At 68.5% G+C, this 115,343-nt stretch carries 107 protein-coding genes (2 of these 107 only partly in view); 49 read left to right on the top strand and 58 right to left on the bottom strand.

What is annotated here, in order from left to right:
• Both BCM27_RS18085 and BCM27_RS18090 read right to left on the bottom strand, forming a co-directional pair.
• On the bottom strand, window positions 1-2,908 hold the 5' portion of the coding sequence (locus tag BCM27_RS18085; RefSeq protein WP_004023428.1) for an ATP-dependent helicase. It extends 482 nt beyond the left edge of the window; the window shows 2,908 of its 3,390 coding nt (coding positions 1-2,908); it begins with the start codon at window positions 2,906-2,908; its stop codon lies beyond the left edge, outside the window.
• Window positions 2,901-6,329, bottom strand: a complete 3,429-nt coding sequence (locus BCM27_RS18090) for an ATP-dependent helicase (protein ID WP_004023429.1) — start codon at window positions 6,327-6,329, stop codon at window positions 2,901-2,903. Before BCM27_RS18090 ends, BCM27_RS18085 begins: the two co-directional genes overlap by 8 nt.
• Before the next feature lie 114 nt (window positions 6,330-6,443).
• Between BCM27_RS18090 and BCM27_RS18095 the strand changes: the two genes are divergently transcribed.
• The gene (locus BCM27_RS18095) at window positions 6,444-7,220 is read left to right on the top strand and encodes an alpha/beta fold hydrolase (protein ID WP_033206056.1); all 777 of its coding nucleotides are present in this window, start codon (window positions 6,444-6,446) and stop codon (window positions 7,218-7,220) included.
• 62 nt (window positions 7,221-7,282) lie between these two features.
• Entirely contained in the window at window positions 7,283-7,585 is a 303-nt protein-coding gene (locus BCM27_RS18100) for an MGMT family protein (protein WP_004023432.1), read from the top strand.
• 8 nt (window positions 7,586-7,593) lie between these two features.
• On the opposite strand, the gene BCM27_RS18105 is transcribed toward BCM27_RS18100, so the two are convergent.
• From BCM27_RS18105 to BCM27_RS18140, 8 genes are all read right to left on the bottom strand, one after another.
• Window positions 7,594-8,337 carry a sirohydrochlorin chelatase gene (locus BCM27_RS18105; protein WP_004023433.1) on the bottom strand — a complete coding sequence of 248 codons (744 nt, stop codon included), beginning with the start codon at window positions 8,335-8,337 and terminating at the stop codon, window positions 7,594-7,596.
• A 17-nt stretch (window positions 8,338-8,354) separates the two neighbouring features.
• Window positions 8,355-9,539, bottom strand: coding sequence for a uroporphyrinogen-III synthase (locus BCM27_RS18110; RefSeq protein ID WP_033206084.1), 1,185 nt, complete (start codon window positions 9,537-9,539; stop codon window positions 8,355-8,357).
• 5 nt (window positions 9,540-9,544) lie between these two features.
• A complete protein-coding gene (gene nirD / locus BCM27_RS18115; protein WP_004023435.1) occupies window positions 9,545-9,985 on the bottom strand; it encodes a nitrite reductase small subunit NirD in 441 nt (146 codons plus the stop codon).
• Window positions 9,982-12,567 (bottom strand): nitrite reductase large subunit NirB, encoded by a 2,586-nt coding sequence (gene nirB, locus BCM27_RS18120; RefSeq protein ID WP_004023436.1) that lies wholly within the window; start codon window positions 12,565-12,567, stop codon window positions 9,982-9,984. Before nirB ends, nirD begins: the two co-directional genes overlap by 4 nt.
• 37 nt (window positions 12,568-12,604) lie before the next feature.
• Window positions 12,605-14,110: a nitrate/nitrite transporter gene (locus BCM27_RS18125; protein WP_004023437.1), complete on the bottom strand. Its 1,506-nt coding sequence runs from the start codon at window positions 14,108-14,110 to the stop codon at window positions 12,605-12,607.
• A gap of 239 nt (window positions 14,111-14,349) precedes the next feature.
• Entirely contained in the window at window positions 14,350-15,204 is an 855-nt protein-coding gene (locus BCM27_RS18130) for a TIGR02569 family protein (protein ID WP_004023438.1), read from the bottom strand.
• 74 nt (window positions 15,205-15,278) lie between these two features.
• On the bottom strand, window positions 15,279-16,487 hold the full coding sequence (gene moeZ / locus BCM27_RS18135) for an adenylyltransferase/sulfurtransferase MoeZ (protein ID WP_004023439.1): 1,209 nt from the start codon (window positions 16,485-16,487) through the stop codon (window positions 15,279-15,281).
• A 56-nt stretch (window positions 16,488-16,543) separates the two neighbouring features.
• On the bottom strand, window positions 16,544-17,587 hold the full coding sequence (locus BCM27_RS18140; protein WP_004023440.1) for a DUF3152 domain-containing protein: 1,044 nt from the start codon (window positions 17,585-17,587) through the stop codon (window positions 16,544-16,546).
• 66 nt (window positions 17,588-17,653) lie between these two features.
• Here BCM27_RS18140 and BCM27_RS18145 point away from each other — a divergent pair, with 66 nt between their 5' ends.
• Window positions 17,654-18,409, top strand: coding sequence for an HTH-type transcriptional activator FasR (locus BCM27_RS18145; RefSeq protein ID WP_051987175.1), 756 nt, complete (start codon window positions 17,654-17,656; stop codon window positions 18,407-18,409).
• Between the two features lie 84 nt (window positions 18,410-18,493).
• On the opposite strand, the gene BCM27_RS18150 is transcribed toward BCM27_RS18145, so the two are convergent.
• A complete protein-coding gene (locus tag BCM27_RS18150) occupies window positions 18,494-18,724 on the bottom strand; it encodes a DUF3107 domain-containing protein (protein ID WP_004023442.1) in 231 nt (76 codons plus the stop codon).
• A gap of 124 nt (window positions 18,725-18,848) precedes the next feature.
• The gene (locus tag BCM27_RS18155; RefSeq protein ID WP_033206061.1) at window positions 18,849-19,562 is read right to left on the bottom strand and encodes a ferritin-like fold-containing protein; all 714 of its coding nucleotides are present in this window, start codon (window positions 19,560-19,562) and stop codon (window positions 18,849-18,851) included.
• A 299-nt stretch (window positions 19,563-19,861) separates the two neighbouring features.
• On the opposite strand from BCM27_RS18155, the gene BCM27_RS18160 reads away from it, so the two are divergent.
• Together BCM27_RS18160 and BCM27_RS18165 are read left to right on the top strand one after the other, a co-directional pair.
• Window positions 19,862-21,481, top strand: a complete 1,620-nt coding sequence (locus tag BCM27_RS18160; RefSeq protein WP_004023444.1) for a DEAD/DEAH box helicase — start codon at window positions 19,862-19,864, stop codon at window positions 21,479-21,481.
• 10 nt (window positions 21,482-21,491) lie between these two features.
• Window positions 21,492-22,766 carry an Rv3212 family protein gene (locus BCM27_RS18165; RefSeq protein ID WP_033206065.1) on the top strand — a complete coding sequence of 425 codons (1,275 nt, stop codon included), beginning with the start codon at window positions 21,492-21,494 and terminating at the stop codon, window positions 22,764-22,766.
• 30 nt (window positions 22,767-22,796) lie between these two features.
• On the opposite strand, the gene BCM27_RS18170 is transcribed toward BCM27_RS18165, so the two are convergent.
• Together BCM27_RS18170 and BCM27_RS18175 are read right to left on the bottom strand one after the other, a co-directional pair.
• Window positions 22,797-23,585: a ParA family protein gene (locus tag BCM27_RS18170; protein ID WP_004023446.1), complete on the bottom strand. Its 789-nt coding sequence runs from the start codon at window positions 23,583-23,585 to the stop codon at window positions 22,797-22,799.
• A gap of 62 nt (window positions 23,586-23,647) precedes the next feature.
• A complete protein-coding gene (locus BCM27_RS18175) occupies window positions 23,648-24,079 on the bottom strand; it encodes a hypothetical protein (protein ID WP_004023447.1) in 432 nt (143 codons plus the stop codon).
• A 130-nt stretch (window positions 24,080-24,209) separates the two neighbouring features.
• On the opposite strand from BCM27_RS18175, the gene BCM27_RS18180 reads away from it, so the two are divergent.
• A complete protein-coding gene (locus tag BCM27_RS18180) occupies window positions 24,210-25,160 on the top strand; it encodes a diacylglycerol/lipid kinase family protein (RefSeq protein ID WP_004023448.1) in 951 nt (316 codons plus the stop codon).
• Here the strand turns inward: BCM27_RS18180 and BCM27_RS18185 are convergent.
• Window positions 25,064-26,308, bottom strand: a complete 1,245-nt coding sequence (locus BCM27_RS18185) for an MFS transporter (protein ID WP_004023449.1) — start codon at window positions 26,306-26,308, stop codon at window positions 25,064-25,066. The two genes, BCM27_RS18180 and BCM27_RS18185, sit on opposite strands and share 97 nt — an antisense overlap.
• 416 nt (window positions 26,309-26,724) lie before the next feature.
• On the opposite strand from BCM27_RS18185, the gene BCM27_RS18190 reads away from it, so the two are divergent.
• Complete coding sequence (locus BCM27_RS18190) at window positions 26,725-26,979, top strand: WhiB family transcriptional regulator (RefSeq protein ID WP_004023450.1); 255 nt, start codon at window positions 26,725-26,727, stop codon at window positions 26,977-26,979.
• A gap of 122 nt (window positions 26,980-27,101) precedes the next feature.
• Here BCM27_RS18190 and BCM27_RS18195 read toward each other — a convergent pair whose 3' ends face one another.
• Together BCM27_RS18195 and BCM27_RS18200 are read right to left on the bottom strand one after the other, a co-directional pair.
• On the bottom strand, window positions 27,102-28,607 hold the full coding sequence (locus BCM27_RS18195; protein WP_004023451.1) for a sensor histidine kinase: 1,506 nt from the start codon (window positions 28,605-28,607) through the stop codon (window positions 27,102-27,104).
• 40 nt (window positions 28,608-28,647) lie between these two features.
• Window positions 28,648-28,863 (bottom strand): biotin/lipoyl-binding carrier protein, encoded by a 216-nt coding sequence (locus tag BCM27_RS18200; RefSeq protein WP_033206071.1) that lies wholly within the window; start codon window positions 28,861-28,863, stop codon window positions 28,648-28,650.
• Window positions 28,864-29,101: 238 nt separating this feature from the next.
• Between BCM27_RS18200 and BCM27_RS26350 the strand changes: the two genes are divergently transcribed.
• A complete protein-coding gene (locus BCM27_RS26350; RefSeq protein WP_369758845.1) occupies window positions 29,102-29,176 on the top strand; it encodes a 50S ribosomal protein bL37 in 75 nt (24 codons plus the stop codon).
• Window positions 29,177-29,267: 91 nt separating this feature from the next.
• On the opposite strand, the gene rsrA is transcribed toward BCM27_RS26350, so the two are convergent.
• On the bottom strand, window positions 29,268-29,555 hold the full coding sequence (gene rsrA / locus BCM27_RS18205; RefSeq protein WP_004023453.1) for a mycothiol system anti-sigma-R factor: 288 nt from the start codon (window positions 29,553-29,555) through the stop codon (window positions 29,268-29,270).
• The gene (locus BCM27_RS18210) at window positions 29,552-30,358 is read right to left on the bottom strand and encodes a sigma-70 family RNA polymerase sigma factor (protein WP_033206094.1); all 807 of its coding nucleotides are present in this window, start codon (window positions 30,356-30,358) and stop codon (window positions 29,552-29,554) included. The genes rsrA and BCM27_RS18210 overlap by 4 nt, the downstream gene beginning before the upstream one ends.
• Between BCM27_RS18210 and BCM27_RS25900 the strand changes: the two genes are divergently transcribed.
• The 3 genes from BCM27_RS25900 to BCM27_RS18220 are packed head-to-tail and all read left to right on the top strand — an operon-like array spanning window position 30,249 to window position 31,843.
• A complete protein-coding gene (locus BCM27_RS25900; RefSeq protein WP_162180541.1) occupies window positions 30,249-30,530 on the top strand; it encodes a hypothetical protein in 282 nt (93 codons plus the stop codon). The two genes, BCM27_RS18210 and BCM27_RS25900, sit on opposite strands and share 110 nt — an antisense overlap.
• Before the next feature lie 7 nt (window positions 30,531-30,537).
• Complete coding sequence (gene ybaK, locus BCM27_RS18215; RefSeq protein WP_004023455.1) at window positions 30,538-31,035, top strand: Cys-tRNA(Pro) deacylase; 498 nt, start codon at window positions 30,538-30,540, stop codon at window positions 31,033-31,035.
• Between the two features lie 37 nt (window positions 31,036-31,072).
• Window positions 31,073-31,843 (top strand): SOS response-associated peptidase, encoded by a 771-nt coding sequence (locus BCM27_RS18220; RefSeq protein WP_033206098.1) that lies wholly within the window; start codon window positions 31,073-31,075, stop codon window positions 31,841-31,843.
• An 88-nt stretch (window positions 31,844-31,931) separates the two neighbouring features.
• Here the strand turns inward: BCM27_RS18220 and BCM27_RS18225 are convergent, their stop codons facing one another.
• Entirely contained in the window at window positions 31,932-33,413 is a 1,482-nt protein-coding gene (locus BCM27_RS18225) for a flavin-containing monooxygenase (RefSeq protein WP_004023457.1), read from the bottom strand.
• 120 nt (window positions 33,414-33,533) lie between these two features.
• Between BCM27_RS18225 and BCM27_RS18230 the strand changes: the two genes are divergently transcribed.
• Complete coding sequence (locus BCM27_RS18230) at window positions 33,534-34,751, top strand: MFS transporter (protein ID WP_004023458.1); 1,218 nt, start codon at window positions 33,534-33,536, stop codon at window positions 34,749-34,751.
• Here BCM27_RS18230 and malQ read toward each other — a convergent pair.
• From malQ to BCM27_RS18260, 6 genes are all read right to left on the bottom strand, one after another.
• Window positions 34,723-36,855 carry a 4-alpha-glucanotransferase gene (gene malQ / locus BCM27_RS18235; RefSeq protein ID WP_004023459.1) on the bottom strand — a complete coding sequence of 711 codons (2,133 nt, stop codon included), beginning with the start codon at window positions 36,853-36,855 and terminating at the stop codon, window positions 34,723-34,725. The genes BCM27_RS18230 and malQ overlap by 29 nt on opposite strands.
• Before the next feature lie 78 nt (window positions 36,856-36,933).
• The gene (locus tag BCM27_RS18240; RefSeq protein WP_004023460.1) at window positions 36,934-38,370 is read right to left on the bottom strand and encodes an FAD-binding oxidoreductase; all 1,437 of its coding nucleotides are present in this window, start codon (window positions 38,368-38,370) and stop codon (window positions 36,934-36,936) included.
• Window positions 38,351-39,004, bottom strand: coding sequence for an SDR family oxidoreductase (locus tag BCM27_RS18245; RefSeq protein ID WP_167550899.1), 654 nt, complete (start codon window positions 39,002-39,004; stop codon window positions 38,351-38,353). Before BCM27_RS18245 ends, BCM27_RS18240 begins: the two co-directional genes overlap by 20 nt.
• A 166-nt stretch (window positions 39,005-39,170) precedes the next feature.
• Window positions 39,171-39,446, bottom strand: a complete 276-nt coding sequence (locus BCM27_RS18250) for a GlsB/YeaQ/YmgE family stress response membrane protein (RefSeq protein WP_004023462.1) — start codon at window positions 39,444-39,446, stop codon at window positions 39,171-39,173.
• A 210-nt stretch (window positions 39,447-39,656) separates the two neighbouring features.
• Window positions 39,657-40,100 carry a lipoprotein LpqH gene (locus BCM27_RS18255; protein ID WP_004023463.1) on the bottom strand — a complete coding sequence of 148 codons (444 nt, stop codon included), beginning with the start codon at window positions 40,098-40,100 and terminating at the stop codon, window positions 39,657-39,659.
• Window positions 40,101-40,183: 83 nt separating this feature from the next.
• Window positions 40,184-41,077 carry a ParA family protein gene (locus BCM27_RS18260; protein ID WP_004023464.1) on the bottom strand — a complete coding sequence of 298 codons (894 nt, stop codon included), beginning with the start codon at window positions 41,075-41,077 and terminating at the stop codon, window positions 40,184-40,186.
• A 355-nt stretch (window positions 41,078-41,432) separates the two neighbouring features.
• On the opposite strand from BCM27_RS18260, the gene BCM27_RS18265 reads away from it, so the two are divergent.
• From BCM27_RS18265 to BCM27_RS18280, 4 genes are all read left to right on the top strand, one after another.
• Window positions 41,433-42,074 (top strand): hypothetical protein, encoded by a 642-nt coding sequence (locus tag BCM27_RS18265; RefSeq protein WP_004023465.1) that lies wholly within the window; start codon window positions 41,433-41,435, stop codon window positions 42,072-42,074.
• A gap of 279 nt (window positions 42,075-42,353) precedes the next feature.
• Window positions 42,354-44,189 carry a hypothetical protein gene (locus BCM27_RS18270; protein ID WP_051987173.1) on the top strand — a complete coding sequence of 612 codons (1,836 nt, stop codon included), beginning with the start codon at window positions 42,354-42,356 and terminating at the stop codon, window positions 44,187-44,189.
• Window positions 44,186-44,446: a hypothetical protein gene (locus BCM27_RS18275; protein ID WP_004023467.1), complete on the top strand. Its 261-nt coding sequence runs from the start codon at window positions 44,186-44,188 to the stop codon at window positions 44,444-44,446. The genes BCM27_RS18270 and BCM27_RS18275 overlap by 4 nt, the downstream gene beginning before the upstream one ends.
• A complete protein-coding gene (locus tag BCM27_RS18280; protein ID WP_004023468.1) occupies window positions 44,421-45,770 on the top strand; it encodes a hypothetical protein in 1,350 nt (449 codons plus the stop codon). Before BCM27_RS18275 ends, BCM27_RS18280 begins: the two co-directional genes overlap by 26 nt.
• Window positions 45,771-45,806: 36 nt before the next feature.
• Here BCM27_RS18280 and BCM27_RS18285 read toward each other — a convergent pair whose 3' ends face one another.
• Both BCM27_RS18285 and BCM27_RS18290 read right to left on the bottom strand, forming a co-directional pair.
• Window positions 45,807-46,004, bottom strand: coding sequence for a hypothetical protein (locus BCM27_RS18285; RefSeq protein ID WP_033206077.1), 198 nt, complete (start codon window positions 46,002-46,004; stop codon window positions 45,807-45,809).
• A gap of 116 nt (window positions 46,005-46,120) precedes the next feature.
• A complete protein-coding gene (locus BCM27_RS18290; RefSeq protein WP_004023470.1) occupies window positions 46,121-46,594 on the bottom strand; it encodes an NUDIX hydrolase in 474 nt (157 codons plus the stop codon).
• 95 nt (window positions 46,595-46,689) lie between these two features.
• On the opposite strand from BCM27_RS18290, the gene BCM27_RS18295 reads away from it, so the two are divergent.
• A complete protein-coding gene (locus tag BCM27_RS18295) occupies window positions 46,690-47,886 on the top strand; it encodes a pyridoxal phosphate-dependent aminotransferase (RefSeq protein ID WP_004023471.1) in 1,197 nt (398 codons plus the stop codon).
• Window positions 47,887-47,900: 14 nt separating this feature from the next.
• Window positions 47,901-49,106, top strand: coding sequence for a methyl acetate hydrolase AcmB (gene acmB / locus BCM27_RS18300; RefSeq protein ID WP_004023472.1), 1,206 nt, complete (start codon window positions 47,901-47,903; stop codon window positions 49,104-49,106).
• 155 nt (window positions 49,107-49,261) lie between these two features.
• Here acmB and BCM27_RS18305 read toward each other — a convergent pair whose 3' ends face one another.
• Complete coding sequence (locus tag BCM27_RS18305; protein WP_004023473.1) at window positions 49,262-50,524, bottom strand: HNH endonuclease; 1,263 nt, start codon at window positions 50,522-50,524, stop codon at window positions 49,262-49,264.
• A 622-nt stretch (window positions 50,525-51,146) separates the two neighbouring features.
• Here BCM27_RS18305 and BCM27_RS18310 point away from each other — a divergent pair.
• The 15 genes from BCM27_RS18310 to BCM27_RS18380 all read left to right on the top strand — a co-directional run bounded on the left by BCM27_RS18310 (window position 51,147) and on the right by BCM27_RS18380 (window position 70,029).
• Window positions 51,147-52,529, top strand: a complete 1,383-nt coding sequence (locus tag BCM27_RS18310) for an FAD-binding oxidoreductase (RefSeq protein ID WP_004023474.1) — start codon at window positions 51,147-51,149, stop codon at window positions 52,527-52,529.
• A gap of 32 nt (window positions 52,530-52,561) precedes the next feature.
• Window positions 52,562-53,728 (top strand): helix-turn-helix transcriptional regulator, encoded by a 1,167-nt coding sequence (locus BCM27_RS18315; RefSeq protein WP_004023475.1) that lies wholly within the window; start codon window positions 52,562-52,564, stop codon window positions 53,726-53,728.
• A gap of 176 nt (window positions 53,729-53,904) precedes the next feature.
• Window positions 53,905-55,542: an aromatic/alkene/methane monooxygenase hydroxylase/oxygenase subunit alpha gene (locus BCM27_RS18320; protein WP_004023476.1), complete on the top strand. Its 1,638-nt coding sequence runs from the start codon at window positions 53,905-53,907 to the stop codon at window positions 55,540-55,542.
• A 101-nt stretch (window positions 55,543-55,643) separates the two neighbouring features.
• Window positions 55,644-56,684, top strand: a complete 1,041-nt coding sequence (locus tag BCM27_RS18325; RefSeq protein WP_004023477.1) for a 2Fe-2S iron-sulfur cluster-binding protein — start codon at window positions 55,644-55,646, stop codon at window positions 56,682-56,684.
• A 47-nt stretch (window positions 56,685-56,731) separates the two neighbouring features.
• Entirely contained in the window at window positions 56,732-57,850 is a 1,119-nt protein-coding gene (locus BCM27_RS18330; RefSeq protein ID WP_004023478.1) for an aromatic/alkene monooxygenase hydroxylase subunit beta, read from the top strand.
• Between the two features lie 2 nt (window positions 57,851-57,852).
• A complete protein-coding gene (gene mimD / locus BCM27_RS18335; RefSeq protein ID WP_172622110.1) occupies window positions 57,853-58,191 on the top strand; it encodes a propane 2-monooxygenase effector subunit MimD in 339 nt (112 codons plus the stop codon).
• A gap of 180 nt (window positions 58,192-58,371) precedes the next feature.
• Window positions 58,372-59,418: an amidohydrolase family protein gene (locus tag BCM27_RS18340; RefSeq protein ID WP_004023480.1), complete on the top strand. Its 1,047-nt coding sequence runs from the start codon at window positions 58,372-58,374 to the stop codon at window positions 59,416-59,418.
• Window positions 59,415-60,215 (top strand): iron-sulfur cluster assembly protein, encoded by an 801-nt coding sequence (locus BCM27_RS18345; RefSeq protein ID WP_004023481.1) that lies wholly within the window; start codon window positions 59,415-59,417, stop codon window positions 60,213-60,215. The genes BCM27_RS18340 and BCM27_RS18345 overlap by 4 nt, the downstream gene beginning before the upstream one ends.
• Before the next feature lie 3 nt (window positions 60,216-60,218).
• Window positions 60,219-61,244 (top strand): NAD(P)-dependent alcohol dehydrogenase, encoded by a 1,026-nt coding sequence (locus BCM27_RS18350; RefSeq protein ID WP_004023482.1) that lies wholly within the window; start codon window positions 60,219-60,221, stop codon window positions 61,242-61,244.
• A gap of 261 nt (window positions 61,245-61,505) precedes the next feature.
• On the top strand, window positions 61,506-63,158 hold the full coding sequence (groL, locus tag BCM27_RS18355) for a chaperonin GroEL (RefSeq protein ID WP_004023483.1): 1,653 nt from the start codon (window positions 61,506-61,508) through the stop codon (window positions 63,156-63,158).
• Window positions 63,159-63,462: 304 nt separating this feature from the next.
• Window positions 63,463-65,256, top strand: a complete 1,794-nt coding sequence (locus BCM27_RS18360) for a sigma-54-dependent Fis family transcriptional regulator (RefSeq protein ID WP_172622066.1) — start codon at window positions 63,463-63,465, stop codon at window positions 65,254-65,256.
• Between the two features lie 115 nt (window positions 65,257-65,371).
• On the top strand, window positions 65,372-67,150 hold the full coding sequence (locus BCM27_RS18365) for an acyl-CoA dehydrogenase (RefSeq protein ID WP_004023485.1): 1,779 nt from the start codon (window positions 65,372-65,374) through the stop codon (window positions 67,148-67,150).
• Between the two features lie 63 nt (window positions 67,151-67,213).
• On the top strand, window positions 67,214-67,975 hold the full coding sequence (locus tag BCM27_RS18370; RefSeq protein ID WP_004023486.1) for an SDR family NAD(P)-dependent oxidoreductase: 762 nt from the start codon (window positions 67,214-67,216) through the stop codon (window positions 67,973-67,975).
• 31 nt (window positions 67,976-68,006) lie between these two features.
• On the top strand, window positions 68,007-68,537 hold the full coding sequence (locus BCM27_RS18375; RefSeq protein WP_004023487.1) for a PH domain-containing protein: 531 nt from the start codon (window positions 68,007-68,009) through the stop codon (window positions 68,535-68,537).
• On the top strand, window positions 68,524-70,029 hold the full coding sequence (locus tag BCM27_RS18380) for a PH domain-containing protein (RefSeq protein ID WP_004023488.1): 1,506 nt from the start codon (window positions 68,524-68,526) through the stop codon (window positions 70,027-70,029). Before BCM27_RS18375 ends, BCM27_RS18380 begins: the two co-directional genes overlap by 14 nt.
• A 27-nt stretch (window positions 70,030-70,056) precedes the next feature.
• Here the strand turns inward: BCM27_RS18380 and chrA are convergent, their stop codons facing one another.
• Window positions 70,057-71,511: a chromate efflux transporter gene (chrA, locus tag BCM27_RS18385; protein ID WP_004023489.1), complete on the bottom strand. Its 1,455-nt coding sequence runs from the start codon at window positions 71,509-71,511 to the stop codon at window positions 70,057-70,059.
• A 170-nt stretch (window positions 71,512-71,681) separates the two neighbouring features.
• Between chrA and BCM27_RS18390 the strand changes: the two genes are divergently transcribed.
• From BCM27_RS18390 to BCM27_RS18405, 4 genes are all read left to right on the top strand, one after another.
• On the top strand, window positions 71,682-72,158 hold the full coding sequence (locus BCM27_RS18390; RefSeq protein WP_004023490.1) for a Chromate resistance protein ChrB: 477 nt from the start codon (window positions 71,682-71,684) through the stop codon (window positions 72,156-72,158).
• A complete protein-coding gene (locus tag BCM27_RS18395) occupies window positions 72,155-72,586 on the top strand; it encodes a chromate resistance protein ChrB domain-containing protein (protein ID WP_004023491.1) in 432 nt (143 codons plus the stop codon). Before BCM27_RS18390 ends, BCM27_RS18395 begins: the two co-directional genes overlap by 4 nt.
• 210 nt (window positions 72,587-72,796) lie before the next feature.
• A complete protein-coding gene (locus BCM27_RS18400; protein ID WP_004023492.1) occupies window positions 72,797-74,569 on the top strand; it encodes a hydroxysqualene dehydroxylase in 1,773 nt (590 codons plus the stop codon).
• 40 nt (window positions 74,570-74,609) lie between these two features.
• The gene (locus BCM27_RS18405) at window positions 74,610-75,260 is read left to right on the top strand and encodes a TetR/AcrR family transcriptional regulator (protein WP_033205172.1); all 651 of its coding nucleotides are present in this window, start codon (window positions 74,610-74,612) and stop codon (window positions 75,258-75,260) included.
• Here the strand turns inward: BCM27_RS18405 and BCM27_RS18410 are convergent.
• A complete protein-coding gene (locus BCM27_RS18410) occupies window positions 75,209-75,709 on the bottom strand; it encodes an NUDIX hydrolase (RefSeq protein ID WP_004023494.1) in 501 nt (166 codons plus the stop codon). The genes BCM27_RS18405 and BCM27_RS18410 overlap by 52 nt on opposite strands.
• A gap of 77 nt (window positions 75,710-75,786) precedes the next feature.
• On the opposite strand from BCM27_RS18410, the gene BCM27_RS18415 reads away from it, so the two are divergent.
• Window positions 75,787-77,496, top strand: a complete 1,710-nt coding sequence (locus BCM27_RS18415; RefSeq protein WP_033205169.1) for a nucleobase:cation symporter-2 family protein — start codon at window positions 75,787-75,789, stop codon at window positions 77,494-77,496.
• A 27-nt stretch (window positions 77,497-77,523) separates the two neighbouring features.
• Here BCM27_RS18415 and BCM27_RS18420 read toward each other — a convergent pair whose 3' ends face one another.
• Entirely contained in the window at window positions 77,524-77,898 is a 375-nt protein-coding gene (locus BCM27_RS18420; RefSeq protein ID WP_004023496.1) for a cupin domain-containing protein, read from the bottom strand.
• A 154-nt stretch (window positions 77,899-78,052) separates the two neighbouring features.
• On the opposite strand from BCM27_RS18420, the gene BCM27_RS18425 reads away from it, so the two are divergent.
• The 4 genes from BCM27_RS18425 to rsgA all read left to right on the top strand — a co-directional run bounded on the left by BCM27_RS18425 (window position 78,053) and on the right by rsgA (window position 81,114).
• A complete protein-coding gene (locus BCM27_RS18425) occupies window positions 78,053-78,286 on the top strand; it encodes a hypothetical protein (RefSeq protein ID WP_004023497.1) in 234 nt (77 codons plus the stop codon).
• Entirely contained in the window at window positions 78,287-78,670 is a 384-nt protein-coding gene (locus tag BCM27_RS18430; protein ID WP_004023498.1) for a VOC family protein, read from the top strand.
• A gap of 61 nt (window positions 78,671-78,731) precedes the next feature.
• The gene (gene aroA / locus BCM27_RS18435; protein ID WP_004023499.1) at window positions 78,732-80,054 is read left to right on the top strand and encodes a 3-phosphoshikimate 1-carboxyvinyltransferase; all 1,323 of its coding nucleotides are present in this window, start codon (window positions 78,732-78,734) and stop codon (window positions 80,052-80,054) included.
• A gap of 22 nt (window positions 80,055-80,076) precedes the next feature.
• On the top strand, window positions 80,077-81,114 hold the full coding sequence (rsgA, locus tag BCM27_RS18440) for a ribosome small subunit-dependent GTPase A (protein ID WP_004023500.1): 1,038 nt from the start codon (window positions 80,077-80,079) through the stop codon (window positions 81,112-81,114).
• 12 nt (window positions 81,115-81,126) lie between these two features.
• On the opposite strand, the gene BCM27_RS18445 is transcribed toward rsgA, so the two are convergent.
• The 9 genes from BCM27_RS18445 to hpf all read right to left on the bottom strand — a co-directional run bounded on the left by BCM27_RS18445 (window position 81,127) and on the right by hpf (window position 93,125).
• Entirely contained in the window at window positions 81,127-82,326 is a 1,200-nt protein-coding gene (locus BCM27_RS18445; RefSeq protein ID WP_004023501.1) for a fatty acid desaturase family protein, read from the bottom strand.
• 72 nt (window positions 82,327-82,398) lie between these two features.
• Entirely contained in the window at window positions 82,399-83,751 is a 1,353-nt protein-coding gene (locus BCM27_RS18450; protein ID WP_004023502.1) for a fatty acid desaturase family protein, read from the bottom strand.
• 233 nt (window positions 83,752-83,984) lie between these two features.
• Window positions 83,985-85,127 (bottom strand): GNAT family N-acetyltransferase, encoded by a 1,143-nt coding sequence (locus tag BCM27_RS18455; protein ID WP_004023503.1) that lies wholly within the window; start codon window positions 85,125-85,127, stop codon window positions 83,985-83,987.
• An 82-nt stretch (window positions 85,128-85,209) separates the two neighbouring features.
• Complete coding sequence (locus BCM27_RS18460) at window positions 85,210-86,325, bottom strand: ferredoxin reductase (RefSeq protein WP_004023504.1); 1,116 nt, start codon at window positions 86,323-86,325, stop codon at window positions 85,210-85,212.
• Between the two features lie 74 nt (window positions 86,326-86,399).
• Window positions 86,400-86,966: a DUF6912 family protein gene (locus BCM27_RS18465; RefSeq protein WP_004023505.1), complete on the bottom strand. Its 567-nt coding sequence runs from the start codon at window positions 86,964-86,966 to the stop codon at window positions 86,400-86,402.
• Window positions 86,963-88,468: a wax ester/triacylglycerol synthase domain-containing protein gene (locus tag BCM27_RS18470; protein WP_004023506.1), complete on the bottom strand. Its 1,506-nt coding sequence runs from the start codon at window positions 88,466-88,468 to the stop codon at window positions 86,963-86,965. Before BCM27_RS18470 ends, BCM27_RS18465 begins: the two co-directional genes overlap by 4 nt.
• A gap of 86 nt (window positions 88,469-88,554) precedes the next feature.
• On the bottom strand, window positions 88,555-89,127 hold the full coding sequence (locus BCM27_RS18475; RefSeq protein ID WP_004023507.1) for an Rv3235 family protein: 573 nt from the start codon (window positions 89,125-89,127) through the stop codon (window positions 88,555-88,557).
• Window positions 89,128-89,303: 176 nt separating this feature from the next.
• On the bottom strand, window positions 89,304-92,129 hold the full coding sequence (secA, locus tag BCM27_RS18480; protein ID WP_004023508.1) for a preprotein translocase subunit SecA: 2,826 nt from the start codon (window positions 92,127-92,129) through the stop codon (window positions 89,304-89,306).
• 174 nt (window positions 92,130-92,303) lie between these two features.
• On the bottom strand, window positions 92,304-93,125 hold the full coding sequence (gene hpf / locus BCM27_RS18485) for a ribosome hibernation-promoting factor, HPF/YfiA family (protein WP_004023509.1): 822 nt from the start codon (window positions 93,123-93,125) through the stop codon (window positions 92,304-92,306).
• A gap of 354 nt (window positions 93,126-93,479) precedes the next feature.
• Here hpf and BCM27_RS18490 point away from each other — a divergent pair, with 354 nt between their 5' ends.
• The gene (locus BCM27_RS18490) at window positions 93,480-94,151 is read left to right on the top strand and encodes a ComF family protein (protein ID WP_033205143.1); all 672 of its coding nucleotides are present in this window, start codon (window positions 93,480-93,482) and stop codon (window positions 94,149-94,151) included.
• Between the two features lie 96 nt (window positions 94,152-94,247).
• Here the strand turns inward: BCM27_RS18490 and lpqB are convergent, their stop codons facing one another.
• The 3 genes from lpqB to mtrA are packed head-to-tail and all read right to left on the bottom strand — an operon-like array spanning window position 94,248 to window position 98,352.
• The gene (lpqB, locus tag BCM27_RS18495; protein ID WP_004023511.1) at window positions 94,248-95,996 is read right to left on the bottom strand and encodes an MtrAB system accessory lipoprotein LpqB; all 1,749 of its coding nucleotides are present in this window, start codon (window positions 95,994-95,996) and stop codon (window positions 94,248-94,250) included.
• Entirely contained in the window at window positions 95,993-97,669 is a 1,677-nt protein-coding gene (gene mtrB / locus BCM27_RS18500; protein ID WP_004023512.1) for an MtrAB system histidine kinase MtrB, read from the bottom strand. The genes lpqB and mtrB overlap by 4 nt, the downstream gene beginning before the upstream one ends.
• Window positions 97,666-98,352 (bottom strand): MtrAB system response regulator MtrA, encoded by a 687-nt coding sequence (mtrA, locus tag BCM27_RS18505; RefSeq protein ID WP_081487056.1) that lies wholly within the window; start codon window positions 98,350-98,352, stop codon window positions 97,666-97,668. The genes mtrB and mtrA overlap by 4 nt, the downstream gene beginning before the upstream one ends.
• An 88-nt stretch (window positions 98,353-98,440) precedes the next feature.
• Between mtrA and BCM27_RS18510 the strand changes: the two genes are divergently transcribed.
• Complete coding sequence (locus BCM27_RS18510) at window positions 98,441-99,094, top strand: dTMP kinase (RefSeq protein WP_004023514.1); 654 nt, start codon at window positions 98,441-98,443, stop codon at window positions 99,092-99,094.
• A 63-nt stretch (window positions 99,095-99,157) separates the two neighbouring features.
• On the top strand, window positions 99,158-99,952 hold the full coding sequence (locus BCM27_RS25815; RefSeq protein ID WP_004023515.1) for a hypothetical protein: 795 nt from the start codon (window positions 99,158-99,160) through the stop codon (window positions 99,950-99,952).
• A 97-nt stretch (window positions 99,953-100,049) separates the two neighbouring features.
• On the opposite strand, the gene ahcY is transcribed toward BCM27_RS25815, so the two are convergent.
• From ahcY to BCM27_RS18570, 11 genes are all read right to left on the bottom strand, one after another.
• A complete protein-coding gene (ahcY, locus tag BCM27_RS18520; protein WP_004023516.1) occupies window positions 100,050-101,519 on the bottom strand; it encodes an adenosylhomocysteinase in 1,470 nt (489 codons plus the stop codon).
• A gap of 107 nt (window positions 101,520-101,626) precedes the next feature.
• Window positions 101,627-103,183 (bottom strand): amino acid permease, encoded by a 1,557-nt coding sequence (locus BCM27_RS18525; protein ID WP_004023517.1) that lies wholly within the window; start codon window positions 103,181-103,183, stop codon window positions 101,627-101,629.
• Window positions 103,184-103,493: 310 nt separating this feature from the next.
• Entirely contained in the window at window positions 103,494-103,796 is a 303-nt protein-coding gene (locus BCM27_RS18530; protein ID WP_004023518.1) for a WXG100 family type VII secretion target, read from the bottom strand.
• A gap of 58 nt (window positions 103,797-103,854) precedes the next feature.
• Window positions 103,855-104,178 (bottom strand): WXG100 family type VII secretion target, encoded by a 324-nt coding sequence (locus tag BCM27_RS18535; protein ID WP_004023519.1) that lies wholly within the window; start codon window positions 104,176-104,178, stop codon window positions 103,855-103,857.
• A 118-nt stretch (window positions 104,179-104,296) separates the two neighbouring features.
• The gene (locus BCM27_RS18540) at window positions 104,297-105,130 is read right to left on the bottom strand and encodes an ESX secretion-associated protein EspG (protein ID WP_004023520.1); all 834 of its coding nucleotides are present in this window, start codon (window positions 105,128-105,130) and stop codon (window positions 104,297-104,299) included.
• The gene (locus tag BCM27_RS18545; RefSeq protein WP_004023521.1) at window positions 105,127-106,179 is read right to left on the bottom strand and encodes a PPE domain-containing protein; all 1,053 of its coding nucleotides are present in this window, start codon (window positions 106,177-106,179) and stop codon (window positions 105,127-105,129) included. Before BCM27_RS18545 ends, BCM27_RS18540 begins: the two co-directional genes overlap by 4 nt.
• A 78-nt stretch (window positions 106,180-106,257) precedes the next feature.
• A complete protein-coding gene (locus BCM27_RS18550) occupies window positions 106,258-106,569 on the bottom strand; it encodes a PE family protein (RefSeq protein WP_004023522.1) in 312 nt (103 codons plus the stop codon).
• Complete coding sequence (locus tag BCM27_RS18555; RefSeq protein WP_004023523.1) at window positions 106,566-107,903, bottom strand: hypothetical protein; 1,338 nt, start codon at window positions 107,901-107,903, stop codon at window positions 106,566-106,568. Before BCM27_RS18555 ends, BCM27_RS18550 begins: the two co-directional genes overlap by 4 nt.
• 14 nt (window positions 107,904-107,917) lie before the next feature.
• Window positions 107,918-108,226 (bottom strand): type VII secretion target, encoded by a 309-nt coding sequence (locus BCM27_RS18560; protein WP_004023524.1) that lies wholly within the window; start codon window positions 108,224-108,226, stop codon window positions 107,918-107,920.
• Between the two features lie 58 nt (window positions 108,227-108,284).
• Complete coding sequence (locus tag BCM27_RS18565; RefSeq protein WP_033205141.1) at window positions 108,285-108,596, bottom strand: YbaB/EbfC family nucleoid-associated protein; 312 nt, start codon at window positions 108,594-108,596, stop codon at window positions 108,285-108,287.
• An 8-nt stretch (window positions 108,597-108,604) separates the two neighbouring features.
• Complete coding sequence (locus BCM27_RS18570) at window positions 108,605-108,985, bottom strand: hypothetical protein (RefSeq protein WP_004023526.1); 381 nt, start codon at window positions 108,983-108,985, stop codon at window positions 108,605-108,607.
• Between the two features lie 372 nt (window positions 108,986-109,357).
• Here BCM27_RS18570 and BCM27_RS18575 point away from each other — a divergent pair, with 372 nt between their 5' ends.
• Window positions 109,358-111,007, top strand: coding sequence for a MinD/ParA family ATP-binding protein (locus tag BCM27_RS18575; RefSeq protein WP_033205139.1), 1,650 nt, complete (start codon window positions 109,358-109,360; stop codon window positions 111,005-111,007).
• 27 nt (window positions 111,008-111,034) lie between these two features.
• On the opposite strand, the gene BCM27_RS18580 is transcribed toward BCM27_RS18575, so the two are convergent.
• On the bottom strand, window positions 111,035-111,670 hold the full coding sequence (locus BCM27_RS18580; RefSeq protein WP_004023528.1) for a DedA family protein: 636 nt from the start codon (window positions 111,668-111,670) through the stop codon (window positions 111,035-111,037).
• Between the two features lie 237 nt (window positions 111,671-111,907).
• Between BCM27_RS18580 and BCM27_RS18585 the strand changes: the two genes are divergently transcribed.
• From BCM27_RS18585 to BCM27_RS18595, 3 genes are all read left to right on the top strand, one after another.
• Complete coding sequence (locus BCM27_RS18585; protein WP_004023529.1) at window positions 111,908-112,981, top strand: alpha/beta fold hydrolase; 1,074 nt, start codon at window positions 111,908-111,910, stop codon at window positions 112,979-112,981.
• A gap of 34 nt (window positions 112,982-113,015) precedes the next feature.
• Window positions 113,016-113,558, top strand: coding sequence for a hypothetical protein (locus tag BCM27_RS18590; protein ID WP_004023530.1), 543 nt, complete (start codon window positions 113,016-113,018; stop codon window positions 113,556-113,558).
• 68 nt (window positions 113,559-113,626) lie between these two features.
• Entirely contained in the window at window positions 113,627-114,292 is a 666-nt protein-coding gene (locus BCM27_RS18595; RefSeq protein WP_004023531.1) for a TM2 domain-containing protein, read from the top strand.
• A 106-nt stretch (window positions 114,293-114,398) separates the two neighbouring features.
• On the opposite strand, the gene truA is transcribed toward BCM27_RS18595, so the two are convergent.
• Together truA and rplQ are read right to left on the bottom strand one after the other, a co-directional pair.
• Window positions 114,399-115,337 (bottom strand): tRNA pseudouridine(38-40) synthase TruA, encoded by a 939-nt coding sequence (gene truA / locus BCM27_RS18600; protein WP_004023532.1) that lies wholly within the window; start codon window positions 115,335-115,337, stop codon window positions 114,399-114,401.
• A protein-coding gene (gene rplQ, locus BCM27_RS18605) for a 50S ribosomal protein L17 (RefSeq protein ID WP_004023533.1) crosses the window boundary here: on the bottom strand, window positions 115,294-115,343 show its final stretch. 577 nt of this gene lie beyond the right edge of the window; 50 of the gene's 627 nt are visible here — the last part of the coding sequence; its start codon lies off the right edge, out of view — the gene reads right to left on this strand; its stop codon occupies window positions 115,294-115,296. The genes truA and rplQ overlap by 44 nt, the downstream gene beginning before the upstream one ends.

The raw sequence follows: 115,343 nt of genomic DNA on the forward strand, positions 1-115,343 counted from the left end.
TCGGGTTGGGCCGGAACGGCGTCGGGCGGCGCAACCGACGGGCGAACTCGGCTTCGTCGGCGTCGAGTTCGACCAGCTGGCTGACGGACAGGTGGGTCGGCAGCGACACCTCGACGAGCGCCTGATTCGCCTGGTGATGCTCGGCGAGCAGGGCCGACACCTCGGCCTCCCAGGCACCGATCTCGTCCGCCGGATCGGCCGGAGGCGTGGTCGCGGTCTCCGAGTCGACGGCCGGTGCGTCGAACAGCGCGGGCGCTGCGCGGGTGGCGATGGCGTCGGTGACCAGGTCGGCCGCTCGCTGGACCGAGTCGCGGCGGCCGCCGAGCGGATCGCGCGGCCACGGTGCTGCGATCGCACGCTCGGCCAACGGATTCGGGCTGTCCGGCTCCGGCGGCGGCGTACGTACCGCGATCGACAGCCCGGTCGAGTCGACGCTCGGGTCGGTGATCGCCTCGTCGATGCCGACCATCAGCTCGTCGAAGAAATCCGAGCCGCCGCGCGGTTTGTCGCCGGTCTCCGACCAGTGGTGCGCCGAGATGAGCAGATCGTGCCGAGCGCGGGTGAGCGCCACGTACAGCAGCCGCCGATCCTCTTCGAGGCGACGCTCGCCGATCGCGGCCTTGTGGTCGGTCAGGGCGTCCTCGAGTTGTTTGCGGTCGGCGACCGTGTCGATCGTCAGGATCGGAAACCCTTCCGGCGCACCGTCGGCCGCCTCGGCCGGGATGGCCAGATCACCGCGCAGGTCGGCCGGGAGCTCGCGTGCACTGCCCAGCCACGTGGTGTCGGCCTTGGCGCTGGGGAAGATCCCCTTCGCCAGGTGCGGTATCGCGACGACGTCCCATTCGAGTCCTTTGGCCGCATGCACGGTGAGGATCTGCACGCGCTGTTCGGCCACCTCGATGCGCCCCGGCTCCAGACCCTTCTCGATCGTCTCGGCGGCGTCGAGGAACGCCAACAGGCCGGGCAGGTTGGCGCCCGGGCGATCGGCGTAGTGGCTGACGTAGTCGGCGAAGGCGTCGAGATGTTCCCGGCCGGTGATCGCGCCCCGCATGCGGCGCGCCCGGATCTGGGCCTCGACGCCGACCCCGATCGTGTTCTCCACGTCGGCGACGAGTTCGGGGAGCGGCTGTCCGATCCGACGCCGCAAGGACTCCAACTGCGCACCGAACGCCCGGATGCGCGCGTACCCCTCGGGGCTGTAGTCGGTGGGTTCGCCCGGATCGACGACGCCGTCGGCGATTCCCGCCCGGTCCACGATCTCGGTGGGCAGCACGGCGTCGAGTGCCGCGTCGAGCGCCTCTCGGCTGGTGACGACGCCGCCCGCCTCGGCGAAACTCTCCGCCGCCAGAGTGGTGGCCCGGCGCCACAGCGCGGCGAGGTCCTTGGCGCCCAGCCGCCAGCGGGCCCCGGTGAGCAGACGCATCACCGCGGTCCCGGCCATCGGGTCGGCCATCACGCGCAGGGTCGCGACGATGTCCTCGATCTCCGGGACGTGCAGCAGACCGCCGATGCCCACCACCTCGGTGGGGATGCCCCGGCTCTCGAGTTCGGCGGCCAGCGGTGCCGAATCCTCGTTGCGGCGCACCAGGATCGCGGTGGTCGGCGGTGCCTCGTCCGCGGCCTGGGCCGCACGGTAGCGTTCCTCGATCGCATCGGCGATGACGTTCCGTTCGTCGACGACGGTCTCGGTCAGCGCGATCGTCGCCGTGCCGTGGGGGGCGTCGGGACGGGGCCGGAGCACGCTGACCGGGATGCCGCGGCGTCGGAGCTCCTCGGAGATCTGATTGGCCAGCCGCAACCCCTGGGCCGCGTTCCGCCAGCTGGTGAGGAGCTCCAGGCGACGGGCGGGAGTCCCGTCGGGACGCGGGAAGTCGCGGGCGAACCGCGGCAGATTGGCCGCCGAGGCACCCCGCCACCCGTAGATGGACTGGATCGGGTCGCCGACCGAGGTGACCGCGACCGGGGCGCGCCCGTGCCCGCCGAACAGCGTCGACAGCAGCACCCGTTGCGAGTGACCGGTGTCCTGGTACTCGTCGAGCAGGACCGCGCGAAACGCGGTGCGTTCGGCGGCGACGACCTCGGGGTTGGACACCACCAGCCGTGCCGCGAGTGACATCTGGCTGCCGAAGTCGAGCGCGGACTGCGCCCGCATCGTCTCGCCCAGCGCGATCACCATCGGGATCAGCTCACGCCGTTCGTCGATGACCTCCTGCACCTTCAGCAGCGCCTGCGTCGGCTTGTCGCGCTGTTTGGGACCCTTCGGAAGGGTGTCGACGAGCTCGTACAGCGTCGAACCCGCCTGCGCGAGGTCGGTGATGTCGACCAGGTGCTCCGACATCTCGCCGTACAGTTTGAGCACCGCCTCGGTGACACTCGCCGGCACCTTCTTGGTGTTCAGTTCGCCCGGCCATGCGGAGACGAGTGAGAACGCCAGCTGCCAGAGCTCGGTCTCGGTGAGCAGTGTCGACGACGGTTCGACCGGCAGGAGCAGCCCGTAGTCGGCGATCAGCCGCCCGGCATAGGCGTGGTAGGTGCTCACCTCCGGATCGGCACCGCGTAGCCGGGCGGCCAACGCGCCGTCGGGATCCCAGTTCCGCAGCGCCGGCGACCCGGCGAGCATCGAGAGGCGCCGCCGGATGCGGGCGCCGAGTTCGCTCGCGGCCTTGCGCGTGAACGTGAGTCCGAGGATCTCGTCGGGGGCCACGAGCTGGTTGGCCACCAGCCACACCACGCGCGAGGCCATCGTCTCGGTCTTGCCTGCACCCGCGCCGGCGACGACGAGCATGGGTTCCATCGGCGCCTCGATCACCGCGACCTGCTCGGGCGTGGGGTCGGGCAGTCCCAGCGCGGCCGCCAGCGACTTCGCCCCGACGATCGGCCGGTCGATCCGGTCCTGCAGATCAGTCATCGGTCACCGCCTTCCCCGGGATCTGTGCGGGACAACTCGTGGTGAGAGTGCAGTGCACACAACCGGGATTGGGTGTCGCGCTGTACGTCGGTCCGACGCTGGCCCGGGCCGCGCGGCGTACCACCCCGATCCACTCGTCGAGCAACTCCGGTGTCAGCGGCGACTGGACGCGTTCGGCCGCACCGGAATTGCGGTTCGCGGTCGACACGTAGACCAGTCGCGCACCGCCGGGCGGGGTGTCGCCGAACTGCGGCACCCCGCCGTGCGCCAGCGCCACCTGATAGGCCGCCATCTGGGCGTGCTCGTCGGCGTCGGCCTTGGTGATCGGCGTCTTGGAGGTCTTGACGTCGACCACGACCGGCCTGCCCTCGGCATCGGTCTCGAGTCGGTCGACGCGTCCGCGGAGGCGGACCTCGAGCTCGTCGGGGCCCGCGGTGGGGTCGGCGGGAATGGTTGCGTCGACGGGCAACTCGACGCCCACCTCCTCGAGTTCGGAGCGCGAGATGCGCAGCCACTCCCGGAAGTGCCCGAGCATGCCCTCGGCGCGCTCGAGTTCGCGGGCCGAGTACCAGCCGGCACCGGTGTCGACACGTTCCCAGATGTCGCGGAGCGCTGCGGTCACCTCGGCCGGATCGAGTTGGCCGGCGACCGCCTGGACGAGCGTGTGCACGAGGCTGCCGGTCAGTGCCGGGGTGCCGTCGCCGTCGCGCCCGCCGTTGCGTTCGAGAACCCACCGCAACGAACAGCGGGTCAGCGCATCGACATTCGACGGCGAGAGGGTCAGCGGACCCGACTCCGGCGTCCACAACGGAGCGTCGGTGCTCGGTGCGGCGAGCCCGAACCAGTCGCGCGGATGCGCACCCGGGATGTCGGAGTCGGCGAGTTCGGCCAGCAGACGCGCCGCGGCCGTCGTCCGGGGCGCATCGGGTTCGTCGGCGCCGGCGATCACCGCCGATCGCAGCGTCGCGACCAGTGAGGGCAACGAGAGCACCCGGTCGACGCCGGGGTCGAGCCGGACCTCGGCGCGGGCCGACTCCGCCGGATCGTCGGGATCGCCGACCAGATCCGCGAGTTCGGTGATGAAGCGAGACGGTGACGCGTCCCCGCTGCCGTCCTCGACCGCGGTCACGAGCAACCGGCTACGGGCCCGCGTGCAGGCGACGAGGAACAGCCTGCGCTCGTCGGCCAGTGCGGTCGCCCCGCGGGCGACGGTGTCCACGGCGTCGGCGGCCATGCCGTCGAGGATGTCGACGAGTTGTCCGGTGGCCAGAACGCCTCCGCGACTTCGCAACGACGGCCACAGTCCGTCCTGGACGCCCGCGACGGCGACGACCTCCCATTCGCGTCCCACCGCGGCGTGTGCGGAGAGCACCGTCACCGATTCGGTTGCCGCCGTGGCCGTCCGGCTGTCGCGCGGGATCTGCAGCTGGGACAGGTAGTGCACGAACCCGGCCGGCCCGGCCGCGGGCAGCGTGTCGGTGAAGTCCGCGGCGGACTCGAACATCGCCATGACCGCGTCGAGGTCGCGGTCGGCCTGCTCGCCCGCCGGGCCGCCGCGAACGGCCGATGCCGCCCACCGCCGCTCGAGCCCGGTGGCCTGCCACGCCGCCCACAGGGTCTCCTCGATCCCGCGCCGCGCGTCGTGCACCCGTTGGGCCGCGCCGACGACGTCGAGCACGCGCGCCAGCGGCATCGCCTCGGTCTCGGTGAGTCGGCGACGGTAGCGCGCGCCGACCTCGGGGTCGAGGATCGCGCGGGTCAGGGACGTGAGCGAATCCGGTTGTCCCGCCGGGTCGTCGGCGTCGTCGAGGCGGCGCACACCGCGTCGTAACCGGCGCATCGATCCCGGATCGGCCGCACCGATCGGACCGGACAGCAGCGTGAGCGTGTCCTCGGTGGTGAAGTGGTCGGGCGTGTCGGTGGAGTGCGCGTCCGGCGAAGCCGGGCTCGCCGCACGCGCGGCGACCGCGCGCAGCACCAGCATCAAACCGATGACGGCACGTTGCCGATGCAGCGGCAGGTCACTGGCGGGCGTCGTCAGGGGTACGCCCGCGGACCGGAAGGCCCGTCGCAGCGGCGGCAGCGCCAGCGACACCGACCGGACGACGACCGCCATCTGCGACCACGGCACCTCGTCGAAGAGATGGGCACGCCGCAGCAGGTCGGCGATGGCGGTGGCCTCCTTGGCCGCGGACCCGTACACCCGCACGGCGGCCGCGCCGCCCCCGTTCGCGGGGCCCGACCCCTCCGACTCCGGCTCGGCGGCATCCACATCGGTGGCCGGCCGGGGATAGGGATGCGGGCGGGCGCCGGGCAACCGGGCGGCGATCGCGCGTCCGAGCCGGGACAGCTCGGGCCGGGACCGGAAGTCGTCCTCGAGGAGGATGTCGAGCGGGCTGCCCGGTTCGGCCAGCCCGTCGGCGAAGCGCGGACTCGCACCCCGGAACCCGAACACGGACTGGTCGGTGTCGGCCGCGATGATCGTCGAGAGGGTTCCGGTCCCGACCAGCGTGATGAGCTGCGCCGCTTGCGGATCGAGATGTTGCGCATCGTCGACCAGCAGGTGCCGGATGCGGCGGCGCTCGCCGCTCAGCAGGTCGGGATCGGTGGCGAACGCCGACAGCGCCGAACCGATCAGCTCGGCCGCGTCGACCGCGGGCGCCGAGGCACCCGGCGTCTCGAGGCCGACCGCCCCGCGCAGCAGCATGTTCTGCTCGTACTGGGCGTACGCGCGAGCGGCCGCGGCCCACTCCGGCCGCTTGTGTGTACGTCCCAGTGCGGCAAGCTCTTCGGGGCCCACGCCGCGTTCGGCGGCACGCATCATCAGGTCGCGCAACGCCTGGGCGAAACCGTCGGTGCCCAGCGCGGGCCGCAGGTGAGCCGGCCAGTAACCCGCGCCGTCCTCGATGTCGCCGGCGAGGAGCTCGCGCAGGACGACGTCCTGTTCGGAGCCCGTGATGAGCCGCGGCGGCGGATTGTTGTGGGCCTGGGCCTGCAGGCGCAGGATCGCGAAGGCGTAGGAGTGCACGGTCCGCACGAGCGGCTCGCGCAGCGCACCGCCGAGGACCCGGCGGCCGCTCGACCCGGCGGACAGGACGCGCCGGGTGATCTCCTCGCGCAGGGCGACGGCCGCGCGCCGGCTGGACGCCAGGACGAGAACGGACTCCGGATCGGTGTCCGGGTCGAGCAGTCGGGCCACCGCGGCGTCGACGATCAGCGCAGTCTTCCCGCTCCCCGGACCGCCGTGCACCCGTACCGGGCGCCAGGCCTGTTCCTCGTCGGCCGGGCGGCTCGTGGGCGGCTCGATGACCTCGGCCACCGCAGGCGGCCAGTGCCGGGGACGATCCGTGGAGTCGGGGGCCGCGACAAGTCGCGCGCGCAGCGCGCTGCGCGGGGTCTGGGCACCCGGTCTCCGACTCATGCACCCATCGAATCACGGCCCACCGACGCTCTCGGCGAGGCGCCGCCACCTGCGTCGGTTCCCGTCCGCCACCTGCATCGGTTTCCGCCGGGGGCCGTACGGCAGGATGGACGGGTGGCAGCTCTCAACACCCATGTCTTCGGCAGCGGTCCTGCGGTTCTCGCCATCCACGGGCTCACCGGCCACGGCCGTCGCTGGGCAGCGCTGGCCGACCACCTCCCCGGTGTCCGGCTCGTCGCACCGGACCTGATCGGTCATGGCCGGTCACCGTGGCGCCCGCCGTGGAGCATCGAACACCAGGTGCGGGCGCTGTCGGCGGTGATCGACGACCACATCCCCGCCGACGAGCAGCCGGTCGTCGTCGTGGGGCACTCGTTCGGCGGCGCGCTGGCGCTGCACCTGGCCAACCGCCGCCCGGACGCGGTCAAGGGCCTGGTGCTGCTCGATCCCGCGCAGGGCCTCGACCCCGAGTTCGCGCTCGAGGTGGCCACCGACAGTCTCGACAACTGGGACTACGCCGACGCCGACGCCGCGCGCTCGGCGAAACGTGCCGAGGGCTGGGCGGCCGTTCCCGACGCGCTCATGGAGAGCGAGCTCGCCGAGCACCTCGTCCCCCGGCCGCGAGGGCGGGTCGGCTGGCGGGTCAGCGCCCCGGCCGCCGCGGCGTCGTGGAGCGAGATGGCAAGACCCGCAGTGCTTCCGCCACCCGGCACACCAACCCATGTGGTGGTCGCCGATCAGGTCCAGCCGCCGTTCGTGCGGCCGGCCTTCCTGGATGCCTGCGCAAGCGAACGCGGCACCGAGGTCACCGTCCACCACGCCGACTGCGGGCACATGGTGCCGTTCCTCGAACCCGGGCTCAGCGCCACCCTCATCCGATCGCTGCTGTAGCGCGGATCATCCACGCGGCTCGCCGAGTCGGGCCCGACGAGAACGACGGGAGGTCTGCGTCGATGGCGGCCATCACCGAAGAGCAGGTGGAACAGGTCCGCGCACTGGTGTCGGCGATCCCGGTGGGGCAGGTGAGCACCTACGGCGACCTGGCCGTGGCAGCCGGATTGTCCAGCCCCCGGATCGTCGGCTGGATCATGCGGACCGACACCGCCGACCTGCCCTGGCACCGCGTGGTACCCGCCGGCGGCCGGCCGGCGCCTCACCTCGCGACCCGGCAGCTGGAACGCCTACGGGCGGAGGGCGTTCCGATCACCGACGGGCGGATCCGACTGCGGGAGTGCCGCTGGGACCCCTCCGCCTGAGGGGTTGCCTACCTCAGACGCGCCGCAGCGGTCCGCCGATACGGACTGATCGCCGCGCGCATCCGCGTCACGATCAGGTCGACGATCCGCGGGTCCGGCCCCAACGGTGCGGCCACCGCGTCCGCACCGTAGGTGTTCAACCGCTGGTGGAACAGGCCCGGTGCGAGGAGGTGGCTCGCGATCACGACCCGGCGACCCGTTCGCCGCGCTCGTTCGACGGCGTCGGGCACACTGGGCGTCGCTGTCGTGATGAACCCGACCTCGACCCGCCCGCCGATGAGCGATTCCAGCTGCCGGGCCGCGAGATGCACCTGGCCACAGGCACTCTCGTCCGACGAGCCGGCAGCGGCGAGCACGACCGCGTCGCCCGGCTCCCAGCCCGCTTCGGCCAGGCGGAGTCGCGCGACCGCGGCGATGGCCGGGTCGGGTCCGAGCGCCCGGGTGACCACGGTGTCCTCCCGGCCGGCGGCCGCGACGTGTTCGGGTAGGTCCTTGCGGACGTGATAGCCCGAGGCGAGGAACGCCGGGACCAGGACGGCGGGGCGTTCCAGGTCGGCGATGACCTCGCTCGGCGTGGGCCCGAGGACGTCGACGAACGCGGTACGGGTGAGACCGATCCGGTCGCTGACGGCCTCGGCGATCTGGGCGATGACCGAGACCCCGTGGGGATTGCGGGTCCCGTGCGCGACCAGGACCGGGCTGTACCCCTGTAGACGGTCGCCGTGCGGAAGCCGCACATGGTTGTCGTGCATGTGTTCTCGCTCCTTCCTCACTCGTCTTCGGCGTCGTACTCGAGGTCGACGGCGAGTCGGTAGCCCCGTTTGACCACGGTCTGCACCATCTTCGAATCCCCCAGCGCGGCACGGAGTCGCGCGACGGCGACCTCGACCGCATGGGTGTCGGAGCTGTCCCCGGGCAACCCCGCGAGCAGCTCCTGGCGGGAGACCACGCGGCCGGGATTACGGGCCAGCAGCTTGAGCAGGAGAAGACTCGTCGCCGACATCTCGCGGAGCTCGCCGTCGACCACCACGGCCTGTCCGCGGATGGCGGTGTCGTGACCGGCGACCCGCAGCAGATGGCTGCGGCGCGGCAGTTCGTCGGTGATCAGCCGCGCCAGCGCACCGAGGCGGAACCGGCGCGGGTAGATCGTGGGGATCTGCAGTGCCTCCAGCGGACTGGCGGTCACCGAGCCCACACACATGACCGGCACCGCGGTCCGCAACGCATGGACGAACTGCTGCAGCTTGCCCAGCTCCTTGGCGCGGGTCAGGATCGATGCCGCCGCCGGCGCACTGGTGAAGGTGATCGCATCGAGATCGCCGCGGAGCACCGCCGCGATCATCTTGTCGATGCGCGCCACGTCGGGATGCATGTTCCAGCGGTACACCGGGATGGGCACCACCTCCGCACCGGCGGCGCGGAGCACCGTGCAGAAGTCCGGCAGCGGCTCCCATTCGCTGGTGGCGCCGTGCAACTGCACGGCGATCCGCACGCCCTCGACGCCCTCCTCCAGCAACCGGTCGAGCACCTCCGAGGAGGACTCGCTCTCCGGCGACCACTCCTCGCGCAGACCCGCCGCCCGGATCGCACCCTTGGCCTTCGGGCCGCGGGCGATCAACCGGCTCGCGGACAGCGCCCGCAACACGGCTTCGGCGTTGCCCCAGCCGTCGGCGGCCTCGACCCATCCGCGGAACCCGATGCCGGTCGTCGCGACCATCACCTCCGGCGGGTTCCCGATCAGTTCCTCGGTCACCCGCTCGAGCTCGGTGTCGTCGACCAGCGGCAGGATGCGGATGGTCGGGGCGTGCATCACCTCGGCACCGCGTCGTTCCAGCAACACCGCGAACTCTTCGGCGCGCCGGGCCGCGGTGATGCCAATGGTGAATCCGGCGAGCGGCAGCGGATCCGCTCCCGGGGGGCCTGAGCCGGCGGGGTCTGCACCGGTGGGGGTCATGGTGTTCACGCCGGGAAGTACACCTCGACGATGCGGTTGCTCACGCGTACTCCGTAGCTCGGGACCGACACCGTCTCGTCGTCAAGGCAGAGTCCGGTCCGGAGCGCGAAGACCTGCTTGCCCAGCGGCGAGGCGACGGTGGGTTCTCCCCCGCGATCGCCGGTGAGGCCCCGCGACAGAACCGCGGCACGGCCGAACGGATCGATGTTGCCGATGGCGTACAGCCGGGAGCGGCCCGGTGCCGCCTCGCGGTCCGACTCGGCCGCGGGCAGCCGGAACAGGGCGGCCTGGACGCCGTCGGGACCGAGCACGGCGACCCCGCGTCCGACGATCAGATCGTCGATGGAACAGGCGCGCACCCAACTCCCCTCGCGCACCCCGACGGCGGTACCGGTGGGTGTGGTCTCTGCGGACATGGTGTCGGCCTCCCCTGGCGCGATGGTCATGTGGGCACTCCTTCTCTCACCGGTGCGGTGCTCGACGCTCCCGGGCTCGACACGTCCGCTCCCGGGCGGACCGACGGCATGTCGAGCAACACCGGCGCCTTCCGTTCGTAGTCGGCGAACCGGATGGTCGGGTCGACGACATCCGGCGCGTTCACGAACGAGACGAACCGCTTGAGCTTGTCCTCGTCGGCGAGTACCGCCGCCCACTCGTCCTGATAGCCGCCGACGTGGCGGGCCATCGCGTCCTCGAGTTCGGCGGCGAGGCCGAGGCTGTCCTCGCAGACGACGTCCTTCAGATGGTCGAGGCCACCTTCGAGCGACTCCAGCCACGGCGCTGTGCGCTGCAGTCGATCGGCGGTTCGGATGTAGAACATGAGGTACCGATCAATGTAGGCGACGAGGGTCTCGTCATCCACTCCGCTGGCGAGCAGGACCGCGTGCTTCGGGCTCTGGCCGCCGTTGCCGCCCACGTACAGGTTCCAGCCGTGCTCGGTGGCGATCACGCCGACGTCCTTGCCCCGGGCCTCGGCGCATTCACGGGCACACCCCGACACCCCGAACTTGATCTTGTGAGGCGAGCGCAGACCCCGATATCGCTTCTCCAGCAGCACTGCCATGCCGACCGAGTCCTGCACGCCGTACCGGCACCACGTCGAACCGACGCAGCTCTTCACCGTCCGCAGACTCTTGCCGTACGCCTGGCCCGATTCCATCCCGGCGTCGACGAGGCGCCGCCAGATCTCGGGCAGCTGGTCGACGCGCGCCCCGAACAGGTCGATGCGCTGGCCACCGGTGACCTTGGTGTACAGCCCGAAGTCGCGGGCGATCTCGCCGATGACGATCAGCTGTTCGGGGGTGACCTCGCCGCCGGGCATCCGCGGCACCACCGAGTACGACCCGTTCTTCTGCATGTTCGCCAAGAAGTGGTCGTTGGTGTCCTGCAGCGCGGCCTGCTCGCCGTCGAGGATGTGCTCGCTGGAGGTCGACGCCAGGATCGACGCGACCGTCGGCTTGCAGATCTCGCATCCCTGGCCGGTGCCGTATCGCTCGATCAGTTCGGAGAACGTCCGGATGCCCGTGACCGCGACGATCTCGAACAGTTCGGCGCGCGACTGGGCGAAGTGATCGCACAGCGACTTGCTCAGTTCGACCCCCGACGCGGCGAGCAGCTGCTTGATGCTGGGCAGGCAGCCGCCGCACGTGGTGCCGGCCGAGGTGCAGCCCTTGACCGCGGCGATGTCGCACGCCCCGTCGGCGATCGCCGAGCAGATCGAACCCTTGGAAACCCCGTTGCACGAGCAGATCTCCGCGTCGTCGGGCAGTGCGTCCATACCGACCGCCGCACCGCCGTCGGGTGCGATGAGCGCCGCCGGGTCGCCCGGGATCTCCCGGCCGACCATCGGCTTGAGCATGGCGTAGGCCGATGCGTCGCCGACGAGGATGCCGCCGAGAAGCGTCTTCGCGTCGTCGCTCACGACGATCTTGGCGTACCTGCCGGCGACGGCGTCGTGATAGGTGATCTCGAGCGCGTTCGCGGTGGCGCCGAATGCATCCCCGAAGCTGGCGACATCGACGCCGAGGAGCTTGAGCTTGGTGGACAGGTCGGCACCGGGGAACTCCGACGTGCCGCCGAGCAGACGGTCGGCGACCACCTCGGCGGTCGAGTACCCGGGGGCGACGAGGCCGTAGCAGCGGCCCTCCACGGCCGCGACCTCGCCGATGGCATAGATGTTCTCGTCATCGGTGACACAACCGGTGTCGACGAGCACGCCGCCCCGCTCACCCACCGCCAGTCCCGATTCCCGCGCCAGCTGATCGCGCGGCCGGACACCCGCCGAGAAGACGACCAGCGAGGCGTCGATCGTGGATTCGTCGGACAGCGTCACCCGCAGGCCACCGCCTTCGGCGTCGGCGATCTCCGATGTCCCGACCCCGGTGTGGACCTCGAGTCCGAGATCGGTCACCAGGTTCTTCAGGATCGCGCCACCGCCCTCGTCGACCTGCATCGGCATCAGGCGCGGGGCGAACTCCACCACGTGCGGGGTCATCCCCATGAGCTTGAGGGCGTTGGCCGCCTCGAGCCCGAGCAGTCCACCGCCGACGACGACGCCGGTCGCCCCGGGACCGGCCGCCTCGGCCGCGGCCCGGATGTCGTCGAGGTCGTCGAGGGTGCGGTAGACGAAGCACCGGTCGTTGTCGTGCCCGGGAACCGGCGGGACGAAGGCGTAGGAACCGGTCGCGAGAACCACGGCGTCGTAGTCGATCTCCCGGCCGCCCGAGGTGACGACCCGCCGCGCCTCGCGGTCGATGCCGGTGACGGTCTCCCCGAGATGCGTCACCACGTGGTCGTCGCCGGCGTACGTGTTGCCCTCGAGTGCGAGTGAATCCCTCAGCCAGGCACCGACATACGAGGACAACCCCACCCGGTCGTACGCCGGGTCGATCTCCTCGCTGACGATCTCGATCCGCCACCGGTCGGTCGCGTCACGCGCGCGGAGCGCCTGCACGAAGCGGTGACCGACCATGCCGTGGCCCACCACCACCACTGTCTTGGTTGTGCGCGTTGCGGTTTCGCTGTTCACTGCTCTTGACTCCCTTGCCTCGCCGGACCCGTGCGGATCAGGCCAGCGCTTCGTTGGTTGCCTGCTTGTCGGTGCCCTCGGACGCGACACCGGTCGGTGCGCCCTCGTCGCCGGTGGAAGCCCCACCCTCCGGGGTGCCGGCCACCGACAGATCGGTGGTCTCCGCGAGGACGATCGGGCGTCGGGCGTAGAACCACCAGGTCACGACCGCCGCCAGGACGTAGAAGAGCATGAACACCCAGAAGGCCATCGTCGCCGACTTGTTGGTCTGATAGCTGGCCCGCAGCACCAGGTTGATACCCACGCCGCCGAGACCTCCTGCTGCCCCGGCGATCCCGATGAGAGCGCCGGACATGCTCCGCGACCACTTCGTCTTGCCGAGTGAGTTCAGTCCACTCTGCGTCCGCGCCTTGTGCTCCCAGATGGTCGGGATGATCTTGTACACCGACCCGTTGGCCAGGCCCGACAGCAGGAACAGCAGGATGAAGCCGATGATGAAGGCCGTCAACGTGGCGCCGGTGATCGTCTTGCCGTTGTTGTCGGCGATCGTGCCGGCGACGACGAGGATCGCCGCGGAGAAGACCATCGCGATGAAGGTGTACAGCGTCACCTTGCCACCACCCACGCGATCGGCCAGCTTCCCGCCGTAGGGGCGGATGACCGACCCCAGCAGCGGGCCGATCCACACGATCTGCGCTGCCGCCAGCGCCGGCTTCGCCACTCCGGCCTCGGTGAAACTGATGTTGAGGACCTGGCCGAAGGCGAACCCGAAGCCGATGAAGGAACCGAACGTGCCGATGTAGAGCAGGCAGATGAGCCACGTGTCGCGGTACTTGAGGCAGTCGATCATCGCCCGACCGCTGGCCGTCTGGTGGTCCAGGTTGTCCATGTAGATGGCGGCACCGATGCCGGCGACAGCCAGGGCGACGAGGTAGATGGCGCACACGATCTCCGGCTGGTCGGCGAAGAGCCAGATGACCAGCAGACCGATGACCTGGACGACCGGCACGCCGATGTTGCCGCCGCCCGCATTGAGGCCCAGGGCCCAACCCTTGAGCCGCTGCGGGTAGAAGGCGTTGATGTTGGTCATCGACGACGCGAAGTTGCCGCCACCGAAACCGGTGATGGCCGCGACGGCGAGAAACCAGCCGAACCCGAACTCGCCCGGGTTCATCATCAGCATCATCGTCAGCCCGGTGGGGATGAGCAGCACGACGGCGGAGAAGATCGCCCAGTTGCGCCCGCCGAACCGGGCGGTGGCCTGGGTGTAGGGGATCCGCAGGCAGGAACCGACCAGGGTCGCGGTGGCGGCGATGACGAACTTCTGGTCCATGCTGATGCCGTACTCGGGGCCCATGAACAGGGCCATCACCGAGAAGAGCGACCAGATCGAGAAGCCGACGTGCTCGCAGATCACCGACCAGATCAGATTGCGTTTGGCGATCGCGGCGTTGCCGTTGTCCCAGGCGACCCGATCCTCGGGATCCCAGTCGGTGATGGTGTGGTCGCGTTTCAGGTTGGCTGTGAGGTCTGCGAATGCCAAGGCTCCGCCTCCGATGGTTGCTGGTCTACGTGGTGTCACTGCCGTGCACGGGGCCGGACGTGCAGTGGTGGCTGTCGTGGAAGACGCCGACACCGATGTCGTGCGACTCGAGACCAAGTGTGGAGGGGGTGTGTTGCGCGGATTTTCCGCGAGGTGACCGCATGGTCACGTTGTCCTCACTCCGTCAAAACGACGGTGTGAGAACCCTGTCAGCTCTGAATCAGGGCTGTGAACTGCGGTTATACGAGCAAACGTACATGTTCGACGACTCGCTGCAACCCGGGCAGTGCGCCCGAGGTCGACCGCGGGTGCAGGGCGTGGACGGCCAGCCGGAACATCGTCGCCCGCAGCATCATCTGCGGCCACTCGGGCTGATCGGACCAGCGCTGGATGAGCTCGGTGTCGGCACCGCCCCAGGCGAGGGCGTCGACCACCGCGACCGCCGCAGCCCACGGCGCGGGCCGCCAATACGGGACGATGTCGGTGATGCCGGGGGCCGCGGCCCCCGCGAACAGAACCGTGCCGAAGAGGTCACCGTGCACGACCTGAGATGGCAGATCCACCGGTTTGCGAAGCTTCGCAAGGGTTTTCAGCATGTCGACGCTCTGCACGCCGTCCGGCGCGGTCGGTTCGGCCATCCCCGCGGCACGGGCCGATCGCAACGGCACCTCTTCCCACGCGGCGCGGTCGGCGGCGGTGAAGACATCGACATCGGTGTGCGGCGGGGCCGGCGGCTGGAGCAGGAACCGGGGCCGTTCGAGCGAGGCGGTCGCCTCGTGCAGGCGGTCGGCGACCAGCACGACCTCGTCGTGCCTGGGTTCGGGGGTTCCTGCGATGTAGGTGTCCGCCCGCCACCCGGACACCACGTACCGCCCGTCGGTGGCGCGGAAGGGACGCGCGATGCGCATGCCCTCGACGAACAGGGACTCCCGCACCGACGCCGACCACGCCGCACGCGCGTGGTCGGGAACCAGGGACAGCACGACTTCGCCGACACGCCACCCGCCGACCCACGATTCCCCCATCGCGATGGGCGGGTGGGCGGTGAGCCCGAACGTGTTCAACACATGTTCGGGCGGCTCGACGGTGTTCACGTTGGCCAGATTACCGAGCGCGGTTGCCCGGTCACGGAAGGCACGCGGCAGCCATCACGCGCAGACGGCCGGGATCAGTAGACCGGAAGCGTCTTGTCGACCTGGTTGGCCCACGCGGTCACGCCGCCCTGCAGGTGGGTCGCGTCGGCGAACCCGGCTCGCTTGAGCGCGGCCAGTGCCTCCGCGGAACGGATACCGGTCTTGCAGTACAGGACCGTGGGGCGGTCGTGGGGTACCTGCGCGAGCCCCTCACCGGAGAGGATGTCGCCCTTGGGCACGAGTGTGGCGCCGTCGATGCGGACGATGTCCCATTCGACGGGCTCCCGGACGTCGATGATCGCCAGCTTCTCCCCGGCGTCGATCTTCGACTTGAGTTCGACGGCGGTCAGCGTCGACCCCGCCGCAGCATCGGACGCCTCGGAGGAGACGACGCCGCAGAAGTCGTCGTAGTCGATGAGGCCGGCGATGCGTTCGCCTTCCGGGTCCTTGCGGATCTTGATGGTCCGGTAGGTCATGTCCAGCGCGTCGTACACCATGAGACGGCCGAGGAGGGGTTCGCCGATCCCGCAGATCAGCTTGATCGCCTCGGTGCCCATGATCGAGCCGATCGAGGCGCACAGGATGCCGAGGACGCCGCCCTCGGCGCACGACGGCACCATCCCGGGCGGCGGCGCCTGCGGGTAGAGATCGCGGTAGTTGAGCCCGCGACCGTCGGGGGCGTCCTCCCAGAAGACCGACGCCTGACCCTCGAATCGGTAGATCGACCCCCACACGTAGGGCTTGTGCGCGAGGACCGCGGCGTCGTTCACCAGGTACCGGGTCGCGAAGTTGTCGGTGCCGTCGAGGATGAGGTCGTACTGCGAGAACAGTTCGATCGCACCCTCGGGCTCGAGCCGCTGGTCATGCAGGTTGACGGTGACGAACGGATTGATCTCCAGGATGGAGTCCCGCGCGCTCTCGGCCTTGGGCCGCCCGATGTCGGACTGGCCGTGGATGACCTGGCGCTGCAGGTTCGATTCGTCGACGATGTCGAACTCGACGATGCCGATCGTGCCGACCCCGGCCGCGGCGAGATACAGCAGTGTCGGCGAGCCCAGTCCGCCGGCGCCGATCACCAACACCTTGGCGTTCTTCAGACGCTTCTGACCGTCCATGCCCACGTCGGGGATGATCAGGTGACGGCTGTAGCGGGCCACCTCTTCGTTGCTCAGTTCCGCGGCCGGTTCCACCAGCGGCGGCAGCGACCCAGTGGGCGACCCTTGCGACGACACGAACGCCTCCATTGTTCAGGCTGACTACGGACTCCTGACACAACGGCAGAGCTCGCGGCCGCATTCCCTCAGCGGGTGGGGAACGGCCACGGGTTGGGCCGGCACACGAAGGTGCGGTTGGCCTTCATCTGCGGGTCGAGGGCCATGATCTCGGCGTTCGCGACGCCGAAGGACTGCTGCATCATGATCGGCGCGAGCGCGCCGTCCTCGCGGCACGCCTCGTGGGATTCATAGCCGATGCCGTGCCCGACCTCGTGATTGATGAGGTACTGCCGGTAGGCGACGTCGTCACCTTGATACGACAGGGCCCCGCGCACCCAGCGCGCCTCGTTGAGCGTGACCCGGGCCTGCGGCGGGTAGTAGCACGACGTCTCCAGCCGGATCTGGTAGCCGCAGAGCTCACGGGTGGTGCCGGTGGAGGTGAGGCTGATGCGCAGGTCGGGCTCGCCACGGTCGACCCTGCGGAAGGACACCCGTCCGTCGCCGATCCAGCTGCGCGGGTTGGCCAGCGTGGTGTCGACCATCTTCGCGAAGGTCGGGTCACCGCCGTAGTCCTGCGGGTCGAGACCGTTCTCGACCTCGACCGTGTAGGTGTAGACCTGACCGCCGGTACCGACGGGCGGACCGCCTCCGCGCAGCACCCGGAAGGTCTTGCGGGCCCGCTCGGTGAACGGGCCACCCTGCGGCAGCGTGCCGGCCGGCAGCGCGGCCGCCTGGATGTCGCCGGTCGGCGCTCCGATCGGGCGGGTCTCCTTGCTGATGTCGGTGTTGCGCGCCGCGGAGTCGGGGCTGGCGGCAGCAGCCGGTTCGAGCGCATCGGTGCGGCCGTCCCGGACGGTGACGACGATGAGCGCGATCGTCAGGATCGAGAGCACCGGGATGGCGTACGCGCGCCAGCCGTAGGTCGAGACGAACCGCCCGAGAGCGGACTGCTTCTTGTATTCCGGCTGTGCATCGCGGTCGACGCGGGGACGTCCGCTGTCGTCGGTCGGGTCCCAGCGCGCTCGAAGCGGCTGGTCCGGTCTGGGGCGTCCCGACGATCTCGGGCCGACGTCCTTGGCACGCACCCGGCCGCGATCGGGCTCGGGGCCACCGTCCTCAGTGCGGCTCACCGGTCAACTTTCTCACAGCAGACCACCGATACTGCGCAGGAAGCTCCCCCGAGTACTCTCTTGGGCATGTCGACCGCAACCAATGCATCCGCCGTGCCTGGACGCAGCACCCGCCTGCCGCGCAGCGCACGACGTATGCAGTTGCTCGACGCGGCCAGTGAGATCTTCGTCGAACGCGGCTACCACGCCGCCGGCATGGATGAGATCGCAGTGCACGCGGGCGTGAGCAAACCCGTTCTGTATCAACACTTCCCGTCCAAACTCGACCTGTACATCGCGGTCGTCGATTCGCACGCCGAGAAGCTGGTCAGCGACGTCAACACCGCTCTGCGGACGACGACGGACAACCGCCGGCGCGTGCGCGCAGCGGTCCAGGCGTTCTTCGATTTCATCGACCAGGACAACTCGGGTTACCGGCTGATCTTCTCCTCCGACGCCTCCGACCCCGCGGTCATCCGGCGGGTGGAGGGTGCCACCGAGGCGTGTGTCGACGCGGTCTACGGACTGGTCATGCACGACTCCGGTCTCGATCCCTATCGCTCACGCATGCTGGCGTCGGGACTCGTCGGCGCCAGTCAGGTCAACGCGCGCTACTGGCTCGAGGCCAAGCGGCCCGTCGACAAGCAGACCGCCGTCGACACCACGGTCGCGCTGCTGTGGGGCGGGTTGTCCCACTTCCCGCGTCAGACGGCTGCGGCCGAGGCGCAGCCTGCGGGCGCCGAGTCCGAGGGTGTGACCGGCGCCGGGAGCGAAGCGAGCGGGCCGACCATGACCGGCGCCGGGAGCGAAGCGAGCGGGCCGGCCATGACCGGCACTGCCTGAATCCACTCGTACACATGAGAAGAGGCCTGTACGCCATCGGCGTACAGGCCTCTTTCTCGTCGATCTACGCGCTCGGGTGTCTCGTCAGGAACCGAACCCCACGCGCCGGTTCTCCGATGCCCCCACCTCGACATAGGCGATCTTGGTGACGGGGATGAGGTAGCGCGCGCCCTTGTCGTCCACGAGGGACAGCAGTTGCTGCTTTCCACCCAATGCCGCCTCGACCTCGGCGAAGGCCTTGTCGCTGGTCAGGGTCGACGCGATGGTCAGCTCCCGCGGGCTGTCGGTGATGCCGATCTTCACTTCCACGGCCATGTGCCGCCCTCCTCGGTGTCTAACAACGCTTGCCGCACAAGGCTAGTGCAGCAGCTGCACGGCGGGACAGGCACTCCGCTGAGAGCGAAACGCGCCGGCGGCAATCGCGGAGGTCAGGTGCGACTCAAGCGAGTCCGAGGTCGGCCATCCGATCGGCGTGTTTGCCGGCGACGACGTCGAAGAATCCCGCGACACCGGTGAGCGAACTCGCGCCGGCGAAGAGCAGATCGGTGACCTCTTCCTCGGCGGCGAGGACCCACTGTGCATGTGTGATGGCCTCGCCGAGCAGCCGGCGGCCCCACAGCACGAGTGCCGACTTGATGGACGGATCGGCCTCGACCGCAGCCCGTACCTGGTCCCGGGCGAACTCCGAGTTGGCGGTTTCCGACATCACCTCGGCCATCACCGCTTGCGAGTCCGGGGGCAGCATGTCGGAGAGTTCCGCGTAGAAGTCGGCCGCCAGACCGTCGCCGACGTACGCCTTGACGAGCGCTTCGTACCAGGTCTTCGGCGTGGTCGCGCGGTGGTACTGGTCGAACACCGAACGGTAGCGCTCGACGGCCTCTGCCGCCCCGAGGCCGGTCATCGCCTCCACGCGCTCGGCGAGGCGGTCGAAGTGGCCGACCTCCGAGGCGGCCATGCGGGCGATCGCGATCCGACTGGGCACGTCCGGCGCCATGGCCGACTCCTCGATGAGCCGGTGGAAGGCGGCGAACTCGCCGGCAAGCAGCACGGCGAACAGCTTCCCGATGGCCGAATCCTGCATCACGGCCGACACCACCGTGGTGGACGTCGCAGCTGACGGGATCGACTCGGACGGGTCGGGTGCAGGCGCCATGAGGTGATGGTAGCGGGCCGCCGCCGGGCACCAAGTACACTCGACGGCGGTGCACTCCGACGGGACCCCCCGTCGCTTGCCCGCTGAGCTGCGCGGCCGCGCGTGCTCGCCGGCGCGAGCGTGTGGATGTGACGACGGCGGTGCTCGCGAGTGATCTCGCGGGACCTGCGAGTTCTTCGCGATACCCGGTCACATCCCCGGTGCCACTACGACATATGCGCGTGCACTTTCGAGCCTTCCTCGTGCGCGCACCGAAACACATCGCGCGCAGACCGGCCCAGAAAGGCATACAACCGCACATGAGCGATTCCGCCGTGCAGACGACCATCGTCGACGACACCCACACCGCGCCCACCTTCGCCGAACTCGGCGTCGACGAGCGTATCGTCTCGGCCCTCGCCGCAGACGGCAAGACCCACACCTTCGCGATCCAGGAACTGACCCTGCCGCTCGCGCTCGAAGGCCACGATCTCATCGGTCAGGCCCGCACCGGCATGGGCAAGACCTTCGGCTTCGGCATCCCGCTGCTGCATCGCCTCGCACATGCCGAGGAGACCGGGGTCCGTCCGCTGGACAACACCCCCCGCGCGCTGGTCATCGTGCCCACGCGTGAGCTGTGCGTGCAGGTGACCGGCGACCTCCAGGTGGCGGCGCCGTCGCTTGAGGTGACCTTGGCCGACGGGCGCAAGCGCCCGTTGAAGGTCACCTCGATCTATGGTGGCCGCCCCTACGAGTCCCAGATCGCCGAGCTGCAGTCCGGCGTCGACGTCGTGGTCGGCACCCCGGGTCGTCTCCTCGACCTCGCCCAGCAGGGCCATCTCGTCCTCGGCAAGGTGTCGATACTGGTCCTCGACGAGGCCGACGAGATGCTCGATCTCGGCTTCCTGCCCGACATCGAACGCATCATGTCCGCGCTGCCGACGCCTCGTCAGACGATGCTGTTCTCGGCGACCATGCCCGGCCCCATCGTCACCCTGGCCCGTACCTTCCTGAACCGGCCGACCCACATCCGGGCCGAGAACGCCAACGATTCAGCAGTCCACGATCGCACCAAGCAGTACGCCTACCGCGCACACGCGCTGGACAAGGCCGAACTCGTCGCCCGCATCCTCCAGGCCGACGGCCGCGGCGCGACGATGATCTTCACCCGCACCAAGCGCACTGCGCAGAAGGTCGCCGACGACCTCGCCGAACGCGGCTTCAAGGTCGGCGCCGTCCACGGCGACCTCGGCCAGGTCGCCCGCGAGAAGGCACTCAAGCGGTTCCGCGACGGCACCATCGACGTGCTGGTCGCGACCGACGTGGCCGCCCGCGGCATCGACATCGACGACGTCACGCACGTCATCAACTACCAGTGCCCCGAGGACGACAAGACCTACGTGCACCGCATCGGTCGTACCGGTCGCGCGGGCCGCACGGGTATCGCGGTGACCCTCGTCGACTGGGACGAGCTGCACCGTTGGGAACTCATCGACAAGGCGCTGAACCTCGGCATCCCCGACCCGCCGGAGACCTACTCGACGTCGGAGCACCTCCGCTCGGATCTGTCGATCCCCGAGTCGAAGACCGGTCGTGTCGCCGCGCCCAAGCCGCCGCGTGATCCCGACGAGACCAGGGAGACGCGCGCGGACCGCGAGCCCCGCAAGCGCTCGACCCGCACCCGCCGGCGCACCCGAGGTGGGCAGACGGACGGCGACACGGCATCGGTGGCGTCCGGTACCGAGTCCACCTCGACCGAGTCCGCCGGCTCGGCCGACGCGGCACCCGCCGACGCCGGCAGCCCGGCCGGTGACGGCACCTCGAAGCCGCGCCGCCGCCGTCGTCGCCGCGGGGGCGCCAACCGCACGCCCGCCGGCGACCAGACCGCGTCTTCCGGCAGCGAGGCGAGCGCCGAGTCGTCAGCGGCCGTCGCCGACTGACCTGACCCACGTGGCACGAGTCCGGCCCGAACGGCGCCGCCCGATCGACCTCGCGGTCACCGCGGCCATCCTGGTCGTCGTCGCAGCCCTCTGCGTCACCGCCTGGGCGCTGAGCCCGGTCCGTCACACGACCAGCGTGCAGGCCCAGGCCGAGCCCGCCGCGATCGAACCGGCGAAGGCCGTGCCGGAGCGCTTCGTCGCCCGCTGGCAGGCCGACTCCGACGCCACCACCGTCCCGGCCGTCGGTACTTCGGTCGTCGTCACCGGCAACGGTGGCCGGGTGGTCGGGCACGACCCGTCGACCGGACGCGAACTCTGGTCGTACAGTCGCGATCTCGATCTGTGCACCGTCGGCACCGCCTGGACCGCGAGCTCGGACCTGGCGCTGGCGGTGTACCGCAACAGCCGCGGATGCTCGGAGGTGACCGCACTGGACGCGGGCACCGGGGGGCGTGCGGGTGCCCGTACCAGCGACGCCGACCCACAGATCCGGCTCGTGACCGACTCGGGATATGCCGTCGCGCAAGGCTCCCGGCGGATGGAGACGTGGGGGTCCAACCTCGTCCGCGGCATCGAGTACGGACGGGTCGAGGCACCTGTTCGCCCGGAGGACGCGCCCGACCGTGCCGACTGCGAGTTGTTCTCGTCGGCGGTGTCCGGTGATCGCGTCGCCGTCGTCGAACGCTGCGCCGACGATCCCGGGTATCGGCTGACGGTCCTCGGCGCGGTGCTGGGGAACGACGAGAACGTCGAACAGTACGGGTCGTCACTGATCACCGGCGACGTGAGCGGCCCGCCACCGACACTGATCGCGATGTCGTCCTCGGGGATCGCCGTCTACGACGGCGGGGCGGCACCGGCCGAGCCCCCGACGATCGGCGCGGAGAGCGGCCCGGCGATCCGGCGCTTCGACACCGACGGCGTCGCGGCCGGGACCAACACCGTCGCCGGCGACGCCACACCCCCGGCGGGGAGTGTCCCGATCTCCTCCGACGGGGTGGTCACCTACTGGACCGGCAAGGCGACGGTCGTCCTGAACGCGCAGACGCTCAACCCGATCTATCAGGTTCCGGGCACTCTCGGACCCGGCCAGGTGATGGCGGGACAGCTCCTGTTGCCGAGCGCGACCGGGATCAGCGTCCGCGACGTGGCGACCGGCCGTGAGATCCGGTCGATCCCGTTGGCACGGACCGCACCGGCCGCGCCGGTCGTGAGTCTGCGGGTACTGGGCGACGTCGTGGTCGAGCAGCACGGACCGCGCGTCGAGGCCTTCGGCCCGGGCTGACCGGCAACCGCAGACCGCCGACGCCGGGCCTCAGACCTGGAAGGTGCCGACCTTCTCGCCGGCCTCCCAGTGCTTCCACAGATTCTCAGCTAGAGCGCGATATGCCGTGGCGCCCTTGTTCTTTCGACCCCGCATCACCGAGGTTCCGGATGCCGAGGCCTCCGCGAAACGCACGGTGCGCGGGATCGGCGGGTCGAGCACGGGCAGATCGTAACGATCGGAGACGTCGGCGAGCACGTCGCGGCTGTGCGTGGTGCGGGCGTCGAAGAGAGTGGCCACCGCGCCCAACATCGTCAGATTCGGGTTGGTGATCTGCTGGACCTCGCGCACGGTGCGCAACAGCTGCCCGACGCCACGATGGGCGAGCGTCTCGCACTGCAGCGGCACGATGACCTCGTCGGCCGCGGTCAGACCGTTCAGGGTGAGCACGCCGAGCGACGGCGGGCAGTCGACGATGACGACGTCGAAGTCCTCGGCCACCTCTGCGAGCGCCCGCTTGAGCGCGTACTCCCGCCCCGGCCGCATCAGCAACAATGCCTCGGCGCCGGCGAGATCAATGGTTGCCGGCAACAGCGTGACCTTGTCCTCGGTGTCGAGCAGGACGTCGGCGATCTCCTCGTCACCGAGCAGCACGTCGTGGACCGAGGAGCTGAGCTGGTCGGGATCGTGCCCGAGCGAAAAGGTGAGACAGCCCTGGGGGTCGAGGTCGACGACGAGCACCGAGACGTCGAGATCGGCGAGGGCGGCCCCGAGGGACTCCACCGTGGTGGTCTTGGCGACCCCACCCTTCTGGTTGGCAATCGCGAGGATGCGCGTCATGCGCCCTACTGTACGACCGCCCGGGCCGGAACCGTCGGGTAAGACCCCCGGCGGTTCGACCCTCAGGCGCCGGGCTCGGGCCCCTCGGCGAGCCAGCGCACCGAGGGCGGACTGAAGAGCATCACGAGGGCGGCGAGGGCCGCCAACGCCAACGGGACCGCGAAGACGGCCCACCCGCTGGTGAAGATGTAGTAGGACACCGGCAGGAGCAGGATCTGCGCCATCATCGCGATCGTGCGACCCCACCGCCGGCCGGTGAGCAGTGCGAGCCCGCCGAGCAGGACCCCGCCGCCGATGATCCCGAACCATCCCGCGGTGCCGTACCCGCTGATCGCCGCCTCTTCGTGTCCGGCTAGGCCACGGACCACGAGAACCACCGCGACCAGGACTCCGGCCAGCCCTTCGATCGTGGTCACCGCACCGGCGATCTTGATCTGGCGCGGAGTCACCGACGGATCGGTGTCGGGTTCCGGACGGCCGCTGTCGGTGCTCACCGCCCCAGGATATTTGGTGGGCTCGCGCGCACCGCCGGGGGTCCTCACACGAGCGCGATCACACCTGTCCGCACGAGCGCGATTACGCGCGGGCGGGCCCGACCCCATATCCTCGGGTGTCGTGCGCGTCATGCTCATCGTCAATCCGTTCGCCACCGCGACCAGTCCCGCTGGACGCGACGCACTGGCGCACACCCTGAGCGCGCACTTCCACCTCGACGTCGAGCTGACCACCCACCGCGGACACGCGTTCGAACTCGCCGCGCGCGCCGCTGCCGAGGACTTCGACACCGTGATCGTGCACGGCGGCGACGGATCGGTGAACGAGGCCGCCAACGGTCTCCTCGACCCGCCGTCGCGCAGCGACCCCGACCGGGGCCGTCCCGCACTGGCCGTGATCCCCGGCGGCAGCGCCAACGTCTTCGCCCGCACGCTGGGAATCGACCCCGACCCGCTGCTCGCGACACAGCAGATCATCACCCTCCTCGACGCAGGAGAGAGTCGCCGGATCGGACTCGGTCACACCGACGACCGGTGGTTCCTGTTCAACACCGGCATGGGCATGGACGCGGTGGTCGTCCACGCGATGGAGGACAAGCGCCACGCGGGCAAGACGGCGACCCCGGCCCGCTACCTGTGGACCACGATCACCAGCTTCCTGAAACAGTCCGGCTCGTCGGCCACCTTCGACGTCGAGATCCCCGGGCGTGACCGGATCATCGGCGCCCGTTTCGGTTTCGTCTCCAACACCAGTCCCTGGACCTACCTCGGACCGCGGGAGATCCGCACCAACCCCGACACCGGGTTCCATACCGGCCTCGGCGTGTTCGTCGCGACCTCCACCGGCGTCCTCCGCAACCTCCCACTGGCGACCAAGCTCCTGTCCCAGGCAGATCCCAAGGCGCGCCATCTCTTTCGAGACGACGACGTCGACGAGGTGTGCTTCCACGCCGAGGCACCGATAGACGTGCAGATGGACGGCGATTACATCGGGGCGTTCCGCGACATACGGTTTCGGCATCGCCGCGACGCGCTGACCGTCATCGCACCGCCGATCAGCATCCCCGAGACCACGACGTAGGGCAGCGCGGCGACGACGAAGAGGCCGGCAGGCCCCAGCCACGCCGAGCCCAGAGCCCAGCCGGCGTACGCCAGGATCGCGACCACTTCCTCACCCATCCCGGCCAGCGACGTGACGGTGGCGCGCGAGGTCGAACTCAGCCGGTCCTGCAGTTCGGCGTCGGCGACGACCCGCGCCCAGCCCAGGACGCCGAATGCGACGGCGACGCCCAGCGCTGCCACCGGGTGCCCCCACAGCGCGGCTGCGATGAGCACGATCGCACCGAGCCCCACGGCGGGCGCGATCGCGGCAACCGACCGAAACCGGCCCGCGGCGAGCGCGCCCGCGATGTCGCCGACCGACACCACGATCATCAGCAGGGCGACCCCGCCCGGATCGGTGTGCCCCGACCCGCCCGCGTCGTCGCCCAGGAACGACCCGATCAGCAGCGGGAGGTATTCGTCGAGCGCCGCGACCCAGGTCAGGGCGACGCCCAGCAGCAACATCCGTCGCGCCACCGGTTGTGTCCGCAGCGACCGCCGGCCACTGCGGACGATCGCGTACCAGCCCGGGTCCGGTTCGCCGTCTGCGGACCCGAGGTCGTCGTGGTCCGGCCGGTTCCGGTCGGCGCGCGTCTCGGGCAGCATCGCCGACAGCAGCGAACACACCAGGCAGGCGACGACGCTCGCGACGCCGACCAGGCCATAACCACCCCAGGAGAACAGGGGCGCAGCCAGGGCGGTGCCGCCGATGACCCCGAGCGCCGCGGCCGCCCGCATGCGCCCGGACAACCGTACGTAGTCGTGCGTGCGGCCCAGTCGAACCAGTTCGTCGTAGACCAGGGCCTGGGTCGTTCCGGACCGCAGGGAACCCCCGAGTGCCCACAGCACGAATCCGGTGGCGAAGGAGAGGAACGACGGCGCCGCCGTCCAGAGCGCGAAACCCGAGGCGGTGATCATCGGACCGACGACGAGCAGCTTCCGCCGGGACAGGCGGTCGGCCAGCACTCCGGCGGGAACCTCGACGATCACCGACGACACCGACCAGATCACGAACAGGGCCGAGATCTCGGCGGGCCCGAGGCCGGCGCCCGGGACTGCGGGGTCGGCGAAGAGCACGGCGTAGAGCGGATAGAGCGGGATCAGGTCTTCGAGGAGGGCGGCACCCACTGCCGCGACGGTCAGCCTGCGGTGGGTCCGATCAAGCGGTGTGGATCAACATCGTCGGCGCATGTGGTGAAGAATACCCTCGCGCGTCCGGCCACGTCACGAGCTGTTTCACACAGGGTCGAGGTCGCGACCAGCAGAAAGTCGTCGACAGTACCGTCGCGAGACGAGTAGGCTACTACAAGGCCGTGAGACACACTGCCCGGACCCCCCTCCGGGGGGTCGGCGACCGAAGTGCTAGGCGAGCGACGTGATGTTGCCCACGTGTTAAGCAAACCCATTGACTTCGGCTCGATTCGTGAAAGTATTCACAAGCAACAACGCGGAAACATTTGGTGCGCCGCGTGAACTGAGAGTTACAGCCAACAATCACCAGCACGACGATCGAGTGGTGCAAACGCGCCCGAAGGAGTAGAGGAATGGACTGGCGTCACAAGGCCATCTGTCGCGACGAGGATCCGGAACTGTTCTTCCCCGTGGGGACCAGCGGCCCGGCCATCGCGCAGGTCGCCGACGCGAAGCTCGTCTGCGCACGGTGCCCCGTCACCGCCGACTGCCTCTCGTGGGCTCTCGAGTCCGGCCAGGATGCCGGCGTCTGGGGCGGCATGAGCGAGGACGAGCGACGCGCCCTCAAGCGCCGTACCGCACGTACGCGTACCCGGAGCAGCGTCTAGGCCTTCACCGGCCGGCCCTGTTCCGGATTCGAAGAAACCCGGCCCCGGCCGGGTTTTTTCGTGCTCGCGCTCGTCGCCTCCGGCCGAAGCCTCTGCCGGCCAACCGGGTTCGCGACCGGACCTCACGCGCGCAGCGGAATGTAGACACCCACTTCGGTTCCCACGCCACCGGGGTTGGCGCGGACCTCGAGCTCGCCGCCGAGTTCGATGGACACCAGCGTCTTCACGATCTGCAGGCCGAGGTTCTCCGAGGTCGTCAGATCGAACTGCTCAGGCAGCCCGGAACCGTTGTCACGGATCGCTATTCGTAGCCCACGCACATCCCGCTCGGCGACGACCGCGATCTCGGCGTCGTCGCGCGGAGCTCCGTCGAAGCCGTGTTCGATCGCATTCTGGATGAGTTCGGTGAGGACCATCACCAGCGGCATCGCGAGTTCGGCGGTCAGCACACCCAACCGATCACGGTGGCGCACAGCCACCCTCGCCTCCCCCGACGCGACATCGACCAGGATCGGTACGAGCCGATCGACGACCTCGTCGAGATCGACCTCCTCGTCGACACTGCCCGACAACAGCTCGTGGACGAGTGCGATGGAGGCCACTCGGCGGACCGCCTCGTTGAGGGCCTCCCGCGCGTCCGAGTTGGACGTGCGCCGCGCCTGGAGCCGCAGCAGCGCCGACACCGACTGCAGATTGTTCTTCACCCGATGATGGATCTCGCGAATGGTGGCGTCTTTGCTGATCAGGGCGCGGTCGCGCCGCTTGACCTCGGTGACGTCGCGGATCAGGACCACGGTGCCGGTGATCTCCCCACGCGGACGGAGCGGCACCGCGCGGATCAGGGCCGTGGCCCGTCGCGCGTCGGCCTCCACCCTCATCCCGATGTCACGGTAGGGACCGGTGGGCACCTCGGTCACGCCGGCCGCGATGTCGAGCATCAGGGCGACGTCGTCGGCTTCGAACGGCTCGGTGATGAGTTGCTTCACGACGTCGGAGAGGTGCGTGTGATTGAGTTCGGCGGTCCATCCCATCCGGTGAAATGCCGACAGCGCATTCGGGCTGGTGTAGGTCACCATCCCCTGGCCGTCCAGACGCACGAAGCCGTCGCCCGCACGCGGTGTCGACAGTCCGCGCGGATTGCCCTCCTCGTGCGGGAAGGTCCCATCCGCGACCATCTGACACAGGTCGTCGGCCGAATCCTGGTACGCGAGCTCGAGCGGCGACGGCAGGCGCGGGTGGGTCAGATCGACCGCCCGGGTGGCCACCGCGATCACTGCGCCGTCGTGGCCGACCGGGACGGCTTCCTGCCGCATCGCCGTCGCGCCGAACCAGGTCGGATCCTCGTCACGGAGGATCCGGTCGGAGGTGAAGGCGCGCAACACCTGCGGATGGGCGTCCGTGTCGATGACCCGGCCGACCTCGTCGGTCGGGAAGACCGTCGACGCGGTGTTGGGACGGCACTGGGCGACGGTGACCACCGCCCCGGACTCCGTGCGCACCGACAGCAGGAGGTCGGCGAACGACAGATCGGCGAGCAACTGCCATTCGGCGACGAGCCGTTGCAGGTGGGCAGCTGCCGAGTCGGACAGCGTGGTGTGTTCGGCGAGGAGATCGGAGAGGGTCGACATCTCAGGACACGGGGCGTCGAGCGGCCGGCGCGGGGCGCCGCTACTCGAAGACGGCGATCACATCGCCGGCCTGGATGACATCGCCGACCTCGACCTTGACCTCGGCGAGCGTGCCCGGCTCCTCGGCCAGCACGGGGATCTCCATCTTCATCGACTCGAGCAGGACCAGCGTGTCGCCGACCTCGATCTGCTCGCCCGCAGCGACGCGCACCTCGAGGACACTCGCGACGATCTCTGCCACCACGTCTTCTGCCATGCACCCAAATTAGCCCACGGCGCCCCGCCCGGAAGCTCCGGTGCCGGGGCGTGAGCGGAGGTGTTTTTGGCGCATGGGAGAATCCCTGAGACACTGTGATGTCCCGATCAGCAGGGATGTCCTCCCCGGCCGATGTCAGGGTTGTCTCAGCACTCTGTGCGAACCAGCACACGGGGCGAACCAGTACACGGCGGGCCCGCCCTCGGCGACGCCCGCCCCGCAATGAAGGAGATGCGTCATGGGAAAGCGCGGACGCAAGAAGCGTGCTCGTAAGAAGAACGCTGCCAACCACGGCAAGCGCCCCAACGCCTGATCACCGCTCACCGCGGTCTCGGCGAACGAGCAGCGAAAAACGCCCGGGTACGGCCATCAGGCCGCCCGGGCTTTTTCGTGTGCTCGTGGCGTCACCGTTCGGATTCGGTGACCTCGTGCACGATGACGGTCTTGCGGATCTCGATGCGCAGGCGATCCCGCAGACCCTGCGGGGCCTGATCGCCACCGCACTTGCGGTTGACGAGCGCCTTGAGCTGCTGCTCGATGCCATAATGCGCCAGGCAGGACGGGCAGGAGTCGAGATGCCCCTGGAGGCGTTCGCGGGCGTTCTGGTCGCACTCGTTGTCGAGCAGGAGCCAGACGTCGGCGATGACGGCGGAACAGTCGAGCTGGGTCAGCTCCGGATCGACGTCGCTCATCGGGCCACCTCCGCATCCGTCACGCGTGCGGAACGGTTGAAGCCGCGCTCGCGCGCGACGTCGGCCAGCAGCTCACGCAGCTGGCGACGTCCGCGATGCAGTCGGGACATGACGGTACCGATCGGGGTGTCCATGATCTCGGCGATCTCCTTGTACGGCAGGCCTTCCACATCGGCGTAATACACGGCCATCCGGAAGTCTTCCGGCAACTCCTGCAGTGCGGCCTTGATCTCGTCGTCGGGAAGGGCGTCGAGCGCCTCGATCTCCGCCGACCGCAACCCCTGCGAGGTGTGCTCGGCGGTCGCGGCGATCTGCCAGTCGGTGATCTCGTCGGTCGGGTACTGCGCGGGCTGACGCTGCTTCTTGCGGTAGCCGTTGATGTAGGTGTTGGTGAGAATCCGGTAGAGCCAGGCCTTGAGGTTGGTGCCCTCCCGGAACGAGGCGAATGCGGTGAACGCCTTGATGTAGGTCTCCTGGACCAGGTCCTCGGCGTCGGCGGGATTGCGGGTCATCCGCAGCGCGGCACCGTACATCTGGTCGAGCAGCGGCAGCGCATCGCGCTCGAACCGCTCGGTCAGCTGCTCCGGCGACTCGTTCGGATCGGCCCGGCGGGGCGCCTTGGCGGTCCCGGTTCGGCCGGTCTCGGACGACTCTGTGTCGGATGCTTCTGTGTCGGACACTACGATCCCTTCGATGGGAGGCATCACGGAGATGTTGTCGATCAAGCTTACCGACCCGTCCCCCACCGAGAGCGACCTCGGTTCGGTGCGCTGCGGGAGTTCCATCACGGCCGCGGTACTCATCTGCCTCCCGACCTCCTTCGTGTCCGTGTGCGTACGTCCGTTGTCCGAACAGTCCCAACAGAGCACGACCGGCGGTTTGTTCCCGGGTCGCCGTCGTGATCGCCACGCCCGGCCCACACCGGCGACGGGTCGCGTCCCCACGATGTCCCTGTCCACCACCACCAGGAGGTGACCGAACGATGGCGTCCACTCCGGCGATCGCCGCTCTCGAACGCGCTCGAATCGCCCACTCCGTGCATCGGTACGCACACGATCCCCGATCCGAGGCCTACGGTGCGGAGGCCGTCGCCGCACTCGCCGACGCCCTCGGCGTACGCGCCGAGCAGATCTTCAAGACGCTGGTCATCGAACTGTCCGGCGGTGAACGATCCGGTCTGGCGGTCGCGGTGGTCCCGGTGCCCGGCAAGCTCTCGCTGAAGTCGGCGGCGGCCGCGCTCGGGGCGTCGAAGGCGACGATGGCCGAGGCCAAGGCCGTCACCCGGACCACCGGTTATGTCCTCGGGGGCGTCTCCCCGGTCGGCCAGCGAACCCTGTTGCCCACCGTGATCGACTCCTCGGCGACGGCGTTCGACAAGGTGCTGTGCAGCGCGGGCAAACGCGGCCTCGAGATCGAACTCGCCCCGGCCGATCTGGTGACGATCACCGAGGCCGTTGTCGCCGACATCGCCGCAGGCTAGTCGCCCGCTGTCGCACCATTAGGGCAGCATGGACACCATGTGCGGACGCTATGCGGTGACCACCGACCCGGCGAAGCTGGCGGCAGAGATCGACGCCGTGAACGAGGTACCCGACCCCGCGGGTGAGGATTCCACCGATCTCGATGCCACTCCCCGGTCGCCGGGCGTGAACTACAACGTCGCACCGACGACGACCGTGATGACCGTCGTCCAACGACACTCACCCGGGCAGCCCGACGACGATCCGTTGTTGCGCATCCGGGCGATGCGTTGGGGCCTGGTGCCGCCGTGGGCCAAAGAGGTCGGGAAGGGGCCGCTGCTGTTCAACGCGCGCGCCGAGAGCGCAGCGGAGAAGAGTTCGTTCCGTTCCTCGGTCAAGTCGCGGCGTTGCCTCGTACCGATGGACGGCTGGTACGAGTGGAAGAAGGGGCCCGCCGACAGCAAGGGCAAGCCGACCAAGATCCCGTTCTACATGTCCCCGCAAGACGGAACCCGACTCTTCATGGCGGGCCTGTGGTCGGTGTGGCACCCCAGGACCGGCCCCGACTCACCCGATCAGCCCCCGCTGCTCAGCTGTTCCATCCTCACCACCGACGCGGTCGGCGACCTCCGCGATGTCCACGACCGGATGCCGCTGATCATGCCGTACGACAGCTGGGATGCCTGGCTCGATCCCGACGGCCGCGCACCCGACGACCTGTTCGCCCCGCCGGCCGAATCGCTGGTCGACGCCATCGCGATCCGCGAGGTCGCCCCCCTGGTCAACCGGGTCGCCAACAACGGACCCGAGCTGCTGAACCCTTCGTGACGCTCGCAAGCTCGCTCCTCAGGGAACGGTGGACGCTCGCAAGCTCGCTCCTCAGGGAACGTGGTGAGCGAGGTGTTCTCGTGAGCCATCAGCTGAACTCGTAGTCGCGCAACGGGAACGAGTTCATCTCGCGCAGGGTGCGCAACGTGGAGGCCGGACGCAGGAGCGTCGCCTCGCCGTGCTGGTTGAAGTAGTAGCTGCGCGAGGTCGCACAGTCCCCGTTGTAGAAGACCGAGGACTGCAGCCGGTCGGTCACCTCGTCGAGGAAGGCATCGTTGGCCGCCTCGGTGACCTCGAAGGTGTGCCGGCCGCGGCGTCGGAGTTCGCCGAAGAGGCGTGCGATGTGTTTCATCTGCCCCTCGATGGTCGTGAAGTACGACAGCCCGCTGTACGAATACGGACTGTTGAGGGACAACAGATTCGGGAACTTGGGGACCGTCACACCCTCGTAGGCCTGAAAACGGTTCTCGCGCCAGAAGTTCCCGAGGTTGCGTCCGTCCCGACCGATGATGTCGAAGGCCGGGAAGTTGACGTCCCAGAGGTTGAACCCGGTGGCGAGGACGAGGGTGTCGATCTCGGTGCGCGTGCCGTCGGCCGCGAGGATCGCATCGGCCTCGAGGCGGGCGATACCGCTGGTCTCCAGCGTCACGTTCGGCTTGGCGAAGCTGGCGAAGTAGGTGTTGGAGAAGGTCGGACGCTTGCATCCGAAGTCGTAGTCCGGCGTCAGCTTCCGCCGCAGTTCCGGGTCGTCGATCTGCGAGCGCAGGTGCGCCTTGGCCAGCCGGGCGGCCAACCGGTTGCCCGGCTTGACCTGCTTGAAGTGCAGGACGCCGAACACCATCAGCAGCTCCAGCAGCGACGAATTGACCAGTCGCGCAGCCCGTTGCGTGACCGGAATCCGCCGGAACAGCTGTTGCACGACCGCCGGGATCGCGAAATCGATCTTGGGGACCACCCAGATCGCGGTGCGCTGGAACACGGTCAGGGCGTCGGCACGGGCGGCGATCTCCGGGATGAGCTGCACGGCGGTGGCTCCGGTGCCGATCACCGCGACCTTCTTGCCCGTGAAGTCGAAGCCGTCCTTCCAGGCAGCGGTGTGCAGGATCGTGCCCGCGAAGTTCTTGATCCCGGGGAACTCCGGGACGTGCGGTTGCGACAGGAACCCCGTCGCGGTCACCAGATAGCGGGCGGTGCGCTCGCTCCCGTCACCGGTGCGGACACGCCACAGCTGATCGTCGGGGTCCCATGAGGCGGACTCCACGAGCGTCCCGAACTCCATGTGCCGCTTCAGGTCGTATTTGTCCGCGACGTGATGGGCGTAGCGCTTGAGCTCGGCGCCCGGCGCGAACAGCCGGGACCAGTTCGGGTTCGGTTCGAACGAATAGGAATAGGTGACCGAGGCGATGTCGACGGCCAGTCCGGGGTAGTGGTTCACGTGCCACGTACCGCCCAGGTCGTCTTCGCGTTCGAGGATCGCGATGTTGTCCAAGCCCTGGCGCTTGAGTTCGATCGCGGCGCCCATTCCGCCGAAGCCGGCACCCACGATCACGACGTCGAGTTCTGGTTGCATCCGACACCCCCAACTAGCTGTTCGGCGAACTTAACTGTTACCACCAGTTACTGTAACTCAGCACACAGCGCCGGACCAGAGCCGGACCCGTCGGACCGCGTCGGTAGCGTGTCAGCTGCCATGTCTGACCGTGCGAATACTCCCGCCTCCCCCGCCCCGACCGGCGCATCCTTCGCCGCTGCCGTCTACGCCTTCGCGGTGATCATGCTGGGCACCACGCTGCCCACGCCGCTCTACGCGATCTACGGCGAGGAACTCGGTTTCGGCGTCACCACCACGACCGTGATCTTCGCCGTCTACGCGGCCGGCGTCATCGCTGCACTGATCGGTTTCGGACGCTGGTCCGACGTCATCGGCCGACGCAAGATGCTCATCGCCGGCGCGATCCTGTCGGCGATCAGCGCCGTCGTCTTCCTGACCGCCGGCCCGGTCTGGCAGTTGCTGCTGGGCCGCGTACTGTCCGGCCTGTCCGCAGGCATCTACGCCGGCGCCGCCACCACGGCGGTCATCGAACTGGCCCCGGCCTCGTGGCGCGGCCGCGCCCCGGCCGTGGCGACCGCCGCCAACATCGGCGGCCTGGGGCTCGGACCGCTGATCGCCGGACTCCTCGCCGAGTACGCCCCGTCCCCGCTGCACACCCCGTTCGTGCTCGATCTGGCCCTGCTGGTCCTGGTCTTCATCGGCATCTGGCGGCTGCCCGAGACGGTCGACGTCGTGCCGGGCGCGCGGCTGAGCGTGCAGCGGCTCTCGGTCCCGGCCGACATCCGCGGCGTCTTCGTCCGGGCGTCGATCGCGGCGTTCGCCGGGTTCGCGGTGATGGGCACCTTCACCGGCGTGATGCCCTCCTTCGTCACGAACATCCTCGGCATCGACGACCACGCCTTCACCGGTTTCCTGGTGTTCGTGCTGTTCGCGTCCTCGGCCGTCACCCAGATCGTCGTGCGCCGGATGCCCACCGAACCGGCCCTGATCGCCGGCTGCGCCATCCTCATCCTCGGGACGGGCCTGTCGATCCTCGGACTCGTCGCCGCATCGACCCCGGCGTTGCTCGGCGGAGCGGTGATCTGCGGTGTCGGGCAGGGTATGTCGTTCAGCAAGGGACTGGCGTCGGTGGTCGCGGCGACCCCGGCGGGCCGCAAGGCCGAGGTCACCTCGACCTACTTCGTCGTCGCCTACGTCGCGATCTCGATCCCGATCGTCGGCCAGGGGATCACCGCGCAGCACTGGGGCCTGCGGCCCGCCGGGATCGCGTTCAACATCGGGGTCGCCGTGCTGGCCCTCGTCGCACTCGTACTGACCATCGTCTCGGTCAGGAACCTGGCACGCCCGACTCGTTGAGAACCGACACGAGGCGCCGGAACCGCACGCTGCTGACGAGATCCTCGACGAGGACCACATCGCCCTCCGCATTCGCCAGTGGTACACGCCAGTTCGGGTACTGGGTGCTGTCGGTACCCGGTTGGTTCTGAATCCGCCGCTCCCCCACCGCATCCACGAGGGCGACGCTCAGCAGCACCGACGGGGTACATGCGATCACCGCGTACAGCGCGTCGACGACCGCGGGATCCGTCAGCGGTGTGTCCCGGGACAGCAGGCCGCGTTCGTAGGCCAGTTCGAGCACGGCGTCGCGTTCGCGCGCATCGCGCTCCCGCTCGGCGTCCTCGCCGGAGGCCAGCAGGCCCAGCCGCGATCGCAGCGCGATGTGGTCGCCCGCCAGATATCCCACGGTCGGGGGCAGGTCGTGCGTCGTCACCGAGGTCAGACACAGCTCGCGGTAGTCCTCGGGCGGGATCGCCGCGTCGGGTCCCTGCTCGAACCACAGGATCGAGGTACCGAGGATTCCCCGTTCGCGGAGCGAATCCTGCACCGACGGTTCGAAGACCCCGAGATCCTCACCGACGACCACGGCGTCGGCGCGTTGCGCCTCGAGCGCCAGGATGCCGATCAGTGCCTCACTGTCGTAGTGCACGTACGTCCCTTGCGCGGGACTGCTCCCGTCGGGAATCCACCACAGCCGGAACAGGCCGAGGATGTGGTCGACCCGCACACCTCCCGCGTGCCGCAGGACGGTGCGGATCATGTCGCGGTACGGCTCGTACCCTGCCTCGGCGAGGCGCCGCGGATGCCACGGCGGTTGGTCCCAGTTCTGTCCTTGCTGGTTGAAGCCGTCGGGCGGCGCCCCCACGGTCGCCCCTGACGCGAGCACGTCACCGAGCGCCCATGCGTCGGCGCTGTGCCGGGCGACACCCACCGCGAGGTCGGCCATCACGCCGATCCCCATGCCCGCGGAGCGCGCCGCGTGAGCGGCGGTGGCGAGTTGCTCGTCGCAGAGCCATTGCAGCCACATGTGGAAGTCGATGCGGCGGGCCAGTTTCCGGCGCTTCTTCGTCAGGTACTCGCGGTCGAGGAACTTGCCGTGCCAGCGCGGGTCGTCGGCGTCGTAACGCTCGGCGAGCGCGCACCACGTCGCGAAACGCTTGAGGCCCTTGCCCTCCCGACGCCGAAACTCGCGGTACGCACCGGCGCGGGCGGGGGCGAGCGGGACGCCGTAGATCAGTTCGAGGGCCTCCATCTTGGCGCGGAAGGCCTTGTTGCGCCGGATCTTGTCGGTGGCGGTGTTCTCGGCGAGGAAGCTGCGACCGAGAGCCCTGACCGTCTTGCGCTGCGACTTCGACAATCCGTCGAGTTCGGGGATGTCGGTGATCCGGATGTAGAGCGGATTGACGAAGCGTCGTGTCACCGGCAGATACGGTGACGCCTCGATCGGCGCCTGCGGCTGTGCGGCATGCAGCGGATTGACCTGGACGAAGTCGGCGCCGTACGCGCTCGCGGCCACCTCGCAGATACCGGCGAGATCGGCGAAGTCGCCCACGCCCCACGAATCCGCCGACCGGATCGAGTACAGCTGCACGGCAAGGCCCCACCGCTGCCGGCCGGTCAACCGGTCCGCGGTGTGCAGGCGGCGCGGCGTCACGATCAGCGGCGCACTCGCTGCCGACGAATCGTCGAGATCGAGCGCTTTGATCTGGTGATACCCGGGTGGCAGGTCATCGGGCACGGCGAACGTCGCGCGCCCGACGAGCACGGCGTCGACCTCGCGCGGTTCGACCCAGACGTCGAGTTGCGGCGCGGCGACGTCGTCGCCGGTCTCGCTGACGATCCACACCTTCACCAGATGTCCGTGCGGGACATGGACGGCGAACGTGGCACCGGACCCCTCGGTCACGACCGTCACCGCAGGCACGAATTCGCGCCACGGTTGGTCGTCGATCTCGCGGATCGACTCCTCGATCTCCTCGTCCGACCCGGCGGGCACCTCGAGGGCCCGGAGGACAGCGACCAGGGTCTCGGGGTCGACGTCGTGGCGCTTCTCACCCCAGCCGACGTAGTCGGTGGCGACACCGTAGCGGTGCGCCAGTGCGGTCAACCGATCGAGGTTCACATCAGCCACCCGTGCATGATCGCAGTAATTCCGCACGCGCGCCGTGCTCGTCGCCCGGTTCCCCCGAGAGCACGGTGCTCACCCGAACAGCACCCCCGGATTGAGCAACCCCCGCGGGTCGAGTGCCGTTTTGATCGCGCGCATGGTCGCGAGATCGGTGGTGTCGCGGCCGAGGTGGGTCCAGGCCACCTTCGCGCGCCCGATGCCGTGCTCGGCGCTGATACTGCCACCGTTGGCGGCGACGATCCCGAACGCGGCGTCCGTCACGGCAGTCGTCTGTTCCGCCGGGACGTCGAGCAGATTGACGTGGATGTTGCCGTCGCCGATGTGTCCGAAGAGAATCGGCCGGCAGGGGAAGGGGTCGTGGACGCCGACCCGGGACAGTTCCGCGAACGCCTCGGGCAGGGCTCTGATCGGCACCGAGATGTCGAGTTTGACGACCGGCGTCGAACTGGAGCGGGCGATGGCCTCGGTGTGACCTTCGCGACCGGCCCAGAGTGCGCGGGCGGGCGCCGGCTCGAGCACGGCATCGATGATCCCGGCGGTGGCGTCGAGGAGTTCGGTTGTCGCCGACTCGATGTCACCGGTTCCCGACAGCTCCACGAGGACGTAGAACGGTCCGGACGTCGTGGTCGGTCGCCGATGCCCGTGCCGAGCCACGAGCTCGACACCGGCGTCGGTCATCAGTTCGGCGGCCTCGACTGTCAGCCCCGCCGACGCCGCCGCGCCGAGCAACTCGACGGCGTTCTCGACACGTTCGACCGACGCGACCGTGGCGGCCGCAGGCGGTGCGACGAGCCTGAACAGAACGCGGGTGATCACCGCGAGGGTTCCTTCACTCCCGGCGAGGAGAGACGGGAGGTCGTATCCCACGTTGTCCTTGACCAGCGAGGTCCATCTGCGCAGGACGCTGCCGTCCGCGAGGACCGCCTCGATCCCCCGGATCTGCGATCTCGCATTGCCCCGGCGGATCATCCGCGTGCCACCGGCATTGGTCGACACCACCCCGCCCGCGGTCGCGCTCTGCCGGGAGGCGAGGTCGACGCCGAACGCCAGACCGGACTGTCTCGCCCGGTCATCGATCGACTCGACGGTCGCGCCGGCCTGGACGCCGACGCAACGGCCGACGGTGTCCACGTCGTCGATGTCGGTCATCCGCACCGTCGACAGCACGATCAGCGGATCTGCCGACCCGTCGCGCGCCGGTGGTACCGAACCGCCGACGAGCCCGGTGTTGCCGCCCTGTACGCAGATCCGCACCCCCGAGCGGGCGCACCCGGCGACCACGCGCGAGACCTCGTCGGTGGTACGGGGGCGGACTACCGCGTCGGCCCCACCGCGGTACCGGCCGGTCCAGTCGGTCAGGAAGCCGGCCATCGCGCCGGGGTCGGTGAGGACATTCGTCTCGCCGACGATCTCCCGGAGCGAGGTCAGGACTCCGTCGATCTCCGCCGGCGGGATTGGGTCGGGATCGCCCCGACGAGAACCGAGATCGTCAGGACCGTGGGAACGCATCGAGGATCGGGGTGTCGCCGTCGTTGAACTCGATCACCTCGTGCACCGACGCGGGATGGCCGATCACGGCGGCCGCGACCTGGGCGACATTGTCACGGCTGACCTCGTCACCCTCGACCCGGTCGCCGCCGAGCGTGATGCTGCCGCTGCCGTCCTCGTCGGTCAGCTTGCTGGGCCCGAGGATCGTCCAGTCGAGTTCGGTGGATTTCAGGTACCTGTCCGCGGCCGCCTTGGCCTCGGCATAGGCGTGGAATGAGTTGTCCTCGGGCACACCGTGATCGGGTCCGGCGCCGAAGTAGGACACCATCACGTACCGGCGAACCCCGGCGCGCACGGCCGCGTCCATGGACCGGATCGCGGCATCCCGGTCGACGGCATACGTCCGCGACGCATCCCCGCCGCCGGCGCCCGCGGTCCACACCACGGCGTCGTGGCCGGAGATCGCGGTCGCGATGCCGGTGGTGTCGAGGGTCTCGACGTCGGCGACCACGGGTGTGGCGCCGGTGTCCGCGACGTCCTCGGCGTGTTCCGGATTGCGGATGATCGAGGTCACCTCGTCGCCGCGGGCCGCCAGAATTCTGGCCAGCCGCAACGCGATCTTGCCGTGTCCGCCGATGATCGCCACTCGAGTCACTTCGATCCTCACTTTCGGTTGTCTGCTTGTGCCGTCGCCAGTCTCGTACCCAATCCAACGTACGCACATGCGCTGGGCCGGCCCATTTCCTGCGGACACGACTCCGCCCCGGTGCCGAAACGTGGGCGCCGGGGCGGAGTCGGGCTGTACGGGTCCGAAGAGACCTCTAGACGCGGGTACGGCCGCGTCCGGTCACCAGCTTGACGAGGAACAGCAAGATGCACGCACCGGCCAGACAGGTGATGAAGCTGAAGATCCACCCTCCGCCCTCGACGTCGACCCCGAACAGGGTCAGCAACCAGCCGCCGAGGAGGCCGCCGATGACACCCACCACGATGTTGAGGATGATCCCCTGCTGCGCATCGGTCTTCATGATCTTGCTGGCGATCCAGCCGGCCAGTCCACCGATGATGATCCACGCGATGATGCCAATTCCCAGCATGTCTACCTCCTGAGGTTCGTCGTTGATCCGTTGTGTGCGACTCGTTTGGGATCGCGAAGATCCCTCGAATCGCTACAAATCGGAACGTACCCAGGCATGCAGCGGTTGAAACAGCCTCCGCGTGAAATGTGTACACATCGAGACCGGACCCGTCACCGGATCGAGACCAGGGCAGGCCGAGACCAGGGCGGACGACTCAGGACAGCCGGCTCAGGGGCAGGTCACCTTGATCTCGTACGACTTGGTCACCTTCTCGGTCGGGTTGGCCAGATCGATGCCCGAGGCCTCACCGCTCACCGTGTACGTGTCACCGTCCTTGGTGACGTCGGCACTGCCCTCTCCTACACCCTTCTGATAGCCCAGGGTCACCCCGTCGAGCGAACCCAGACCCACCGATTCGACCTCGGGCGAGTCACCCGAGGTCAGGACGACGCCGATACCCGAGCCCCCACCCGAGCCGATCCCGATGGTCACCTTGCCCGCGGCGTCGGTGCAGCCGACCGTCTTGTCCGCCAGTTCCAGTTCCTTGCCGTCGACGGTCACGGTGGCCTCCGCGTCGGTGCCACCCGAGGCCGAGTCGTCGGAACCGCATGCGGTGAGGGCGACGGCCAGTGCCGCGGCGCCGAGAACCGAAGTGATGTGCACTTTGCGCATGATGGGAGGTCTCCTGAGGAGTCGACGAGGTGCCACCGGTCGGCGGCTGAGATGAATTTAGACGCCTGAGCTGCGGTTCGGCGTCAGTTGATCGAATGGGCGAGGGAACTCGCCGTGGTCGCGGAGAGTTTGGCGTCGGCCTCGACCATGACCGCGCGGGTGAGGTCGCGGAGCTGCTCGTAGTGCCCGTGGTAGCCGTACTTCGCGTGCACGCTGGGCCACGACGCGAACTCGGCGGCCGCACCGATCGCGTTGGCCTCGTGCACGTACGCGGGTAGGACGTTCTGGATGGTGGGGTCCCGACGGAGTCGCCGCACCGTGTCCTGGTGGAGTGCCGATCCGGCACGGTACTTGGTGATCACGACCCCCAACTCGACGATGTCGCGCCCCAGTTCGGCGCCGAAACCGGCGACCTGCCGCTGGACGTGTGGGATCGCGTACGTGGACAACACATCGGGGATCGTCGGGATCAGGTACCCGCCGGCCATGGCCAGGCCGTTGAGACTGAACGGTCCGACGTTGGGCGGGCAGTCGATGAGGATGTAGTCGTACCTGCCGGCAACCGGGTCGAGGACGTTTCCCAAGACCTCGACGGCCGCCAGGTGATCGTCGGCCGCGACCCGATGGGCGCTCAGCTCCTCGGCCAGTTCGATGAGGTCCAGCGAGGACGGCAGCAGGTCGATCCCGGTCAGTCCGCTGACGGTCGAGATGTCGCGCTGCACGCTGCTCTCGAGATCGAAGTCCCGGGTGCCGTCGAGTACGTCGGCGAACAGTGTCGCGACGGTCTGCCGTCGCGCATTGCACGCGAGCCAGCGCTCCTCCCCGATCATCATGGTCGTCAGGTTCGTCTGCGCGTCCAGGTCGACGAGAAGGACCTTCTTACCGAAGACGCCGGCGAGAAAATCGGCGAGCGCTCCGGTGAGCGTGGTTTTCCCGACCCCGCCCTTGAGGCTGATGGTCGCGATCACCGTCGGCATGATGTCCCCGGTCTGCTCGGTCGTCGTGCGTCGCGAGTCAGATTACCGAGCCGACGCCGAGGCCACCGGGCGTAATCGGAACCCCGTCCGCCGGAGGTCGCCCCGTCGGGAGTCCTCGATCCGAAGTCCCGCGGTCGAGATGGGGTCCGGCGAACCTGGCGAGCCCATTCTGCGAGAATTCTCCGAATCTGTGACAATGTTCGCGTCGAGAGTATTGATGGGTTATTTCGGTGAATTCGATATCCGTATTCGGAATTGGATGAGAAACGATCATCGAAACAAAGCCTCGAATTCGGCGACGTGCGAACTCTCGTGAGCACCGACCCGCAGAATTCCCACGTGGAAGGACAACCGTATGAGTATCCGAGTCCGAAAGGTCACCGCCGGCCTGGCGGTCTGCGCCGCGGCGGCGTTCGGCGCCGCCCTGGCCCCCGTCGCCGACGCCGCGCCGGCCGATGTCACCGCAACACCGTCCGTGTCCGGGAACACCGTGACGCTGACGGTCACGAACAATGCGGGCAAGCGCATCGGCTGCGAGATCGTCGGCGTCCCGGCCGGCGGCGCCCCGACCAACGTAGTCTTCGGATACCAGACCCCCGAGGAGCTTGGCGCGCTGATCACCACCGGATCGTCGAAGTCGTTGCCGCTGCGGATTTCTCAGGGCACTCCGCCTGCCCCGACCGGAACGACGACGATCCCGGACGGTGTTTACGACATCTACTGGGGCTGCACCACGATCACCCTGCCGCCGGGCACCGGGGCAGCCGAGGAGTTCTGGGGCACCAACCCACCGGTGACGGGAACGACCCCGACGGTCGCCGAGCCGATCCGGGTGACCGTGCCGGGCGGCGCGGCGACACCCCCGGCGCCGAAACCCGACGCCCCGGCCGCCCCCGGTCTGCCGACCATCCCGGGGCTGCCGAACATTCCCGGACTCCCCGAGATCCAATTGCCCGCGGAAATCTGCACGACGTCGTCCTGCCTCCCCGTCGGATGACCTGCCGGGTGTGACCGCTCGCCCGCGGTCACACCGGCGGAGTCTGTCACCGAAATCCGCGGTGTGTCCGATCGAATATGTGCCGACAGCGGCCCGGTGAATCGTGCGCGGGCGAGGGCATGGCGCGAATCCGCGGATTCGTCACCGGGGATTCGCCGTCGAGATCACCGTGATCTCGATTCGCCGCGACCGGCGGCGAAGGGGGTCTCACCGGGCGAGTGATGACCGGTTTGGGCAATGCACTTCCGGGACCCGGGTGCGGTTGTGCATACTTCGACCATGCCAACATCCGATGTCACGCCTCTGCATCTCGCGGCCGAAGGCGGCGGGGCGGCGCTCGATCAGGTCTTCCTGATGTCCGCGGTGGCCGCCGTCGTGTCGATCGGTCTGCTCTGGATCGGATACCTGCACCGCACACGCAAGATCACCTGGCTGACGACGTTGTCCGAGTGGGCCGCGCGCCGCGTGAACCGGCCGCCGTGGGCGGCCCTGCCGATCTTCCTGTTCACCAGCACGATCATCTGCGCCCTGTTCGGCTTCCTCTGGGATGTGAGTCTGCACATCGGCGATGGCCGCGACGAGGGACCGCTCGCGAACCCCGCGCACTACTTCATCCTGGTGGGCCTGTTCCTGCTGTTCATCTCCGGCATGCTGTCGGTGTTCCTGCCGTTCGACAAACCCGGCCGCTCGGCGGTCCGGATCACGCGCCACTGGTATGCGCCGGTCGGTGGAATCCTGTTGGCCGGCTGTGGTTTCTACGCGTTGCTGGGATTCCCGCTCGACGACGTCTGGCACCGGATCTTCGGCCAGGACGTCACACTGTGGGGGCCGACGCACCTGATGCTGATCGGCGGCGCGGGTCTGTCGCTGATCGCGGTCGTGATCCTCGACCGGGAGGGGCGGGCCGCGATGGGTCCCGACGCCCCGCAGGACGGGCGGAGTCAGTGGCTCGTACGCTGCCTGGCCTTCGGCGGACTGGTGATCGGGATGTCGGTGTTCCAGATCGAATACGACTTCGGTGTCGAGCAGTTCCGTCTCGTCCTGCAGCCCATGATGATCGCCGGCGCCGGCGCATTCGCGCTCGTGGCCGCCCGGATCAGCCTGGGGCCGGGCGCGGCGCTCGTCGCGGCGGTGTTCGCGATCCTGTTGCGCGGTGTCGTCGCCGTCGTCGTCGGACCGGCTCTGGGCGCACCGATCAACGTGTTCCCGCTCTACCTGGGCGCGGCCGTGGTCATCGAGCTGCTCGCGCTGACCCCCCTCCTCAAACGCCGGGTGCTCTTCGGCGCGGTGGCCGGTCTGGGCGTCGCGACTCTCGGGCTCTGGATCGAGTCGTGGTGGATCGCCGCGGCCTATCCGTTCCCGTGGGTCACCGGAATGTGGGGCGAGGCACTGGCCATGGCCATCCCGGTGGGGGTCGTCGCCGGAGTGTGCGGCGGACTGCTCGGCCTCGTCAGCGTCGGCGAACGACTCCCCCGACGCTGGATCAGTGTCACCGCCGTCGTGCTCTCGGTCCTGGTGATCGGCGGCGCCGTCGCCAACGGGCTGCGGGTCTCGGTGCCCGCGGACACCACCGCGCGCATCGTCCTGACCCCCACCGGCCCCAACGCGGCCGCCGAGCAGAACGTCACCGCAGAGGTCTTCCTCAACCCGACCGACGCACTCAGCGGTGACCCGGAATGGGTGACGCTGATGTCCTGGCAGGGCGGGATCGACAACGACCGCGGCATCGTCATCGACCGCCTCGAGCGGGTGGGCCCCAACCGGTTCCGGTCCACCGAACCGATGCCGGTGTCGGGATCGTGGAAGACCATCCTGCGGGTGCAGGACGGGACCACCATGGCCGGTGTACCCGTCTACCTCCCGGCGGATCCCGCGATCGGCGCGGAAGGCGAACCGGCGCAACAGACGTCGACGAAGCCGTTCGTCGCGGAGATCTCGATCCTGCAGCGCGAGCGCACCTTCGACTACCCGTCGTGGCTGTTCGGTGCCGCGTCCCTGGTGGTTCTCGTGTGCTCGCTGCTGCTCATCGCCGCACTCTCCTGGGGGGCCGGCCGGGTGAACGCCCGCGAGGCGACCTCGGGCGCACGGGAGCCAGAGCTCCAGCCGCAGCCGTGACCGGTTCCGCGGCGGCCCTTGCCGTCCACCATCTCGCCACCCATCCGCTCGTGCTGGCCCTGCCGGCCGTGATCCCCGCGTTCCTGCTGGTGGGCGTCATCGTCACGATCGCGATCCTCGACCGCCGTCGCGGGGACGAGGACGAGGACGACGGTGACGCCGCCGGCACCGGTGGCGTCGATCACTCCACCGACCCGGATCCCACCGCTCCCCCGACCCGGAACGAGGCCGATGACCCCGCCCGCGAGGCCGACTGACACTCTGCTCGCCCACGGACTGGGAGGTTCGGAATACCTGCCCGTTCCGCTGACCGCGGTGTTGATCGGCTGCGCGTGGGCACTGACGATCTCTTTCGCGATCATCGCCTTCGCCTGGCGCACACCGCGGTACGGACGACCCGACGCCGGCCGTGAGCTTCCGCCGTGGGTGACGACGACCGTGGACAACCGCTGGGTTCGCGGTGTGATCAGCGGACTCGCGGTGGTGCTCACCGCCTGGCTCATCGTCGCCGCCTTCGGGCCCGACACCGACGAGAACCCCCTGCCCGGCGCGTTCTACGTCCTGCTCTGGGTCGGCATGACCGTGCTGTCGGCGCTCCTCGGCCCGGTGTGGCGGTTGTTGTCGCCGGTCCGGACCGTCCTTCGCCTGGCGCAGGGCATCGCGGGCCCGCGTGTCGTCGGCCTGACGGACTATCCGCGACGTCTCGGGTGGTGGCCCGCAGCGCTGGGTCTCTTCGCCTTCGTCTGGCTGGAACTGGCGTCTCCGGACCCGAGTTCGGTGGCATCGGTGCGGATCTGGTTGATCTGCTACCTCGTGATCACCTTCGCCGGTGGCGTCGTCTTCGGACTGCGCTGGACTGATCGCGGCGACCCGTTCGCGGTGTACAGCACGGTCGCATCGCGTCTGTCCCCGTTCGCCCGGAACCGCGAGGGTCGGGTGATCGCCCGGAGTCCGATGAACTCGCTGACCACGCTGCCGGTGCTCCCGGGTACCGTCACGGTCCTCGCGATCCTGCTCGGCTCCACCGCCTTCGACAGTTTCTCGGCGATCCCGCTCTGGCGGGATCTCGTCGCCGAGGGCGCGGGCGACAACCAGGTGATCGCCACCTGCTACTCGACCGCGGGCCTACTGGTGTTCATCGGCATCGTCGCGGCGACGTTCTGGACGGCCGCCCGCGCCGTCGGCGGTGTGCAACCGGATCTCCGGCGCCGCCTGCCCGGCCTGATGGCGCACTCGCTCGTCCCGATCGTGATCGGCTACATCCTCGCCCACTACCTGCAGTCGCTGGTCGAGCAGGGCCAGGAGACCGTACTCGCACTGGGCGATCCGCTGGGGCGAGGCTGGAACGTGCTGTGGCTCAGCGATGCCCATCCGGTCTACGTGATGTCGGACCATCCGACCGTCACCGTGACCCTCAAGGTGGCGTTCGTCCTCGGCGGGCACCTGCTGGGGGTCGCCGCCGCGCACGATGCGTCACTGCGGCTGCTACCGCGGAAGCACCAGCTGACCGGGCAGCTCACCATGATGGTGACGATGGTCTTCTACACGTTCCTCGGCCTGTACCTGTTGTTCGGCGGATGAGTTCGGCGGAGAGGTCCGCCGGTCGGTGGGCCGGGCTCAGTAGGTGGTCGGCGGGGTGCCCTTCTTGTTCGAACGGAACAGCATGTAGCCGCCGTAGAGGGCGAGTGCGATGAGGGCGATCCAGAACAGCCCCTCGAGCAGCGGGCCGAGGACGGCCAGCGCGATCAGTGCGACCGCGAGGACGCCCAGGACTTTCCAGAAGGTCATGCCGGTGGTGTTCGTCGATGTGCTCATGCGCCCAGTCTGCGCCCGCCGAAGCGGGAAAGCGATGGTCGAGGGCACTTCTGGGGCGAACTTCAGGGACTTCCCTGAGAGAGCCCCCACCGCGGGAACCCCTACCGCGCGAACCCCTACCGAGCGAACCAGGCCTCGGCGTTGCCGCTGAGTGCTTTCTCGATGCGCAGCGCGGACGTGTCGGTCAGGTCGGACGGCAGTGCGTCGGGTGCGAACCACGCGACGTCGGAGTTCTCGTCGTCGGCGGCGCGCGGATCACCGTCGACGTACCGCGCGAGGAAGCAGACGTCGAGATAGCGGGTCTGGTCGCCGTTCGGGTAGGTGATCAGCGGGGTGACGTCGATGCTGGTCAGCCGCACGATGTCGGCGGTGACCGCGGTCTCCTCCCGTACCTCGCGCAGGGCGGCCCGCGCCGGCTCCTCCCCCGGCTCGAGGACGCCGGACACGACGGCCCACTGCCCGTTGTCGACGCGCCGGGTGAGCAGCACGCGCCCCGAGTCGTCGAGGACGACGACGCTGACGCCGGACAGCCAGAGTTCGCGGTGACCGACCTGGGCTCGCAGATCGCGGATGAATTCGGGGATGGGCACCCCCACATCCTGCCCGGCGGGGTCGCACGGTGCCGAAGGAGCGCCGTCGGGGTGCGGGTCGGACGACGATCTCCGCGCCGCGCACAATGTGACCCATGAGGATCTCCCGACGCGCCGAAGGGATCGCACCGTTCCAGGCGATGGAGTACGCCAAGCGCGCGGCCGAACTCGAGGCGGCAGGTCACCCGGTCGTGAAGCTGAACATCGGCGAACCCGACTTCGGGCCGCCGTCTGCGGTTCTGGCCGCGGCCCGCGAAGCGACCGGGCGCCCCCTCGCGTACACCGGCGCCCTCGGTCTCCCCGCATTGCGCGAGGCCATCGCGGACTTCTACGGCCACCACTTCGGGGCCACGGTGGATCCGGCTCGGGTCGCGGTGACCGCCGGCGCGTCGGCGGCACTCCTGATGGCCTGCGCGGCGCTGATCGACCCGGGCGATGAGGTGCTCATCGGCGATCCCTCCTATCCGTGCAACCGTCAGTTCGCGCATGCGTTCGGCGCGCGGGTGAGGCTTCTGCCGACCACCCCGGCGACCCGGTTCCAGCTCACGACCGCCGAGGTCGACGAGGCGTGGACGGATTCCACCCGCGGGGTCATCGTCGCCACCCCCTCGAACCCGACCGGCACGTCGATGCCCTACGAGGAACTCGTGGCCATGTGCGATCTCGCTGCCGCGCGTGGCGGATGGTCGATCGTCGACGAGATCTACCTCGGGTTGTCCGACCCCGCCCCGAACGGACGGCCGCCGCGCAGCGTCCTGGCCGCCGGCTCGCCCGGCGTCGCGGAGACGGTGGTGGTCAACAGTTTCTCCAAGTACTTCGGGATGACCGGGTGGCGGTTGGGTTGGTGCATCGTCCCCGACGAACTCGTGGCAGTGATGGAACGGCTGGCGCAGAACTTCTATGTGTGCCCGCCGACCCCGTCGCAGTACGCGGCGCTGGCCTGCTTCACCCCGGACTCCCTCGCGGTCGCCGAACACAACCGCCGTGAGTTCGCGCGTCGACGCCAGCTCGTCGTCGACGGACTGGCCGATGTCGGACTCGAGGTGCCCGTCATCCCCGACGGCGCTTTCTACGTCTACCTCGACGTGAGTTCCACGGGGTTGACGTCAACCGAGTTCTGCGACCGGGTGCTCGCCGACGCCCACGTCGCCATGACCCCGGGCAACGACTTCGGCGTGGCGGGCGCGGACCGGTACGTCCGGCTGTCCTACGCCGCTTCCACCGACGACCTCACCCTCGCCATCGAACGGATTCGCACGTTCGTCGGCGCCGGTCATGTCCCACTTCGATGAGGAGAAACCAGCACATGAGCTTCGCGGGCACAGTCCGTTCCGAACGCCTCGCCGACGAGGTGACCCCGATCCTGACCGCGCGCACCGAGGGCGATCCACGAGTACCGGGTGTGGTCGCGGGCGTGACGACCGACGAGGAGACGGTGTTCCTGGGCGCCGCCGGAGTCCGCGCCCTCGACGACCCACAACCGATGACCGTCGACTCGGTGTTCGCGATGTTCTCCGCGACGAAGGCGGTCACCGCGACCGTTGCGCTCCAGCTCGTCGAGGACGGGGATCTCGACCTGCACGCACCCGCGCGCTCCTACGTACCGGAGCTCGGCGAACTACAGGTGATCGACGGCTTCGACGACGACGGTCAGCCGCGCCTCCGCCCACCCGCCTCCGATGTCACAACACATCAGTTGCTCACCCACACTGCCGGTTTCGGTTACGACTTCTTCAACGAGACCTATCGACGACTCACCGCCGACCACGGCGTTCCCCCCGTCGCCACGGCGACCCGGGTGTCATTGCGGACCCCACTGTTGTTCGATCCCGGCACGGAGTGGGAATACGGTTCCGGAGTGGACTGGGCCGGACAGGTCATCGAGGCCGTCGCCGGACGCCGGCTCCGCGAGGTGATGGACGACCGGGTCCTCACACCACTCGGCATGTCCGACACCGGTTTCGCGCTCTCCGACGACGCCCGCAGCAGGCGGGCCGTCCTGCACATGCGCAAACGGGGCGAGCTGGTACCCAACCACCGTTGGGAACAGCCCGCCGATCCCGAGATCGACATGGGCGGACAAGGCCTTTGGTCCACGGTCCCCAACTATCTGACATTCCTGCGAATGTGGTTGCGCGGCGGACGTTCCGACAGCGGTGAGCAGATCCTGCGACCGAACACCGTCGAGGGCGCGTTGCACAATCAGATCGGCGACTTGGCGGTTCGACGGTTACCCGGCGTGATCCCGCCGTTGAGCCACGACGTCGAATTCTTCCCCGGCACACCGAAGTCGTGGTCCTATCCGTTCATGGTCAACGACGCCGACGCGCCGACCGGCCGCCCGGCCGGGTCCCAGTCGTGGGCCGGGCTGGCGAACCTCTACTTCTGGATCGATCCCCACACCCGCATCGGCGGCTTCTGGGCGACGCAGGTCTTCCCGTTCTTCGACCCTGCCTCGGTCGACGGCTACCTCGACTTCGAGGCAGCCACGTACCGTGCGCTGGCGAACTGATTGCCGCTGCGTCGGCGCCCCGTTCCTGCTCGATTGACACAAGCGGGAACGGTAGTGCACATGATGTCACTGTGGAGTTGTCAAGGTACAGATGCGGTCCCGGCTTTCGACGGGTACGGGAAACGGTATGGCACTGAAGTGTTGGCGGGCGGACGTCAGGCGGCGTCGTCGAGTCGCATGGTGCGGCGGTTGTAGGCGGGCAGCGGTCGGCGCTGCGGGTCGATGGTGGCAGGCGGAACGAGCCAGGGGTGGCGGTCGTAACCCACCACGACGTCCCAGCCGTGGTGATGCACCTGGGTGTGGCAGCGTTGGCAGAGCAGGCAGCCGTTGTCGAGGTCGGTGGGACCGCCGTCGGCCCAGTGCTGGATGTGGTGGACCTGGGTATGTGATGGCGGCGCACCGCATTTGACACAGCATTGGTCGCGCACGATGACCGCCTTGCGTAGATGTGCTGGGAACAGCCGGTGCGTGTGTCCCATCTGCAGTGGTACGCCTTCGGCGTCGAGGATGATCTCGGTGAGAGATCCGTCGCATGACACCTGACGGGTGGTTGTTCGACTGACCGTTCCGGTCCACGGCAGGGTGGCGGGATCCGCGCCGGTGGCGGGGATCGTCACCATCAGCTGCGTGCGTGGTGAGCCGACGGTGTCGATGGTGGCACCGATCGCCGCTTGGTCGAGGATGAGCTCGAACGCATCAGCTCGGCGCTGTTCGGCCGAACGCCGGTCGTCGGCGCCGTCGGGTTCGGGTCGTGGGCAGGCTCGTTCGTCGATCATGGAGAGGAACTTCTCACCGACCACCTGTGTGAGGTCGGCACGGATCTCGACGCGTCCGTCGTCGGTGATGTGGGCGTTGACCGTGTTCAGTGATGCATCGTCGGCGGCGGGAATGCCGCTCTCGGAGGCGTTGGCGATGGTGTTGCCGATACCGCGGGCGTACTTCGCCACCTCCGCCGGTGTTGCTCCCGACAGCCCTTGACCGACCAGAGCAAGCTCGTAACCGGCGCGATCCTCGTCGGAAAGTGCTGTCGGCGAACGCTTGTCGATCTGCGCCAGGCCGCGGATGATGGCGTCGGCGACTTCCGCGGACAGTCGTCCGTCGGCGGCATGCCGGGCCACGGCGGGCAGCTCGTGGAGAGCGTCGACGCTCCGCATGGCACGTACAGCCACAGCGGGTGCGTAACCCATCTCGGTCAGCACCCTCTTGGTGGTCCCACCGGCCTTGTGTGCGACGCCGAGTTCTTCGAGTTGGGCTGCGTGCGTGACGATCTGGTGATCGACGGCATTGCGGAGCAGCCGCAATGTCTCGAGCGCTTCGAATGTTGCTCTGCCCGTGGGGTCGTCGGCGGGCGGGGTGGTCTCGATGAGCTGATCGAGGAGGGCGGTGAGCTCAGGCATGACTCCAAGGTACAGGAACATTCGTTCGAATTCGAGAGATTTCCACAGGCGATGTAATTACGAAACCATCCACTGTGCAGCATATTTCGTTGACTGTGCAGTACTTTTCGTCGACTGTGCGTTGATCGTTGACAGTGATGAACTTCGGTCACACCCGTTCAAAGATGTGGTGAAAAGTGGGAAACCTGGGTTAGTTCGAACTCGGGAAGAATCGCTTCTGGGGCGGAGCGGTGGCCAGTCGGACGTGAGAGACGGTCACCGGTTTGGGAGTCACGTCACCAAGTGGCTTCGACTCGGCCCCTCGCTTCGCTCGGTGCCGGCTCAACCAGCGGGGGGTGGCGAACACCAGCTCACCAGCGGGGCGGTGGCGAACGCCACCTCACCATGGGGGTCGGGCGCCGACCCAGCCAGCGGGGGGGTCGGGCGCCGGCGCAATCAGCCAGGGGATGCCGAACACCAGCCCACCAGCTGGCCCTCATCGGTCGCCGCCCGACACCCCCAGACTTCTGGGAAGGCATTGCCCCAGAACTCTGGCGCGCACAGTTCCCGCGTTCGAGGGATGGCGGGAACAAAAGGGCCTCAGCCACTCTGAGTCGCATGGAGCAGCCGGTCCCCGGCGCACCACCGACTCGAAGGAAGCACCGTGTCCATCACCTCCGAACCTCTCGACTCCACCGACTTCGACGCCCTGCTCTCCGCGGTCGCCGGGCCGGTCCTGACCCCGGCTGACGAGGGTTACACCGGCGAACTGTCCGGCTTCAACCTCGCGGCGATCCCGGCAGCCGACGTGGTCGTCGGGGCGACGAACGCCGCCGACGTCGCCGCCGCCGTGCGGTACGCGCGGTCCAACGGATTGCGCATCAGTGCGCGCGCCACCGGGCACGGCTCCCCCATCGAGGGGCGGGGCACGGTCGTCGTCACGACCTCCCGGATGACCGAGATCAGCGTCGACCCGGTCACCAGGACCGCTCGTGTGGGCGCCGGTGTGCGGTGGCGCGACGTGGCCGCCGCGACCGCGCCCCACGGTCTCACGGGGCTCGTCGGCTCGTCGTCGTCGGTGGGCGTCGTCGGGTACACCCTCGGCGGCGGCCTCAGTCCCCTCGGTCGGCAGTTCGGTTACGCCGCCGACCATGTACGTTCGATCGAGCTCGTCACCGCCGACGGCATCGTCCGGACAGTCGACGCGTCGGCGGGTTCGGACCTGTTCTGGGCGCTGCTGGGCGGCCGCGACGGTTTCGGCATCGTCACCGCACTCGAGTTCGAGCTGTTCGATCTGCCCACGGTCTACGGCGGCGGGATCTTCTTCGCCGGTTCGGCGGCCGGTGACGTCTTACATGCGTGGCGGGAGTGGGCCCCTTCCCTTCCCGAGGAGGCCGGGACCTCGGTGGCCATACTCCGGCTCCCGCCGGACCCCAACCTGCCGCCGCCCCTGCAGGGTCAGCTCGCCGTCCACGTGCGCTACACGCACACCGGCGACCCGTCCACCGCCGCCGCCCTGCTGGCACCGATGCGTTCGGCCGGGCCGATCCTGCTGGAGAACATCGACGTCTTGCCGATCGCCGCACTCGATGCCGTGCACATGGACCCGCCCGGGCCGATGCCCAGCGCCGAGCGTGGCTGCCTGCTCACCGGTTTCCCGCCATCGGCCGTGGACGCACTGCTCGCCGTCGCCGGCCCCACGGTGGCGAGTCCGCTGGCCATCGTCGAGGTCCGTCTCCTCGGTGGCCGGTTGCTGTCGCCGCAACGTGTACCCAACGCCGTGGTCGGACGCGACGGCGCGTTCTCCGTCATCGCCATCGGCGTCCCCGCGGGCCCGATGGGCCACCAGGTCGGTGAGCATCTCGCCGCCGTGAACGACGCGCTGGCCGCCCACTCGTCGGGAGCCCTGCTGAACTTCTCCGGGCGGACGTCCGCCGAGCGCGACGCGCTGTGGCCCGACGATCAGCGGATGCGCCTGGAGACCATCCGGCGTCGCCACGATCCGACCGGTGTCCTTCAACCAGGTGATCCCACGATTGTGGGATAGACATCACCGCAGCTCACGCCGACAATTGTCGGATGACATCGAGTCTGACCGCCGAGCGTGTGCGCCGCGACATCGAGGTCGTGGCCCACGCCGGCCTCACTCTCGACGAGTTCTTCGCCGAGACCGTGGCCTCACTGGGCCGCGCGGTGCCCGCCGACGCCTTCTGCATCGGCACCTTCGATCCCAACACCGTGCTGCTGACCAGCGCCCGCAAGTACGGCGCCCTGCTCGGCCAGGATCATCGTGATCCCGATTGGGGCCTCCTCGAGTACGGCCAGGTGGAGCCGACCGCGTTCCGTCAGATGGTCGCCGAGAGGCGCGACGCAGTCGGCATGAAGATGCTCGAACGAGATGCGCCGGAACACTCGAACCGCATGTCGCAGTTGATGATCCCGGAGTACTGCTTCCACGACGAGGCGAGGCTCGTGCTGCGCGACGGCGACCGGGCGTGGGCCGGTATCTCGCTGTTCCGCAGCGGTTCCGGATGCCGGCCGTTCGATTCCGACGAAGTGGAGTTCCTGGCCTCGCTGTCACGCACGCTCGCACACGGCGTCCGGGTCGGCCTGCTGAGCAGCGTGGTCGCCGACATGCCGAGCGTGCCGGGTCCGGTTCCCGCGGCCGTGCACGGCCCGGCGGTCCTGATCATCGACCGCAGCAACGAGATCGTCCAGATGAGCGCCGGCAGCCAGGAGCGCATCGCCGACCTCGCGTCCGGTCCCAACGGTGCGGCGGTGATGAACCCCATCTACGGTCTGATCGGGGCCGCACGACGGTACGGATCCGGAGAGTCCTCCGTCCCGCCGCGCCTTCGGGTGCGGGGTGCGTCGGGCATGTGGCTGGTCATCCACGCATCGCCGCTGTCGTCGGCCGACGGCCGGGTGGGCGAGGTCGTGGTGACGATCGAGGAGGCGCGCCCGCCCGAGATCATTCCGCTGGTCGTCGAGGCATTCGGGCTCACCGCTCGCGAACGCGACGTCACGCAGATGGTGCTGCAGAGTGTGGCCACCAAGGACATCGCCACCGCCCTGCACGTCTCGGCCTACACCGTGCAGGACCACCTGAAATCCATCTTCGACAAGGCCGGCGTCCGCAGCAGACGCGAGCTGATCGCGCGGATCTACTTCGATCAGTACGCCCAACGTCTCAACGAACCGCTGTTGCCGTCCGGATCGTTCGCCGCCGCCGACAACGAGCTGTAGCGAGCTCCTCCCCCTCCGAACCCCCAACGAACCCGCCCTGTGCGCGCCGCACTCGGCGGGTTCGTTGTCGTCGTCTCACAGTGAGACGTTTGTAATCCACGTCACAGGGTTGTATCGAAGTCGCTCCAGTCCATGCGGGCCGGCAGTCCGCCGGCTCTCCACCAAGGAGGCGCACTTTGAGCAGGCAGAGCTTGACAAAAGCCCATGCGAAGATCACCGAGTTGTCCTGGGAGCCCACCTTCGCCACCCCGGCCACCCGGTTCGGTACCGACTACACATTCGAGAAGGCTCCCAAGAAGGATCCGCTCAAGCAGATCATGCGGTCGTACTTCCCGATGGAGGAGGAAAAGGACAACCGCGTGTACGGCGCCATGGACGGCGCCATCCGCGGCAACATGTTCCGTCAGGTGCAGGAACGTTGGCTGGAATGGCAGAAGCTGTTCCTGTCGATCATCCCGTTCCCCGAGATCTCTGCGGCCCGCGCGATGCCGATGGCCATCGACGCCGTCCCCAATCCCGAGATCCACAATGGCCTGGCCGTGCAGATGATCGACGAGGTTCGTCATTCGACGATCCAGATGAACCTCAAGAAGCTGTACATGAACAACTACATCGACCCGGCCGGCTTCGACATCACCGAGAAGGCGTTCGCCAACAACTACGCCGGCACCATCGGCCGCCAGTTCGGCGAGGGTTTCATCACCGGCGACGCCATCACCGCGGCCAACATCTACTTGACCGTCGTCGCCGAAACAGCCTTCACCAACACGCTTTTCGTCGCCATGCCCGACGAGGCCGCCGCCAACGGCGACTACCTGCTGCCGACCGTGTTCCACTCCGTCCAGTCCGACGAGTCGCGACACATCTCCAACGGCTACTCGATCCTGCTCATGGCACTCGCCGACGAGCGCAACCGCCCCCTGCTGGAGCGCGACCTGCGCTACGCATGGTGGAACAATCACTGCGTCGTCGACGCCGCCATCGGCACGTTCATCGAGTACGGCACCAAGGACCGTCGCAAGGATCGCGAGAGCTACGCCGAGATGTGGCGTCGCTGGATCTACGACGACTACTACCGCAGTTACCTTCTGCCGCTGGAGAAGTACGGGCTCACCATCCCGCACGACCTTGTCGAGGAGGCGTGGAACCGGATCACCAACAAGCACTACGTCCACGAGGTCGCCCGCTTCTTCGCCACCGGTTGGCCGGTCAACTACTGGCGGATCGACGCCATGACCGACAAGGACTTCGAGTGGTTCGAGCACAAATACCCCGGCTGGTACAACAAGTTCGGCAAGTGGTGGGAGAACTACAACCGGCTCGCCTACCCGGGCCGCAACAAGCCGATCGCCTTCGAAGAGGTCGGGTACGAGTACCCGCACCGGTGCTGGACCTGCATGGTGCCCGCCCTCATCCGCGAGGACATGGTCACCGAGAAGGTCGACAACCAGTGGCGCACGTACTGCTCGGAGACCTGCTACTGGACCGATGCGGTGGCGTTCCGGGGCGAGTACGAGGGTCGTGAGACCCCGAACATGGGTCGCCTCACCGGTTTCCGTGAATGGGAGACGCTCCATCACGGCAAGGATCTCGCCGACATCATCCAGGACCTGGGTTATGTCCGAGATGACGGCAAGACCTTGATCCCGCAGCCGCACCTCGATCTGGACCCGAAGAAGATGTGGACGCTCGACGATGTCCGCGGCAACGTCTTCAACAGCCCGAACGTGCTGCTCAACGAGATGTCCGACGAGGAACGGGACGCCCACATCGCGGCGTACCGCGCCAACACCAACGGGGCCGTTCCGGCCTGAGGCGGCAGGGGTGGTGGACGGCGCGAACCTCCGCAACCGCGCCGTCCACCACATCCGCAACTGAACCGTTTCGTCGCAATTCCCTTCGCTCAGGAGCTTCCGTGGCCGACACACATCGCATCAACTTCGCCCCCGTCGACATCGAGATGGAGGTGGGCGAGGACGAGACCATCCTCGACGCCGCATTCCGGCAGGGCATCCACCTCATGCACGGGTGCCGGGAGGGTCGGTGCTCGGCGTGCAAGTCCTACATGCTCGACGGCGACGTCCAGATGGACGACTACTCGACCTTCGCCTGCAACGACGCCGAAGAGGCCGAGGGGTACGTCCTGCTCTGCCGCACCTACGCCTACAGCGACTGCGACATCGAGTTGCTGAACTTCGACGAGGACGAATTGCTCGGCGGCGCACCGATCCAGGACGTCAAGACCCGCGTCGCGGCGGTCGAGTCGATGACCAAGGACATCGTCTCTCTTCGTCTGGACGTCGTCGAGCCGGCGACCTTCGAGTTCAAACCCGGCCAGTACGTGGACCTCTCGATCCCCGGGACGGATGAGAAGCGGTCGTTCTCGATCGCCACCACGCAATCCACCCCGGACACACTCGAGTTCCTCATCAAGAAGTATCCGGGCGGCGTGTTCGCCGGCATGCTCGAGAGCGGACTCGAACCGGGCACCGAGATCATGGTCAACGGTCCATACGGATCGTGCACCCTCCGCAACGGACATGTGCTCCCGCTCGTCTGCATCGGCGGGGGCGCGGGCATGGCACCGCTGCTGTCGCTTCTGCGGCACATCAGCGAAGCCGGAATTCAGCGCCCGGTGCGCTTCTACTACGGCGCTCGCACCGCGGCCGATCTGTTCTGTCTCGACGAGATCGCCTCGCTTGGTGAGAAGATCGCCGACTTCAGCTTCACCGCATGTTTGTCCGAGTCCGCCGCCGACGCACCCGCAGGCGTCTCGGTGGCCGAGGGCAACGTCACCGACATCGTCAACGGATGCGAATCCGACCTGTCCCGAACGGAGGTGTATTTCTGCGGACCCCCGCCCATGGTCGACGCGGCGTTGGCTCTCGCCGAACAACATTCGGTGCCCCGTGACCAGATCTTCTATGACAGTTTCACCAGCCCGGCATTCGACTAGCCCACTCAGATCCCCGACAGCCGCCGACATCCCGAGGAGCGCGCAGTATGTCCGCACCCACCGCACCCAAACCCAACCAGCGGGAACGCAGTTTCCCGTCCATCGAGTTCACCGACGCCGAGGCCGGCGCCAAGGACTTCCCGAGTTCGAAGAGCCGTAAATACAGCTATTACCAGCCGGCCAAGAAGCGGGCGACGACGTACGAGGACGTGACCGTCGATGTGCAGCCCGATCCCGAACGGCACCTGAGTCAGGGCTGGATCTATGGCTTCGGCAACGGTCCCGGCGGCTACCCGCAGGAGTGGACGACGGCGAAGTCGAGCAACTGGCACGCCTTCCTCGACCCGAACGAGGAGTGGGACCAGACGATCTACCGGAACAACTCGGCGGTCGTCCACCAGGTCGACCTGTGCCTGCAGAACGCCAAACGGGCACGCGCCTACGATTCCTGGAATTCGCCGTGGCTCAAGTTCATCGAGCGCAACCTCGGCGCCTGGATGCACGCCGAGAACGGGTTGGCGCTGCATGTGTTCACCTCCATCCAGCGGTCCGGACCGACCAACATGATCAACACCGCCGTGGCGGTGAACGCCGCGCACAAGATGCGCTTCGCCCAGGATCTCGCACTGTTCAACCTCGACTTGTCCGAGGCCGAGGAGGAATTCGACGGCGGGGCACACAAAGAGGTGTGGCAGGCAGCGCCGGAGTGGCAGCCGACCCGCGAGGTCGTCGAGCGTCTCACGGCGGTCGGCGACTGGTGCGAGCTCCTCTTCGCCACCAACATCGTCTTCGAGCAGCTCGTCGGATCGCTGTTCCGTTCGGAGCTGGTCATGCAGGTCGCCGCCCGCAACGGCGACTACATCACCCCCACCATCGTCGGCACCGGTGAGTACGACTACGACCGCGACCTGGCCTACACCCGGAGCCTGTTCCGAATCCTCACTCGCGACGGGGAATTCGGAGATCAGAACAAGGAGCTGTTCGCCCAGTGGCTCGCCGTGTGGGTACCCAGGTGCCTCGAGGCGGCCCGTGCGCTGCAACCGATCTGGTCCCAGCCGGCCGACAAGTCGATCACCTTCGCCACCAGCCTGGACGCGGCGACCGCCAAGTTCACCGACCTGCTGACATCCATCGATGTCGCCATCCCCGAGGAGTTGACCAAGTGACCATGCAATTCGGCGCGGAGACCGAGTTCTCCAACATGTGCGGCGTGACGCTGATGAACACCCCGATCGGCCGCGTCGTCGCCGACGTCATGGGTTCGAAGGACGGGGTCGAACTCACCGAGTACCCGTCGATGATCCGCGTGGACGGGGTCAACCGGCTCGAATTCGACTACGACGAGCTGACCGACGCACTCGGCCAGGACTTCGACGGATCGATCTTCGAGGAGATCAGCTCGACCCACTACGGGCGGATGGTGCACCTCGACGACCGGACCTTCCTGTTCGCCAGCCCGGAGGACGCCGCCGAGTACATCGGTTTCGACCTCACCGCCCAGAGCTGAGAGCTCGCACCAGACCTGCGTCGTGACCGCCGGCGGATCGTTCCCGGCGGTCACGACGTACACCAACCCATCTCTTCCAGCCCCTGTCCCCCGCCCCGCCGACCACATCCGAGACAGCCCGGCACCACCCGCCGAGACCACCCCGCCGAGACCACAGCCCACGATCGTCAGGAGCACACGATGTACGAGAAGAATGGCGACAAGTACTTCATCGTCGACGCCCACGTCCATCTCTGGGACGGACGCGAATCCAACCAGAAGAACATCCACGGCAAGCAGTTCATCGATTGCTTCTACGACTATCACCGCAACCTCAGCCCCGAGGACAAGGTGTGGGACTACGACACCTACACCTACTACGGCCCGGACCGGCTGATGCGTGACCTCTTCGAGGAGGGCCCGGCCGACCACGCGATCTTCCAGGCCACCATGCTGAGCGACTTCTACGTCAACGGTTTCGCGCAGGTCGACGACTCGCTGAAACTGTGCGAGGACAATCCCGGTCTGCTGACCTACAACCACGCCTACGATCCCCGGCACGGCGAGGCGGGTCTCGAGCAGTTGCGCCGCGACGCCGAGGTGATGAACCTCAAGGGGGTCAAGCTCTACACCGCCGAATGGTTCGGTGACTCACGCGGATACAAGCTCGACGACGCCTGGTCGCGCCGCTATCTCGAGGAGTGCATCAAGCTCGGCATCAAGAACGTCCACATCCACAAGGGCCCCACCATCCGGCCGCTGGACCGCGACGCCTTCGACGTCGCCGACGTCGACAAGGTGGCCACCGATTACCTCGACCTCAATTTCGTCGTCGAGCACGTCGGTCTCCCGCGGCTGGAGGACTTCTGCTGGATCGCGACCCAGGAGTCGAATGTGTTCGGCGGCCTGGCCGTGGCCATCCCGTTCATCCACACCCGCCCGCGGTACTTCGCCCAGATCATCGGTGAGCTCCTGTACTGGATCGGCGAGGACAAGATCCTCTTCGCCAGCGACTACGCGCTGTGGACACCGCAATGGCTGGTCGAGCGGTTCGTGGACTTCCAGATCCCGGAGGACATGACCGAATATGCGCCGATCACCGTCGAGCAGAAGAAGAAGATCCTCGGTCTCAACGCAGCCGCGCTGTACCCGCACATCGAGGTGCCCGAAGAACTTCGATTGCCCACGAGCGCAGCCGATCCGGATGCCGAGGTGGCCGCGGGCGCGAAGGATGCGGTGAACGCATGACCGCGCTGGACCATCGTCCGGCGCCCGGCGTCGAACACCCGACCCGTCTCGAGCACGACATCCTGGCCGCGCTGGACACGGTCCTCGACCCCGAACTCGACGAACCGATCACCGATCTCGCCTTCGTCCGGTCGATCTTGATCGACGACGCCGGGGTGACGGTCCACCTGCGACTGCCCACCTCGTTCTGCTCGCCGAACTTCGCCTACCTGATGGGATCGGACGCCCTCGACGCGCTCGAGGACATCGACGGGATCGGCCAGGTCCGGGTCCTGCTCGACGACCACCACGACAGCGACAAGATCAACGCCGGCCTCGACGCCCACGCGGGATACCGGGGCACATTCGGGGTGGAGGCACTCGACAGTCTCGACGAGCTGCGACTCACGTTCCGGCGCAAGGCACACACCGCCGCGATGGAGCGTTGCGTCGCAGCCGAGATCACCGCCGGACGGGTCCTGGTCGCCGAGGTCGATCGCCTCGCACTGCGCGATCTCCCCCGCGGTCACCGCAAGTCGGCGCTGCTGCGCCGGCGGATGGAGCTGGGACTCAGCGTCTGTCCCAACAGCCTTGTGGTCGTCGACGAGGAGGGACGCCCGTTGCCCGCCGAGCAGGTGCCCATGCGCCTGCGTTTCGCACGGTCCGTGCGGATCTCGATGGAGGGCAACAGCCACTTCTGCCGCGGCCTGCTCGCCACCCGCTACGCCGACGACACCGTCTGCGACGGCCGGAGCGGACCCGTCATCACCGATCTGCGGGCCACGCGCAGCGGCACCACCCGAACGGAACAGGAGTAGATCATGCGCGCAGTTCAGGTCGTGGGCTACCACGACAAGTTGCAACTCAACGAGGTCCCGGCGCCGGAGGTGACCGGCCCCCTCGACGTGATCGTGAAGATCGGTGGCGCCGGGGTGTGCCGCACGGACCTGCACATCCTCGAGGGTCAGTGGGAGGAGAAATCCGGTGTGTCGCTGCCGTACACGATCGGGCACGAGAACGCCGGCTGGGTCGACGCGATCGGGGACGCGGTCACCAACGTCGCCGTCGGCGACAAGGTGATCCTGCACCCACTCATCACGTGCGGCCTGTGTCGAGCGTGCCGGTTCGGCGACGACGTCCACTGCGAGAACAGCCAGTTCCCCGGCATCGACACCAACGGCGGGTACGCCGAGTATCTGAAGACCACCGCCCGCAGCGTCGTCCGGATCGACGATTCGCTCGAGCCCGCCGACGTCGCGGCACTCGCCGACGCGGGCCTCACCGCCTATCACGCCGCCGCCAAGGTCGCGCGTATGACGCGGCCCGGTGACACCTGCGTGGTGATCGGCGCCGGAGGACTGGGCCACATCGGGATTCAGGTCCTCGCCGCCATCTCTGCCGTCCGGCTCATCGTGGTGGACCGCAACCCCGATGCCGTCGAACTCGCCCAGCAGATCGGGGCCGACGTCGGCATCGTCGCCGACGGCACACACGTCGACAAGGTCCTCGAACTCACCGGCGGGCACGGCGCCGAGGCCGTGCTCGACTTCGTCGGAGAGGGCGGGGCCACCGCCGAGGGCACCGCGATGCTGCGGCGCGCAGGCAACTTCTTCGTCGTCGGTTACGGCGAGAACATCGACGTGCCGACCATCGACGTCATCTCGACCGAGATCAACTACATCGGCAACCTCGTCGGTTCCTACAACGACCTCGGGGAGCTGATGGACCTCGCCGCACGGGGAAAGGTCAAGCTGCACACCAGCACCTACGCCCTCGACGACTTCCAGCAGGCCCTCGACGACCTCGACGCCGGCCGGGTCCGCGGACGGGCGATCCTCGTTCCCTGACCCGCCCTGATCCCAGAGGAGCGAGCTTCATTCTCCGCTCCCTGAGGAGCGAGTCACGAAGGGTCTGGCAGGACGCCTCACCAGCCCTTCGTGGCTCGTCGCTATCGCTCCTCGCACCTCAGGGAGCAGGTGGGTCATCACTATCGCTCCTCGCACCTCTGCTCCCTGAGGTGCGAGCGAAGCGAGCCACGAAGGGCACACGCGCACAACAGATTCACCGCAGTACACAGCCGAGAACACCGAACGAAAGGCAGGACGACCATGGCCAAGGAGTTGCGCTACAACGCCGAAGCGCGGCTGCGGCTCGAGCGAGGGGTCAATGCACTCGCCGACGCGGTCAAGGTGACGCTGGGACCGAAGGGACGCAACGCCGTCCTGGAGAAGCTCACCGGCCCTCCCACCATCACCAACGACGGGGTGACCATCGCCCGCGAGATCCAGTTGCGCGACCCGTTCGCCAACATGGGCGCCCAGTTGGTCAAGGAAGTGGCGATGAAGACCAACGGGGTGGTCGGTGACGGCACCACCACCGCAACCGTGTTGGCGCAGGCGATGGTTCGCGAAGGTCTGCGTGCGGTCGAGCAAGGCGCCAACCCGATGCGGGTGCGGCGCGGCATCGAACGTGCCATCGCCACCGTGATCGAGTCGCTGTCGGAGCAGTCCGTCGCGCTCGGCGGTCGCAGCGACCTCGAGCGGATCGCCACCCTGGCCGCCAGCGACGACGAGGTGATCGGGTCCGCGATCGCGGCGGCCGTGGAATACGTCGGGCGCAACGGCGTCATCACGACTGAGGAGAGCGACACGCTCGGGCTCGGAGTCGACGTCGTCGACGGCATCGAGTTCGACCACGGGTACATCTCGGGTTACATGGTCACCAATCACGAACGCATGGAAGCGGTTCTCGAGAACCCGGTGGTCCTGCTCACGAACAAGAAGATCACCACGGTCCAGGAGATCATGCCGAGCATCGAGGCGGCCAAACGCGCCGACCGACCGCTGCTGGTCCTCGCCGAGGACGTCGACGGCCCGGCACTGCAACTCCTCGTCGGCGGCAACATGCACAAGACGATGCAGTCGGTGGTGGTCCGTGCCCCGGGCTTCGGGCATCGGCGTGTCGCCGAACTCGAGGACCTCGCCGTCGCCCTGGGCGGTCAGGTGATCGCCAAGGACACCGGTCTGGAGCTGTCGGAGGTGTCCGTCGAGCAGCTCGGCACGTGCGACCGGGTGACCATCACCGAGGACGCGACGACGATCGTCGGAGCGCGTGGCGACCAGGGTCTCGTCGACGCGCGTGTGGCCCAGCTCGAGGCACAGCACGGCCGTGCCCGCATCGACGCCGACCGCGACAGCCTGGAACTCCGGATCGCGCGGCTGACCGGCCGGGTGGCGGTGATCCGGGTCGGCGGGGTCACCAGTGTCGAACTCAAGGAACGCATGCTTCGCGTGGAGGACGCGCTCGCCGCCACGCGTGCAGCGGTCGAGGACGGCATCGTCTCCGGCGGCGGGACGGCCCTGGCCCAGGCGCACCGGGCCCTCGAGTCGCTCGCCGACGTTCCGGGCGACGAGGGCGTCGGCGTCGACGTGGTCCGCCGCTCCATGGCCGAACCGCTCTTCTGGATCGCGACCAACGCCGGGTTCGACGGCGACGAGGTGGTCCGGGTGGTGAGCGGACTGCCGACGGGACACGGCTTCAACGCGATGAGCGGCGGCTACGGCGACATGTTCGACGAGGGAGTCATCGACCCGGCGAAGGTCACCAAGGCGGCGCTGGAGAGCGCGGCGTCCATCGCGGCCCTGCTCATCACCACCGAGACGGCCGTCGTCGAGGAGGTCCTGACCCACCCCGGCGCCATCGAGGCACCCGGTTTCGGCGACCTCGCCGAGGGGATGGTCCGGCCCTCCAACATCTACTAGCGCCGACATCCACTGGCGCGGACACCCGAACCGCCGCCGGCCGGTCCACCCCGGCCGGCGGCCACCGACCCCGGCGGGGACGTCACCGCACAACGGTGACGGGGGCCGGTCGCGATCGGAATTCGTTCTCGGCGTCGATCGCGGCCGGCCCACTGCCGGGCCGTCGGCGGGACCGTGCAACCCAGGGGCGTCCGGACCACCGGCTCGCCGGACTCGTACCCGGTTCGACGCCCGTCACCAGCACTTATTCTGTACACTGCTGTTGATGTGAGACGTACATCACAGTAGGGAGTTGTCTACCGCGGTGAAGCACCAGCCCACAGCCCAGGCTCGCAGATCGACCACCTTCGTCGCACGTGCGCGCGAGCGTTTCCTCAGCGACGACGAAGTCCCTGACGACCGCATCGACGGCACCGTCCGCGATGCCATCTCCACCTCATGGCGGCGCTCGCGCTCCTTCAAGGTGCAGGCAGACCGCCTCGAGTTGCCGTTCGTCCGGGAACCGAACACCGACAGCCCACTCATGAGCGCCGCCCGCCCGGTGCTCGATCAGCTGGCCGTTGATCTGTCGGACGAACCGGTGAGCATCATCCTCACCTCGCCGGACGGTGTCGTGCTGTCGCGCGCGGCCGGCAGCGGTGAACTCCTCACCCAACTCGACGCCGTATCCCTCGCGCCCGGTTACAGCTACAGCGAAGAACACGCCGGTACCAACGGAATCGGCACCGCACTGGAGTCGAGGCAGGCAACCCTCGTCACCGGACCCGAGCACTACGCGGGCGCTCTCGCCCAGTTGAGCTGTGCCGGCGTCCCGATCCGGAATCCGTTCTCCGGCGGCATCGTCGGCGCGCTCGATCTCACCGGCTGGGTGGAGGAGGGCGGTTCGCTGCTGCTGTCGCTGGCCAAGTCGGCCACCGTCCAGATCGAGCAACAGATGCTGGCGAACGCCAGTGAGCGCGAATCACGCCTTCTCGCAGCCTATCTCGCCACCTGCCGACGAGCGCCCCAGATGATGGTCCTCGCGCTCGCCGCCGACGTCGTGCTGATGAACCGCCGGCTCCGCCAGAGCATCGATCCGCAGGACCAGGTGTCGATGCTCGAGCACGCGGTGGACCAGGCCCTCGACGCCGGTGCCGTCCGGCGAGTCAACACGCTGCCCAGCGGCCGCACGGTCCGGCTGGCGCCGGTCGCCGAATTCTCCGACACCGATGCCGGGATCGCGGTCTTTCACGTGCATTTGATGGACCCCGGGTCGTTCTCCGAACCACGCCGTCGACCGGCCGCGACCGCAACGCTGCCGGGGATCGTCGGCCGCAGTTCGTCGTGGCGGGAATGCTGCGACCGAATCGCGCAGCACGTCGGGGCGGGGCGCTGGATCGCGGTGTCGGGCGAGCGCGGAAGTGGCCGGGCCGCGGTGCTGCGCGCAGCCGCGGGCCAGTACCGCCGCGGCACCATCCGGGTCTTCTCCGCCGAGGATTTCTCCGACGCCGACACCCTCGACAGTTTCAGCGCCGAGATCGAGCGCGACGACTTCGCCATCATCCTGCGGGACATCGACGAGTTCGACGACGACATGCTCTTCGACGTCGCCGACGTGCTGCAGGGGCGCGAACACGCGGGATGGCTGGGCATCACGCTCAGCACCGTCGACACGCTGCCCGCCCTCGGCGCGACGCTGCTGCCGTTCTTCTCCCACACCGTGGAGGTCCCGCCACTCCGGCATCGCATCGAGGATCTGCAGGTCCTTGTGCCCGCCATCCTTCGGCAACTCACCCGGGGGAAGGAACTCCCGGTCGCGCCGGACGCGATGCGCCAACTCAGCAAGTACACCTGGCCCGGCAACGTCGCCGAACTGCGACAGGCACTGCGCGACGTGGTCACCCATCACCGGTCCGGGACGATCACCGTCAAGCAGCTCCCCCCGACCTATCGGGCACAGAGCCGGCACACCCTCACCCGCATCGAAGCGCTCGAACGCGACGCCATCGTGCGCAGCCTGGAGGAAAACGGCCACAACAAACTGGCCGCCGCCCACGCGCTGGGCATCTCCCGCGCGACGATCTACCGCAAGATCAAGGAGTTCGGCATCGACGTCTGACGGCGGATGCCGCACGCACCGGGGTCTCGCGAGCGGCCGTGTCCGGCCGGGGCATGATGGACGGGCGACGGACATCCGAACCAGCGTCCGACCGCCCGATCCACGAGGAAGTGCGATGACCACACCCATGTCCCGGCAGGACCTCGAGTTCCTGCTGTATGAATGGCTCGACGTCGAGACCCTGACCTCCCGAGACCGTTTCGCCGCGCACTCACGCGAGACCTTCGACGCGGTCCTCGAACTCAGCGCCGACATCGCGATGAAGTGCTTCGCGCCCGCCAACAAGATCGGCGACGCCCACGAGCCCTACATCGGGGACGACGGCAAGGTCGTGCTGCCCGACGAGGTCGTCGCCGGCCTCGCCGAGTACCGCAAGGCAGGTCTGATCTCTGCCTCCTTCGACGACGAACTCGGCGGCATGCAGTTGCCGACCGTCATCCGCCAGGCCTCGGCCGTGTGGTTCCAGGCCGCGAACGCCGCCATGTCGTCGTACAACTTCCTCACCGTCGGCAATGCCAACCTGCTCGCCGAGTACGCCACCGACGAGCAGCGCGAGACCTGGGTCCGCCCCCTCGTCGAGGGCCGCTTCTCCGGCACGATGTGCCTGTCCGAACCACAGGCCGGGTCGTCGCTCGCCGACATCACCACCAAGGCCGAACCCGCCGGCGACGGCACCTACCGGATCACCGGCACCAAGATGTGGATCTCGGCCGGCGACCACGAGCTGACCGAGAACATCGTCCACCTCGTGCTGGCGAAGATCCCCGGCGGCGGCCCCGGCGTCAAGGGCATCTCCCTGTTCATCGTGCCCAAGTACCTCGCCGACGGAACCCGCAACGACGTCGCACTCGTCGGCCTCAACCACAAGATGGGCAACCGCGCCACCACCAACACCCTGCTCAACTTCGGCGACGGCACCTTCGGAGCCGACTCCGCTCCCGGTGCTGTTGGTTTTCTCGTCGGCGACGAACACCGCGGCCTCTCCTACATGTTCCACATGATGAACGAGGCGCGCATCGGCGTCGGATTCCTCGCCACCGCACTGGGTTACGCCGGATACCGGGCCTCGCTCGACTACGCGAAGGTGCGCACCCAGGGCCGGCCCGTCGACCAGAAGGACCCGTCGACCAAGCCGGTGCCGATCATCGAACACGCCGACGTCCGGCGCATGCTGCTGGCCCAGAAGTCCTATGTGGAGGGCGCACTCGCCTTCGGGCTGTACTGCAGCGTCCTCGTCGACCAGGCTGCGACCGCCGCCGACGCCGCCGAACGAGCGCGGATCGAGTTGCTTCTCGAGGTGCTGACCCCGATCGCGAAGAGTTGGCCGTCGCAGTGGTGCCTCGAGGCCAACAGCCTCGCGATCCAGGTACACGGCGGCTACGGTTACACCCGCGAGTTCGATGTCGAGCAGTACTACCGGGACAACCGCCTGAACCCCATCCACGAAGGCGCACACGGCATCCACGGGATCGACCTGCTCGGCCGCAAGGTGATCATGCAGGGCGGCGCCGGCTTCGCGGCCCTGGCCGAGACCATCGAGGCCACCGTCGAGCGTGCGCGCGGCGCAGACGGGCTGGCCGGTTACGCCGGCGAGCTGCACTCCGTCGTGGACCGCCTGGTGAAGGTGACCGCGCACATCTGGTCGGCGGGCGACCCCAAGCTGTCGCTGGCCAACGCGACCGTCTACCTGGAGACGGCCGGACACATCGTGATCGCCTGGATCTGGCTCGAACAGCTCCTCGCGGCCGGCAACCGGTCCGGCGACTTCTACGACGGAAAACGCGCTGCGGCACAGTACTTCTTCCGCTACGAGCTACCCAAGACCGGGCCGCAGCTCGACCTGCTGACCGCCCTCGACCGCACCACCCTCGACGTCGAGCCGTCCTGGTTCTGACGCGTTCCCGCGCCGCCGACGCGCCGCGTCGGAAGAGTTGCCGACTATCTAAGGGAGACAACGATGTCCGTGATGGATCTGTTCGACACCGCCGGCAAGGTGGTCATCGTGACCGGCGCCTCGTCCGGGCTGGGGGTCTCGTTCGCGCGTGGCTTCGCCGAGGCCGGTGCCGACGTGGTCCTCGCCGCACGGCGGGCGGAGAAGCTCGCGGACACCGCCGCGGCCGTCGAGGCGCTGGGCCGAAAGGCGTTGGTGGTACCCGCCGATGTCGCCGACCCCGAGCAGTGTCAAAGCGTCGTCGACGCCGCAATGGAGACCTTCGGCAAGGTCGATGTACTCATCAACAACGCAGGCATCGGAACCGCGTACCCGGCGACCCGCGAGACACCCGAACAGTTCCGCGGGGTCATCGACGTCAACCTGAACGGCTCCTACTGGATGGCCCAGGCCTGCGGTCGGGTCATGCAGCCGGGCAGCGCGATCATCAACATCTCGTCGATCCTCGGCATCACCACCGCCGGCCTGCCGCAGGCGGCGTACGCCGCGAGCAAGGCCGGAGTCATCGGACTCACCCGCGATCTCGCCCAGCAGTGGGGCGCGCGCAAGGGCATTCGGGTCAACGCCATCGCCCCCGGGTTCTTCGAGAGCGAGATGACCGACACCTACCAGCCCGGTTACCTCGACTCGCAGATGCCGCGGGTCCTGCTCGGCCGGACCGGACACGGCGAGGAACTCGCGGCCACCGCGATCTGGCTGTCGTCGGCGGCTGCCGGATACGTCACCGGTCAGACGCTCCCCGTCGACGGTGGCATCACGGTCACCTAGCGCCGGGGGGACCACCCCTAGACTGACGGCAATGGACCTTTCACCTGATCCGCAACTGCCGGCGCACGCCGAGGTGCATCCGACCCTGCGCGAACCGGCCAATCGGGTCGATCCACGCGCGAAGACCCTGTGGCGCATCGGCCCGCTCGTCCTCGGCGTACTCGGCGTTGCCGCCGCCGTCGTCGTGGCCGTCGCGGTCGGCGAGGCGCGATGGATCGCGGCGCTCGCGGCCGTCGTCATCGCCGTCCTGGCCGCTGTCTACGCCGCGGTCGTCCCGCAGTGGCGCTACCGATTCCACCGGTGGGAGGTCAGCGACGACGCGGTGTACTCGCAGTCGGGATGGTTCGTCCGGCACCGCGTCATCATCCCCATCGCCCGGATCCAGGTGGTCGACACCGAGGCCGGCCCGATCGAGCAGTTCCTCGGCCTGGCGACGCTCACCGTGACCACGGCCTCGTCGGCGGGGACCATCCACATCGCCGGCCTCGACGCCGAGGTCGCGCGGGCGACCGCCGCCGACCTGACCATCCGCACCCAGGCGTTCACCGATGACGCGACCTGACCGGTTCGTCGTCGACGGGCCCGACGACTGGCACCGGCTGTCGCCCTGGATGATGGCGGTCAAACCCGTCGAGTTGCTGCCCTCGCTGGTGCCGGTGGTGATCGCGCTGGTCTTCGCCGGTTCGGGCGCACCGCTGTTCACGCTGATCGCGACCGCGGTGATCGTGCCGTTCGTGACGGTGGTGCCCTGGCTGACCACGCGTTATCAGGTCACCGACGAACACGTCCGGGTGCGCAGCGGACTGGTCACCCGCAAGGTCGCGACCGCGCGCCGGGACCGGATCCGCAGCGTCGACCTCACCGCCTCCCCCGTGCACCGCGTGCTGAAACTGCAGAAGGTCAAGATCGGTACCGGCGGCGACGACGAATCGTCCGCGGTCGTCCTGACGGCACTCACCGCCGACGAGGCGCGGGCGCTGCACGACAACCTGATGGCGACCCGCGCACATCGGGGGCCGTCGTCGGCGGCCCTCGGAGCCGCCCCCGCCGATCCGACCGCTCCGGAGCCCGACGCCGAGGTCCTGGCCCGGTTCCAGTCGTCCTGGTTGCGCTACTCTCCCTTCTCCGTCGCCGGCCTCGCGCTGGCCGCCGGTGCGGCCGGTCTCGCTGCCCAGATCGCCAATGACGCCGGCGTCTTCACCGAGGGGATCGGCATTGCGCGCGACGCCGTCGACGCGGTACGCGAGACCGCGATCGGCCTCGTCATCCTGGGGGTGTGTCTCGTGGTCGTCGTCGTCGGCGGGGTGCTCTCGGTCTTGGGTTATGTCCTGAACTACTGGAACTTCCGGCTCCTCCGCCACCCGGACGGGACGCTGCGCACCGAGCGCGGCCTGCTGACGACCAACGCGATCAGCTTCGACGAGCGGCGCATCCGAGGCAGTCACCTCACCGAGCCGATCCTCATGCGACCGCTGAAAGGCGCTCGGCTCCAGGCGATCGCGACCGGCAGCACCAAACACCCGCTGCTGCTCCCGCCGGCGCCGATCGACGAGGCCATGCGCGTCGCCGGTCTCGTCACCCACGAACGAACCGAGCTGACCACCCCGCTCGTCGGACACGGGACCACCGCCCGACTGCGTCGCCTCAACCGCGGATTCCTCAGCGGGGCTGCCGCACTCGCCGTCATCGGCGTCGCCGTGGTCACCCACGCCATCCCGGCCCCCTGGCTCGCGGTGGGTGTCGTCGCGGTCCTCGGCTCGACCGCACTCGGCATGGTCCGCGCCCGCCATCTCGGACACCGGTTGACGGCTCGTTCGGTGGTCATCGCCCCGCCGAGCGTCGCCCGGCAGCGCGTCGTCGTCGACCGGGACGGCGTGATCGGCTGGGCGAGCCGCACCTCACTGTTCCAGCGTCGGGCCGGCGTGACGACGCTGATCCTCGCCACCGCCGCGGGCGCCGAACACTACGCACTCGTCGACGTCGACGAGGAGACCGCGGCGGGCGTCGCCCACGAGGTGTCGCCCGGCTGGATCCGACCGTTCCTGACGTCGTGACCGAGCCGGACGGCAGGTCGGGCTCGGTCAGGTCAGCGGCAGACCGACTGCCGCGGCGAGCAATCCGAGCACCGCGCAGACGGCCAGGGTGCGGAGCACGGACTGCTTGAGCGGGTAGATCAGGACGAAGGCGATCACGGTGATCACCACCGCGAGCGGCCGCAGGGTGTCGAGGTGTGGGACCGCGAGGTTCAACGGTCCGGCGGTGACGACCGTGGTGTCGCGGAAAAGCGTGTGCAGGGCGAAGTAGAGCGCGAGATTCGCGATCACACCGACCACCGCCGCGGTGACACCGTTCAGGGCGGACGTCAGATGCCGGTTGTTGCGCAGCTTCTCGATGAACGGCGCCCCGAGGAAGATGAACACGAAACTCGGCACGAACGTGACCCAGGTGGTCAGGAGTGCGCCGATCGTCGCCGCGAACCAGGGATCGAGTCCCCCGGGATCGCGGTAGGCGCCGAGGAACGCGACGAACTGGACGACCATGATGAGCGGGCCGGGCGTCGTCTCGGCGAGTCCCAGACCGCGCACCATCTCGCCGGGGCTCACCCAGCCGTAGACGTCGACCGCCTGCTGGGCGATGTAGGCCAGGACGGCATAGGCACCGCCGAAGGTGATCAGCGCGGTCCAGGTGAAGAACGTGCCCTGCTGGGTGAACACACTGCCCGTCCCGGTGGTCGCCACGACGATGCCCATCGGGACGACCCAGGCCAGGACACCGACGCCGAGCACGATCCCGGCGCGCCGCCAGCTCGGGGATGCCGTGTGGATCGCGTCGTCGGCGATGATCGGCGCGGGCCCGTCGTCGGCGACCTCCTTCTGGGCGGCGACGACACGGCGGCCGGTCAGCCAGCCCAGGACGCCGGCCACGGCGATGACTATCGGGAACGGGACGGCGAAGACCGCCAGGGCGATGAACGCGGCGACCGCGATCGCGATCTGCACCGGCCCGGTGAGCGCCCGTTTGCTCACCCTCGTGACCGCCTGGGCGACGATGGCGAGCACCGCAGGGCCGATACCGGCGAACAGGGCCGCCACGATGGTCGTCGCGCCGAAGGCGACGTAGATCGCCGATAACCCGAGTATCGCGATCACCCCGGGCAGGACGAACAGGATGCCCGCGATCAGCCCACCGGCGGTTCCGTTGAGCAGCCAACCCACGTAGATGGCCAATTGCTGGGCTTCGGGCCCGGGCAGCAGCATGCAGTAGTTGAGGGCATGGAGAAACCGGCGCTGGCCGATCCAGCGCCGGTCGTCGACAAGTGCTCGCTGCATCACCGCTATCTGACCCGCGGGACCCCCGAAGGTCTGCAGCGAGATCAGGAACCACGCGCGGGTCGCGGTACGCAGCGAGACCCCCGCCGTCGGGTCGACGTGGTCACCCGACTCGACGGCCGCCTTCCCCCCGGTTTCCGACGGACCGTCCGAACGTCTCGACGCATCCGAACCCCCGGGTCGACCGGATCTCTCCGACATCGCCACTCGCACCCCTTCCACAGGCACCGACGTGCCCACATCGCCGCGATCGTGCGGCACCCAGCAGATGCAACCACGGTTACAATCGGATTGTCCAGGGTTGAACGCGCGGTGAGCGGTGGGTCACGACATCGACCGCTGGTGCATGATCGGATGGCAGCCGAGGAGGTGCTGGAGTGTCCGAAAACTGGGTGATGCTCGTGTATCGGGTTCCCCGAGAGCCGTCGACGCCGCGGATCGCGATCTGGCGCAAACTCCGGAAGTACGGCGCCTATCAGCTGACCGATGGGGTGGTACTGCTTCCCGCGAGCGCCCGGACCCGCGAACAGCTCGAGTGGGTGGCCGAGGATGCGGTCAGCGCAGGCGGATCCGGCGAGGTCTGGTCGGCCGCGCCGACCAACCGGGCCGAGTTCGAACGCATCCGCGCCGAACTCCAGTCGGCCCGCGGAGCCGAGTACGCGGAGATAGTCGTCGAGGCGAAGCAGGCGGAAGACCATGCCGACCCCGCGAAACAGCTCGGCGTCCTGCGTCGCAGGTTCCGTGAGATCACCCGCCGGGATCATTTTCCGACCGAGTCGCGCGAGACCGCCCGACAAGCACTTCGCATACTGGCCGACCGGCTCCTCGAGACCGAACCGGCGAGGCCGTCGTGAGGTGGGCGACCCGGGCCGGCGTACACATCGACCGGGCGGCGTGCGCGTGGCTGATCCGCCGATACGTCGATCCCGCCGCCGAATTCGTCTTCGTCACCAGCGCAGACGAAATCCCCTCGGATGCAACGCCATTCGACATGCGCGGTGTCGAACTGGGCCATCATGACGGCGACTGCACGTTCGAGACGATCCTGAAACGGTACGAACTCACCGACCCGGTCCTGTGGGCGATCGCAGAGATCATCCACGAAGCCGACATCGAAGACGACCGCTACGACGCTCCGGAAGCGCCGGGCCTCGACGTCGTGTTGCGCGGCCTCTCCCTCATCGGCGACGACGAACACACGCTGTCGGTCTCGGATGCCGTTTTCGACGGTCTGCACGAGTACTTTCGCCAACGCACCCTCACCGGCCGCGAACCGTCATAGTCAGCCGCGGGGCGCGTCGGAGCACCCCGTGAGACGATTCGCCAAAACCGTCCGACCCACTTTGTCGCTGTGGTAGACATCACAGCAGATAAGTCAACGCTGACTGTTCTCCACCGTCGCGGACAGTCGTCGACAAAGGGGGTCATGGGGATGTCGGACGCCACTTCCACTTCGAAAAGCAACTCGCCGAACAGCTTTCCGCGGCGGTCCATGCTGCGCGGATCGGCTGCCGCCGCAGTCCTGGCCGGTACCGCGGTGGCCCTACCGGGCGTCACGGTCCCCTCGGCGCGGGCGGTGCCACGACACGGCACCGGCCGCGGACGCGACGTCGCGATCTTCGGCGGCGGGATGGCCGGCCTCTCCGCGGCGCATGAACTCGTCGAGCGCGGTTTCACCGTCACCGTCTACGAGCCGTCGCGACTCGGCGGCAAGGCCTATAGCCACGACGTCCCCGGCACCGCAAGGGGTGGTCGCCTCGCTCTCCCCGGCGAGCACGGTTTCCGGTTCTTCCCGGGTTGCTACCAGCATGTGCCGGACACCATGGAGCGAATCCCCTCCGGCAACAGCAACGTTCGTGACCGTCACCTCATCAACGTCGAGTCGGCGGTCATCGCCTTCGACGACGCCGGGTATGCCCCGACCACCGCCCCGGCATCGATCATGGGTTTCGTCCAACACGCTAACGAGATCGTGACGCTGGACAACCTGCGCAACGCGTTCATGACCGGACTCAAGTTCGTCGTCGATGTGCCGCCTCCCGAACTCGCGTTCTTCGTCACCCGCGAGCTGATCATCGCGACCAGTTGCACCGAGCGTCGAATCGGCCAGTGGGAGAATCAGTCCTGGATGCAGTTCGTGAAGTCCAAGGGCAAGTCACGGGCGTATCAGCGATATCTCGTGGGCGCCCTCACGCGAGCGCTCGTCGCGGCCAAACCCGACACCGCGTCGGCACGCACCATCGGTCAGATCGGCTTGGCACTGGCCACCTCGGCGACCGGACTCATCAGCGGCTACGACGCCGGGCTCGTGCACGGCGGTGTCGACCGAATCCTCAACCGTCCCACCAACCATGCATGGATCGACCCCTGGGTCGCCCACCTCCGCGGCCGCGGGGTGCGCTTCGAGATGGGGACCGGCCTCACGCGATTGAACCTCGCCGGCGGCCGCATCACCGGGGCGCAACTGAGCTCGGGTGCGTCGGTGGATGCCGACTGGTACGTCGCCGCGATGCCGATCGACCGGCTCCGTCCGCTGCTGTCGCCCGAACTGGTCGACGCCGATCCGTCGCTGGCCGGTATCCATGCGCTCAAGGACGACTGGATGGTCGGCATCCAGTACTTCCTCTCCCGCCGCGCCGACATGCCGCCGAGTCACATCGCCGCGCTGGGAACCCCGTGGGCGCTGACCGGCCTGTTCCAGGCGCGGCCGTGGAACGTCGACTTCGGGCGTACCTACGGGGACGGACGCGTGAAAGACTGTCTGTCCATCGACATCTCGGAATGGGAGAAGCCGGGCATCCTCTACGGCAAGCCCGCCAAACAGTGCACCCGGCAGGAGATCGCACGCGAGGTGTGGGCGCAGATGAGCCGCGCGATGAACTCCGGGGCTCGCAAACTCCTGCGCTCGGAGGAGATCGTCACCTGGTCCCTCGACCCCGGGATCTCCTGGTCGCCGTCCATCGCCAACGCCACCCCGCTCATGGTCAACACGGCCGGCTCGTACAAGAACCGGCCGCACGCCCACACGTCCATTCCGAATCTGTTCATCGGCGGCGACCACGTCCGGAGCAACATCGACCTCGCCACGATGGAGGGCGCCAACGAATCCGGGCGCCGGGTGACCAACGCGATCATCGCGGCCGCCGACAGTCCCGCCCCCGCGGCGACCGTGTTCCCGCTCTGGGAACTGCCGATGCTCGAACCGCTGAAGCAGATCGACCGCGACCGATACCGGGCGGGACTCCCCCACATCCTCGACGTGTGACGCGTCGATGAGCCGCGCCGCGCCGAACTACGATGCCTCCGTGACCACCTCTCCCGGCGCCGCCCGGCGGGCGCGGCAGCAACGCAGCGGGGTCACCCAGACCCGCATCCTCGACGCCGCGATCCGCGTCCTCGTCGACCGCGGATACGCCGCGGCGAGCACGGTGGCGATCCAGAACGAGGCGGGCGTCAGCCGCGGCCGGTTGTTGCACCACTACCCCTCGCGCGACGTGCTGCTGATGGCGGCGGTCGGACACCTCGCCCGGACCCGCATCGCCGAACTGCCCAGCCGCGTGGACTGGCCGGCCGACCCGATCCAGCGCATCGCGCTCGCGACCGATGTCGGGTGGTCGACGTTCCACCAGCCGTACTTCGTGGCGTCGATGGAGCTGTGGGTCGCGGCGCGGACGAACACCAACCTGCGGACGGCCCTCCTGCCGACCGAGCGGGAGATCGGCCAGACCGTGCGCCGCGCAGTGGCCGGTTTCCTCGGTCCCGAGCTGACCGCGTCGCCACGCTACGCCGACCTCTATCCGCTGCTCCTGACCAGCATGCGCGGCGCGGCGACCACCTACCTCATCGACCGTCGCGACCCGCTGACCGATCCACACCTCCCGCTGTGGCGCGACCTCACCCGCGTCTACCTGCTCGGCGACAGCGCCTCGAGCAGCCGGTCGACGAACGGCGCCTGAGCGGGGTTCAGCCTGGTCCGCGCGGCATCGGTCGAGCACCACTCGGCGCGATCGATCTCGGGGAACGCCTGCATCCGGCCGGAGCGGGGCGGCCACATCAGATCGAAGGTGTTGCTGACGACCGTCGCCACGTCGAGGTCGCCTTCCACGGCGAACCCGGTCACGCGCTTGCCGCTCTTCAGGGTGACCTCGCCGAGTTCGATCGGCGGGCCGTCCGGAACCGGGCTGCCGATCTCCTCGGCGTACTCACGCCGGGCGGCGGACCACTCGTCCTCTCCCGGTTCGACGAGGCCCTTGGGCAGCGACCACGACCCGGCGTCGGGCTTGCGCGCCCAGATCGGACCACCGGGGAACACGAGCAGGACCTCGACACCTGTGTCGGCGCCGTCCGCCGACGTTCGGCGATAGAGCAGGATTCCCGCGCTGCGGCGGGACGAGGTGGAGGTCACGGATACATCTTGGCGGAAACCTCGCGGACATACGTCTGCACAGTCGCCGAAACGTGGGAACCGTAGAACTGAAGACCATGTCGATTCTCGATGTCGTCCGGAACGGGAGGGCCGCCGTACACCCGGTGGACGAGATCCCGCCGTTCGCCCGCCTCTTCCCACTCGGCCTGCAGCACGTCCTGGCCATGTACGCCGGAGCCGTCGCGGTACCTCTCATCGTCGGCGGCGCGATGGTGGGTGCCGGACAGCTCGAGCAGGGCGACATCGTGCACCTGATCATGGCCGACCTGTTCGTCGCCGGGATCGCGACGATCCTGCAGGCCGTGGGCTTCTGGCGGTTCGGCGTCCGCCTCCCGCTCATGCAGGGCGTCACCTTCGCCGCCGTCGGACCGATGATCACGATCGGGACGTCGTATGGGATCACCGCCATCTACGGTTCGGTGATCGCCTGCGGTGTGTTCATGATCGCGGTCGCGCCGATCGTCGGGAAACTGATCCGGTTCTTCCCGCCACTGGTCACCGGGACGATCATCCTCATCATCGGCGTGTCCCTGATGCGGGTGGCGGCCGGCTGGTTCGGTGGCGGCACCGCCGCGGGTCCCGACTTCGGCGACCCGAAGAACATCGCCTTCGGATTCCTGACGCTCGCCGTCATCGTCGGCATCGAACGCTTCGCCCCCGCCGCGATCCGCCGGGTGTCGATCCTGCTCGGTCTCGCGTTCGGCACGGTCATCTCGATCCCGTTCGGGATGACGCACTGGGATCAGGTCGGCGAGTATCCGTGGGTCGGCATCCCCCAGCCGTTTCAGTTCGGCGCGCCCACCTTCGAGGTCAGCGCGATCATCTCGATGATCATCGTCGGGGTCGTGATCATGACCGAGACCACCGGTGACATCGTCGCCGTCGGCGAGATCGTCGACAAGAAGATCACCCCGCGCAAGCTGGCCGACGGCATGCGCGCCGACGGTCTGGGCACCGCGCTCGGCGGCGTGTTCAACACCTTCCCGTACACGGCGTTCGCGCAGAACGTCGGCCTGGTCGCGATCACCGGCGTCAAGACCCGGCACGTCGCGACGTGCGCGGGCGTCATCCTGGTCGTCCTGGGCCTCCTGCCCAAGATGGCGGCCGTCATCGAGGGCATCCCGCTGCCCGTCCTGGGTGGGGCCGGCGTCGCCCTGTTCGGCATGGTCGCGGCCAGCGGCATCCGGACGCTCGCCAAGGCGAAGCTGAACAACACCAACATCCTGGTCGTCGCGATCTCGGTCGGTGTGGCGATGCTGACCGAGGCGAAGATCTACTACACCGATCGCGAACTCGGTGAGGCGCCGGTCGACGTGGTCCTCGATCTCTACTCACAGTTCCCCGACTGGTTCCAGACCATCTTCCACTCGGGGATCTCGGCCGGCGCCCTCACCGCGATCGTGCTGAACCTCCTGTTGAACACCCGGAGCGTCTCCGCCGACCCGGTCGACTACCACAACACCGGGGACATCGCGGTGGTCGGCGCCCCGGGCGGATCGACCGACCTCTCCGGCGCGGACGGTGTGCGCGCCGCCGCCTTCGACCCGCGCGACGCACTGGCGGCCGCCGACCCCGACACCCCGGCCGACACCCTCCGTTATCTGGCCGAGCACGACGCGTCGCTGCACCCGTTCATCGTCACCAACCCGGCGACGCCCAAAGACCTGGCCGATCACATCAAGGGCCTCGGCGACCCGAAGGTGTTGCGACTCTTCGACACCTGGGACGGTTACACCTCGGGTGGATTCTCTCGTCGCGGGTCCTGACCGGATGGACTCACCCGGTCGCGGACCTCACCCGTGCTGCTTCGCGTAGTTGCTGGCGCCGTAGAAGTCCACGAGGACCACGGGGTCGTCGCCGACCACCCAGGCGTCGTGGCCGGAGGGCAGCGAGGTGATCTCGCCGGGTCCCGCGTCGAACTCGGTTCCGTCCGCCATCACGACGTGTAGGACACCGGCGGCGTGGTACTGGAAGTGCGGCGCCTCGCAGAGTTCGGTGCCGGCCATCGGTTTGACGTCGACCGACCATCGCCAGCCGGGCTGCAGGGTCATCCGGCCGATGTCCGAGTGCCCCACGTTGAGTACTTCGATCTGGCCGTGTCCGAAGGTGCGGACCTCGTCGGGTTCGGCGAAGGCGCGGTGTTCGGTCCGGTGCTCGGTGCTGGTCATGATCCCTCCCGGTGATCGCATGCGAATCCCCCGGCCCACGACAACACTAGGCCCGCGACCTTGCGGTTGAACTGCGACGACCGCACGATCGCGCAACGGTGTCCGTCCCTCGAGTCCCGGCGCGCTCGCACGGGTTCGGCCTATCGTGGAGCCCATGTCCCCCAGACACGACCCCGAGCCGCCAGACGACGACGGGCGCATCATCGACCCCGACGTGCCGCACGAATGGCCACATGACTCCGCGTTCGCCTTCGGCGATTCGGCGCCGATCGGTGAGACCGACCGCCTGGCCCGCGAACGCGCGGCCTACGACGCGGCCAGCCACGGCAGCGATGTCAACCGCGGTCACGCGCTCGGCGGTTCCGCCGGAACGACCGAGGGGCAGTAGATGGAGGTGCTGTCCAGCCGGGTGCTCCTGCTCTCGGCCGATCCCGAACGCCTGCAGTCGTTCTACCGCGACCGGCTCGGGCTGCCGATCCATCGCGAGTATCCGGGCGGCGTGGTGTTCTTCGCCGGCAACGGGCTCATCGAGATCTCGTCGCACATGAAAACCGATGCGCCCGCCCCGGCGAGCGATTCGGTTCTCTGGCTACAGGTCCGGGACGCCGAGGCGGTCGCCATCGAGTTCCGCGAGAGCGGGGTTCCCGTGACCCGCGAGCCGCGTACCGAGCCCTGGGGTCTGATCGAGATGCACGCGACCGACCCGGACGGCCGCACCCTCGTCGTCGTCCAGATCCCAGCCGATCATCCGTTGCGCAAGGACACCCGGTAGACACGGACACCGGTCCGATCGGTGGCCGAGGACGTGGACGCGCCATGACAGACTGGACGCCATGAGTTCCTGGAACGCGCCGACCGTCACCGGTGGACACGATGCGCCCAGCGGAGGCGGCCTCGATGCCCCCGCCGAAGGCGGCCTCGATGCGACCGTGGAGTTGCCGGGTTCCAAGTCGATCACCAACCGCGCACTCGTCCTCGCCGCCCTCGCCGACGGACCGTCGACCGTCCGCGGAACCCTCCGGAGTCGCGACACCAACCTGATGCTCGCCGCGCTCGAGGCACTCGGCACCGAGATCCGGATCGACCCCGCGAGCGAGACCACGGTGTCCGTCCTGCCCGGACCACTCCACGGCGCCGCGGTGGATTGCGGACTCGCCGGGACCGTGATGCGTTTCCTGCCACCGGCTGCCGCGCTGGCCTCCGGTCGCGTGCTCTTCGACGGCGATCCCCATGCGCGCGAACGGCCGCAGACCACCATCCTCGACGCCCTGCGCGGGCTCGGTGTCGCCGTCGACGGCGATCGGCTGCCCTTCACCATCGACGGCACCGGTTCCGTCCCGGGCGGCGAGGTCACCATCGACGCGTCCGGATCCTCGCAGTTCGTGTCCGGACTCCTGTTGTCGGCGGCGCGATTCGACGCCGGCGTCGTGATCCGGCATGACGGGCCGCCGGTCCCGTCGACCCCGCACATCGACATGACGGTGGAGATGCTGGCGACGGCCGGCGTCGTCGTCGACACCTCTGTCCCCAACGTCTGGAGTGTCGCGCCGGGACCCATCGCGGCCGTCGACTGGACCGTCGAGCCCGATCTGTCGAATGCGGCCGCATTCCTCGCCGCGGCGGCCGTCACCGGCGGCACCGTTCGGGTGCCGTACTGGCCGGCGGTGACCACCCAGCCGGGAGCGCGCATCGCGGACGTCCTGGCCGGGATGGGTTGTGCCGTCGAGCATCTCGACGGGACGCTGTCGGTCAACGGACCCGCGGTGCTCAAGGCGGTCGACCTCGACCTGCGCGACATCGGCGAACTCACCCCCACGATCGCCGCACTGTGCGCACTGGCCGACGGGGAGTCGGTGCTCTCCGGGATCGCGCATCTCCGCGGGCACGAGACCGATCGGCTTGCCGCACTCACCACCGAGATCACCCGCCTGGGCGGGACGTGCGCCGAGACCGACGACGGCCTCCGCATCATCGGCACCGCGGGCGCACCGCTGCACGGGGGCACGTGGGAGTCCTATGCCGACCATCGGATGGCCACCGCGGGCGCGATCATCGGCCTCGTCACACCCGGCGTGACAGTCGCCGACATCGAGACGACGAGCAAGACGCTGCCCGATTTCCCGGGTATGTGGCAGCGGATGCTGGGGCGTGCATGAGTTGTCGAGGACGGGCGCGCCGTTGAGTCGCCGCGCGGCGAGCTACGACGAATCCGACGTTCGGGTTCGTCCCGGAAAGGGCACCCGACCGCGCACCAAGACGCGACCGTCGCATGACGACGCCGAGCAGGCCATGGTGGTGTCGGTGGACCGGGGCCGCTGGGGCGTGGTGCTCGACGGCGACCCCGCCCGGCGGGTGGTCGCGATGCGCGCCCGGGAGCTGGGACGCACTCCGATCGTCGTGGGCGACGACGTCTCCGTCGTGGGTGACCTGTCCGGACGGCCGGACACGCTGTCGCGCATCGTGCGCGTCGCCGAGCGACGAACCGTGTTGCGCCGCACCGCAGATGACTCCGATCCGTATGAACGGATCGTGGTGGCCAACGCCGATCAGCTCCTCATCGTGACCGCCATGGCGGACCCGCCGCCGCGCACCGGCTTCGTCGAACGCGCGCTTGCCGCGGCGTATGTGGGCGGACTGTCCCCTGTCCTGTGTCTGACCAAGTCGGACCTCGCCGATCCGGCCGAGTTCACCGCCGCATTCGCCGATCTCGACCTGCCGGTGGTGTGCGCGGGGCGTGACGACCCCCTCGACGAGATCCTGGCGACGCTACGGGGCCAGATCACCGCGTTCATCGGCCACTCCGGGGTGGGCAAGTCCACCCTGGTCAATCGCCTTGTGCCCGATGCCTATCGAGCGACCGGCGTGGTGTCGGGCGTCGGCAAGGGCCGGCACACCTCCACCCAGTCGGTGGCCCTGGCACTGCCGGACGACGCGGGCCCGCGCGGCTGGGTCATCGACACACCCGGCATCCGGTCCTTCGGACTCGCGCACGTCGGACCCGACGACATCGTCGCCGCCTTCGACGACCTGCACGCCGCGATCGAGGAATGTCCGCGCGGCTGTACACATCTGGGCCCACCGGCGGATCCCGAGTGCAGGCTGGACGAACTGACCGGTCACTCGTACCGCCGCGCCATGGCGGTACGCCACCTCCTGGTGGCGGTCAGCGGTGGCGACGGCGATGTGGCCGAGGAGCCGCGGACGCCGGAGGGGTGACCGGACTGATCGTCACCGCCGACGACGACGGGCGCGCAGCTCGCGGATGGCGGTCTTGAGGCCGGTCGCGCGGGGAGCCATCCCGGCAAAGCGCTTCTCCGACGCGGTTTCCGGGGCGTCGTCGGCGGTGTCGCGCAGGAACGAGTCGGGCAGCGCCAGCTTGTTGATGGTGCGCAGAGTCTGAAGATACTGCACCACAATCGATCCCGTGGTGTACGGCAGGTCGTACTTGTCGCACAGTGCCCGCACGCGCACCGCGATCTCGGCGTACCGATTGCTCGGCAGGTCCGGATACAGGTGGTGCTCGATCTGGTAGCAGAGGTTGCCGCTGAAGAACGCCATCGCCGGGCCGGCGTCGAAGTTCGCCGTACCGAGCATCTGCCGCAGGTACCACTGGCCCGGTGTCTCGTTCTCGAGCGTGTCCGCGGTGAACTTCTCCGCGCCGTCCGGGAAGTGCCCGCAGAAGATCACCACGTAGGCCCACACGTTGCGGATGAGGTTCGCGGTGAGGTTGGCCGTGAGGGTGTGCGTGAAGTTCGGTCCCGACAGCGCCGGGAACAGGACATAGTCCTTGGCGAGCTGCTTGCCGACCTTGCGCGCGAAGACCTTCAACTGCGGGACGGCGACCTCTCTGGGCTTCTTTCCCGAGATCGCGTCCTTGATGTCGAGGTCGTGCAGGCCGATGCCCCACTCGAACAGTGCGGCGAGCAGGATGTTGGTGACCGGCTGGAGAAGCTGCTTGGGCTTCCACGGTTCGTCGCGCGTGACGCGCAGCGTCTTGTAACCGACGTCGTGGTCCATGTCCAGGACGTTGGTGTACTTGTGATGGATGTAGTTGTGGGAGTGCTTCCAGTGCGGGGACGCGCACACCATATCCCATTCCCAGGTGGTCGAGTGGACCTCCGGGTCGTTCATCCAATCCCACTGCCCGTGCATCACGTTGTGCCCGAGCTCCATGTTCTCGATGATCTTCGAGAGTGCGAGCGCCCCGGTGCCCAGCAGCCACAGGGGCCGCGAGCGGCTGCCGAGCAGCGCGACGCGGCCCGCGACCTCCAGGGCGCGATGCGCGAAGATGGTGCGCCGAAGATATCGGACGTCACGCATGCCGCGGTCCGCCTCGATCTCGCGGCGGAGCGCGTCGAGCTCGGCACCGAGTGCTTCCACGTCGGCGTCGGTCAGATGCGCGTACTCGTTGATATCAGTGATTGCCATTGCGCCTCATTATGCCCCTGCCGGGGCCACTGCCTCGTTCTCGCTGACTGTCGGTCGCCTGACCTGGGCGGATCAAGCGGCCCGCTCGTCGGAACGGACGTCCGACGCGTCGATGTCGGTCCGGGTCCGACGGGACCGGAGCGCACGCGGCACGGTACGGCTCCCCCGTCGGGAGCGAAGCGACGCGATGGCCGAACGCAGTCCCCGGCGCGCACCGGTCGCCTCGTCGATCGTCGCCTGCAGTCGCGCACCTTCGGGAAGCCCCTGCTTGAAGCGACGTTCCGAGGCGGTCTCGGGAGCATCGTCCGCGGTCGCCGACAGGAACTTGTCCGGCAGCGAGAGCTTGGCGATCGTCCGCCACGCCTTCGCATACTGCACCGGGAAGGGCCCCGAGGTGTAGGGCAGGTCGTACTTGTCGCACAGGGCTCGCACGCGCACCGCGATCTCGGCGTACCGGTTGCTCGGCAGGTCCGGGAAGATGTGGTGCTCGATCTGGTACGACAGGTTGCCGCTCATGAAGGCGAGCGGGAACCCCGCGTCGAAGTTGGCGCTGCCGAGCATCTGCCGCAGGTACCACTCCGCCTGCGTCTCGTTGTCGATGTCCTGCTTGGTGAACTTCTCCGCACCGTCCGGGAAGTGCCCGCAGAAGATGACGGCGTTGCTCCACACGTTGCGGATGACGTTGCCGAGCGCGGTCGCGGTCGCCGCCTTGGCGTAGGCGCGGCCGTACCCGACCTTGTGTCCGGTCGCGGCGCTGACCAGCGCCGGGTATGCGAGATAGTCCTTGGCGACCTGCTTGCCGATTTTCGACAGCACGTCGTTGCGGTTGCGCCGGAACTCTTCTTGCGCCTCGGGGGTCTTGCGCTTCTTGCCGAGTTCGAGGTGCTGCACCGCGACGCCGTACTGGAACGCCAGCGCGAGAATGGTGTTGTAGACGAGGTTTCCGTAATTGAACGGACGCCACCGCTGATCGCGGGTGACGCGCAGGAGACCGTAACCCACGTCGTCGTCCATGCCGAGCACGTTCGTGTACTTGTGATGGATGTAGTTGTGGGTGTGCTTCCAGTGCGCCGACGGGTCGGTGTTGTCCCACTCCCACGTGGTGCTGTGCACCTCCGGATCGTTCATCCAGTCCCACTGCCCGTGCATCACGTTGTGCCCGAGCTCCATGTTCTCCACGATCTTCGCGACGCCGAGCGTGCAGGCACCCGCCCACCAGGCCGACTTGCGGGTCGACCCGAACAGCAGCACGCGACCGGTCATCTCCAGGCCACGCTGGAATCGGATCGTGTTCCGCAGGTAGCGCGCGTCGCGCTCGCCGCGATCGGCTTCGATGTCGGCGCGGATCGCGTCGAGCTCGGCGCCCAGGGCAGCGACGTCGGATTCGGTCAGATGTGCGTATTCGGGGATGTCGGAGATCGCCATGTGTGGTTCCCTTCGCCGGTGGTCGGTCGGTTGCGCGCGTGCTGAGGTGCGCCTGTCGACCGCTGCCTACGCCTACGTTTCCGTAACTTACGCAAGCGTAGGTTGGCGGCGCCGTCGTGTCCAGTGAGTGTGACGAACCTGGGCTCGGGCAGTCGAGAACGAGCTCGGGCGATCGAGAACGAGCTCCGTCGTGGGACCGCCCGGGCGCACAGTCGACGAAAGCCGCGGTCCGGTCAGTTGTTGCGGTGGGCCTCGTAGTCGTCGCAGAACAACTCGAAGCCGACGAGATCCTCGAAGACGCCGTCGGATCGGGCGGCGAGCTTCTGGGTGCCGAATTCGCGGAAGCCGGCGTTGCGGGCGAGCTTCTTGCTGCCCTCGTTGCTGTCGGCGGCGAAGAGGGTCAGGCGACGGAATCCCAGCTTGTCGAAGGCGTATCGAACCGCAGCCGGGAACGCTTCGGCGAGAACACCTTTCCCGCGCGCCTCCGGGTGCGTGTAGAAACCCGCCTCGGCTCCGGTGACCTCGTCGATGTGCAGGAGGGTGATGTCGCCCAGATAGTCGTCGGTCTCGCGGTCGGCCACGGCCCACGTGCACGTCGTGCCCTGCGCTGCGGTCCACCATTTGCGGAGACGCTCGGCGGCGGCATGTTCGAGCTCCAGCGGGTCGGGCCGCGCGAAGAGGTACTTGCGCGACGCCGGGTCGTCGAGCGTCTCCCGGATCCGGGGGTCGTCGGACTCCGCGAGCGGCCGGAGACGGAATCGCTCCGTCTCGAAAACGTCTGTCCGCCAGTCGGTTTTCGGGTGTTGCGGATCGTCCGCGTGCAGCGATCCCACCCAGGCGTCGCGAATGTGACCGCGGACCTCGACGCCGTTGCGCACCGCGGCGTCGAGACGGAAGCCGCACGAGTGGGCCACCCGCAGCGCGTCGATGTTGCCGGCCACGGTCGTCCAGCGGACGACCTCCTTGCCTGCCTCGCCGAACGCATAGTTGACGGCGAGCAGGACGGCGCGCTTCATCACGCCCCACCCGCGGGCGTCGGGATGCAGGTCGTAGCTGAGCCGCGTCAGCGGGCCCTCACCCTCGATGTCGACGGTGCCGACGAATCGCCCGTCGAATTCGACAGCCCACAGCATCCGGGTGCCGTTCGCCCAGCTCCGCGGTGCATAGTCGAGCGCGAAGCGCTCTGCTGCCGCACGGCTGTACGGAGCGGGGATCGGGGTCCACCGCATCATGGCCGGATCCGCCGCGAGTTCGACCATCCGATCGAGATCGTGGGGCTCGTGCGGCCGCAACGTGACCCCTCCGTCACTCAGGACGGGGATCGGGCTGGGGACCGGGGCCTCAGCTCTCACTGGTGCCTTCGCCGGCGTTTCCACGGGCCGGTTTCCTCTCACCACGCACGTCGTTCACCCTACCGGGTCACTGGTCGGCACGAGCGGCACGCGGGGAACTGCCTGGTCAGACGTCGAGTGTGCAATCCCCCGCCGCGGCGCTGACACAGGTCTGGATTCGTTCGCCCTCGACATGTTCGACTCCCGAACGCAGATCGCGCACACATCCCTTGTCGAGCATGACCACACAGCTCTGACAGATACCCATCCGACATCCGAAGGGCATCATCGCGCCCGCCGACTCCCCCGCCTCGAGCAACGTGGTCGCGCCGTCGACGGCCGCCGACTTCCCGGACCGCGAGAACGTGACGGTGCCGCCCTGGGCCCCGACGACGCCGCGCTCGAGCGCGAACCGCTCGATGTGCAACCGGTCGGCGAGATGCGCATCCGTGTACAGACGCTGCAGGCCGTCGAGGAAACCGGCGGGGCCGCAGGCCCAGGTCTGACGATCGCGCCAGTCGGCACACAGGGACGGCAACACCTCCGGGGTGATCTGCCCGTCCGATCGCGTGTACTGCACGTGCAGATCGACGATGCCGTCGGCCGCCAGGCTCTCGAGCTCGTCGGCGAACAACAGGTCGGCCGGGGTCGGTGTCGAGTGGACGAGCCGGATGTCGGAGCGCTGGTCGCGGTGCCGGACGGTGCGCAGCATCGAGATGATGGGCGTGAGACCGCTTCCCGCGGTCACGAACAGCACCTTCTCCGGCAGCGGGTCGGGCAGGACGAATTCGCCGCGCGGCGCCGCGAGACGAACGACGGTCCCCGGCTGCAGACCGTTGACCAGGTGGCTCGACAGGAATCCCTCGGGCATCGCCTTGACCGTGATCGAGATCGTCTTGTCGTCCGCGGATGAGTCGGGGGTCGAGGTGAGCGAATAGGAGCGCCACGCCCAGCGCCCCTCCATCAAGACGCCGATGCCGACGTACTGGCCCGGGGCGTAATCGAAGGAGAAGCCCCACCCCGGCCGGATTCGGATCGTCGCGGTGTCCTCGGTCTCCCGGGTCACGGAGACGACCTTGCCGCGCAACTCTCGCGCCGACCACAGCGGATTCGCCAGGTGGAGATAGTCGTCGGGGAGAAGCGGGGTCGTGATCCGGGTGAGCGCGGCCCGAACCCATTGCGAGCCGCGGCTGCGCGCCGCGACCCCCGAAACCGGTTCCTCGAATCGTTCGAGCAAGCCCATCTCACAAACCGCCTTCGACGTGGGAGCGTGTCGGGGACACAGTAACCTACGGAACCGTAGGTTGGCCTGCCGGCTCAGAGAAGTTCGAGCAGGAACGGCAGCTCCTGGGTTGCGTACCACGCGAGATCGAAGTCCTCGACATCACCGACGGCGAGTTCGGCGTCGAGGTCACCCATGTCGGCGGCGTCGATGACGACCACGGCCGCCCGGACCTTCGGCTCCGCCTCCTCGACGTCGACGTGAACCGATGCGATCGCCGACAGCGGGATCGGTCCGGAGACCTTGACCACCGCGTCGTCCAGGTCGGGGCGGGGCGTCACGTTCTCGACGTCGGCCGCGATCACCACCCGCCGAGGCGGCAGACGCGGGGTGTCCGCCGACTCGGTGACCGACTCGTCGGCGGCGAGTTCCGCCTCGGCATCGGTGTCACCGTCCTCCGGGGCCTCCCCGGCGAGCAGGCGGAGCGACGCGCGCGCCGCCTCGCGCAAGGCGACCTCGGACAGTTCTTCGTCGTCGCCGGAGACGAAGGCCTCGCGCAGCGCGGGCGTCAGCGCGAAGCCCGTGCCACCGAGCGGATGGAACTCGCCGTCGGCGTTGAGCCGCATCAGGATCGCCAACGTCGCCGGCAGGTACACCCTCATTCGTCAATTGCTCCCGTCGGCTCGCGGTAGGGCTGGCTCAACTCTTCGAAGGACTCGGACACGTAGTCGGCCATCGCCGGTAGATCGGCGATGACCCCGCGGTCGGCGACGAAGGCGAAGTGCAGATCGTCACGGTACTCGACGATGCTGATCGCCAGCGCACGCTGCGACACGAGGGTGGGAATCGAGAACGCCTGACACACCGGCGCGCCGAGCACGAACCGGTCCGGGACGGGGGCGGTACCCATCGCCACCGGCACGTTGTAGGCACGGCTGTTCAGTGACCGGAATGCGCGCGAACTGAACTCCGGGAACGGCACCACACCCAACTCGGGGAACAGCGGGCTCGGGCCGAGATTCATCCGACGGGAGGACTGCGCGTACCGGTCGGCGAGCCCGGCCACCTGGGCCAGTCGAACAGCCGGATTACTCTCTCCCACCGGAAGATCGGTGACGAAGCTGGGCCTGCCCACCCCGATCCAGCCGGGTTCCGACTCTGCCGCGTGTTCGACCCCCGGGTCGCGCGCGGACAGCGGGACGACGACGCGCACGGTGTCGGCGGGGACCTCGGCCGGGTCGAACGAGAGCATCCACCTGCGCATGACGCCGGAGATGATCGCGAGTTCGACGTCGTTGATGGTGCAGCCATGACGTTCGGCGACCTTCGCGCACCCGCGCCGCGGCAGCGTGACGGTGGTGAACGACCGGGTCGTCGTGCCCGCGTTGTTGAGTGGACTGCGCGGCGCGGAGTCGGACAGCTGCGACACCACATCCCCGACGCGTCGCACGGTGGTTCCGACGGCGGACCGCATCTCGGAGACGATCCCGTTGCCGTGCAGCACTGTGTCGACGAGATCTCCCGGACGCGCGAACGCCTCGGCGAGTGCACCGACCACGAGGTGGGTGCCACCCGGCGGCGAGCCCGGCATCCACAACTCTTCCGGCAGCGTGTCGGTCTGCTCGCTGCCGTCGCAGATGATCTCGCTGATCTCCCGGCTGCCCGCCTCGTCGATGAGGCACCGGTGCGACTTCGTGAGGATAGCGAGCCGGCCGTCGGCGAGGCCCTCGATGAGGTACATCTCCCACAGCGGCCGGGTGCGGTCGAGCGGCCGCGACATCACGCGCGCGACGAGGTCGTCGAGGTCGACAGTGCCGCCCGGTCGAGGCAGGCCGGCACGACGGATGTGGAAATTGATGTCGAAGTCGGGGTCGTCGACCCACACCGGGCGCGCCAGCCCGAGGGTCACCTCACGGACGACCTGCCGATACCGCGGGATGAGTTGCAGACGGTTCTCGACCAGAGACACCAGGCCCGCGTAGTCGAGGGTCGACTCGCGGGGCGTCTCACCGGCCGGGGCGTCGGAGTCGGTGACGGGAGACTCGCCCGAGGTGTTGTGTGCCGCCGTGGGATCGACGATCAGCAGAGCCCCGAGGTGGGTCGTCGACCGCGAATCGTCGAGGAAGTAGTACATCGCGTCGCGGGGCGACAGACGGGTGACCACCTCGCCGATCCTAGTCGGCGACGCTGATTCCCGTGGCCCGCGGACCCCGACGGCCCCGCGATGGCCTCCCGTCGACGAGCGTGGGGTCAGTTGAATTCCAGCGCGATCAGCTGCCAGCGGTACTCGACACGGCGCAGTGAGCCACGGCCGGCGGGTCCGGCGCCTCGGACCCGGATCGGCTTGCGCTCGATGCGCCCGGCGAACGCCCTGGTCCGTCCCCCGCCCTCATACGATCCGAACACCTCCGCGGCACTGGGATCGCACAACTGGACGTGCACCCGCCGCAGCACGTTCCCGGTCGGGACCTGCGTCGCGGCGGGCGCCGACGCCGCGGCGGCGTGTGCCTCGGGAACCCGGAAGGCGTCGTGCCGCACAAGCGCCGCGACCTGGTCGGCGACGGCCGGCGACACGACATCACCGAGATGTGTGACCGAGCGGCGACGGTCCACCACCTCGAACAACAGGCGGGACACCGCCACGGTGAAGCGGCGGGCCTCGGCGGCGGCCGACGCGGTCTTACGGGCCGAACCCGTGCCGGGTGTGGACGCCGGGAACGGACGGACGGTCGACGAGGGCGCGACGCCGGGCATGGCGGCCACCACCGGACCGGCCGGCTCGTACGGCGGGGCGGGACGAACCCGCACCCGTGGTGTCTGCATCGGCCCGGACACGTGCGGCCAGGACGTGCCGGCCGGGGCGGGTTCAGGACCCGTGAGGAGTGGGTGCATGCGACTTGGACGCACCAGGCGGCGTCCCGGTTCCCTATGGTCCGAAAAAAATCGCCGGCGGCCGGCCCCGGAGAACCAGGGCCGACCGCCGGCGGTCAGAACACGTGTCAGCGGCGCTGCTTCTTGGACTTCGGGGGCTTGGGCCGGGCCCCCTTGGTGGTCGCACGGGCCGCTGCGCGGCGCTCACGTCGGCTGGCGGATTCCGCGGCCCCCGAGAGCTCCTCTTCCTCGGAGTGCACGACCGTTCCGCCGCCCTCGCCCGGACCGGAGTACGTGACGGCCGGGTCACCCGACTGCGCCGGTGCCCGCAGGGCGGCCGGGGCCTGTGCACCGGACTCGGCCACCGGGGCCGCCGGCACGGGGGCCGGGGCGCCCGCGCCCACCGCCGCGCGCAGGTCGGCCGCGCTCGGGAGCGGCTGCTGCTGGGCCGGCTGCTCGGTCTGGACCTGGGCGTTGAACAGGATGGTCAGCGCCTCTTCCTTGAGGCCCTCGAGCATTCCGTGGAACATGTCGAAGCCCTCGCGCTGGTACTCGACGACCGGGTCACGCTGCGCCATCGAACGCAGGTGGATGCCCTCGCGCAGGTAATCCATCTCGTAGAGGTGGTCGCGCCACTTGCGGTCGAGCACGCTCAGCAACACACTGCGCTCGAGCTGGCGCATCGCGCCCTCGCCGGCGATCGAGTCGATCTGCTTCTCGCGGGCGTCGTATGCGGCACGAGCGTCGTCGACGAGCTTCTCGCGCAACTCCTCGGCCGAGATGTCATCGCGCTCACCGTATTCGGACTCGCCGACGACATCTTTCGGATCGAGTTCGATCGGATACAGCGCGCGCAGGGCCGACCACAGCTCGTCGAGATCCCAGTCCTCGGCATATCCCTCGGCCGTCGCGCCCTCGACATAGGCCCCGACGACATCGGAGACCATCTGCTTGACCTGCTCGTGGTGATCCTCGCCCTCGAGGATCGTGCGGCGCTCGGCGTAGATGACCTTGCGCTGCTCGTTCATCACCTCGTCGTACTTGAGGACGTTCTTGCGCATCTCGAAGTTCTGCTGCTCGACCTGCGTCTGAGCGCTACGGATGGCCTTGGTGACCATCTTGGCCTCGATCGGCACGTCGTCGGGCAGGCGGTTCATGATCGCCTCGAGCGCACCGCCGTTGAATCGGCGCATCAGTTCGTCGGCGACCGACAGGTAGAACCGCGACTCGCCCGGGTCGCCCTGGCGGCCCGAACGACCGCGCAGCTGGTTGTCGATACGACGCGACTCGTGGCGCTCGGTTCCGAGCACGTACAACCCGCCCGCCGCGCGGACCTCCTCGGCCTCCTTGGCCGCGCCGGTGCGCGCGACCTCGATGGCCTCGTCCCACGCGGCCTCGTACTCGTCGGGCGTCTGCACCGGGTCGAGTCCGGCCTTGCGCAGCCGGGTGTCGGCGATGATGTCGGGATTGCCGCCGAGCACCACGTCGGTACCACGACCGGCCATGTTGGTCGCGACGGTCACCGCACCGAGCCGGCCCGCCTCGGCGATGATCTGCGCCTCCTGCTCGTGGAACTTCGCGTTCAGGACGCTGTGCGGCACCTCGCGCTTCTTGAGCTGGCGCGACAGGTACTCCGAACGTTCGACGCTGGTCGTACCGATCAGGACCGGCTGGCCGGTCTCGTGGCGCTCGGTGACATCGTCGACCACGGCGGCGAACTTCGCCTCTTCGGTCTTGTAGATGAGGTCGCCCTGGTCCTTGCGGATCATCGGCTTGTTCGTCGGGATCGGCAGCACCCCGAGCTTGTAGATCTGGTCGAACTCGGCGGCCTCGGTCTCGGCGGTACCGGTCATACCGGACAGCTTCTCGTAGAGACGGAAGTAGTTCTGCAGCGTGATCGTGGCCAGCGTCTGGTTCTCGGCCTTGATCTCGACGCCCTCTTTCGCCTCGATGGCCTGGTGCAGACCCTCGTTGAAGCGACGACCGTCGAGCACACGCCCGGTGAACTCGTCGACGATCATGACGTTGCCGTTGCGGACGATGTAGTCCTTGTCCCGCTGGAACAGCTCCTTGACCTTGATCGCGTTGTTCAGGTAGCTGACCAGGGGCGAGTTGGCGGCCTCGTACAGATTGTCGATGCCGAGGCGATCCTCGACGAACTCGACGCCGGCCTCGTGGACGCCGACCGTCTTCTTCTTGATGTCCACCTCGTAGTGCACGTCGCGCTCGAGGAGCGGGGCGATCCGCGCGAACTCGGTGTACCACTTGCTCGACCCCTCGGCGGGACCGGAGATGATCAGCGGCGTCCGGGCCTCGTCGACCAGGATCGAGTCGACCTCGTCGACGATGGCGAACGCGTGACCGCGCTGGACGAGATCCTCGAGGGAATGCGCCATGTTGTCGCGCAGGTAGTCGAAGCCGAACTCGTTGTTGGTGCCGTAGGTGATGTCGGCGGCATAGGCCTCCCGACGCGCGGCCGAGCTCATCCCGGTCAGGATCACCGCGGTGTCCAGACCCAGGAACCGGTGCACGCGACCCATCCACTCGGAGTCGCGTTTGGCCAGGTAGTCGTTGACGGTGACGACGTGGACGCCGTCACCGGAGAGTGCGTTCAGGTACGCCGGGAGCACACAGGTGAGCGTCTTGCCCTCACCGGTCTTCATCTCGGCGATGTTCCCGTAGTGCAGCGCCGCGCCGCCCATGATCTGGACGTGGAAGTGCTTCTGGTCGAGGACGCGCCACGCGGCCTCACGGGCCACCGCGAACGCCTCGGGCAGCAGCTCGTCGAGCGACGCCCCGTCGGCGATCCGCTCCTTGAACTCGTCTGTCTTGGCGCGCAACTCGGCGTCGGTCAACGCCTCGACATCATCGGACAGCGCCTCGACGTGCGATGCGATCGCATCGAGTCGCTTGACCATGCGGCCTTCGCCGACACGCAACAGCTTGTTCAGCACCGTGGATCGAGTCCCTCACCTGTAGAAAACACACGGAATCCGGCCCGCGCGAACGCACAGACCGGATCCCATGGTAGCGAGGTGAGCTGAGCAGACCCTGATCGGACCGTCAGGTGGTCCCGAGTTCCTCGCTCGGGACCGACCCGGTGACCGCCGATCAGGGCCGCTCGGGGGTCACGTCAATCTGATGAGGCCGTAGTCGAAGGCATGCCTGCGGTAGACCACGGACGCCTTGTCGGTCTCCTTGTCGTGGAACAGGAAGAAGTCGTGGCCGACCAGTTCCATCTCGTAGAGCGCGTCGTCGACGGTCATCGGTACCGCGGTGTGCTCCTTGACGCGCACGATCTGGCCCGGCGTGTACTCCTCCACACCGTCGTCCCACCGTTCGGCCGTGTCGCCGGAGTCCGTCCCGGGATCACCGACGAGGCCGTCGACCGACAACTGGTTGTCGCGCAGGGGTGGCGCACCGATCTCGGTGGCCTCGGCGACCGAGAGCGGCCGACGGTTGCCGTGGTGGACACGCCTGCGGTCCTTGACGCGACGGAGTCGGGACTCGACCTTGTCCAGCGCGTGTTCGAGCGCGGCGTAGAAGTTCTCGCCACAGGCCTGCGCCCGTACGATCGGCCCCTTGCCCGTCGCGGTGATCTCCACCTGCTGACAGGACTTGGACTGTCTCCGGTTGCGTTCGTGGTTCAGCTCGACGTCGAATCGGTAGATGGTCGGATCGAAACGCTCGAGGCGAGCGAGTTTGTCGCCGACGTAGATGCGGTAGTGGTCGGGGATCTCGACGTTGCGGCCGCTGAACACGACCTTGGCTGTGGGTTCGGCGGGATCGTCGGATTCCACCGTTCCCGGTGGGCGGACGAAGGCGAACTCTGGATCGTAGGAATCGTTCTCGGCTGGCTGGCGGTCGGGCGCGAGGCCCTCCTCCACGGTCGGCCGTGGGTCGGCGGTCTTCGGTTCGCGCTGGCCTTTGCGGTGGATGACTGTGGACATTCAACTACCTCCTGAATTGTCCCGAAGCCGGTTGAGTCATCGTGATCTGTTGTCGCACTGATGATTCGAACGGCACCGAGGATGTGTCCATGTCAGCTGACAGCTGACACCCTGGCTACAGGGGCATCACCTCCCGGCAAAAGCGGTCGTGGCCGGCGCCGGCCTCGAGGGCCGCCGGCAACCTGCTGTACCCCCGACCGTAGCCGCAAGTTCCGGTATCGGCCACGTTTTGCGGCGCCGCGTCGGCATGTCGTGACGATCGGGGTACAAGGTCCCGGCCGAGCCCCCGCGCCGGTTGTCCACAGCCTCGGCCGGGGCCCGCCGCACCGGATCGGGTTGGTCTACCGTCGGCGGGTGACACGGCGGTGGGGGATCTTCCGTGCCGGGGCCGATCTCGTGCTCCCGGTCCTGTGCGGTGGGTGCCGGCGCCCGGGGACCCGATGGTGCCCGCGGTGCGAACACGCTCTGTCCGACGTTCCGATCGCCGCCCGTCCACGGGTCGAGCCGGGCGTCGCCGTGTGGGCGCTCGGCCGTTATCGGGGTCCGCACCGGCAGGCGATCATCGAGATCAAGGAACACGACCGCCGAGACCTCGCGCGCCCGCTCGGCACCGCACTCGCCCGCGGCATCCGCGTGCTCGCCGGCTGGGGCGAGCTCCCCGACGCCGACCGGATGCTGTTGATCCCGGCCCCCACACGCCGGATGACCGCGCGCCGGCGGGGTGGCGACCCGGTCACCGCGGTGGCGTCGTATGCCGCGCCGGTCCTGGGCCGACGCGTACGCGTGGCACCGCTTCTGAGGACGGCGGCGACCGCACGGGATTCCGCCGGACTCGATGCCCGGGCCCGTGCCCAGAACCTTCGCGGTGCGGTGCGACTACACGCTGGCGGCCCGCCGACCCGAGGGACGACCGCCATCCTGGTCGACGACGTACTGACCACCGGCGCGACCGCGGCCGAGTCGGTACGCGTGCTGTCCGAGAACGGGATCGACGTCGTCGCGGTCGTGGTGCTGGCCGCTGCCTGAGGACCGTTCTCGACCCGGGTCTCGCCGCGTCGAGCGCACCGGCCGAGGTCGCATGCGTTCTCGATCCGACCGGCGGCCGCAGAGACCGTCTGCCGATCAGGGCAGGACGGGGATCGCGCCGTCGATCATCGCCGGCTCGACCTCGGTCCAATACTGGTCGGGCTGTCCGTTGCTGCTGCCCAGACGGAGGACCCCGCGCTGATCACCGACGTAGATCGTGGACGTGTTGGCGACCACTGCCCGCACCGGCGGTGACACGTTGCCGCTCAGCAGGCCCACTGCCGGGGTGCCGTCGATCGACAGCTGCACGACCGGCGACTCCGGCGCCTCGCGCGCGATCATCAATGTCGTCGGCGACGCCCAGTCCACCGAGACCGCACGGTTGCCGATGTTGTAGGCGGCTATCCGTGGACTCGTCAGCGACACCCCGCCCTCGGCGTTGGTCGACAGGACGGCGAAGACGATCTGTCCCCCGACCACGAGGGCGGCGCGCACCCCGTCCGGCGCCACCTGCATCTCGGTGATCGCACCGCGGGCCACCGTCGGGATCGACGACGCCTCGACGGGCACCGTCTGGGTACCGTCGTCGTCGCGTTGCCACTGGATCGGCTTGCCGTCGACCACGACCCAGACCGTGTTCTCGTCGGCGCCGAAGGACGGACGGGTGATCGAGGAGCCGCCGACGATCGGACCGATGTCGCCGCCGTAGTCGCCGATCACCAACTCGAGCCTGCGATCGGGCCCGGACAGGCCGCGGACCGCCGCGACCCGCGCCCCGTTGTCGGAGATGGTCGCCGAACGCACATCGCGAGCGGTACCCAACGGCCCCTGAACGGGCACCGTCGCGGTGTCCGTCACCGCGCGCAGGGCTCCGCCGGTGATGATGTTCAGCCCGACATCGGTGGTGGGCACGGAGTTGGGGTCGAAGGCCCGGACGTCGGCGGTCTGCCATCCGGAGGCCCGCTCGGCGGCCAGCGGGGCACCGTCGGCGTCGATGACATAGGGGCCGGAGATGTCGGCGCCGTCGAGGGTCCAGATGATCTGGGCGGCGAGCACGGCGCGATCACGGGCCGGCGCGCTCCCGATGCCGTCGAGGTCCACCCGCACCCCGCCGCCGGCGAGACCCACGACCGGGCCCCGCAGCGCGGCGTCGTTGGGGAAGCCGCTGTCCACAGCCGCCGCCAGATCCGAGGCGGGGCCGGCGATCAGACGGTTGACCAGGACGGTGGGGTCGGTGGCCTGGCCGGCATAGAGCCAGCGCGGGTCGGGCACCAGTCGGCGCCCGGTTCGGTCGCTGAAGTACAGCGAGACCGGGCGGTAGGTGTTGTCGAACTGGTCGCGGTCGATCATCGTTCCGCTCGGCAACGGACCATCGATCCGCCACTGATCACCGGATCGCGTGAGGCTGATGCTCGTCTCCACCCGCCCCGACGCCGGGAGCAGCTGACCGTCGGACTTGAGGGTCCCGACGTTGTCGCCGATCAGCCGCATCCGCACCGAGTCCTCGTTGCGCTGGTCGACGAAGGTGTTGATCTCGTCGACGATGAGCGCGTCGCCGCGATCGTCCCATTGCTGGGAGGCGACCGGGGTCAGGAATGCCCGGGCTGCACGATGAGCCGAGTCGGGATCGACCGTGGACTTGAGGAAGGCCCGCACCAGCGCCTCGGGGTCCATGTCGGCCTGCGGCACCGGGACCGCGTTGGTGGCGCCCTCCCGCTCGAACGACTTGATGGGTTGCGGCGAGGAGTCGTTGGGGATCGCGCCGCATGCGGCGACCACGAGGAGCGCCGCGACGGCCAACGCCAGCGCGAGAACACCGCGGGCCGACCGGGGTGATCGGTTCATTCCGCACCCACCCCCGGGCTGCCCGGAGCGCGGCCGGACGTCTTGGGCCCGGACGTGCGCTGCAGCGTGCCCACCGACTTCAGCGGCAGCGGGGAGCCCAGGACCTTGTGCCCGCGCACGAGCGGCAGGGTCAGCCGGAAGCACGCACCCTTGCCCGGCTCGCCCCAGGCCTCGAGCCTCCCCTGGTGCAGGCGCGCGTCCTCGATGCTGATCGCCAACCCGAGACCGGTACCGCCCGAGCGCCGGAACCGCGACGGGTCGGAACGCCAGAATCGGTTGAACACCAGCTTCTCTTCCCCCGGACGCAGTCCGATGCCCTGATCGCGCACGGTGATCGCCACCGCGTCACCATCCGAACGCATGGTCAGCGTCACCGGTTTCCGTTCACCGTGGTCGATGGCATTGGCGAGGAGGTTCCGCAGGATGCGCTCGACGCGACGCGGGTCGATCTCGGCGAGGACCGGTTCGGCAGGCAGGTCGAGGACGAGCTCGGTGCCGGTCTCCTCGGCCAGATGACCGACCGTGGCGAGGGCGCCGTCGATCGGGATCGCCATGTCCATGCGTTCGGCGGCCAGTTCGGCCATGCCTGCGTCGTGGCGCGAGATCTCCAGCAATTCGTTGAGCAGCGTCTCGAAACGGTCGAGCTCCTTGTCGAGCAACTCCACCGACCGCTTGCGGACGGGGTCGAGATCCTCGCGGCCCTCGTAGAGCACGTCCGAGGCCATCCGCACCGTGGTGAGCGGGGTGCGCAGCTCGTGACTGACGTCGGAGGTGAACTGGCGCTGCAGCCCGCCGAACTCCTCGAGATGGGTGATCTGTTTGGACAGACTCTCGGCCATGTCGTTGAACGACATCGCGAGCCGGGCCATGTCGTCCTCACCGCGGACCGGCATCCGCTCCTTGAGTCGGCCATCGGCGAACCGCACCGCGATCCGCGACGCCGACCGCACCGGGATGACGACCTGCCGCGAGACGAGCCAGGCGATCGCGGCCAGCAGACCGAGCAGCACGATGCTGCCGGTCAGCAGGGTGCCGCGGACCAGATCGAGCGTGTTCTGTTCGGCGGTCAGCGGGAAGACGAGGTACAGCTCGAGGCCGGGCACCGAGGCGTTCGTGGGACTGCCGACGATCAACGCGGGCGCCCGCCCGCCCGTCCCGTCGGGGACCTGGGTGTACTGGTAGGCCACCTGCCCGCCGCGCACCATGTCACGCAGGTTCGACGGGACCTCGGCGGTCGGTCCGACACCGCTCGCGACCCCGTTGTCGGAGCCTCCCGGCACCAGCAGCACGGTGTCGAAGGCACCGACCGCGCCCGACGCCTGGCCGGTGTCGGCATCTCGGTCGGTGAGCAGCGATCGCGTCTGGCGCAGTCGGTTCTGCACCGACATGTTCCCCGCACCGCTCGAGAGGTCACGTTCCACGGAGATGCGGGCCCGGTCGATCTCCTCGGTCGCCGCGGCCAGCTTGACGTCGAGCAGCCGGTCGGTGATCTGGGTGACCAGAACGAAGCCGAGGATGAGGAGCACGACGACCGACAGCACCAACGTGGACACGACGACCCGCAACTGCAGCGAGCGCCGCCAGATGTGCCCGAAGGCACGTCCGACAGCGCCGGCGGTGCGGGTGAAGCGTCCGAGAGTGCTGTTGACCCGTCGTCGAGATCGACCGATCACGGCGGGCCGGCCTTGTAGCCGACCCCCCTCACCGTCAGGACGACCTCGGGATTCTCCGGGTCGGTTTCGACCTTGGCGCGTAACCGCTGGACATGCACGTTGACGAGTCTAGTGTCCGCCGGATGCCGGTATCCCCACACCTGTTCCAGGAGGACATCGCGGGTGAAGACCTGACGGGGCTTGCGCGCCAGCGCCACCAGCAGGTCGAACTCGAGGGGGGTCAGCGAGATCGGCACGCCGTCGCGCGTGACCTTGTGCGCCGGGACGTCGATCTCCACCGGCCCGATCGACAGCAGCTCGGCGGGTTCCTCGTCGGTCCGGCGCAGTCGCGCGCGCACTCGGGCGACGAGTTCCTTGGGCTTGAACGGCTTGACCATGTAGTCGTCGGCGCCGGACTCGAGTCCCAGCACCACGTCGACGGTGTCGGACTTCGCGGTCAGCATCACGATGGGCACACCGGAGTCGGCGCGGAGCACTCGGCACACATCGATGCCGTTCATGCCGGGCAGCATGAGGTCGAGGAGTACGAGATCGGGTCGGATCTCCCGGACGGCGGTCAGAGCCTGTGTGCCGTCGCCCACCACGAAGGGCTCGAAACCCTCGCCGCGCAGCACGATCGTCAGCATCTCGGCGAGCGCGGCGTCGTCGTCCACGACAAGGATGCGGGGCTTCATGATGTCAATGGTGACATCACCGTGATGAAACCGTGGTGATCGACGCGCCGGGACGGACGTTCCGACCCGATCGGTCCCACCCCCTAGACTCCCCCGCGTGGGTCAATTGATAGCCGTCGAAGGACTCGACGGCGCCGGGAAGAACACGTTGGTCACCGGTTTGATCGATCGGTGGTCGGCGGCCGGACTGCGGGTCGCGACCTTCACGTTCCCGCGCTACGGCCGGTCGGCAACCGCTGACATCGCCGCCGAGGCCCTGCACGGTTCGCACGGTGATCTCAGCGACAGCGTGTACGCCATGGCCTTGCTCTTCGCGCTCGACCGAGCCGGCGCGGTCGATGACATCGCGGCCGCGACCGACGCCCACGACATCGTGATCCTCGACCGCTATGTCGCGTCCAACGCCGCATACAACGCGGCGCGGCTCGACCAGGACGCCGCCGGTGAGGTCGTGCGCTGGGTAGTCGACCTGGAATTCGGACGATTCGGCATGCCCGTCCCCGACCGCCACGTACTGCTCGGGGTCTCCCCCGAGGTCGCGATGCAGCGCGCCGCGGCGCGGGCCGAGCGGGATGCGACACGTGCCCGGGACACCTACGAACGGGACGAAGCGCTTCAGCGTCGCGTCGACGCCGTGTACCGCGACCTCGCCGACGCCGCGTGGATGTCACCCTGGTACCGCTACGACGGCGAGAACATCCAGGACCTGGCCCACCATCTGAGCGCAGGCCGGACGACACCGACCGAATGACTCGATCGATGCTCCCGTCGCGCGGTTTCGATAGCCTTGGACCAACGATTCGGAAGGCGTTCCATGACCTATCAGCCACCTCCACCTGGTGGCGGGCCGTCGCCCTACGGCCCACCCGGCCCCGGTCAGCAGGGTCCCGGTCAGCAGGGTCCGGGACGTCCGTATCCCGGTCCGCCCGGGCCCCGCGGGTACGGCCCCCCACCCGGCCGCGGCCCGGTGCCGCCACCCGGCGCTCCGTATGGCCGTCCGCCGTTCGCTCCCGGACAATACGGGCCGCCCGCGCTCGCCCCGGGCTTCGGCGGTCCGCCCGGGCCACCACCGCCGCCCCGCCGCAACACCGGGGTGATCGTCGCGTGGGTGCTCGGCGGCGTCGCGGTCGTCGCGGTGATCGCGCTCGTGGTGACGGTCGTGGCGACCAGATCGTCGTCGGAGGACTCCGCGGTTGCCGGCACGTCGAGCCCCTCATCCGCCCCGACCTCGACCACGAGCGACCCCTCGCCGAGCGGGACCGGATCGGAGCCGGGGTCGACCGACTACACGGCGCTGGCCGAGATCCGCTCCGCGTTGCTCGCCTACATCACGGCACACAACGCGCGCGACGTCGGCCGGATGCGCGCCGCGGTGTGCACCCAATCCCGCGATCGGGTCACCGAGGCACCACCCGCCGACGGCGGCGACATCGTCCTCGACGGTTTCCTCGACACGGCCTTCGACGGCAACGTCGCCCAGTCCGAGGTCGTGTCTCACCTCGAGAAGGGCACGGAGAGAACGGCTTCGGAGAAGTCGAGGGAACGGTTCCTCAAGGAGCAGGGTTCGTGGATCTACTGCCCCGACGCCGAACCCGACATCGGCACCTGACCACATCCGTACCTGACCGCACCCGCACCATCCGACACCGGCACCATACGACAAGGGGCGTCCCACCTCGGTGGGACGCCCCTTGTGTCGTTGACGATCAGTAGCGGTAATGCTCGGGCTTGTAGGGGCCCTCGACGTCGACGTTGATGTACTCGGCCTGCTCCTTGGTGAGCTTGGTGAGCGTGCCGCCGAGTGCCTCGACGTGGATGCGCGCGACCTTCTCGTCGAGGTGCTTGGGCAGACGGTAGACCTCGTTGTCGTACTCGTCGTTCTTCGTCCACAGCTCGATCTGCGCGATCACCTGGTTCGAGAAGCTGTTGCTCATCACGAACGACGGGTGGCCGGTCGCATTGCCGAGGTTGAGCAGGCGCCCCTCGGACAGCACGATGATCGACTTGCCGTTCTCGAAGATCCACTGGTCGACCTGCGGCTTGACGGTGATGCGCTTGGCACCCGACCGCTCGAGCCCGGCCATGTCGATCTCGTTGTCGAAGTGACCGATGTTGCCGAGGATCGCCTGGTGCTTCATCGCCCGCATGTGCTCGAGGGTGATGATGCCGAGGTTGCCGGTCGAGGTGATGACGATGTCGGCGTTGCCGATCGCGTCCTCGACGGTGACGACGTCGAAGCCGTCCATGAGCGCCTGCAGTGCGTTGATCGGGTCGATCTCGGTGACCTGGACACGGGCGCCCTGGCCGGCGAGCGACTCCGCGCATCCCTTGCCCACGTCGCCGTAACCGCAGATCAGCACCTTCTTGCCGCCGATGAGGACGTCGGTGCCGCGGTTGATGCCGTCGATCAGCGAGTGCCGGGTCCCGTACTTGTTGTCGAACTTCGACTTGGTGACGGAGTCGTTGACGTTGATCGCCGGGAAGGCGAGATCGCCGGCGGCGGCGAACTGGTACAGGCGCAGAACGCCGGTGGTGGTCTCCTCGGTGACGCCCTGGACCGATTCGGCGATCGCGGTCCACTTGCCCTTGTCGGTCTCGAAGCGCTTGCGCAACAGTTCGAGGAACACCTTGTACTCGGCCGGATGATCGTCCTCGGCGGGCGGGACCACGCCGGCCTTCTCGAATTCGGCGCCGCGCAGCACGAGCATCGTCGCGTCACCGCCGTCGTCGAGGATCATGTTCGCCGGTTCACCCGGCCAGGTCAGCATCTCCTCGGCCGCCCACCAGTACTCCTCCAGGGTCTCGCCCTTCCAGGCGAAGACCGGCACACCCTTCGGCTCTTCCGGGGTGCCATTCGGGCCCACCACGATCGCCGCTGCGGCGTGGTCCTGGGTGGAGAAGATGTTGCACGACGCCCAGCGGACCTCGGCGCCGAGCGCGGTCAGGGTCTCGATGAGAACGGCGGTCTGCACGGTCATGTGCAGCGAGCCGGAGATCCGAGCCCCCCTGAGCGGCAACACGTCTGCATACTCGCGTCGCAGTTCCATGAGTCCGGGCATCTCGTGCTCGGCGAGCTCGATCTCCTTGCGGCCGAAGTCCGCGAGGGACAGGTCGGCAACCTTGTAGTCGATTCCGTTGCGGCTGTCGGCCTTCAGCTCGTCCTGAGCAGTCGTCATCTGATCCCCTTGTCGTTCGCGTCGGGCGCCTGATGATGCAGGCGCGAATGCGTTCGATCCAGGCTATCGGAACGACCGGCCGGTTCCGAGGGGCAGGGGCGTCGGATTCAGCTACCGCGCGCGGGACCGTCGTCGGCGGCGACCCCGTGGGCAGACGCATCGACCTCGCCCACCAGCTCCCCGCGCTCCCGCCGCGCGAAGACCGACTTGCGATAGCCGTAGGCGAAGTACACGACGACGCCGAGGACCATCCACACGACGAACCGGATCCAGGTCTCGACCGACAGGTTCAGCATCAGCCACAGGCACGCGAGGATCGACAGGATCGGTACCAGCGGGACGAGCGGCACGCGGAAGCCACGCTCGAGATCGGGCCGGGTCCGGCGCAGGACGATGACTCCGACACTCACCAGCACGAAGGCGAAGAGCGTGCCGATGTTGACCATCTCCTCGAGCGTCCCCATCGGGAAGAAGGCCGCGAGCACGCCCGAGACGACACCGACCAGGATGGTGAATCGCACGGGGGTCCCGCGCTTGCCCGTACGGGCCAGCGATCGGGGCAGCAGGCCGTCGCGGGCCATCGCGAATCCGACGCGGGTCTGGCCGAGCATCAGCACCATGACGACCGTCGTCAGACCGGCGAGGGCACCGAGGTTGATGACCCAGCCGGCCCAGGTCACCCCGTGATACTCGAACGCGGTGGTGAGGGTCGACCCGGACACCTCACCGGTCGCCGGGTCCGTCTTGTCGGCCAGCTCCGGGTACGGAACCATGCCGGAGACGACCAGGCTGACGCCGACGTAGAGAACGGTCACGATCGCCAGGGATCCGAGGATGCCGCGGGGCATGGCCTTCTGCGGATTCTTGGTCTCTTCGGCGGTGGTCGCCACGACGTCGAAACCGATGAAGGCGAAAAACACCAGCGACGCGGCGGCGAGCAGGCCGTACCACCCGAAGGTGCTGCCCTCGGCACCCGTGATCGCCGAGAACAGCGTCTGGTGCAGACCCGACTCGCCTTCGGCCGGCGGAGCAGCGGGGGGTACGAACGGGTCGTAGTTCTTCGCCGAGATGTAGAAGGCGCCGACAACGATGACGAGCAGGACGACGAAGACCTTGATCGTCGTGATGACGAGCGACACCCGCGACGACAACTTGGTTCCGAGGGCGAGCAGGACCGTCAAGACCGCGATGAGCAGGACCGCACCCCAGTCGAAACTGATGGAGTCGGTGATCTCGATGGATGCCGACGTCCCGAGGATGTTGCCCAGGTAGAGGGACCACCCCTTGGCGACCACGGACGCCGCCAACGCGAACTCCAGGATCAGGTCCCACCCGATGATCCAGGCGATGAATTCGCCGAAGGTCGCGAAGGTGAAGGTGTACGCACTACCGGCGACCGGCACCGTCGATGCGAATTCGGCATAACAGAGGGCGGCGAGTCCGCACGCGATGGCGGCCAGCACGAAGGCCAACGACACCGAGGGCCCGGCGAGATTGCCCGCCGTGCGCGCGGTGAGAGTGAAGATTCCGGCGCCGACCACGACGGCCACACCGAAGACGGTCAGATCCCACGAGGTGAGGTCTTTGCGGAGTTTGGTATCGGGTTCGTCGGTGTCGGTGATCGATTGCTCGACCGACTTGACGCGCCTGAACGGGCTACTCATCGGGTCCTCCCATGGTCCGGCGGAACCAGAGTCACTGGCCCACCCGCGGTCGTGCGACGAGGACGAACTCGCCTGGAGCGAATGCCTACGCTATCCGAACGATGTTCGGATCGAAGCACATCCGCAAAGGCGTGTCAGTCGACGTGCGAAGCACCTTTCCCAGTTGCCCGACACCGGAAACCTCGGAACGGCTCCTGACCGACGCCGTTGTGCCCGCCCTGGGAGGCGGGCGAAGCGAACGGGGACCCTTTCGGGCGCGGTGCCCGGGAGGGTCCCCGCCTGGCGTCTGGACAGTGCGAGGGTTCGGCGGTCAGACGAGACCGCGGAAACCCGTTCCGATCGCTGCGTCGGTGTCCTGCATGACGCGGCTGGCGTTGCTCACACCCTGCTCGAGCGAGGTCAGCGAGTCACGAGACTGGGTGAAGATTCGATCGAACGCGCCCTGCGCGTCGACGTAGGCAGCCTTGGCCTGCTGCGAGTTCCAGTTCCCGTCGAGCGCGGCGACCTGCGCCTTGAGCTGAGAGTTGAGGTCCTCGAGCTGGGTGAAGGCAGCCCGGAGGCCGCCGCTGAGATCGCCGAGAGCGGCGAAGTCGTAATTGATCGAGCCGTTCATGGATGTTCCTTTCGCAGAACGTGGAGTTGAGAAGGCAGGCCGTGGTCAGACGCCGGTGTCAGACGCTGGTGCTCAATCCGCGCGCCGCAGCCGCGTCCTGGTCCTCGTAGCCGGCGAAGCCGTTGGTGAGCTGGGTCTTGATCTGCTCCAGCAGCTGGTTCATCGTCAGCGCGGCCTTGTTCCAGTCGGTGTGCGTTCCGTCGAACGCGACGCCGGCCGAGCCCTGCCATGTCGGCGTCGCATTGCCGGCGTGCTGCGCGATCTGGTTGATGACAGCCTTCATGTCCTCGACGAGACTGCCGACCTTGGCTGCGGTGGCCTGTCCGTCCGCGACGTTCACGGTGACGCCGGCGCCGCCGCCTGCTCCGGGCAAGTTCAGCATGAGTGCTCCTCCTGTGTAACGGCACCGTCTGGCGATGCCCCCGTTGGTATCCGTGACACAGATACCCCTGACAGTTGATTCCCGCGGCGGTCTGTTCCGCGGAATCCCCCGATGCGGATCATGGCATCCATTTCCCGTCGGGCAGGGTCTCTATCAACAGGCTGACCGCCTGTGCGATTCGATGACCCGTTCCCGGCGAGAAGGTGGTCCACACCCGACCGTCCGGGGACTTGCTGGGACTGGACACGATTCGACCCCGCTCGGTGTCGAAAACCGCCACAGCTCCAGAAGATTGAGCGAATCGTCCGTCCTCGTTCATCGAGGCGACGATCTCGGTGCGCGTCCGGCACGACGCGAAGGCGGCCGACACGACGGCGGCATCCGCCGGAGTCGCTCCCAGCGCGTGCAGGGCGTCGGTCGTCTCGATTCCCGTCCGACAGCGGCCGAGCCGGTCGACCACCTCGTCGGACGGAGCCGCGAAGGCCGTGAAGTCAGCCGGCGTCGACGCATCGGATCCGGGTGCGTCGAACTGTGCCCGCACGATGCCGGCGAGTTCCGCCACATCGCCGACGTCGACAACCGTGATGTCGACCCCCGGCCCGGTTCGCTTCGCGAGTACATGCTGGTGACCGTTGCGCGCCACGCATATTCGGCGAACGGCACCGTCGGAGAACGATCGGATCTCGATCTCACGCCATGGTTGCGCCAGCACCCTCAGCACCGTCGCGGCCCACGCCGACGGCTCGCCGTGCTCGACGAGTCCGAGTGCTTCGATCGTCGCGTCGGCTTCGGAGTCGGCGGTCGCACCGGATTCCGTGTCGGCGCCGTCATTCTCGGCGACGTCGCCCAGATCGAGAACGACCGGCCAGGTCTGGACCCCGAAGCGTTCGCCCAGCCTGCGCAGGACCGCGGCGTCGACGAGCAGCCCGGCGTCGTTCGTGATCGGCATCATCGGCGCTCACCCGGGTTGCCGAGCATGAGCGTCTCCGACAGGTATCGGGGATCGACATCCGGACGGAGGTGGGTGTCCGGCTCCGAGACATAATGTGCGGCAGGGCGATCCGACGTGGCCAGATCGGCCCACGTGGCCGTCTGCTCCGTCGTTTCGCTCGCCGAGGACGTCGGTGCGTCCGGCGAGTCGAGATCGGCGGCGACCGTGCGGACGACTGCACCGCGGTCTGCCGCGGCGACGCCGGGGGCCACCGGAGGTGGTACGCCGGGACCCGGACCGGGAGCCGACGTGGCCGGCGCCCCGCCGGTCGTCGTGGTGGTGACCTGCGGTGAGCTGCTCGCCACGATGGTCGGTGCGTACTTGAGCTTCTCGGGCGGCGGTACGAACACTCCCCCGAAGCCCACGGGCGTCACCGCACCGGGAGGCGCCGCGGACGCCGGAGTCGGCAGCGGTGGTGCCGATGCACGCGCTGCGGCCGCCTGCTCGGCAGCGAGCGGGTCACCGGACACCAGCACCGGCGCCGGCCGTGCCGATTCCCATGGCGCGGCAACCGATTCGGTGGCGTTTTCATACGTCTGCATCACCCGCGCGGCGCGCATGCGCTGGTGCGCGACCGCGCGCTCGGCCTGGGCGGCGGCGCCGGCGATGATCGGGGCGACCGCCGTGGCCGTGGTGGCGATCTCATGCAACTTCTCGACGACGTCGACCTCCGCGAGGTCGGGCATGTTGAGCCGCGCGACGGTGATGGCCGCGGCCTGCGATTCGGCGCGCGCCGCATTCTCGACGGCCTCGGCCGCGACGTCGGCGAACCATGGTGCCAACCGCGTCAGTTTCTCGAAAGCCGCACTTGTGTGGGCTGACTGCCAGTGTGCGCCCAGCCGTGCCAGCACGGCCGCGTACTCGACCCCCGCTTCCCCGACCTCGGCGGCGAGGGCGGCCCAGGCCAGCCCGGCTTCCGCCAGCGGCGCGGGGCCGGGCCCCGCGCCGAGGTCGGCGGCGAGTTGTTCGGTCGGACGGGTGTCCCAGTTGACTCCGGTGAAGCCGACCACGAGCGCCTCCCTTCGATGCCGGTGGATTGTGGGTGTGTGAGCTGAGTGGCGCTGCTGCGCAGGATGTTTCGGGCGCTACTAGAGCGCCACCCGGAAGGCGTCCGACGCCGCGGCATCGCCCTCGATGAAGCCGGCGGCCTGCGCTCGGAGGACGGCGGCGATCTTCCGCATCTCCGTGACTCCCGTCGCCGTGTCCGTCTCGAACTTCTCGGCGACCGCGGTGAAACTCGCGGCGGCCGCGGTCGACACCTCGTCTCGGCCCTGGGCCGCGACCGGGAGTGCGCGGCCCGCGCCGGTGAGCGCCAGTTCGAGGCGATCGGCGATCCGGTCGAGGTCGCTTGCCGCCGAGATCAGTTCGGCGGGTTCGACGCGGAGTCGGGAGTTGCTCATACTTCCTCGTTTCGTTTCGGACCGGGCATGCCCAGTCGGAGTTCGATGTCCGGACTCGGATCGCTGTCGGCGGCTTCGTCGAAGCCGATGACAGCCGGCGCGACCTCGGGTGACTCACCGACCACGCGACGACCGTTGTCCTCGGTGACCAGATAGTCGGGGACCGCGTGCTGGTCCTCTGCGGCGCCCGCGCCCCGCGCACCGGCGGCACCCATCGGGGCACCGGCCATCGGTGCGCCGCCCATCGGCATCGCCGCGGGTCCGGTCACGGGTCTGGCCGTCGTCGATCCCCCGAGGGCGGGTTCGCCGAGGGAGAAGTTCGTCGGGACGGTCGGCCGAGAAGCACCGAGCGGCGTCATGACTCCACCCACGCCGCCGATGCCGCCGCCGCCACCACCGCCGCCTCCCCCACCGCCGCCACCGCCGCCTCTGGACTTCGGTGACAGCGCGGCCGGGACCACGGCCGGCGATTCGTGATCGACGTTCAGCATCTTGCTGATCGGCTGCATCAGGGAGGTCGGCAACTCGGTGGCTGTGGACATGGCCGGCGACACGACGTCGAGAATGGAACTCGCGAGCGTGAACGGCGATTGTCCGGCGCCGGCCGTGGGTGCGCCGGTGACCGCGACCGGTGCTCCGTTCACCGCCATGGCAGTTGTCGGGCCGAGCAGTTCGGCCCGGGTCACGGCGACCGCGGCGGTCGCCTGCGACAGTCCGATGGAGGCGAACCCGGCCGCAGCCGCGAAGCCCGCGCCGACCGCCGGTGTCATCATCATGGGGACCGCCATGCTGGTGATCTTTGCGACTGTTGCCGCGATGATCCCCTGCACCACCGCCAGCCCCTTCGCGACGATGGCGGCAGCGGTCTTGGTGTCCAGCGAGATCCCGGAGCCCTGCGTCGCGAGTGCCGAGCTGTTGGCACCTGCTTCCGCGGTCTTGGCGCCGGCACTCACCGCACCCTGCCCGGTCCACAACTGGTCGGCGAGCTTGAGGGCGCTCTGCCCCATCGTCATCGACGTCTCGAGCACCTTGGTGAGGCTTTCGAAGATGACCGTCGGGTCGAAGCCGCCGCCGGAGAGGTCACCGGTGCCGAAACCACCCAGCAGATCGGTCATCGGCTTGATGAACATGTCCAGATTCGGCGGCTGCAGCGGAGGCAGTCCCGGCAGCGGCGGCAGCGGCGGCAGAACGGGCAGCGGCGGCAACCCCATCCCGCCGAGCACGTCTGCGACGGTTCGGTCCAGGATCGGCCCGAGCGGTGTCGCCTCGATCATCTGCTGCACCGTCATGTGGTTCAGTGCCGGCACATCGGGGATGCCGGGTGATGCCGGCATCTGCGGTGGAACCGTCACAGCACCGAGCGGATGGCCGCGGCGCTCGAGGCGTCGGTGCCCTCGAATTCGGCGAGACCCGCCGCGGTGGACGCGGCGGTGGCTGCGTGTACGGCCGCCAGCTGCCCCACCGACATGAGATGACTGGCCTGCGCCGCGATGAACGCAGCGAGAAACTCCTGGCCGATCAGCCCGAAGACGGGGACCATCGCTGCCGTGTTGGCCGCGGCGTCGATGGAACCCGCGGTCCCGACCGCGGTCGCCATCGCAGCGTTCGTTGCGGCGAAGCCCTCGAGCACCTCCGGCGTCACCTTGACGTCCGTCATTCTCGAACCCCCTCGTTCTCGTGAGTCTGATGAAACGATTCCGTGTCGGCCGAACCCGTCATTCGGCCGGACGAGCGGCCAGCATGTCGCCGAACGACTCGTTGAACTCCTCGGTCACCGCGGCGATCCGGGCGTAGACCTTCTGCGCGGCCAGCGCGGCGGTCGTCACGACCTGGTCGGCCAGGCGGCTCGCACCGAGTTCGTTGGCGCCGTAAGCGAATTCGAGGTCGACGAGCGCGCCCTTGCCGTCCACCTCGGCGGTGACCAGCCCGTCGGACGACGTCTCCCGCACCGAGATCCCGCGCAGTTTCTCCTGGAACTCGTGCAGGCCGTCGAGCTGCCGTTGCGCGCGCGCCTCGAGTTCGTCCATTCCCCAGGTCATCGCTGCAACCACGACGCGGGGGCGTCGGCCTCCTCGTCGTCGCGCCATTCGGCTCGCGCGAGATCGTCCGGGCGGGGCAGCTGCATCTCCTGCACGAGGTCACGGTCGATGCCGGCGGCAAGGAGGTTCTCGCGGAGCCGGATTCCCGCGGACATCGCCGCCTGCTGACAGAGTCGGAGGATGTCACCGGCGAGCAGAGCCGGGTCCTTGGCGAGCTCAGACGGTTCGATACGGACCGATACGGGCAGGCCCTGGGCGGTGGTTCGGACGCCGAGCCCGCCGGATCGGGATCGAGCGGTCGTGTACTCGTGCATCACCGCCCACGGGTCGTCGGCGTCACCGTCGACGGGATCCCGAGGATCGTCGGAGTAGGTCATGGAAAGCTGCACCCCCTTCACGCCGAATATGACGCAGCCGGGGCCCCTTTCGGTTCCATCGAATTCTCGTTCGACGGAAGCAGACCTCCCACATGCGGATCCGTGAAGATCCGCGCACCCCGCTGCGCACATGTGTGAGTGCCTGATACTGCCATACTCACCTCAACGCCACCACACCAGCGATACGCAATGCCAAACGTATGCCCTGAGACGGTGTGTGGATCTCGTCCGGACCAGGTCGACGGGCTTCGGTAGACTGCCGCAGGACGCAGCCGGGGTTGATCGACAAAACGGGGTGGATTCGCTGCACGCCTCGCCGAACTCGCAGCCTGTCGCGATCGGCGCCCGGCCGCTTGACCAGAGGATTCCCCGATGACGTATGAGAACCCCACGAGGCCCGACGGACCTGGGGCCGACGGCTCGAATGCCGACGCGCCTGCGCCGCCGCCGTGGCTGCAGTTCGCGCCGCCGCCGGCCGATTCCGGGCCGCCACCGCCGACCCGGCCGTCCGCTCATCCGAATGACAGTGGATCACCCGCCGGCGCACCGACTCCCCCGCGACCCGAGGCCGACGCCGGCCGCGTCGCTCCGATGTCCGATCAGCCCGACTCCCCACACCCGCCTGTCCACGAATTCGGCCCGGCGACGTATCCCGGAGCCGCGCCCGCCGATCTCCATCCGGCCGGCGGGGCCCCGTCGCCGCAATTCCGTCCCGAGTTTCCGCCGCCCACGACTCCCACCGGTCCCCCCTGGCCGCCCCACGTTCCGCCCGGCCCCAGATCGGATCACCTCGGCCCGGATCACTTCGGCCCCGGCCAGTTCGGCCCCGACCAGTTCAGCGGGCCGGCACCGGCGTCCGGAGGGTCGCCGCACCACGTCGACCCGCGCTCGGCCCCTCCGCCACCCGTCCCGCCCGCGTCGCATCCGGGCGACCCGGGACCTGCTCACCAGTCGATGCCGGTCACCGCTCACCAACCGCCCCCACACCCGGGTCCCGCTCCGGTCGGCCCCGGCCCGAACTTCCCCGGACAGCCCTTCCCCGGTCAGCCGATGCAGCACGGATACGGGCCGCCGCCGGGAGGCCCCTCGCTCGACGAGGTCGCGCTGATCCGCAAGGCTCGTCGCGCCCCGAGCCGCGGCTGGCGGCGCGCGGTGCACACGTTGTCGGCCGGTGCCATCAATCCCGGAGAGTCGCAGGGCGACATCGAATACCAGCAGCTGCTCGAACGTGTGAACCGGCCGGTCCGTGGGGACTATCGCATCGCTGTGCTGTCACTCAAAGGCGGTGTCGGCAAGACCACGACCACCGTCGGCCTCGGCTCCACGTTCGCCTCGCTGCGCGGCGACCGCGTCATCGCCGTCGACGCCAATCCCGACCTCGGTACGCTCGCACAACGGATTCCGCAACAGACACGGTCGACGGTCCGCGACCTGCTCGCCGACGAGAACGTCTACCGCTACTCCGATGTCCGGGCACACACCTCGCAGGCCCCGAGCCGACTCGAGGTCCTTGCCTCCGAGCGAGATCCGGCGATGGCCGAGGCGTTCAACGAGGAGGAGTACCGGGGCGTCATCACCGTGCTCCAGCGGTTCTACAACATCATCATCACCGACTGCGGCACCGGCCTGAGCCACTCGGCGATGAACGGCGTCCTCGATCTCGCGAACATGATCATCCTCGTCAGCTCTCCTGCTCTCGACGGTGCTCGCAGCGCCGGGGCCACCCTCGACTGGCTGGAGGCGCACGGGTTCGGACATCTCGTCTCGCGGGCCGTCGTCGTCGTGAGCTCGTCGCGGCCCGGTTCGTCGACCATCGACACCGACCAGCTGGGCCAGCACTTCCTCACGCGATGCCGCGCCGTCCACAAGGTCCCGTTCGACGATCACCTCGCCGAAGGCGCGGATGTGGACCTGGAACTGATGTCGAAGCCGACGAAGCGTTCTTTCGTCGAGCTGGCGGCCACCATCGCCGACGATTTCTCCGGAGGTCCCGCACACCGGGAGGAGCCGTACCTCCGGTGATGTTCCGGATGCCGAGGGCGCCGATGCCTACGCGGCTTCCGAGCGGTCCGCTCGCCGGTCCCGCCGCGCGATCCGCCACCGCCGTGCCAGATGGATGAATGTCGGTATGACGATCGTGCACACCGAGGCGATGATGAAGATCTCGATGTTGTCGCGGATGACCGGGACGTTGCCGAGGAAGTAGCCCAGCAGGATGATCCCGGCCGCCCAGACGAAACTGCCCAGCACGCTGAAGAAGGTGAACGTGCGGTGCGGCATGCCGCTGAACCCGGCGACCAGCGGGGTGAGAGTGCGGACGATCCCGATGAACCTGCCGAAGAACACGGTGAGCGGGCCGAAGCGATCGAAGTAGTGGTTCGTCTTGGCGAGGTACTCGGGTCCGATGGTGCGCATCAGCTTGCCCTCGACGACACCACGACCCACCCGGCGGCCGATGAAGTAGCCGCACTGGTCGCCGATGATCGCTGCCAGCGGCACGGCGAGACACAGCAGCCACAGCGGTGCGAAGGGGTCGGGTTGCGCCGCGAACACGCCGGCTGTGAAGAGCACCGAGTCACCGGGAAAGATGAAGCCGACCAGGATTCCGGTCTCCACGAAGATCAGCACGCAGAGACCGATGAGGCCACCGGTGGCCACGAAGGACTCGATGTCGAAGGGATTCATCGAATCCCACAGTAGTGGGGCGGAATGCCCAGTGGAGTGCGGTGACCGGCTCCACCTGCTGGGCGTCGGCAATCGTTCAGCCCCCGGTAACCCTGACCACGCCCGGACCCGATGCGCATGGCGGCCGGGGATGCGGTTTACTCGACGTCTGAGGAGTACGACGGCCGCGGCCGTGTACCGGTCCGTCGCCGAGGACGCGACTTGACGCCCGCACGCGCGACACCGAGGGGAGACGCAGTGCCCACCACGCATCGGGATCCGTCCCCGACCGCAACCGGCCCGACGCTGCGAACGGTGTCCCGCACCGACGTCCGCGTCGAGTACCACACCATTCACGGCTACCGCCGCGCCTACCGGATCGCCGGCAGCGGTCCCGCGCTGCTGCTCATCCACGGCATCGGCGACAATTCGTCGACGTGGGACGAGGTCATCCCGATCCTCGCGCAGCACTACACCGTCATCGCGCCCGACCTCCTCGGGCACGGGAACTCCGACAAGCCCCGCGCCGACTACTCGGTGCCCGCCTTCGCCAACGGGATGCGCGACCTTCTCGTCGTCCTGGGGATCAGCAAGGTGACGGTGGTGGGCCACTCACTGGGTGGCGGCGTCGCGATGCAGTTCTGCTACCAGTTTCCGCGCTTCGTCGAGCGCCTGGTGCTGGTCGCGGCCGGCGGGGTCACCCGCGACGTCAACCCCGCCCTGCGGCTGTTCTCGCTGCCCGTCGTCCCGCAGGTGCTGTCGGTGCTCCGCGTCCCCGGCGTGGTCCCGGGTCTCACGACACTCGCGAAAGCGATCGTCGCCGCTCCGGTGCCGCCCCTGTTCCCGTCCTCGGCGACACCCGAACATCTCCTGGCCGACCACGAGGACCTCATGCGGGTCCTCGGCGGGCTCGCCGACCCGACCGCATCGGCAGCCTTCCTCCGCACGTTGCGTGCCGTCGTCGACTGGCGCGGGCAATCCGTCACGATGCTCGACCGCTGCTACCTCACCGAGCGCCTGCCGGTCCTGCTCGTGTGGGGTGACCGGGACATCGTGATCCCGCACCACCACGGTGAACTGGCGCACTCGGCGATCCCCCACTCCGAGTTCGAGACCTTCACCGGGTCAGGCCATTTCCCGTTCCATGACGATCCGGAGCGTTTCTGCCGAGTCGTCATCGATTTCATCTCGCGCCACGCGCCGGTCGAGTTCGACCCCCTCAACTGGCGGCATCTCATGTCCGAGGGCGCCCATCCGGAGCAGTTCGTCGGGGACGACGACACCGTCGACGAGGTGCTCGAGGCCTTCGAAGACGAGCGCAACGCCACCTGACCCGAAACACACACGCGTATGCCACCATTGCTGGATGACCTACCCGGGCAGTGACGATCACGGCACACGTCCGTTGCCACCTCAGCCGAACGCGTACGATTCCAGCCCCGGATTCGTGCCGGCTCCTGCCGACCACTCGCATCCGGCCCAATTCCCGAGCGCCGGTCCGGCTCCCGCGTACGGCGGCCCCTACGTCGACGCGGGTGCCGCAGCGCTGCCCGAACCGCCACTGGTGGTCATCGGCGACATCACGTGCACGCAGCACTACGTGATCACGCCGTCGGGCACATTCCCACTCGCGGGTTCGCAGTGGGAGGTCACCGACATGTCCGTGTCCTCCGAACAGATGTCGCAGACGGGCCTGGTGCTGGCGCTGGTCGGGTTCTTTCTGGTCTGCTTTCTGAGTCTGCTGTTCTTGCTCATGAAAGAGCGGCGCACGACGGGTTACATCCAGGTGCGGGTCCGGGGCGCGGGCGGCGTCATGCACGTCACCAACATCCCGGCGACGTCACCCTGGGCGATGAGCGACGTGTCCGGTCGCGTGTACTACGCACGACAACTGGCCGCAGCCGTCTGAGTCGCCTGACCCGTGATCCCACGATCCGAGCACGCCGTCCCACCCGAGTCACGAGGAGGATCCACCCGATGACCACACCAGAGAATCCCGGCGACAAGCCCAACGACCCGTTCGTGAAGCAGCCACCGCCTGCCGACCCGGCGCCGTCCCACGGCACCGACTCCACCCAGCAGCCGGCGGGTCCGGATCACGGCGCGGCGACGTCGCAGCCCGGCTTCGAGAATCCCCAGTACGGCGACCAACACTATGGCGGACAGCAGTACGGGGACCAGCAGTACGGCGCGCCCCAGCAGTACGGGGGTCAGCAGTACGGCGCACCCCAGCAGTACGGGAACCAGCAGTACGGGGGTCAGCAGTATGGGGCACCCCAGCAGTACGGGACGCCGCAAGGCGGGTATCCGGCGGCACCCGGGTACGGCTACGGCGGCGCACCCGACCCCACCGCGCCGTACGGCCGGGACCCGGCCACCGGTGAACCGCTCTCCGACAAGTCGAAGCTCGTCGCGGGCCTATTGCAGATCTTCCTCGGCAGCCTGGGCGTCGGCCGCTTCTACATCGGCGACAACACCACCGGCGCCATCCAACTCGGTCTGACCATCATCGGGTACATCACCGCGATCTTCATCGTCGGGATCTTCATCGTCTTCGGTGTCGCCGTGTGGGCACTGATCGACGGCATCATGATGCTGACCGGCAATGTGCGGGACAAGAACGGTCTCAAGCTCGGCAACTAGCCCCCGCCACAGCCAGCACGCCCCGGCTAGCCGCCCGCCGGAGAGCCACGGCCGACCTATCGTCGCCGGCCGTCTCCCGGAGGACGGGTTCCCGGGGCGTCGTGCGTCAACCGCCGCAACAACCGATGGGTCCGCGTACGTCGCGGGTCACGGTGTTGCGGGCGGCGAGTTCGTCGTCGGCGGGATAGTCGACACCGACCAGGCACAGCCCGCGGGCCTCGGCCACGGGCACCTGGCTGCTGCGTTCCCGCTCACCGAGAAGCTCACGGCACCAGGCGATGTCGCGCCTGCCGTCGCCGACACTCGCCACCGCACCGACCAGCGAACGCACCATCGACCAGCAGAATGCATCCGCGCTCACCTCGCCGACCAGGACACCGTCGGAATCCCTGGTCCAGGCGAATCGCTGGAGATCCCGGATGGTCGTCGCACCCTCGCGCCGACGACAGAACGCCGCGAAATCGTTGAGGCCCAGCAACTCCGACGACGCCGCGTTCAGCGCGTCGACGTCGAGAGGTCGACGCCACGTGGCAGTCGTCCGTGCAACCACCGGCTCGGCACCCCACCGGGCATCGGTCAGGCGGTACCGGTAGTGACGGCGTAGGGCCGAGAACCGCGCGTCGAATTCGCCGGGCACCACCCGTGCCGCCGTCACCCGCACGTCGTCGGGACACATCTTCGCGAGACGTCCGACGAGGGTCGACGGATCGCCGCCGATCGATCTGGTCTCCAGCGTCGTCCGCGGGACATCGGCGTGTGCGACCTGCCCCGTCGCATGGACACCGGCATCGGTTCGGCCCGCCACGGTCAGGCGCACCGGCACCCGCAGCACCGTCGACAACCGGGTCTCGAGTTCCTCGCAGACGCTGCGCTGACCGACCTGCCGTGCCCATCCGGCGAAGTCGGTTCCGTCGTAGGAGATGTCGAAGCGGAGACGACAGAACCCGCCGGCACCGGGATCCGGGCCGACGGGTTCGGTCTGCGATTCTCGACTCAGTCGACTACTTCTTGTCGCCGTCGACGTCTGCTCCGGCTGCCTCGGCATCGGGAG

It is taken from the genome of Gordonia terrae (assembly GCF_001698225.1).
Taxonomy (GTDB): Bacteria; Actinomycetota; Actinomycetes; order Mycobacteriales; family Mycobacteriaceae; genus Gordonia; species Gordonia terrae.

Bases quoted from the DNA above. Each gene is read 5' to 3' on its own strand.
- groL (WP_004023483.1), top strand. From the start codon at position 61,506: ATGGCCAAGGAGTTGCGCTACAACGCCGAAGCGCGGCTGCGGCTCGAG.
- BCM27_RS18430 (WP_004023498.1), top strand. From the start codon at position 78,287: ATGGAGGTGCTGTCCAGCCGGGTGCTCCTGCTCTCGGCCGATCCCGAA.
- BCM27_RS18400 (WP_004023492.1), top strand. From the start codon at position 72,797: ATGCTGCGCGGATCGGCTGCCGCCGCAGTCCTGGCCGGTACCGCGGTG.
- BCM27_RS18565 (WP_033205141.1), bottom strand. From the start codon at position 108,596: ATGGACGAACTCGAGGCGCGCGCGCAACGGCAGCTCGACGGCCTGCAC.
- rsrA (WP_004023453.1), bottom strand. From the start codon at position 29,555: ATGAGCGACGTCGATCCGGAGCTGACCCAGCTCGACTGTTCCGCCGTC.
- BCM27_RS18450 (WP_004023502.1), bottom strand. From the start codon at position 83,751: ATGGCGATCTCCGACATCCCCGAATACGCACATCTGACCGAATCCGAC.
- nirD (WP_004023435.1), bottom strand. From the start codon at position 9,985: ATGACCATCGCGCCAGGGGAGGCCGACACCATGTCCGCAGAGACCACA.
- mimD (WP_172622110.1), top strand. From the start codon at position 57,853: ATGCAATTCGGCGCGGAGACCGAGTTCTCCAACATGTGCGGCGTGACG.
- BCM27_RS18225 (WP_004023457.1), bottom strand. From the start codon at position 33,413: ATGCAACCAGAACTCGACGTCGTGATCGTGGGTGCCGGCTTCGGCGGA.
- BCM27_RS18475 (WP_004023507.1), bottom strand. From the start codon at position 89,127: ATGCAGACACCACGGGTGCGGGTTCGTCCCGCCCCGCCGTACGAGCCG.
- BCM27_RS18555 (WP_004023523.1), bottom strand. From the start codon at position 107,903: ATGCCGGCATCACCCGGCATCCCCGATGTGCCGGCACTGAACCACATG.
- BCM27_RS18550 (WP_004023522.1), bottom strand. From the start codon at position 106,569: ATGAGCAACTCCCGACTCCGCGTCGAACCCGCCGAACTGATCTCGGCG.
- BCM27_RS18460 (WP_004023504.1), bottom strand. From the start codon at position 86,325: ATGGGCTTGCTCGAACGATTCGAGGAACCGGTTTCGGGGGTCGCGGCG.
- BCM27_RS18160 (WP_004023444.1), top strand. From the start codon at position 19,862: ATGAGCGATTCCGCCGTGCAGACGACCATCGTCGACGACACCCACACC.
- BCM27_RS25815 (WP_004023515.1), top strand. From the start codon at position 99,158: ATGACCTATCAGCCACCTCCACCTGGTGGCGGGCCGTCGCCCTACGGC.
- BCM27_RS18365 (WP_004023485.1), top strand. From the start codon at position 65,372: ATGACCACACCCATGTCCCGGCAGGACCTCGAGTTCCTGCTGTATGAA.
- BCM27_RS18415 (WP_033205169.1), top strand. From the start codon at position 75,787: ATGTCGATTCTCGATGTCGTCCGGAACGGGAGGGCCGCCGTACACCCG.
- BCM27_RS18345 (WP_004023481.1), top strand. From the start codon at position 59,415: ATGACCGCGCTGGACCATCGTCCGGCGCCCGGCGTCGAACACCCGACC.
- BCM27_RS18195 (WP_004023451.1), bottom strand. From the start codon at position 28,607: ATGTCGACCCTCTCCGATCTCCTCGCCGAACACACCACGCTGTCCGAC.
- BCM27_RS18180 (WP_004023448.1), top strand. From the start codon at position 24,210: ATGCTCATCGTCAATCCGTTCGCCACCGCGACCAGTCCCGCTGGACGC.
- BCM27_RS18260 (WP_004023464.1), bottom strand. From the start codon at position 41,077: ATGCCGACGGTGATCGCGACCATCAGCCTCAAGGGCGGGGTCGGGAAA.
- BCM27_RS18265 (WP_004023465.1), top strand. From the start codon at position 41,433: ATGAGTATCCGAGTCCGAAAGGTCACCGCCGGCCTGGCGGTCTGCGCC.
- BCM27_RS18575 (WP_033205139.1), top strand. From the start codon at position 109,358: ATGACGTATGAGAACCCCACGAGGCCCGACGGACCTGGGGCCGACGGC.
- BCM27_RS18420 (WP_004023496.1), bottom strand. From the start codon at position 77,898: ATGACCAGCACCGAGCACCGGACCGAACACCGCGCCTTCGCCGAACCC.
- BCM27_RS18590 (WP_004023530.1), top strand. From the start codon at position 113,016: ATGACCTACCCGGGCAGTGACGATCACGGCACACGTCCGTTGCCACCT.
- BCM27_RS18330 (WP_004023478.1), top strand. From the start codon at position 56,732: ATGTCCGCACCCACCGCACCCAAACCCAACCAGCGGGAACGCAGTTTC.
- BCM27_RS18145 (WP_051987175.1), top strand. From the start codon at position 17,654: ATGTCGACCGCAACCAATGCATCCGCCGTGCCTGGACGCAGCACCCGC.
- BCM27_RS18580 (WP_004023528.1), bottom strand. From the start codon at position 111,670: ATGAATCCCTTCGACATCGAGTCCTTCGTGGCCACCGGTGGCCTCATC.
- BCM27_RS18315 (WP_004023475.1), top strand. From the start codon at position 52,562: ATGACATCGAGTCTGACCGCCGAGCGTGTGCGCCGCGACATCGAGGTC.
- BCM27_RS18425 (WP_004023497.1), top strand. From the start codon at position 78,053: ATGTCCCCCAGACACGACCCCGAGCCGCCAGACGACGACGGGCGCATC.
- moeZ (WP_004023439.1), bottom strand. From the start codon at position 16,487: ATGGAGGCGTTCGTGTCGTCGCAAGGGTCGCCCACTGGGTCGCTGCCG.
- truA (WP_004023532.1), bottom strand. From the start codon at position 115,337: ATGCCGAGGCAGCCGGAGCAGACGTCGACGGCGACAAGAAGTAGTCGA.
- aroA (WP_004023499.1), top strand. From the start codon at position 78,732: ATGAGTTCCTGGAACGCGCCGACCGTCACCGGTGGACACGATGCGCCC.
- hpf (WP_004023509.1), bottom strand. From the start codon at position 93,125: ATGTCCACAGTCATCCACCGCAAAGGCCAGCGCGAACCGAAGACCGCC.
- BCM27_RS18305 (WP_004023473.1), bottom strand. From the start codon at position 50,524: ATGTTCCTGTACCTTGGAGTCATGCCTGAGCTCACCGCCCTCCTCGAT.
- BCM27_RS18240 (WP_004023460.1), bottom strand. From the start codon at position 38,370: ATGCGTTCCCACGGTCCTGACGATCTCGGTTCTCGTCGGGGCGATCCC.
- BCM27_RS18220 (WP_033206098.1), top strand. From the start codon at position 31,073: ATGTGCGGACGCTATGCGGTGACCACCGACCCGGCGAAGCTGGCGGCA.
- BCM27_RS18280 (WP_004023468.1), top strand. From the start codon at position 44,421: ATGACCCCGCCCGCGAGGCCGACTGACACTCTGCTCGCCCACGGACTG.
- BCM27_RS18110 (WP_033206084.1), bottom strand. From the start codon at position 9,539: ATGACCCCCACCGGTGCAGACCCCGCCGGCTCAGGCCCCCCGGGAGCG.
- BCM27_RS18445 (WP_004023501.1), bottom strand. From the start codon at position 82,326: ATGGCAATCACTGATATCAACGAGTACGCGCATCTGACCGACGCCGAC.
- ahcY (WP_004023516.1), bottom strand. From the start codon at position 101,519: ATGACGACTGCTCAGGACGAGCTGAAGGCCGACAGCCGCAACGGAATC.
- BCM27_RS18295 (WP_004023471.1), top strand. From the start codon at position 46,690: ATGAGGATCTCCCGACGCGCCGAAGGGATCGCACCGTTCCAGGCGATG.
- BCM27_RS18340 (WP_004023480.1), top strand. From the start codon at position 58,372: ATGTACGAGAAGAATGGCGACAAGTACTTCATCGTCGACGCCCACGTC.
- BCM27_RS18210 (WP_033206094.1), bottom strand. From the start codon at position 30,358: ATGAGTACCGCGGCCGTGATGGAACTCCCGCAGCGCACCGAACCGAGG.
- BCM27_RS18105 (WP_004023433.1), bottom strand. From the start codon at position 8,337: ATGCACGACAACCATGTGCGGCTTCCGCACGGCGACCGTCTACAGGGG.
- BCM27_RS18375 (WP_004023487.1), top strand. From the start codon at position 68,007: ATGGACCTTTCACCTGATCCGCAACTGCCGGCGCACGCCGAGGTGCAT.
- lpqB (WP_004023511.1), bottom strand. From the start codon at position 95,996: ATGAACCGATCACCCCGGTCGGCCCGCGGTGTTCTCGCGCTGGCGTTG.
- BCM27_RS18530 (WP_004023518.1), bottom strand. From the start codon at position 103,796: ATGAACGGCTCGATCAATTACGACTTCGCCGCTCTCGGCGATCTCAGC.
- BCM27_RS18190 (WP_004023450.1), top strand. From the start codon at position 26,725: ATGGACTGGCGTCACAAGGCCATCTGTCGCGACGAGGATCCGGAACTG.
- BCM27_RS18560 (WP_004023524.1), bottom strand. From the start codon at position 108,226: ATGACGGACGTCAAGGTGACGCCGGAGGTGCTCGAGGGCTTCGCCGCA.
- BCM27_RS18150 (WP_004023442.1), bottom strand. From the start codon at position 18,724: ATGGCCGTGGAAGTGAAGATCGGCATCACCGACAGCCCGCGGGAGCTG.
- BCM27_RS18100 (WP_004023432.1), top strand. From the start codon at position 7,283: ATGGCGGCCATCACCGAAGAGCAGGTGGAACAGGTCCGCGCACTGGTG.
- BCM27_RS18595 (WP_004023531.1), top strand. From the start codon at position 113,627: ATGACCACACCAGAGAATCCCGGCGACAAGCCCAACGACCCGTTCGTG.
- BCM27_RS18255 (WP_004023463.1), bottom strand. From the start codon at position 40,100: ATGCGCAAAGTGCACATCACTTCGGTTCTCGGCGCCGCGGCACTGGCC.
- BCM27_RS18230 (WP_004023458.1), top strand. From the start codon at position 33,534: ATGTCTGACCGTGCGAATACTCCCGCCTCCCCCGCCCCGACCGGCGCA.
- BCM27_RS18525 (WP_004023517.1), bottom strand. From the start codon at position 103,183: ATGAGTAGCCCGTTCAGGCGCGTCAAGTCGGTCGAGCAATCGATCACC.
- ybaK (WP_004023455.1), top strand. From the start codon at position 30,538: ATGGCGTCCACTCCGGCGATCGCCGCTCTCGAACGCGCTCGAATCGCC.
- BCM27_RS18285 (WP_033206077.1), bottom strand. From the start codon at position 46,004: ATGAGCACATCGACGAACACCACCGGCATGACCTTCTGGAAAGTCCTG.
- BCM27_RS18350 (WP_004023482.1), top strand. From the start codon at position 60,219: ATGCGCGCAGTTCAGGTCGTGGGCTACCACGACAAGTTGCAACTCAAC.
- BCM27_RS18270 (WP_051987173.1), top strand. From the start codon at position 42,354: ATGCCAACATCCGATGTCACGCCTCTGCATCTCGCGGCCGAAGGCGGC.
- BCM27_RS18155 (WP_033206061.1), bottom strand. From the start codon at position 19,562: ATGGCGCCTGCACCCGACCCGTCCGAGTCGATCCCGTCAGCTGCGACG.
- BCM27_RS18540 (WP_004023520.1), bottom strand. From the start codon at position 105,130: ATGATGCCGATCACGAACGACGCCGGGCTGCTCGTCGACGCCGCGGTC.
- BCM27_RS18465 (WP_004023505.1), bottom strand. From the start codon at position 86,966: ATGAGGGTGTACCTGCCGGCGACGTTGGCGATCCTGATGCGGCTCAAC.
- BCM27_RS18090 (WP_004023429.1), bottom strand. From the start codon at position 6,329: ATGAGTCGGAGACCGGGTGCCCAGACCCCGCGCAGCGCGCTGCGCGCG.
- BCM27_RS18370 (WP_004023486.1), top strand. From the start codon at position 67,214: ATGTCCGTGATGGATCTGTTCGACACCGCCGGCAAGGTGGTCATCGTG.
- BCM27_RS18380 (WP_004023488.1), top strand. From the start codon at position 68,524: ATGACGCGACCTGACCGGTTCGTCGTCGACGGGCCCGACGACTGGCAC.
- BCM27_RS25900 (WP_162180541.1), top strand. From the start codon at position 30,249: ATGGGAGGCATCACGGAGATGTTGTCGATCAAGCTTACCGACCCGTCC.
- acmB (WP_004023472.1), top strand. From the start codon at position 47,901: ATGAGCTTCGCGGGCACAGTCCGTTCCGAACGCCTCGCCGACGAGGTG.
- BCM27_RS18170 (WP_004023446.1), bottom strand. From the start codon at position 23,585: ATGACGCGCATCCTCGCGATTGCCAACCAGAAGGGTGGGGTCGCCAAG.
- BCM27_RS18250 (WP_004023462.1), bottom strand. From the start codon at position 39,446: ATGCTGGGAATTGGCATCATCGCGTGGATCATCATCGGTGGACTGGCC.
- BCM27_RS18570 (WP_004023526.1), bottom strand. From the start codon at position 108,985: ATGACCTACTCCGACGATCCTCGGGATCCCGTCGACGGTGACGCCGAC.
- BCM27_RS18535 (WP_004023519.1), bottom strand. From the start codon at position 104,178: ATGCTGAACTTGCCCGGAGCAGGCGGCGGCGCCGGCGTCACCGTGAAC.
- BCM27_RS18200 (WP_033206071.1), bottom strand. From the start codon at position 28,863: ATGGCAGAAGACGTGGTGGCAGAGATCGTCGCGAGTGTCCTCGAGGTG.